Below are 115,343 nucleotides of genomic sequence, written 5' to 3' on the forward strand. Positions count from 1 at the left end.
AAGGGAAGTGGTTAAAGAGTCAGGTATCCGTTAATCTCTAATCGATCTGGCTGCGAGCGTATTGGCCCGAACAGGCGAGAATAGGCGATTATCGACGGCAGCTGGAAGTCGCCGCTGGTCGGTCGCGCGGCCCTGGCTTTTTTGTGCGATGATCGGCACGTTTTTTGAATCGACGGTAATGATACTGGCCCGGCGTAGGATGATCGTCCTGGCACTGCTGGAGACACACCGCTGCTGGACGCGGGACGTTTCGGTCTCGCGGGCGCAGCACCTCTGTAATTGGTTCTTGACCACCGAGCTCGGCACTGGCGCTCGCTGCCGCGGGCGCGAACAATTTTTTCGTGCTACGGCAGGACAACTAAGGAGAACGAAAATGCAAGGTATCTCGAGATTCCGTTTCCGGCTACTAGCAATTTCCGCTGCGCTGGCGTTGTGTATCGGGGGGGTCTTGGCTGTGCCCACGACCCCGAGCGAGACTCTCAGCGAAACTCTCAGCGAAACTCTCAGCGAAACTCTCAGCGAAACTCTCAGCGAAACTCTCAGCGAAACTCTCAGCGAAACTCTCAGCGCGACTCCCGGCGCGACTCCCAGCGCGACTCCCAGCGCGACTCCCAGCGCGACGACTCCAAGCGTCGTGACGCCGAGTGCCGCCGCCCCGAGTGCCGCCCCCAGTGCGACTCCGACCATGATTCCGGCCGAGCGCGCCGCCAGCGCCAACAAACCCAACATCCTGTTCATCATGGGCGACGACATCGGCTGGATGCAGCCGAGTATCTACCATCAGGGCCTGATGGTCGGTGAAACGCCGAACATCGATCGCATCGGCAAGGAAGGTGCGAGATTCATGACCTATTACGCCGAGCAGAGCTGTACTGCCGGGCGCAACGCCTTCTTCACCGGCATGCACCCGCTGCGCACGGGCATGATCCCGCCGCAACTGCCGGGCAGCCCGTCCTGGTTGCGTCCGGGTACGCCGGCGCTGGCCAAGTTCCTGCTCGATCTCGGCTACAACACCGGCGAGTTCGGCAAGAATCACCTCGGCGACCACTTCGAGGCGCTGCCGACCTCGCACGGCTTCCAGGAATTCTGGGGCTACCTGTACCACCTCGACGCCATGCAGGGCGTGAGCTTCGTCGACATCAACAAGACGCCGCTGGTGCAGGGCATCGCGCCGCCGTGCAAGAACACGCCGATCACCGGCTTGCCCGAGGTGCCCGGCGCCGTCGATCCAAAAACGGCAACGTGCCTGACGCCGCCGCGCCCGGTCATCTGGTGCAAGTCTAGCGACGGCACGCAGCAAAACACCAGCTGCAAGGACGAAGGTCCGCTGACGCTCGATCGCTCGCGGACCGTCGACGAGGAAATCTCGGCCAAGGTCATCGACTTCCTCGACCGCAACGATCCGAAGAAGACCGGCAAACCGTTCTTCGTCTGGTACAACCCGGCGCGCATGCACATCACGACCATGCTGTCGCCGAAATACGAGGCGATGGTCGGGGAACCCGGCGGCAAGGACTGGGGTACCAACGAAGCCGGCATGAAGCAGATGGACGACAACATCGGCGCCGTCATCAAGAAGCTCGAGGACATGGGCCAGCTCGACAACACCATCATCGTCTTCACCACCGACAACGGCGCCGAGAACATCACCTTTCCGGACGGTGGCAACACCCCCTTCAAGGGCGGCAAGCTGACCACCTGGGAAGGCGGCATGCGCGCACCGATGCTCATGCGCTGGCCGGGCGTCATCAAGCCGGGAACGGTCAAGGACGACATCTTCGCCTCGCTCGACTGGGTGCCGACGCTGGTCAGCATTGCTGGCGGGCTCAAGGGCAACGCGCTCAACGAGCAGATCATGGCCGGACAAGTACCCGGGAATCGTCAAGACCAAGCTCGACGGCGTTGACCAGACCGACTACCTCACCGGCAAGTCGGAGAAATCGGCGCGTGAGGTGTTCTTCTACTACACCGGCTCGCAACCATCGGCCGTGCGCTACAAGAACTGGAAGATGTACTACACGATCGTGCCTGACACCGCGACCGGCGGGCTTGTTTGGAGCCACCAGTTTCCACTGGACGCAGCTCCTCAACCTCAAGCGCGATCCCTTCGAGCAGACGGTTGGTGCCGACGCGAAGTCCCTGCTGGGCTACGGCGGTGCATTGGGCTCAACCGGCAACGCTTATATCTACAACTGGAACATGTTGCCGATCGGGCAGTTGCTGTGGGAGAAGGAACTGTCTACGTACAAGGAGTTCCCGCCGATGCAGGCACCGGAAACCTACAACCTGGACGGCATCCTCAAGGCCATGCAGAAGGGTGGTCACAACGGGCACGATTGAGCCCGCGGGCTGACGACTTGTGACTGCGCGGGCGCCTGTTATCGGGCGCCCGTTTTTCTGGTGTTTTTGGAGACGAAACATGACTGGAACCACACCGTCCTTTTCTGCGTTTACCCGCTTTCTGGCATTGACGGCACTGCTCGCCCTGGGCATTCATGCCCAGGCGCAAACCGACCCGTTGCCGTCCTGGAATGACGGCCCGGCCAAGCAGGCGATCATTACTTTTGTAACAGAGACCACCACGCAGGGCGGCCCGAAGTTCGTGCCGCCCGCCGAGCGCATCGCCACTTTCGACCAGGACGGTACGCTGTGGGTCGAGCACCCGATGTACTCGCAGGTGATGTACATCCTGGAGAGCGTGCCAGCGCTGGTCAAGGCGAAGCCTGAGCTGGCCAAGCTTGCTCCGTACTCGACCGTGCTGGAGATACTCAAAGGTGATCGTGCGGCCATCGCCAAACTGACGCTGCCCGATCTCGAAAAGCTCGCCATGGCCACGCTGACCGGCATGTCGGTGGACAGTTTTAGCGCTGAGGCGAAGAAGTGGCTGGCTGAAGCGAAGGACCCACGCTGGAAGAAGCCCTATACCGAGCTCACCTACCTGCCGATGCAGGAAGTGCTGACCTATCTACGGGCGAATGCCTACAAGACCTGGATCGTCACCGGTGGCGGGCAGGACTTCGTGCGTCAGTATTCCGAGGCGGTCTATGGCATTCCTCCCGAGCAGGTGGTGGGTACTGCGGTCGGCACGAAGTACGGCTACGCCAGGGACGGCAAGCCCTTCCTGACCAAGGAGCCGAAGCTGCTGCTCAACGACAACAACGCCGGCAAAGTCGAGGGCATCCATTTGATGATTGGTCGACGCCCGCACATGGCGGTTGGCAACACCGCAGGTGATCAGCAGATGCTGGAATACACCAAGGCGGGTGACGGTGCCCGTCTCTCGATGCTGGTGATGCACGACGATGGCGAACGTGAATATGCTTATGGTCCAGCGCAGGGGCTGCCGGCGACCAAGGTCGGCGCCTTCACGCAGGCCCTCTATGACGAGGCGCAAAAGCAGGGCTGGACGGTCATCAGCATGAAGAAGGACTGGAAGAAAATCTTCAGTTTCGAGTGAGGCAAGCGCACGGGGCAATCTGAGCCCCGTTCCCAGTTCCGCGTCGTCTTCGCGGAGCTGTAAACGTATCCCAAGGAAGCATCAATGAAATCCATCAAATCCCGAGTTCTGCTGGCCAGCGCCGCTTCGCTGCTGGTTCTCAGCGCCTGCAACTCCGAGCAAAATGCACAATCTGCAGCGCCGGCGGCGTCGGCTGCGGCGGCGCCAGCGGTGAAGGGAGAGGCCGTGGCGACCGTGAACGGTACCGCCATCAACAAAAGCCGTGTCGACATGATTATCGCGCACGGCGCCAGCGCCGGCGAAGCGGATACTCCGGAAGCCAGAAAGAGCATCATCGACAAGCTGACCATGCAAACCCTGATCGCTGAGGCGGCGGTGAAAAAAAGCCTGGACAAATTGCCCGAAGTCACCGAGCAACTGGACATCCTCCGGCAATCGGTTCTGGCCGACGCCTATGTACAGGATTTCATCAAGCACAATCCAGTCAGTGACGACATGCTGAAAGCCGAGTACGAGCGCATCAAGGCCACTGTCACTGGCAGCGAATACAAGGCGCGCCACATCCTCGTCGAGAGCGAAGCCGAGGCGAATGCGATTATTGCCGAGCTGAAGAACGATGCGGCATCGTTCGCGAAACTGGCCACGGAAAAATCCGCTGATGCCGGCTCCAAGCTGCGCGGCGGTGATCTGGGCTGGTTCGACGTGAGCAGTATGGTGCCGGAGTTCAGCGGCGCCCTCAGCAAGCTGGAAAAGGGCACATTCACGCAAGAACCGGTCAAGACCCAGTATGGCTATCACGTCATTTTGCTGGAAGACACCCGGCCGATAGAAGCGCCACCCTTTGACGAAGTCAAACCCGACCTGGCCCAACATCTGCAGCAGCAGAACCTGAAAAAAAATCTCGAGGATCTCAAAGCCAAGGCCAAGATCGAGATTATCGAAGTGTCGGTAGCGGCACCTGCCCCTGCCGCTGCAGGCAAGTAGATCACGGTACCATTTGATTTTCACCCCGGGACTGCAGGGGTCGCTATCGCCGTCGCGGCCAGCTAGACTGGCTCGCGCGGCCGGGGACGGTGAGAGGCAGCGCGAACTCGCCGGGACGAAGCTTCGAGACGCCTGCGTTTTTCGCGCCAAGGCACGTTAGCCGCTCGCAACGCCTAATATTGGACGTTTCACATTGTGTTTGTGTCCTTTATTAATCTGGAGGAAGGTATGGCCAATGTCCCCACTCAAGCAGGCGCTCCCGCGACCAGCGGACCGGATCTCGAAAAGATTCCGGTAGAGCAGGTTTTGTCGACTCTCGGCGTCAAGCCCGAGCAGGGACTCAGCGCGGCGGAAGTTCAGCAGCGCACGGCCAAGTACGGTCCCAACGCGATCATCGTCAAGGAAAAGACCCTCGCTGAGAAGATTCGTGGCTACTTCACCGGCTCGATGGCCTACGTCATCGAGGCGGCGGCGCTGGTCTCGGCGCTGCTCGGCCACTGGGACGACTTTTTTATCATCGGTTCGCTGCTACTGTTCAATGCGGCGCTCGAATTCTGGCAGGACCGCAAGGCGTCGAATGCACTGGCCGCGCTGAAGGCCGGCCTGGCGCCCGAGGCCACCGTCATGCGTGACGGCCAGTGGAGCACGGTGCAGGCGTCGACGCTGGTCCCCGGCGATATCGTCAAGATCCGCCTCGGCGTGATCGTTCCGGCCGACCTGCGCCTGACCAGTGGTGACTTCGCCTCGATCGACCAGGCAGCGCTCACCGGCGAATCGCTGCCGGCCCGCAAGAAGGTCGGTGACGAAGCCTACGCAGGCAGTGTCGTCAAGCAGGGCGAGATGGAAGCGGTGGTCATCGCTACCGGTACCAACACCTTTTTCGGCCGGACGGCGAAACTCGTCTCCGGCGCCGGAGCGGTCAGCCACGCGCAGAAAGCGATGTTCCAGATCAGCAACTTCCTGATCGTCGTTGCCGTCGTGCTGGCGCTGATCATGGTCGCCGTCAAGGTCTACCATGACATCGTGATTGCCAAGGACTGGAACGTCGCCGACGCTCTCGGCATCCTGCAGTTCGTGCTGGTGCTGATGGTGGCGTCGATCCCGGTGGCGATGCCGGCGGTGTTCTCGATCACCATGGCGCTCGGTGCACTGGCGCTGTCGAAAGAGCAGGCGATCGTTTCCAAGCTATCGGCGATCGAGGAAATGGCCGGCGTCGATATCCTCTGCTCGGACAAGACCGGCACGCTGACCAAGAACCAGTTGAGCCTCAGCGAGCCGATGCTCTTCGCCGCCACCGATCCGCAGGACTGCATCCTGGCGGCGGCGCTGGCGTCCAAGCTCGAAGACAAGGACGCCATCGATACCGCGGTGATCACCGCGCTCAAGGACCAGACGCTGCTCAAGAACTGGACGATGACCAAATTCGTGGCCTTCGACCCGGTCACCAAGCGCACGCAAGCGTCGGTTACCGACGCCAGCGGCAAGTCCTTCGTCGTCGCCAAGGGCGCGCCGCAAGCGATTGTCGATCTTGCCCAGGCGCCGGCGGAGGTGGCGCAGAAGGTCAAGGAAGCGGTCGACAAGCTGGCAGGGCAGGGCGCCCGGGCATTGGGCGTGGCGCGCTCGGCCGATGACGGCGCCAGCTGGTCCTTCCTCGGCATCCTGCCGATGTTCGATCCGCCACGCGACGACTCCAAGGAAACGATTGACAAGGCGGCGGAGAAAGGCGTGCGGGTGATGATGATCACCGGCGACGACACCGCCATCGCCATCGAAACGGCGCGCCAGCTCGGCATGGGAACGAACATCATCCCGGCGGCGGATGCTTTCCCCAAGGACATGGACCCCGACAACGTGCCGCCGGCGATCATCGACGCGATCGAACGCGCCGACGGCTTCGCGCGCGTCTTCCCCGAGCACAAGTACGCCATCGTCAAGGCGCTGCAATCGCGCGGCCACCTGGTGGCGATGACCGGCGACGGGGTCAATGACGCGCCGGCATTGAAGCAGGCAGACTGCGGTACGGGCGTTTCCGGCGCCACCGATGCCGCTCGCGGCGCTGCGGCTCTGATCCTGACCGCCCCCGGCCTGTCGGTGATCAACGCGGCCATCGACGAGGCACGGCGGATCTTCGGTCGCATCAACAGCTATCTTATCTATCGCATCGCCCTGACCATCGACATCATGTTCGTCGTCGTCATGTCTCTACTCGACGACCTGCCGATGATGACCATCGCCTACGACAACACGCCGGTCAGTCAGCGGCCGGTGCGCTGGGAACTGCCACAAATCTTCGGCCTGGCGACAATCCTCGGTATCTTCTCGGTCGCCGAGTCCTTTGGCCTGCTGCTGTTCGGCGTCAAGGTGCTCTCGGAGCCGCATCTGCAGGACTACTTCGGGCTGGCGACGCAAGCACATCTGCAGACAATGATGTTCGTGCAACTGGTCGGTGGTGGCCAACTGCTGCTCTTCGTCACCCGCACCGAGCGCTGGTTCTTCCAGCGGCCGTTGCCTGCCGCCCCCCTGTTCTGGGCGATCGTCGGCACGCAGGGCGCCGCGGCGCTGATGTGTGGCTTTGGCGTGCTGGTACCGGCGATCCCGTGGAAGCTGATCGGCTGGGTGTGGGTCTACCTGATCTCCTGGCTGTTCGTCCTCGGCGCTGTCCGCATGATCTATGACCGCTTCGCGAGCTACCGCACGGCGCGCCACGAGAAGCACTCGGCGCTGGTCAGTCAGTCGCTGCAGCCACACGTTCCGGCCGCCTAGGCCGGCACTGATACGCACACCAGGAGAAAATCCCATGGACTACCGTAAACAATTCTTCGTCAGCCCCGGCGAGAAACTGAAACTGGCAGCCATCGACCCGGCGCACACCGGTGGCCATACCTCGTCGGAAGACGCGCTGTCGGAGATTCAGAAACACGTCGCCCGCATGGCCGAACTGCAGGCCCTGCTCTACGCCGACGGCAACCAGTCGCTGCTGGTCGTCCTGCAGGCGCTCGATGCGGCCGGCAAGGATGGCGTCGTCCGCCACCTGTTCACCGGCATGAATCCGCAGGGCACGTCGGTGTTCGGCTTCAAGCAACCGAGCGCCGAGGAAGCGGCGCACGACTTCCTCTGGCGCGCGCATCAACGGACCCCGGCCAAGGGCGAGTCGTCGTCTTCAACCGCTCGCATTACGAAGACGTTCTGGTCGTGCGGGTGCACAAGCTGGTGCCGAAAAGCGTCTGGTCGGGGCGCTACGAGCTGATCAACGACTTCGAGAAATGCTCGTCGAGAACGGCACGCGGATCCTCAAGTTCTTCCTGCACATCAGCCCCGAGGAGCAAGTTGCTGCGCTTCAAGCAGCGGCTCGACGACCCGGCGCGCAACTGGAAAATCAGCGAAGGCGACTACTCCGAGCGCGAGTTCTGGTCCACCTATGTCGAGGCCTACGAAGAGGCGCTGAGCAAGACCAGCAGCAAGGACGCTCCCTGGTACGTCATTCCCGGCCAACCACAAGTGGTTCCGCAACCTCGCCATCTCGCAGATCATTGCCGACACCATGGAAGAGATGGGGCTGAAGCTGCCGCCGACGCGGGTGGACCTGAAGGAAATCGCCGCCAAGTATCACGCGGCGGAGGCGGCGCAGGAAAAGCGGGCGGGCAAGGCGCCGAAGGCGCCTGGCAAGAAGTCAGTGCTGGCTTGAACAGGCGCGACCATGACGCAAGATAGCGAAGGCAAGGGCTTCAGGCTGCCGATTTTCCAGGGAATCCTGCCGATCGACCGGGCGGGCGTCGGACGGGACATCATCGCCGGCTTCACCCTGGCGGCGCTGTCGATTCCGGGAACGATGGGTTACACCAAGATCATCGGCACGCCGGTGATCACCGGCCTGTACACCATCCTCATCCCGATGTGCCTGTTCGCCATTTTCGGGTCGTCGCGGCATCTGTCGGTCAATGCCGATTCGGCGACGGCGGCGGTGGTCGCCGCCGGTCTTGCCGGCATGGCCGTGCGGGGCTCCAACGAGTGGCTGGCGCTGTGCAGCCTGCTGGCCCTGATGGCGGCGGTCTTGATGTTTGCTCGCGCGGGTGATGCGGCTGGGTTTCCTCGCCGATTTTCTCTCGCGCACGGTGCTCACCGGTTTTCTCACCGGCGTCGGCGTGCAGGTGTCGCTGCTCGAGGTCTCCGGCTTGCTGGGTCTGCACAGCACCGGCAACCACCCACTCACCGAGATCCTGCACGACCTCCGCTCGATCGGGGAAACCAATCCCTATGCCGTCGCCGTGTCGCTGGCGGTGCTGGTGATCATTCTCGGTGGCCGGAAGATTTCGGAAAAGGTTCCCGGCGGACTGATCGCCGTGCTGGCCGCCATCGCTGCCAGTTGGGCGCTGAATCTCGGCGCCCACCTGGAGACCCTGGGAGCGGTACCCAGCGGCCTGCCGACGCTGGGGCTGCCGCAGCTCGACTGGAGCTGGCCGCTGATCCAGAAGCTCACTGCCCCTCGCCCTGGCCTGCTTCGTGGTCATTCTCGCGCAGAGCGCGGCGACTTCGCGCGCCTACGCCGCCAAGTTCGCGATCGCTTCGACGAGAACGTCGACATGGTCGGCCTGGGAATGGCCAATCTCGGCGCCGGCCTGTCCGGCACTTTCATCGTCAATGGCAGCCCGACCAACACCGAGATGGTCGCCAGTGGCGGTGGCCGCAGCCAGGTTTCGCAGCTCACCACCAGTGTCATCGTGCTGCTGGTGCTGCTGTTTCTGACCGGACCACTGGCCTACCTGCCGACCGCCGTTCTCTCGGCGATCGTTTTCCTGGTGGCGGTGAAAATGATCGATATCCAGGGCATGCGGCGGATTTTCATCGAGGCGCGTGCCGAGTTCTGGGTGGCCTTGCTGACCGCGGCCACCGTCGTCGTCGTCGGCGTCGAGCAGGGCATCGTCCTGGCCATGGTGCTGTCGCTGCTCGATCATGTGCGGCGGGGCTATCGCGGCAGCAATACCGTGATCGCCGCCGACAAGCGGAAAAAAGGATGGCAGATGGTGCCACTGAACCCGCCGCAGCAGATTGCACCCGGTCTCCTGGTCTATTGCTTCAGCCACAGCCTCTACTACGCCAACTGCGCGCAGTTTTCCGAAGAGGTCCTTCGACTGGCAAAGACGAGGACACCAGCCCCCCTGGATTGCCTGTGCGTCGAGGCGGCAGCCATTGGCGACGTGGACTTCTCGGCAGCGGCGATGCTGCGCAGCATTTTCACTCAGCTGCGTGAGCAGGGCATTCGGCTGGTATTTACCAACGTCTCTCCCGCGCTGCACGCCCAGTTCGAGCGCCACGGCCTGACCGAACTGCTCGGCGCGAACGCGATCTACGGTTCGGTACATGCGGTGATCGCTGACCACGAGGAGAAGGTGGCGGCGGCGGCGACGACAGCAATCGAGGGCGGCGAGAGCGACGAGAGCGACGACGGGGCCCGGACCTGACCAAGCCACGGGCTCGGTCACCAGAGCCTCCGGAAGATGCAGGTCTTTGGCAGCGCTTGCCATCCGCTCGTACCCCGAACGGAAACCCTTGTTGGCTAACTTGGCCAGGAAGAACTAAGATACACACGACTGAGGGAACTAGCCAAGGAGTTCGCCATGCAAGTGAACATGCTGGAGGCCAGGAATCAACTTTCCAAACTGGTGCAAGCCGTACTGGCCGGCGAGGATGTCGTCATCGCCAACAAGGGAGTGCCGGTCGTCAGGCTGGTGAAGATCGGAGAGCCTGTGCTTGCGCGCAAGCCTGGCGCGTGGTCCGCGCTGCCCCAGCCCGATGCAGATTGGGATGCGCCGGAGACCAATCGCGCCATCGCCGATGCACTCACCGGCGGCGAGCCATTGTGAAGCGCTACCTGCTCGACACCCACTTGCTCTATTGGTGGATGACCGCCAGTACGCGTTTGGGCGCAGCCACGCAAGCCCTGATCGAACAATCCGAGATTGTCGTCAGTACCGCCAGCATATGGGAAATGGTCTTGAAGAACGGCAAAGGAAAACTGCCTTTGCCGGCGGGCGCCATCACCGAAGGCCTTGAAGCGCAGGGATTCGTCTTGCTGCCAATCTTCCCCCGCCACATTGCGGCCGTGCACAATTTGAGCTGCGCTCACCCCGACCCCTTCGATCGCCTGTTGATCGCCCAGGCGCACGACGAGCGGTTGACCTTGCTGACGCGCGATGCGGCGATACTCGACTTGGGGTTGGCTGTGGTGGCGAGGGGATGAGTGACGCTTCAAGGCCGGCCAAGACGCTGCCAGACCGAACAGGTACGACCAAAAGAGCTCCCACAAAACTAAAATTTCCCATTTTGGGAAGTTTGGTGACGTCCGGTGCTCGGGAATATAGATAGTGAAAGCACGATATCAAAACGGGATCGTCATGGTTGAATGGATAGGTACTCACGCCGAGTACGACAAAATGAAGTTTTGAGAGCGACGCGGGTGACCATGGAGGAGCGAAGGAGTTGGCGATGAAGCAGCAGGTACGAGTTATCAAAACACAGCACGACTATGACGCTGCGATCGCTCGCCTATCGGCCTTGATGGACGACGAGATTGCTTCTGACTCGATCGAGGAGGCAGAACTCGAGCTGTTGGCGCTGGCAATCGAATCTTGGGAGCGCAGCAAAGTTGCTCCAGTCTTTCCGGACCCGATCGACGCAATTCTGTTTTGCATGGACCAACAAAACCTCAGCAAGAAGGATCTCGTTCCCTACCTCGGCTCTCTCCAAGGTGTCCGAGGTCTTGGCTCGCAAGCGCCCGCTCGGCCTGGCAATGATCCGGAGCATTCACCGGCATCTGGACATCCCGGCCGATATTCTCCTCGGCGGAACAAACGACAACGACATCGACCTTTCAGCAGACCCGAACTACGACTATGACCGGTTTCCCTGGCAGGAGATGCTGGACCGGGGATACCTGGGCGACTTGGCAAAGCTTTCTCGCTTTGAACAAGGGCCGGCATTGGCGGTGGAGTTTCTCGCCAACATCGGCATCGTCCTGGTCATCGAAGAACACTTCAAGAAGACCTACCTCGACGGCGCGGCGATGCTGGACGGCGAGACGCCCGTGATCGCATTGACGCTCCGGCACGACCGCGTCGACAACTTCTGGTTCGCCCTGCTCCATGAACTGATCCATGTTCAAAAGCACCTGACGCCGGCACATCTATTCATCGCCGACAACCTGGACGACAAGAGCCGGTCAAGCGCTGAAGAGGAGGAGGCAGACGAAGGCGCTACCGAGGCACTGATCCCCCTTGCAGAATGGGAGGGATCGGAAGTGAAGGGGGCTCCGTCGGCGAAGAACGCAAACGCCTTGGCTGACCGCCTGCGCATCCATCCCGCGATTGTCGCCGGACGCGTTCGACACGAGGAAGGCAACTGGCGGCTACTTTCCCACATCAAGGCTGGGGTCAGGCAACATTTCAACGATCACCCGGGAGGAAGTGCCAGCCCGTCCTGATCAAGGGCAATCAATCCCAGTGTTCCTGCGCCAGGATCCGCCTGCCGTGATAGCGCTGCAGCAAGCCTTCCGCGGCGAAGGCGATGACCAGGAAGGAGAGGAAGATCGAGAACGAACCAGGCGAAGTCTGGAAAGTGTCGAAACACCAGACGATGATCGCCAGAACGCAGGCGACGATGCTCAGCAGGATGGCGACCCGGTGCCAGCCGCCGCCTTTCAGGAGCCGCCAGGCGCCGAAATTGACCAGAGAATACACCAGCAGAGAGGTGGCGCTGCCCAGCGAGGCGACGGTCGTCAGCGTCAGGAAGTTGACCATCAGCAGGGCGAGCAACGCGGAGATGGTCAGGCCGCGATAGCTCATGCCGATCTTTTGCCCGAAGCGCGAAGGTAGCTGGCCGTTCTCGGCCAGGGTGTAGGTGATGCTGGTGACGCCGAAGAAGCCGCCGTTGAGGCAGGTGACGGTTGCCAGGATGGCGCTGAGCAGCAGAATGTGGAAGCCAATTTCGCCGAAGTTGTGGCGGGCCACGATGACCAGGAGTGTTGCCCCGCTCGAGGTGAGCTCCTGTCCATCGACTGTCGTCGTGACCGCCAGTGCCAGGGCGACATAGAGTGCCAGTACGATGGCGATGGTGCTGTACATCGCCCGCGGCAGGTCGCGAGTCGGGTTGTCCATGTCCCCGGCGGCATTACTGACCACGGCAAAGCCCGTAAAGGCAAAGAAAGTGAGGCCGAGGCTGCCGAGTATCGGCCTTGCCGCGGGCCAGGTTTCGACCGCGAGTCTAGCCACGTCCGCGTGCATCGACAGCGCTACCGTAAAGAGGGCGAGGACGGCCAGGTTGGCGAGGACGACCAGCCGCTGGGCGGAGCTGACGAACTTCGCACCGACCAGGTTGAGCGCTGCCAGAGTGACGATCAGAGCGGATCCCAGAAGCCGTTCCCAGAGCAGCAGATCCGCTGCGCCGAGGCTCAGCAGCTTGGCGCTGAACTTGCCGAAGGCCAGCGCGATCATCGCCATTCCGATCAGCTGCGCGATATAGAACAGGATCGAGCAGCCGCCCGAGAAGAGTCCCGGGCCGTAGGCTTTCACCAGGTACTCGACGACGCCGCCGCGCGACGGATAGCGAACGCCGAGTTGTGCGAACGAGTGTCCCGTGAGCAGCGCAATGATCCCGGCGACCAGAAACGACAGCCAGACCGCCGATCCCGCCATCGCCGCCGCTTCGCCCATCAGTGCGAAGATGCCGGCTCCGACCATGGAGCCGACGCCGAGGGCGATTGCCCCGTTCACGCTGATTCGTCTGCTGCGGCTCGGCTCGTTCATGCTCTTTTTCCTTGATGGTGCGGCGTACGCCAGCGGGCATCCACTAGCGGGCGACGCCGAGCAGCAAGAAATCGTCGCGCATTGCCAGGAGCTGATCGATCGCCCAGTTGAAGTTCATGCCGGAGAATAAAGCAGATGTCCTTCGACGACTGCGTGGGCTCCGCTATCTGCCCACGCCGACACGTGCAGGCACTGCGGGTTGGCGTTGAAACGCGCCGACTGACCAAATTTGGGTTGCTGGGCAGCAAGATCCTTCCCGGAGAGGCGCTTGATTGCGCCCTGGCCATCAATAAGCGTCGCTTGCACCTTGCCGCCTGTTTCCCCGTCGGAATGTAGCAACCTGCCCCACATCGGACACAAAGTCAGCTCGCCTCTCGCCCGGCAAAACGGCTGGCCCCTGTGGTCATGGGGGCTACGGCAAAGCACACCCGCTCCGCGGCCGAGCTAGTATACTCGTAGCCCGCTTGCCATACGGCGGGCGAGAAGCAGATGCTAGTCAGCTGGCGCGAAGTTTTCGCTGCCCGCATTTTGCGAGCAACGGCCACCTACCGGGGGGTGCGACCGAGAGGCTCGTCAATACATTTGCTTGCGCTGGTTTCAGCTGGGGAGTTGTCCATAGTGGCCGATACGACAGGGAGTGGGAAAACCGCACAGGAACTGCCGCCAAAGGCTTCGCTTGCCGTCGAGTTGACGGATGACGTGGTCAAGCTGGCACCCGTGGCAGAAGGGGTCGAAACGGAGTTGTCGCGGCTTCCGAAGGCCGTCGAGAAAGTGCCCCACGAACTGGTCAAACTCCCCGCAACAGTGGTCAAGGAGCTACCAGTCGAGCTGGGGTCGACGGAAGCCTACGTCGAGGCGAAGTTGCCGATGATCGAGGCGCTGCCTTTGCCGGACATCCTGTTTGGTGGCGGGGTTCTCGTCGCCGTTGTCATCCTGCAGGCCATCGGCATGCGTCTGCTTGTCGGCCGCTTCGACAAGCGCGCCCAGCGCATCGAGCAGCGTTCGGGTTGGTGGAGCGTTGACCTCTTGCTTGGCTTCACCGTCTTCAGGATGCTCGGTTTGCACCTGATGTCGATCATTCTCTGGTCAGCGGCCCTCGTGTACGGCGGGATCATGCCGGTATGGGCTGCCGCTGCACGTTTCGCGGCGCTGTCCTACACCACGCTTGGCACCCACCGGGTGCTGTCCGATGAGTGGTACATGCTCTCCCCGATCATCGCCATTTCGGGCATGTTCACCTTCGCCTGGACCGCCAGCGTGCTGGTGAACATCGTCGGCAAGTGCAACGAACTTCGCGCGCTGGCCCGCGAAGCGCGACATCAACGGCGTGACGCCAGGAGCCACGCCACGGTTACCGTGCCACCAGGCGACCCGGCGGCAGGAGTATCCGGGGCCGGCGCATCGAGAACCTGGTAGTAGCGAGCGCCGCGCGCATTGAGTGCAACGCTGGACTAGCCGGCGCTTGCCAGTAGCGCTCCCTGACGGCGCACGCGACCGAGCGCTTCGAGCGTGTCGACGATCTGCGACAGGCGTTTTTTCCATGCCCCTTTGCCGGTGAAGCGTGCGGCCAGCTCGGCTTCCGAAAGCGGTACAGCTGCGGCTGCCAGGGCGTTGGCGACGGCGGCGACCTGTTCGGGCAGTGCCGCCGGCCAGGCCTGGCGTGCGCTGGGACTTGCCGGCACGGCGGTGGCCAGCGCAGCCTGTTTAACTGCCGGATCGTCGATAGCCAGCGGCGACTGGCTCGCCACGGCGGCCGGGTGCTGGTATTCCGGCCGCAGCCAGCGCACCTGGCCGCGCCCTTCTTCCGCCTCACGTTCGGCGTTCAACGCGACCAGGCGCACGAGCAGGGTTTCGCTGGCGGCGTCTTTCTGCTCCGGGTCGGGCAGTGCGGTGGTGAGGTCGTTCCAGCCGTAGGCGTCGAGGACTGCGGCGTCGAGTTCTTCATGCAGGGTCTTCAGCACGCTTACCAGGCCCTGCTCGTGGATGGTTTTTTCCCTGGCGCTGAGCGCTTCGCCGCTGCGCAGCTTTTCGAGGACGTTGTACATGCCGGTCAGGGTCAGGGTAGCGTGGGCTTCCTGCTGGTGCTTGCGATGGGCGTCGAGTTGTTCGGCGAGGTCGCGGATGCGGGCGGCTTGCTCGGGGGTAGCGGCGGGGAAGGGGAAGGGCTCGAAACAGCGAGAGTTGTTGTACCGTGGATCATTACCCATCCCCAATCGCCCACCAGCTGCAAATGACCAAAGCACATGTGGTGCAGAGGAAAGAACTCCGAGAATGTATGCGTTCGCGGCTGCGACGACGACCAATCCCTGGTCTGGAAGGATTCCAGCGTCGATCCACTGGAATGTTCGGTGCTTAGCCGTCATGGGCGTCGCAATGTAACGTGAAAGGCTAGAGGCTGCGGCTCGTAGATCAGGTCGCGCTTCGGCGAAAAGCCACCATTTTTCTCGGTATGTCGCTCGCTGAGACTGATCACGCTCTGGCTTTACTCCATCCAAAACGCGTTGATATGAGGCGGGAAACAACGTACGTGCCTCCGCTTCTGGTAGTCCGAAGAAGTCTATTGCGTAGACTCCGCGCGGCCTGTCGGTTAGATCCTTGCCGTTACGTAGTGGTTTGACGGCGGATGGCTCGACCTCGATCAACGGGTCATCTGGCTCAATCCAGAATCCGGAGCCCATTAGCGTTACACCACGGAAACACAGCGATTGATTGGAGATCAGCCTTGCTGCCGCTGCGACATTCGCGCCTATCCGCAAGTCGGCGTGCAACAGCCCCACTTGGTCCTGCAGTTCAACTTCCAGGCCTTCGCCCTTGCCTTCGTGCTCGGCGGTCACGCTGAGCAGCCGGCCTTCGCCGCTGCCCGGCACTCCGACGGTCATCGCGATGCGCACGGCGGCACCGTCGGCACTGTCCACCCACGGGTGGTCGGGGACTGCGAAGGCGAGCGATACGCCTTTATCGAGCGCAGCCTGCACCACGCGACGGTTGAAGGTCTGCTTGAGGCTGTTGGTGGTGATCAGGCCGAAGCGGCCAACCTTGCCCGTCGCGACGAGTTGCGCGGCGTGGTGCCACCAGAACATCACCAGATCGGCGGATTCGGGAACCTCTTTCCAGGTCTTGCGCAGCGCTTCGACGTAGCCGTCGCCGAGCGCGGCACGCATGCCGCCAGCGCCGATGAACGGCGGGTTTCCGACGATGTAGTCCGCCTGCGGCCATGTCGCCTGGCGCGGGTTGATATAGCGCTGCAGCGGCGTGCGGGCGTTTTCGTCGGGCACCTGCTCGCCGGTGACCGGGTGCGTTTTCGTGGTCACGCCGTTCCAGCGGCTGACCGGGACGCCGCGCTCGTCGACGACGGTTTCGATGCCATCGCAGGCCAGCACGGCGTCGCGGCATTCGATGTTGCGGAAGTCCTTGAGGATCGGTTGCGGCGGCAGGCCGCTGCCGCTGGTGCGGAAGTGCCATTGCAGGTAGCCGATCCAGAGCACCAGTTCGGCGATGGCGGCGGCGCGCGGGTTGAGTTCGAGGCCGAGGAACTGCTGCGGGTCGACGGTCAGCCCCTCGGCTTCGAGACGCTGCTGGCCGCGCCCGAAAGCGTGCAACTGGTCGAGCACTTCGCCTTCGAGGCGCTTCATGTGTTCGAGCGTCACGTAGAGGAAATTCGCCGAGCCGCAGGCCGGATCAAGAACGCGAATCTGGCACAGGCGGTGGTGGAAAGCGTCGACCTCGGCACGCGCGGCGTCGAGCCTGCCTTCGTTGGCGAGTAGCAGGGCCGCCGCCTGGACGTTGCGCCATTCGCCGCGCAGCGGCTCGACGACGGTCGGCAGGACCAGGCGTTCGACGTAGGCACGCGGCGTGTAGTGGGCGCCGAGCGCGTGCCGCTCGCTGGGCGTCAGTGCGCGTTCGAGCAGGGTGCCGAAGATCGCCGGTTCGACCTGCGTCCAGTCGGCGTGCGCGGCCTGCAGCAGCAGGCCGATCTGCTCGCGATCCAGGGCGATGACTTCCGGCTGCTTGAAGAGCTTGCCGTTGAAGCGCGGCAGCGTGGCACGCAGGACGACGGAGAAGCCGCCGATGTCCATCTCGCGCCACAGCGCGGCGAGCAGCGGCACGAATTGCTGCGGATTGTTCTGCAGGGTTTGGAGCAAGGTGGTGAAAGCGCCCTGGCCATTCTCCCGGGGCAGCAGGCCGACATCTTCGGCGAACATCGAGAACAGGCAGCGGGTGAGGAAGCCGGCGACCAGTTCGGGGTGATGGCCGGCGCCTTCGAGCGTGCGGGCGATGCGTGCCAAGTGGCCGGCGATCGCGCGCGTGACGCGCGCCGAGACGCGCGTCGGGTCCAGCGCCAGCGGGTCGCGCCACAGCATCTGCAGGCGCTCGCGGATGCCGGGCTCGGCGAGGTCGGCGAGTTTGATGCGATGCGAGCGCGGGTCGGGGAAGGGGGTGTAGGTGGCGCCGGAGCGTGTGAAGTCGGCGTACAGTTCGATGACGTGGCCGACATCGACGACGACCAGGAACGGCGGCCGGCCCTCGTCGGCGGGCAGCGCGCGAGCGTAGCTTTCGGCCTGGCCGCGCGCCCGCTGCAAAGCATCGTCGAAACCCTTGCTGGCAGCGACGAGGCGGATCTTCTTGGCTTCGAGAACGAAATGGCCGCGCTTGTAGCAGTCGATGCGCCCGCTCGACGAGCTGCCGTCGCCGTGGCGAAAGCTGACGCGGCGCTCGAAGACGTAGGCATTGTCGCGGCTATCGTCGTGTGCCGGGTCGGGGGAGGGGACGTCGAGCAGCCGACAGAGGTCGGTGACGAAGAGCTGATAGTTGGCCAGCTCGGAACCGTCGGCCGCGCGCCAGCGGGCGACAAAGGCGGCGGCAGAGTCTGCGGCAGCGGCGTCGGCGCTGCCGCTTGGGCTGGGGTCGGTCATGGGCCGGGATTATGACATGGAGGATGACGTTGCGGCGCGACAGCAGGCACGCGCCTCCTCGCAATGACGGTGGCTGGGGGATGCTGGCCTTGCTGCAGCCACCCGCCAGCGCCGCGCCGCTGTGGCTGTTCGGCCTGGCGCAACTGTTGTTGCTGGCGGTGTTGCGGACGCCATCTGGTTCACGCAAACCCTGCCACGAAGCCCGTCCAGCAGCAGCCTTGCCCCGCGGCAGCGTCTGAAGCACAATCTGGCCGCTGCTTGCAGGCGGCCATTCCCCCAAGAAACCACGAGGTCTTCATGCTCGACACCCCCGACGAATACCAGGAAATCCGCGCTGCCGTGCGCGACCTCTGCAGCCAGTTTCCGGACGCGTATTTTCGCCAGATCGACGCGCAGCGCGGCTATCCCGAAGCTTTTGTCGATGCGCTGATCGGCGCCGGCTGGCTGTCGGCGATGATTCCCGAGGAATACGGCGGCTCGGGCCTGGGTCTGACGGCGGCGAGCGTGATCATGGAAGAGATCAATCGTAGCGGCGGCAACGCGGCAGCCGTGCATGGCCAGATGTACAACATGGGCACGCTGCTGCGCAGCGGCAGCCGGGCGCAGAAAGAAAAATACCTGCCGGACATCGCTGCCGGCAAGCTGCGCATCCAGGCGATGGCGGTCACCGAGCCCGGCGCCGGCACCGACACCACGCGCATCAAGACCAGCGCCGTGAAAAAGGACGGCCGCTACGTGGTCAACGGCCAGAAAGTCTGGATTTCGCGCGTCCAGCACTCGGACCTGATGGTCCTGCTGGCGCGCACGACGCCACGCGCCGAGGTGACGAAGACGTCCGCAGGGATGTCGATCTTCATCGTCGATCTGCAACAAGCCATTGGCAATGGTTTGCGCGTGCAGCCGATCGCCAACATGGTCAATCACGAAACCAACGAATTGTTCTTCGACAATCTGGAGATTCCCGAAGAGAATCTGATCGGCGAGGAAGGCCGGGGTTTCAGGTACATTCTCGACGGCCTCAACGCCGAGCGCGCGCTGATCGCCGCCGAGTGCATCGGCGACGGCTACTGGTTCGTCGAACGTGCCAGCCGCTACGCCCGCGAGCGCGTCGTCTTCGACCGCCCGATCGGCCAGAACCAGGGCGTGCAGTTTCCGATTGCCGACGCATTTATCGAAGTCGAGGCGGCCAACCTGATGCGCTTCAAGGCCTGCGCGCTGTTTGACGCGCAGCAGCCCTGCGGCGCCGCGGCAAACATGGCCAAGTACCTCGCCGCCAAAGCCTCGTGGGAGGCGGCCAACGTCTGCCTGCAGACGCACGGCGGCTTCGGCTTTGCCACCGAGTACGATATCGAGCGCAAGTTTCGCGAGACGCGTCTCTACCAGGTGGCGCCGATCTCGACCAATCTGATTTTTTCCTACGTCGCCGAGCACCTGCTCGGCCTGCCGCGCTCGTTCTAGGAAGCCTGCCATGCGCCCGCTCGACGGCATCACCGTAGTCACTCTCGAACACGCCATCGCCGCGCCCTTCTGCACCCGCCAGTTGGCTGATCTTGGCGCCCGCGTGATCAAAATTGAACGACCACATACCGGCGATTTTGCGCGTGCCTACGACGAGCGCGTGCGTGGCCTGGCGTCGCATTTCGTGTGGACCAATCGCTCAAAAGAGAGCCTGACGCTGGACGTCAAGCACGCCGAGGCAGAGGCGATCCTGCACAAGCTGCTGGAACAGGCCGACGTGCTGGTGCAGAACCTGGCCCCCGGCGCTGCCGCGCGTCTCGGCCTGTCGTACGAAGCGCTGCGCGAACGACATCCGCTGTTGATCGTCTGCGACATCTCCGGTTATGGCAGCGACGGGCCGTATCGCGACAAGAAAGCCTACGACCTGCTGATCCAGAGCGAGTCCGGCTTCCTTTCGGTGACCGGCCTGCCCGATGCGCCGGCCAAGGCCGGCTGCTCGGTCGCCGACATCTCAGCCGGGATGTACGCGCAGAGCAACATCCTGGCCGCGCTACTGCAGCGGGGAAAGAGCGGGCGCGGCTGTCACATCGAAGTGTCGATGCTCGAAAGCATGGTCGAGTGGATGAGTTATCCGCTGTACTACGCTTTTGACGGCGCGGCGCCACCGCCGCGCGCTGGCGCTGCGCACGCGACGATTTTTCCCTACGGTCCGTTTACCGCCGGTGACGGCAAAACGGTGATGCTCGGCCTGCAGAACGAGCGCGAGTGGCAGGTCTTTTGCGCGCAGGTGCTCGAATCGCCAGAGCTGGCCAGCGATGCGCGCTTTTCGTCGAACTCGCGGCGCACGCAGGCGCGTGACGAGCTGCGCGCACTGATCGACGAGGGCTTCGCGCGGCTCAGCTCGGAGCAGCTGATCGCCAGGCTCGACGCCGCGCAGATTGCCAACGCGCGCATGAACGACATGCACGACGTCTGGGAGCACCCGCAGCTCAAGGCGCGCGGCCGCTGGACCGAGGTCGATACCCCGTCGGGCCCGATCCCGGCCCTGCTGCCACCCGGTCAGGTCGATTCCTTCACGCCGCGCATGGATGCCGTGCCGGCGCTCGGGCAGCACAGCGACGCGATTTTGCTGGAACTCGGCTGGAATGAGGCCGCGATCGAGCGGCTGCGGGCGGTGGGGGCGGTCTGAGCGCCGTGGCGCAGCCGCTGCGCCGAGTGCCCGGGACTGGCCAAAGTGCTGCAAAGAGTAAGCGTGGTCTCACTGCGCTTTCACCGCTTTCGCTTTCGCCGCTTTCCCGAAGAGTCGTTCGGCATTACGGAAGGCGATTTCCTTTGCCACCTCGTCGGGCAGCTGCTGCAACCATTCCCGGTACGCAAGCATGATGCTGCCGTAGTTGTCCCAGCGTTCGTTCACCCACGTATCGGAGCCGATCAGGAAGCGCTCTGGATACTTTTCAAACAGGCGCCGCCATTCGGGCGTAAGTTTCCCGCCTTCGGTGATCCCGTAGCGGTAGGACAGTTCGCACCATAGATTGGGATAACGCTGAAGATAGGCTTCGACCTTGGCCGGTTCGGTGGAAAAGCCGGTGTGCGCCCAGATGATTTGCGCCTTTGGACTGTGCCGGTAGAGAATCTCCAGGGCTTTGTCGTCGGCGTGGGTGTGCAGATAGAGATTGTGCTTAACAGCGAACTCGACGGTCTTTTTGACCTGGGGTGCTTCAGCGGCGCGGCCTGAGAGATGAAATTCGCCGATGCCGCGGTAATAGCCGCGCTTGAAGTCGGTGGCAATCAGTTCTTCCGTCTGCGGATCGTTCATCCATGTCTGGACGTCAGGGCGTATCCGGTAGGGACGAATGATTGGCACTACCCACAGGTCTTTCGGCTGTGCCTCATAGAGCGCACGCGTACCGTGATTTGGGCGACTCGTAGCGAGGATGCCGGTGACCTCGTTTTCCCGGAACAAGGCCAACACTCTTGCGAGCGGCAGATGCGGCACCGGCTCCCAGTTGTAGTGCAGATGCGCATCAAAAGTAGGGAGGGCAGCGTGCCTAGTGACGGTGCCGGCGCCGTATGTTGGGGCCGAGCTTCCCAGTGCGAACCAGAGCAGCAGAAAACACAGGCAACGAATCCGCTTCATGGCGACCTCTCGCGATTCTCCCGCGAGGGGCGAAGGGCGCTTCGTGAGCGGCTTGCGCGACTTTCACATTAAGCGACCGACACGCGAAAATGCGAAAGGGAGCCGAAGCTCCTCTTTCTCAAAATAGAACCAGCGCCCGCTCAGAGTTTTTGGCGACGTCCGATGGCGAGACCGGCCAGTCCGAGGCCCAGCAAAGCCAGGGAGCCCGGCTCCGGAACGTCGCTGGAGGTGCATCCGGGCGCAGTCGGATTCGCGCTGCAGAAGTCCACTGCCGTATCCTGCACGCCAACCGTGAAACCGTTCCAGTACTCATTCGAACTGCTGCGCCACGTGACCGTATCGAACGTTCCCAGGAACCGAAGCGCACCATGAGGTTCGCTTCCACCGGCATTGTTGCTGTTGAGCTGGTACTCAAAATTACCCCCGCCAAGATCGACGACGACCTTGCTGGCACCGCCGCAACCCCAATAGCCGCAATCGTTGCCATCGACACCACCGAGGCTGAGCAACTCAAAATCCCGGTTGAAGGCATAACCGTTGACGTTGAGGCTGACGAACGCAAATACCGGGTTGGCGATCGCCTGCGAGAAGTTCAGGGTCTGCGACCCCCTTGTACTCAGGGCGACGATGTCGTTATCAGTCGGGATGTTGTCCACGGCATCACTGGTGTATGGCGACGTCGCCGGATTCCTTCCGGCTCGATTGTTCTGCCAATAGTCGATGCCACCGCTCGGCTGATAGAAGCCGATGCCCTGCGCATTCGTGTAGGTCACAGTGACGGATGAACTACCCGTCGTGATCGTCCCTTGTGCCTGAAAGCCGGTTCCGGGATCCAGGTCGTCGCCAGTCCAATCGGTCCAGAAAATCGGGGCTGCCGAGGCAGCACCGGAACATAGAGCGATGGCCAATGTGCCTAAAGCACGTGTAGTCTTTTTCATGTGAGTTTCTCCAAGTCAAGGCAATATATTGACACATTTGGAGATAAGCAAAACTCGTGCCAATAACGTAACAGGCGTAATGTTTTCTATATGCGACAAGCACTTAGAGCATGCTACTGTGGTCCGTTCGATAGCGCTGGCGAGACTCATGTAAAGGAACCCGACACATCCGTCAGGCAGGCAGAAATGAGAAAGTATGGGGACGCCACGGCTTCAAGTGCGTGCAGATCGCCAACCCCTTGCATCCGAACTCAGGCGAAAACAGCCTCAAAGTCAACTTTTGGCAATATGCGAATGGAATTGTGGCAGTCGTTAGCCCCCGGCGGACTTGCCGGTGGCGTAAACGGCTCTACTCGCTGGGTCGGGAGCCGAAATGCGCGGCTATTAGATGCAGCCGTTGGTGAACGACAGCTTTCTGGACTCGGTGAATGATGACAGCGGCCTAGCTGTGGGGATTTGTCATACGGCAGGTCTCGAAGAACAGCGGTCGCTCAGATGGCGGCTTTGTGGAAACGGTGTGCGGCAGCAATTGGCCGTTATGAACATCTATCCATAACGGCCATTATGCATAGCTCGTAGTTGGACGAAGCCGCTACGCGGAGGAAACCGCGGCCCTGCAGTCGTGTTGAAGTCAAGATGTCACCTCGCCCCTCATCCGAGGGATGTTCATGATGAATGCGAGGTTACCGCAAGATGGAAGACATATCCGCTGTCGCAACGACGAATTTTGACACGAACTACGAGCTGCACCAGAAGCACCTGACGCTCAAGGGCTTGCAGCCGAAGACGATCGAGGCGTATTCACGCGCCATCCGGCGGGTGGGAGGCTACTTCGCTCATCAGATCGACGATCTGAGCGAGGCCGACCTGTTGGATTACTTCGCCGACCTGCGTGAGACGCACGCCTGGAGTTCGGTCAAGCTCGATCTGTACGGGCTCAAGTTTTACTACGAGCACGTGCTGAAGAAGCCCTGGGTGGCACCCGGCCTGATCAAGCCGCCGCGCTCACAGCGCCTGCCGGACATCGTCACGGTCGAGGAGACCGAGCGGATTCTTTTGGCTACGCAGGTGCTCAGTTACCGCGTCTTCTTCTTTACTCTCTACAGTCTCGGCCTGCGCCTGGGTGAAGGCTTGCGGCTGACGGTCGCCGACATCGATGCGGCGCGGGGGCGCGTGCATATCCACGATGCCAAGGGCAACAAGGATCGCCTGGTGCCACTGCCGACGGCCACCTACCAACTCCTGCGCCGTTTCTGGCAGCGCCACCGTCATCCCGTCCTGCTGTTTCCCAATCGCCGCGGTGGCTCGGCGGGCGCACGCACGGCCAGAACACCGCTCGACCGCGGCGGCGTTCAGAAAGCACTGAAAGCGGTGGTCGAATCCTGCGGGCTAAAAAAAACATGGCTCATTATGTGTTTCGGGTTGTTAGCTGAGGAGCAACCCCAAGAGGGATTCGAGAAGTCGCTTTCCGCGATTTTTGGCGTTGTGAACGAACTCGAAGAAGCCGAGGTAGAGAGGAAGACTTTCCTGGGAGATGCCGCGGTGAGGCCGCAGCCAGGAGCGCAGCAAGGACCAAAAGCCCTCGATGGTGTTGACGTGAACCTCGTGGAAGCCGTCGCCGTCTTCATCGCGGGCGTACTCGCGGGCGCTGTGGCAGACGGTCTTGTGATTGTAGCCCCACTCAGGCAGGCGGCCGTAAATGTCATACTCGTCGGTCAGCACTAGGGTGCCCGGCGCGATGGTGGCCTGGATCAGCGGTTGTATCATGACTTGGCGGACGTTTTCGAGCATGCGGATGACGACTTGACCGCCGCGCTGGATCATGCCGAAAACCGGAGGCTTCTCCTTGGCAAGCGTGCCGCGACCGCGAGCCCCCTTCAGGCGGTTTCTGCGGCCCTTACGGTGTTTTTTTACTGCCAAAGGATGTCCCTTGTGCCCCGCCACCACATTCCGCCGATCAGGCTTGGCCGAGCAGGTTGTGATGCTGCCAGCCCCCTGCAAACAGGACGCGCTCGACTACGAAATCGCCGCCACGCCGAGCGAAGTTCGCCTCATTCGCCAGGTGTTCGGCCACAAGGTGCGCGTCCTCGTCACCTCGCTCCTCGGCATGAACGCCTTCCCCGCCGCCGCGTTCGGCGGCCTCTATCACTCTCGGTGGCGAATCGAGGAGGCGTTCAAACGGATCAAGCACCGTCTGGCACTGGAGCAACTCTCGGGCATGTCCTGGCTGGCCGCACAACAAGACTTCAGCGCTAAAATCCTCGGCGACAATATTAATGCTCTGGCCGTCCACGCCGCCAGTGAATCTCTCCAAGGGGTTCATGTGTGGACGGCCTCCCTTCGCTGCTTACAGCAGCTTTTTCATCCTCGCCGAGATGTCGGGGTTTTCATAGAGGGCTTCGATCATTTCCGAATACACCGCCGTGAATGTTTCGTCGCCGATGAGATCGCCGAAGATGGGTTCCAGCTTGAGGAATGACAGCGTGTCATCCGAAGTCCCCTTTGCGGCTTGATGCAACTCGTCCTTCATGGCGTCCACGATATCGAGCCGCGCGCCGTGTCGGTCGACGCCCTTGTCGCTATAGAAGCACCACGCGGCGACGACCAGGGCGGCGAATTTGATGCTGCCGCCCCGCTCCAGATTTTCGGTGATTGTCGGGACCAGGAATACCGGCAGCTTGGCTGAACTTTCCAGACAAATTCGTGCCACGCTGTCCTTGATGTTCGGGTTTCCAAAGCGCTCGATCAGACTGTCCTTATAGGCTTCCAACTCGACGCCCGCAACCGGATCCAGCACCGGCGTGGCCTCGACATCCATGAACCGGCGCACATAGGTTGCAAAAAGCGGATCCGCCATGCAGCCGTCGATGGTCTTGTGTCCGTGGATCGAACCGAGCATCCCGAGGACCGAATGCCCGGCGTTGAGCAAGCGTATTTTCATTTTCTCGTACGGCGTGACGTCGGGAACAAACTGCGCCCCGACTTTTTCCCACGCCGGCCGGCCAATGGAAAAATCGTCTTCGATAACCCATTGGGTGAACGGCTCGCAGGTGACCGGCCATTGGTCCGCCAATCCCATTGCGCTACGCAGGTAGGCGATATCCTCCGGCGTTGTTACGGGCGTGATCCGGTCCACCATGGCATTCGGGAAGCACACCTCGCTCTCGATCCAGCGCGCGAGATCGGCGTCCTGCTTGTGGGCGAACGCCAAAAGCATCTTGCGCGTCATGTCGCCGTTGTGCTGAATGTTGTCGCAGGACTGAATGGTGACGGCCGGGAGCCCCAAGGCGCGGCGTTTCTTGAGCGCGGCGGTGAGATAGCCGAACACCGTTTTCGGGCTGGACGGATGTTCAAGATCGTGTCGCACATCGGGATTCTCGAAGTCGAACTCGCCCGTGGCGGGGTTGAAGTTGTAGCCTCCTTCCGTAATCGTCAGCGAAACGATCTTGGTGTCCGCGCTGGCCATCCTGTCGATGACGGCGCCGGGATCGTCGCAGGCGAGCATGAAATCGATGAGTGAACCGATAACGCAGGTTTCGATCGTTCCCTGGGGATGCTTCACGATCAAGGTGTAGAGATAGTCCTGCGCTTTCAGGATATCGCCGATCTTGCGGTCTGCATCGCGCAGGCCGACGCCGCAGATGCCCCAGTCGGACGCATCGGAGTCGCTCAGCAGCGCGTCGGTGTAATAGGCTTGGTGCGATCGGTGGAATCCACCGACCCCGATATGGACGATGCCGGCTTTGACTTTGCTCCGGTCATAGGATGGACGAGCGATTTCGTCGGCGAGGCGGTGAAGGTTTTCCTGCTTGAGTTGAACGGGTTCCGTCATGACAAACTCCCTATGAGCCTTATCGTTATTTTCTCAGGCTATTTGTTGAGCGCTTTGGTCTGATGTCGCTCACAATGTCTTCAGATCTTCGGGCAGCAACGGGGTTGCACCCTTCTGCGAGCAGACAAACGAGGCGACCCGGTTGGCAAACGCATTCACTCTGCTCAGCGGCCAGTCCTTCAGCACGCCCATGCAGAGCGACGCCGTGAATGAGTCCCCGGCTCCAACCGAGTCCACCGCAAGTCCCGCCACTCCCGGGGCGACGTCTACTTCGTCGCCTCGTACCAGCACGCTTCCATCCGGACCGCGCGTGTAGGCCACCAGCGCCAGGTCAAACCGTTCACGCAGTTCATTGAGTTGATCCATTACATCGCCGCGCAGGCCGAAATAGCCGGCCAGCACCGGAAGCTCTTCGTCGCTGAGCTTCAAAATCGACGCGAGCCGTAGTGAGTCCTCAACTTGCTCCTGCGAAAAATAGGACTGGCGCAGATTCACGTCGAAAATCTTCAGCGCCGCCTCCGGCATCTGCCGCAAAAAGGCGTGGATGCTTGCGCGCGAAACCGGCGAGCGTTGCGAAAGCGATCCAAAACACACGGCATTCAGGGTCGCCGCCAGCGCCTTGAGGTCGCTGGTGAACGCAATATGATCCCATGCTACATTCTCGACGATCCGATAGGAAGGTTTGCCCTCATCATTCAGGGTCACCTGCACCGTTCCGGTAGGGAAGCTGTCGCTTTCCAGGACATAGCTGGCGTCCACCCCCATTTCCCGAAGCTTGTTGCGAAGGCCCAGTCCCAGTTCATCTGTCCCCACGCAGCTCACCGGATAGGCTTTCGCGCCGAGCTGGTAACAATGGAACGCAAAATTGGCCGGGGCGCCGCCGAGACGCTTGTGCTGTGGAAACACATCCCAAAGCAACTCGCCGATTCCCGCCACTGTAAATCCCTTATTCATCCCCTCTCCTTGAACCATCCGTCCTCAACGCATCGAGGCGCCAGCGCCGACATTGCGGGCGTCACCCCACCCCGGTCGCTGTGGCTTCGCGTCCTTAAACTGCGGGCTTTGCCACCCCCGGCATCGCGGATCTATGAAGCGCCTTCGAACGCTGCAAACCCCAGTAGGCAAAAACAAAGTAGATGAGCGTGCACCAGATGGTCAGGTCATAAAACAACTCACGATTGACGTAGTAGTCGTAAAGATCCAGGCTGTTGAACAGGACACGCCATGCGAGAATAGCCGGCAGTACCAATCCGATCAAAATCCACACCGCCCGAATTACTTTGGTCAAAACGGACGTGTCTTTGACATGTATATGGTGTATATGGCTTTCCTGCACCGCCAATTGGGCATGATACTCTTCGACTTTTCTAGCGAATTCCTGCTCTCGTTTCTCGGCTTCAGGATAGCTCTGATCAGCGCCGGCCTTCTTCGCCAAGATGGTGTAGAGGATGATCGAGAGAGCCCAGGTTGGCAGGAACAGATAGACGTACGGGATGATATTCAGGAAGTCCAACCCAAAGCCGAACACCAGGCAGATCGCCCAGGTGATCAGCGCCGGCTTGTTGTCCTTGACGCCTTTCAGGCGGTGCCAATTGGTCTTGTAGCCGAGCCGGGGGAAGATGAATTGTTCGGCGAATACCATGCCGCCGATCGACACAAGGACAAGTCCCGCGTAGGCAATAAGTGGCAGGATGCTGCGGAAGATGAACGGGAAACAGCTGCCGATCACCACCACGGTCCCGACGGCAAGCGTGACTTTTTGGCGTGCGACGTTAGGGAATACCGCTTGAGCCGCGAGACCTGCTCGATAGAGGTTGGGGTTGGCCGTTGTCCATCCCGCGATGATGACGATCACAAAACCGGTGAGACCCAGCGCGTAATAGGCAACATCACCGGGGTCAACAACAGCGATACTCAATTTCATGATCGCCGCCGTCGCCGCCCCCATGAGCGCCGCAGAAATCCAGGCGATGTAGTGGCCGAACATCATGCCGGTTGCGGTACACAGGCCATAGATCGGTTTCTTAGCGTAGCGCAGGAGCGCCATGTCAATCAGGCCAAAATGCGCAAAAGTGTTCGCCGCCCAGGCGAAGCCGATCACTTCCCACAATCCGATGCCGGGTTCCCCTTGAGCATTGATGCCGGTAAACACGGTCGTTCCCGCCAAACTCACGAAATCCGAGAAACTCGCCAAAGTGGTGTAGCCGGTCAGCGCTTCGTTCAACGCCGGGATCAGCACCATGCCGCCCGCCGTGAACATCACCATCAGCCAGGGTGTGCAAATGGTGCCAAACTCGGCCACCACATTGAAACCATAATAGGCCACGACCACGGCGATCACGCTTGCTGAGGCGGCAATGATTATGAAAGACATGCTGGTGGGATACGGGTAGATCTGTGGAGGAATGTCAAAGAGCACCCGAATCGCCGTCGCCGACACGGTGATCATAGCGGCCGAGATGGCCACGAAGATCAGCACATTGGCACCGTTATAGAGCCGCGAGAACAGCTCACCCATGTTGTAATCGAGATAGGTGTAGAGACTGAGCCGCGTTTTCACCGCGACCTGCGCGGTGATGAGCCAGAAGCTCAGCACGGCCAGCGTATTGCCGATGAGCAGCCCGATCAGAATGTCCTGGATCGTCGCGCCCATGGCCACGAATGCGGCGCCAATGACGAATTCGGTCGCAGCAACGTGTTCGGAACCATAGAGGCCCAGGAAGTGAGCGGCGCCATGCAGCCTGTGCTTGGGCACGGGTAGTTGTTCGTCGTCAATTTCCGCTATTAGGCGTTCAGGATCAAAGGTGGTGTGAGTCATTTTTCCCTCCAGCACTACTGGTGTTCTAGGTCGTTTCAATTCAGTAGAAGTGATAGGCGGTCAACCATCGCCCACCGTCCGCATCCGGGCATGCCATGTGAGGTAAGTGGTGGATCGCGGAGGCGCTATTGAGCGGCATGGCCTCCTTCGAGGAAGCGGGCGCGCTCCATGACCTTCCCAGTCACCCACTGGGCGTTGCCAAGTGCTTCATCGATCGGGATCGCTCCCGACAGTGCCGCTGCGAAGCGGTTACCCACCGCGGTGCCGATGCTCTGGAACTCCGGGATGGCGACAAACTGAATTCCGGTATAGGGGACGGGTTCGACGGTCGGATGGTTCGGATCGGCTGCCTGGATCGACGCGAGCGTTAGCCTGGCAAAGGGCGCCGCGTCGAGATACGCCGGGTTTTCATAAAGCGACCGACGGGTGCCCGGAGGTACGTTCGACCAGCCTTCCTTCGACGCGACCAGTTCCAGGTAGTGCTTCGAAGTGGCCCAGGCCACGAATTTTTTCGCCGCATCCTTGTTGACGGAACTCTCGGGAATTGCCAGCGCCCAGGCCCAGAGCCAGTTTGCGCTCTTGCCCAGGCCTTTGTCCGGCGCGAGCGCGAAGCCCACACTGTTGACCACAGCAGAGTCCGCGTTGGTCACGAACTGGCCAGCCGAGGTCGCGTCGATCCAGATCGCGCACTTGCCTGCCCGGAACAGGGCCAGGTTTTCTTTGTAGCCATTGGCTGAAGCGTTTGGCGGGCCGACTTCATTCATCAGTTCGACGTAATCGGTGATCGTCGCCTTCCATGCTTCTCCGTCGAACTGCGGTTTCCAGCTCATATCGAACCAGCGAGCGCCATAGGAGTTGGCCATGGCCATGAGGAACGCCATGTTCTCCCCCCAGCCCGGCTTGCCACGCAGGCAAATGCCATAAACCTCATTGCTCTTGTCGGCCAGCTTGCGGGCAGCTTCCTTGATGAAATCCCAATTCGGCTTTTCGGGCATATCGAGCCCAGCTTTCTTGAACAGATCGGTGCGGTACATGGTGAATGCAGACTCGCCGTAAAACGGCACGGCGTACATCTTGCCCTTGAACGACAGGCCCTCGCGGATTGGCGGCAGGATATCATCGGGGTCGTAGTCCGCCGGCAAATTGTCGAGCGCCACAAGCCACCCTCGCTCAGCCCAGATGGGGGCCTCGTAGGTGCCAATTGTCAGCACGTCGAACTGGCCGCCGTTGGTCGCAATGTCGGTAGTGACGCGCTGGCGTAACACGTTCTCTTGCAGCACCACCCAGTCGAGCTTGATCTCGGGATGGGTTTTTTCGAACGCCTCAGAGAGCCCCTGCATCCGGATCATGTCGCCGTTATTCACGGTGGCGATGGTGAGCGTGGTTTCGGCCCGTGCCAACGCTGAGCAGGCGAGTAAGGCCGCCGCTGTCAACGCGGCCGCAATTCGAATAGTCATTTCCGCCCCCTCGCTGCTTAAGATGTTGAATGTGCTTTAAGGTGCTAATGAGTCTGCGTCTGTCCATTCTACGTCTGTCAGCGCAGCACTTGCAAACCGACTCAGCCTGGCGTTTGCAAGCGGATACACCGAACTGAGAGAAGATCGGCTGCCAAGGCTGTGACGTACGCTGGAGCGCCATGAATCCGGAGTGTGGCTCAAGTGCGCGAAGCGTGGGCAGCGGTTGGAATGAGCTGTCCATGATTGGCGCACTGGTTCACTGTGGCGCTTCAATCCTGTAGAAGGCGTAGTCGTGTGCGACGCCGTTCGCTTCGACTCTGGCCTCGTGCGACAGTTGGCCGCCGATCTTTTCCATGGCCCTGCGCGAACGGCGGTTGTCGCGGCCGATATGGAACCAGACGGCTTTCGCGAACAGGAAGGCGTGGCCGAGCATGAGTTGCTTCATTTCGCGGTTGCTGGTTCCCCCCCAATGACTGCGGGCAAGGAAGGTATAGCCAATGGTCACCTCCCTGGCGTCGGGATTCCAGTCGTAGTAGCGGGACGAACCGATCACCGCGCCTGACTGATTGTCGATAGCCACCAGCGCACCGCCGGAGGCGAGGGCGCTGGCAAAGAAGCCTGCAAAGACTGCGCGTTGATAGCGCAAGGGCTCCGGATGCTGCTCCCAGATCGCGGGATCAGACGCGGCCGCGTAGAGCGGCGCGAAATCACCGGCTTGCAGGGGACGAAGGGAAATTCTTTCGCCGATAAGTGTGGGCTGCAGATCGAAGTCTGGCGTTACGTTCATGTGTGCTCGTGGCGTGAAAGTCGCGTTGGCTGATCGAAAGTCGAGAAAACGGCTATGGCGAGAAAGTGGCGCTGGACTGCCGCATCGCTGCGCTCCTCGCAGTGACGGAGGGGCGGGGGTCGTCAACATGGCACTTGGGGCGTGCCTGTTGCTGGCACCGTTGGTCGCGACTCGCCGAGCAGCAACGCCACCGCGCTATCGGCGAGTTCATCGAGCGACAGCTTTCCGTCCGGGCGATACCAGTGTTTGGACCCGTTGAGCATGCCGAAGAGCAGCAGCCGCACCGGCGCCGCCGCCGAAGCGAGCTTGCCGCTGTGCTGCAGTTCGTCGAGGGTGGTCTGCCACGGCACTTGATAGCGGTCGAAAGCGGCGGCGATTTCGGCGTGCGCGGCGGCGTCGAGGGCGCGTGTTTCGCCGAGCAGCATTGGCGCATGGCATTCACCTTCGAGCAGGGTGCCGAGGTGAGTGCGAACCAGGATGCGCAGTCGCTGTTCGGGGTCGGTGATGCCGTCGATGGCGGCGAGCAGGCGCGCGTAGCCGGCGTCGAGTCCCTCCACCATGGCCGTCTTGAGGAGTTCCTGTTTGCTGCGGAAGTGGTAGAAAGGGCTGCCCGAGCGCATGCCGACCGCGTCGGCAATGTCGCGCGTGGTGGTGGCGTCGAAACCTTTTTCGACGAACAGTCGGGCGGCTGCGCGCAGCAACTCGGCGCGGCGATTGGGCTCGAGCCCGGCTTCTGCTTTTCGCCTGGGCATCGGCTCAGGCCCGGGCGTCGCGGCGCAGCCGGCGTGCACCGGCTTGCCGGAGATGCTTGTGCGGGCGAGCCATTATCACAGCGCCGCGGCGACCCGCGTGCCTTGATCGATGGCGCGCTTGGCGTCGAGTTCGGCGGCGACGTCGGCACCGCCGATCAGCGTCACCGGAATGCCGGCGGCCTGCAAGGGGGCGAGCAGTTCGCGGCGCGATTCCTGTCCGGCGCAGACGACGATGGTGTCGACCGGCAGCGTCGTCGCTTTGCCATCGACGGTGATGTGCAGGCCGGCGTCGTCGATGCGCTCGTAGTTCACGCCACCGATCATCTGCACGCCGCGCTTCTTGAGCAGGGTGCGGCGAATCCAGCCGGTGGTCTTGGCCAGGCCGTCACCGACTTTCGACGACTTGCGCTGCAGCAGGAAGACCTGCCGCGGCGCCGGCTCATCGAGCGCCGGCTTGAGGCCGCCGCGATGCGCGTAGCTCGGGTCGATACCCCATTCGTCATTGAAGCGTTCGCTTTCGCTCCGCTCGTCGTGTGCGTGGGTCAGAAACTCACCGACGTCGAAGCCGATGCCGCCGGCGCCAATGATGGCCACGCGCTTGCCGGCCACTTTGCGGCCTTCGACGAGGTCGACGTAGTTGCTCACCTTGTCGCTGTCGATGCCGGCGATGGCGGGCTGACGCGGGCTGATGCCGGTGGCCAGCACGACATGGTCGAAGCCGCCGGCCTTGAGCAGTTCGGCATCGACGCGCTGATTCAACTGCAGGGTCACGCCGCTGGTTTCGATGCGCCGCCCGAAGTAACGCAGCGTCTCGGCGAAATCCTCCTTGCCGGGAATCCGCTTGGCGATGTTGAACTGGCCGCCGATCTGGTCGGCCGCTTCGAACAAGGTGACCGCGTGGCCGCGTTCGGCGGCCGTGGTGGCGCAGGCCAAGCCGGCCGGCCCGGCGCCGACGACGGCAACTTTCTTGCGTGTCAGCGCCTTCTCGATGATCAGCTCGGTTTCGTGGCAGGCACGTGGATTGACCAGGCAGCTGCTCAACTTGCCCTTGAAAATGTGGTCCAGGCAGGCCTGGTTGCAGGCGATGCAGGTGTTGATCTCGTCGCTCCTGTTGGCCGCCGCCTTGTTGACGAAATCGGCATCGGCCAGGAAGGGGCGAGCCATCGACACCATGTCCGCGCTTGCCGAGGCCAGCACCTCCTCGGCGACTTCCGGCGTGTTGATGCGGTTGGTGGTGATCAGCGGGATGCTCACCAAACCCTTCAGGCGTTTGGTCACCCAGGCGAAAGCGGCGCGCGGAACCATGGTGGCAATGGTCGGGATACGCGCCTCGTGCCAGCCGATCCCGGTATTGATCAAGGTCGCGCCGGCCGCTTCGATGGCTTTGGCGAGTTGCACCACTTCGTCCCAGCTGCTGCCGCCTTCGACCAGATCGAGCATCGACAGGCGGAAAATGATGATGAAGTTCGGGCCGACTTTCTCGCGTGTTGCGCGCACCGTGTCGACCGCGAAGCGGATGCGGTTTTCGAAAGCGCCGCCCCACTGGTCGTTGCGCTTGTTGGTTTGCTGGGCGATGAACTGGTTGATCAGGTAACCCTCGGAGCCCATGATCTCGACGCCGTCGTAGCCCGCCGTCTGAGCCAGCTGAGCGCAGCGCACGTAGTCACCGATGGTCTTGCGAATGCCCCACTCACTCAGCGCGCGCGGCGTGAAGCGGTTGATCGGCGCGCGCAGCTTCGACGGCGCGACGTTCAGCGGGTGGTAGGCGTAGCGGCCGGTATGCAGGATCTGCAACGCGATCTTGCCGTCGGCGGCATGCACGGCCGCGGTGATCAGGCGGTGCTTGCGCACCTGCCAGGGAAAACTGAGCTGCGAACCGAAGTGGTAGACCCGCCCCGCCAGATTGGGCGAAAAACCGCCGGTGACGATCAGCCCGACGCCACCGCGGGCGCGTTCGGCATAGAACGCGGCCATGCGCGCGAAGCCGTTCTGTTCCTCTTCGAGCCCAGTGTGCATCGAGCCCATCAGCACGCGGTTCTTGAGCGTCGTGAAGCCCAGATCGAGCGGGGCCAGCAAGTGAGGGTAGGGGGAAGGCGGTGGGGAAGGCGCGACGGTGCCGGTGCTCAGGTTCATGGAGTGGGTTCCGGAAGATGGCAAGAACGTGCTAAGAAAGCAAGCGCTTGGTTATTGTTCCGGAAACAAGGGGAGATTGCAAGCGCGGCGCCGCTCGACCAAACAAGGCCACCAAGGCCCGGTAGATTGATGGAAGCCCGCCAGCAACGAAGAGGCTCCTGGTCTCGTCGTCGACGTTCTGCAGGTGCTGGCGGCCGAGGGATGCCGGCTACTTCTGCAGCACGTAGGTTCCCGGGCTGTCGCACAGCGGCGGGTAGCCCTTGTCGGCAGCACCCATGCTCGGTGGCGCTTCGCTGCCTGATGAGTGTCGCGTCAGCCACTGCTGCCACACCGGCCACCACGAGCCGGCGGTGCTCGGGGTACGTTCTTTCCAGGTTTCCGGGTCGATGCAGCGGTCGCCTTCGTGGCAGACGCTGAGCTGGAAGGAGCGGCGTGGGTGGCCGGGTTCGTTGATGATGCCGACGTTGTGGCCGCCGCTGGTGAGGACGAAAGTCAGTTCCGTGGCATCGCTTTGCAGGTGCAGTTTGTAGACCGAGTGCCAGGGGGCGACATGGTCGGCGACGGCGGCAACGGCGAAGATCGGGCAGTGAATGTCGCTGATCGAAATGGCGCGGCCTTCGACCATGTACTTGCCTTCGAAAAGTTCGTTGTCAACGTACAGTCGGCGCAGCAGCTCGGAGTGCTGGCGATAGGGCATGCGCGTGCCGTCGGCGTTCCAGGCCATGAGGTCGAACATCGGCTCGCGATGTCCGAGGTAATATTCGCGGACCATTTTCGACCAGATCAGGTCGGCGGACTTCAAAACCTGGAAGCCTCCGGAAACCTGCTTGTGATCGAGGTAGCCTTTCTGCCACATCATGTCTTCGAGCAGGGTTACTTCGCTGGCGTCCATGAAAACGTTGATTTCGCCGACTTCGGTGAAATCGGTCATGGTGGTGAATAGGGAGACGCTGGCCAGGCGGTCGTCGCCGTCGCGGGCCATGGCTGCGGCGGTGATGATCAGCAGAATACCCCCCAGGCAGTAGCCGACGCCGTGGATCTTGCGCCCGGGTTGCATCTCGGCGATGGCGTCCACCGCAGCCAGCGTGCCGTGCCGGCGGTAGTCTTCCATGCCCAGATTGCGGTGTTCGGGACCCGGGTTGAGCCAGGAGATCATGTACACCGTATGGCCGTGCTCGACGAGGTACCTGACCAGCGAGTTGTGCGGCGAGAGGTCGAGGATGTAGTACTTCATCATCCACGCCGATTGCATCAGTACCGGTTCGCGCTGAACGGTGTCGGTGCTCGGTGAATATTGAATCAGCTCGATCAGGTGATTGCGGTAGATCACCTTGCCGGGGGTGATGGCCAGGTTCTCTCCAACGCGGAAGGCTTCCACCCCGGCGGGCGGCTCGTCGCGCAGCGAACGCCTGAAGTCCTCACGGTAGTTGCTTGCGCCGCGCGCCAGATTGGCGCCGCGCTCCGTGAGGGTTGTTTCGGCGATCTCGGGGTTCAGGAAGGGGAGGTTGCACGGCGCAGCCATGTCGAGGATCTGGCGGGCGGTGAACGAAACCGAGGCCTGATTGTGCTTCGCAATGCCGCGCACGTCGGTGGTGGCGTTGTGCCACCACTGCTGATTGAGCAGGAAGCCCTGGTAGATGACGTTGTAGGGAAAGCGTTGCCAGCCGGGATGGTCGAAACGGTGGTCGCCGCGAAGTGGTTCGATGCACGGCTCGGCGTTGCCGGCGATTGCCGAAGTCAGGGCATAGCTGCCCAGACGCATCGCCTTGCGTATCGCCTTGGCGCCCAGTTGAAACTGTTTCCCGGGTGAAGAGGCAAGGTGCACCGTCCAGTCGAGGTAGGCCATGGCCAGTGACGCTGGTGAAACGCCACCGCACAGTTTGCCAAGCGCGATGTTGGTCATGCGGTCGATATCTTCCAGCGCGCTGGACTCGAGCGTGTGGCGATCGCTGAGGCGGCGGGAGAAGCCGGCGGGCGGTGGGGCAGCGTCGTTGGCGCCGGGCTCAAAGAGGGGCTGTATGGATTGCTTCGGATTCTCGCTCATGGGGTTTCGTCCAATGGATGCCAGAGTGCCCCTCAGTCTGTGCCACGAAGCGCTTCGGCCAAAGCGAAAATGCTAAGGCATCGGGCCTTTGGCGGACTGATCCAGGTCAACTTTTGCAGGCTGCTTTCCTGGATCAGCGCGCGCAACGCCTGCGGTCGGCTGGCAGCACTGGTTTGCACTGGCCGCTGTTGGCACGGGACGGCGGTGATTGGGTCAGGGTGCTGGCAGAAACCAGGTCGGCGGCCATCACAGCAAGCGCTTTGCTCTCGGAGTAGCTGACGCGTAAGCGCAGAGCAGACAGCGCTGAAGCATGACGACGCCGGCCCAGTAGTGGCAAGGCGTTGCGGTGGGCAGGCAAAAAAAACCTTCGCACAAGAGGGCTAGACGGCCGGGCGGACTTCTGGCAGGATAGGTGGAGCGTAATCAATCTGCGCTTCAGTCGGAGGTTTTGCGATGCTTGCAACGAGTGCGGGGGAATGGGTGCACTGTGGTCGCGTGTTCAGCGCGACGGAGATTGCCGAGCTCTGCGCGACGGTCGCGTGGCTGCCGGGATTGGCACGCAAGGAGTTGGCGGCGACGGTGTGCGAGCACCTGGGCTGGACGACCCTGACGGGGACGGCGAAGATCAGCGCCTGCCTGGATTTCCTGGAGCGTTTGCAGGCGGCCGGATTGCTGGTACTGCCTGCGTTGAGGCCCTCGCCGCCGCGCCGTTGCGCGCCGCCATCGGCATCCGCCGCCCCAGTCGCCCCCGTTGCCGAGCCGGCGGTGCACTGCGCCCTGTCGGCGCTCGCGCCGGTGTCCCTGGCAGTGGTTCGCGACGCGACCCGGGTGGCGCAGTGGGATGCGCTGGTGGCGCGCTGGCACCCGCTGGGTTTCCAGGGGGCCTTCGGTTACCGGCTGCGCTACTTCATCAAGGCGGGCGAGCGGCGGCTGGGCTGCGTCCTGCTGTCCGGTGCTGCCCGCGCGGTGGCCGTGCGCGATCAGTGGATCGGCTGGACGGCCCAGGCCCGCCGCGAGAACGTGGCGCGGGTGGTGAACAACAGCCGCTTCCTGATCTTTCCGCACGTCCGCGTACCCCATCTGGCCAGCCATGTGCTCGGGCAACTCGCGCGCCGCGCACGCGCGGACTGGCTCGAGCACTGGGGCTTCGAGCCCCTGCTGCTGGAGACCTTCGTCGATCCGCGTCACTATGCCGGCACCTGCTACCGTGCCGCCGGTTGGCAGTTGCTTGGGGCAAGCAGCGGGCGCGGGCTGGCCCGCCCTGGCCAGTCCTATCACAGCACGCCCCGCCAGGTGTGGGTCAAAGCGCTGACCTCGGATGCTTGCGCCGCGCTGTGCGCCGCGCCGGGGAGCCCGCGGTCATGAGCAAACCTTGCCGTCGCCCGACACGCGTGGCCATCAAGAAACTGCGCTCGGAGAAGAAACGGCAGGAGAAGGTACTGAACGCGAAGCTGCGCGCAACGGGACAAGTCCCCCACTCAGCCGCTCCATTGCCCAACAGAAGCTCGGCCTTCGCGACCGTCGACGAGGAACAAAAGGCCCGCGAGGACGCCGTGAGCAAACAGATGCGCCTCCTGCGCAAAGAGCTGCCCGCCTTGCTCGCTCAACTGGAACAAATTCCCGACCCGAGAGATCCCAAAAAGCGCCGGCACAAGCTGACCGTGCTTCTGCTCTACGGCTTGCTGATGTTCGTCTTTCAGTTCTCTTCCCGGCGCGAGACCAACCGCGAAATATCCCGTCCCCAGTTCATGACCAACCTGCAGCTGCTGTTCCCGGAGATCGACACCCTGCCACACGCCGACACCCTGTTTCGGCTGTTGCGCGACATTGACCTTGAACAGCTCGAGCAGGCCCACGTCGATCTGGTGAAGCGGCTGATTCGCGGCAAGAACTTTCGTCGCTATCTGATCGACCACTGCTATCCGATCGCCATCGACGGCTCACAGAAGCTCGCTGGCGACACCCTCTGGACGGAGGAACTCCTGCAACGTACCGTCGGCAAGGACGAAACCCGTCACACTCAGTACTTCGTCTACGTCCTCGAGGCCAGCTTTGCCTTCCACAACGGCCTGGTCATCCCACTGCTCAGCGAGTTCCTCGAACACGCGCTGGGCGATACCGAAGCGCAAAAGCAGGACTGCGAGCTGCGCGGCTTTGTGCGCTTGAGCGACCGGCTCAAGACGCTGTTCCCCCGCCTGCCGATCCTGCTCCTGCTCGACGGCCTCTACGCCAACGGGCCGGTGATGCGGCGCTGCTTGCGCGCCCACTGGCAGTTCATGATCGTGCTCAAGGACAAGGATTTGTCCACGGTCTGGCAGGAGTTCCGCGCGCTCCACGCCCTGAAGCCACAAGCCGTGCAGCGCGGTTGGGGAAGACGCCGACAACACTTCAGCTGGGTCAACGACATCGACTACGCCTTCGCTGCCAACGGGCGTCAGCGTCTCAAGCTGAATCTGGTGGTCTGTGAGGAAAGCTGGGAGAAGATCGATGAACAGGCCAGGACCGTCACCGAAACATCGCGCCACGCCTGGCTCTCCAGCCAACCGCTCAGCCAAGACAATGTCCATGAGCGCTGCAACCTCGGCGCCCGCCACCGCTGGGGCATCGAAGCGGGCTTCCTCGTCGAAAAACATCAGGGCTACCACTACGAGCATGCCTTTGCCCTCGACTGGAATGCCATGAAAGGCTATCACCTCCTCATGCGCCTGGCGCATGTGTTCAATACCCTGGCACGCTTCACCCGACAGCTACGCGATCTCTATCAGCAACTCGGCGTGCGCGGTGCCATCGCCTTTATCCGAAGCTCCTGCGCCGCCCCCTGGCTCGACCCAGCACGAATCCGCGCGCTCCTCGCCGCTCCATTCCTGCTTCAACTTGAGTGACCTCACACAGGCGTACCCGAAACATCCTCTCGAGCGCGGCGTACGCCGCGTTCGGAAAGGCTCGCCTGGCGATCGTACCGCCGTCCAAAAAATTCTTTCGGCATCCTCCTGGCTGACTCCACCACCCGTTCTTTGCCGCTAGCCAACCGCAATCTGACCGCCTCGACCGCAAAAGCGGGCGTTACCGGCAAATGAGCCTGATTCGGCTGGGTCATGCGTCAGGGCTGCAGAGCAGTCAGCGCTGAAGCATGACGACGCCGGCCCAGTAGTGGCAAGGCGTTGCGGTGGGCAGGCAAAAAAAACCTTCGCACAAGAGGGCTAGACAGCCGGGCGGACTTCTGGCAGGATAGGTGGAGCGTAATCAATCTGCGCTTCAGTCGGAGGTCTTGCGATGCTTGCAACGAGTGCGGGGGAATGGGTGCACTGCGGTCGCGTGTTCAGTGCTACGGAGATTGCCGAGCTCTGCGCGACGGTCGCGTGGCTGCCGGGATTGGCACGCAAGGAGTTGGCGGCGACGGTCTGCGAGCACCTGGGGTGGACCACCCTGACGGGGACGGCGAAGATCAGCGCCTGCCTGGAGTTCCTGGAACGTTTGCAGGCGGCCGGATTGCTGGTCCTACCTGCGTTGAGGCCCTCGCCGCCGCGCCGTTGCGCGCCGCCCTCGGCATCCGCCACCCCCGTTGCCGAGCCGGCGGTGCACTGCGCCCTGTCGGCGCTCGCGCCGGTGTCCCTGGCAGTGGTTCGCGACGCGACCCGGGTGGCGCAGTGGGATGCGCTGGTGGCGCGTTGGCACCCGCTGGGTTTCCAGGGGGCCTTCGGTTACCGGCTGCGCTACTTCATCAAGGCGGGCGACCGGCGGCTGGGCTGCGTCCTTCTGGCCGGTGCTGCCCGCGCGGTAGCCGTGCGCGACCGCTGGATCGGCTGGACGCCCCAGGCCCGCCGCGAGAACCTGGCGCGGGTGGTGAACAACAGCCGCTTCCTGATCTTTCCGCACGTCCGCGTACCCCATCTGGCCAGCCATGTGCTCGGGCAACTCGCGCGCCGCGCACGCGCGGACTGGCTCGAGCACTGGGGCTTCGAGCCCCTGCTGCTGGAGACCTTCGTCGATCCGCGTCACTATGCCGGCACCTGCTACCGTGCCGCCGGTTGGCAGTTGCTTGGGGCAAGCAGCGGGCGCGGGCTGGCCCGCCCCGGCCAGTCGTACCACAGCACGCCCCGTCAGGTGTGGGTCAAAGCGCTGACCTCGGATGCTTGCGCCTCGTTGTGTGCCGCGCCGGGGAGCCCGCGGTCATGAGCAAACCTTGCCGTCGCCCGACACGCGTGGCCATCAAGAAGCTGCGCTCAGAGAAGAAACGGCAGGAGAAGGTACTGAACGCGAAGCTGCGCGCAACGGGACAAGTCCCCCACTCAGCCGCTCCATTGCCCAACAGAAGCTCGGCCTTCGCGACCGTCGACGAGGAACACCGCGAGGACGCCGTGAGCAAACAGATGCGCCTCCTGCGCAAAGAGCTGCCCGCCTTGCTCGCTCAACTGGAACAAATTCCCGACCCGAGAGATCCCAAAAAGCGCCGGCACAAGCTGACCGTGCTTCTGCTCTACGGCTTGCTGATGTTCGTCTTTCAGTTCTCCTCCCGGCGCGAGACCAACCGCGAAATATCCCGTCCCCAGTTCATGGCCAACCTCCACCTGCTGTTCCCGGAGATCGATACCCTGCCACACGCCGACACCCTGTTTCGGCTGTTGCGCGACATCGACCTTGAACAGCTCGAACAGGCCCACGTCGATCTGGTGAGGCGGCTGATTCGCGGCAAGAACTTTCGCCGCTATCTGATCGACCACTGCTATCCGATCGCCATCGACGGCTCACAGAAGCTCGCTGGCGACACCCTCTGGACGGAGGAACTCCTGCAACGTACCGTCGGCAAGGACGAAACCCGTCACACCCAGTACTTCGTCTACGTCCTCGAGGCCAGCTTTGCCTTCCACAACGGCCTGGTCATCCCACTGCTCAGCGAGTTCCTCGAACACGCGCTGGGCGAACCCGAAGCGCAAAAGCAGGACTGCGAGCTGCGCGGCTTTGTGCGCTTGAGCGACCGGCTCAAGACGCTGTTCCCCCGCCTGCCGATCCTGCTCCTGCTCGACGGCCTCTACGCCAACGGGCCGGTGATGCGGCGCTGCTTGCGCGCCCACTGGCAGTTCATGATCGTGCTCAAGGACAAGGATTTGTCCACGGTCTGGCAGGAGTTCCGCGCGCTCCACGCCCTGAAGCCACAAGTTGTGCAGCGCGGTTGGGGAAGACGCCGACAACACTTCAGCTGGGTCAACGACATCGACTACGCCTTCGCTGCCAACGGGCGTCAGCGTCTCAAGCTGAATCTGGTGGTCTGTGAGGAAAGCTGGGAGAAGATCGATGAACAGGCCAGGACCGTCACCGAAACATCGCGCCACACCTGGCTCTCCAGCCAACCGCTCAGCCAAGACAATGTCCATGAGCGCTGCAACCTCGGGGCCCGCCACCGCTGGGGCATCGAAGCGGGCTTCCTCGTCGAAAAACATCAGGGCTACCACTACGAGCATGCCTTTGCCCTCGACTGGAATGCCATGAAAGGCTATCACCTCCTCATGCGCCTGGCGCATGTGTTCAATACCCTGGCACGCTTCACCCGACAGCTACGCGATCTCTATCAGCAACTCGGCGTGCGCGGTGCCATCGCCTTCATTCGAAGCTCCTGCGCCGCCCCCTGGCTCGACCCAGCACGAATCCGCGCGCTCCTCGCCGCTCCATTCCTGCTTCAACTTGAGTGACCTCACACAGGCGTACCCGAAACATCCTCTCGAGCGCGGCGTACGCCGCGTTCGGAAAGGCTCGCCTGGCGATCGTACCGCCGTCCAAAAAATTCTTTCGGCATCCTCCTGGCTGACTCCACCACCCGTCCTTTGCCGCTAGCCAACCGCAATTTGACCGCCTCGACCGCAAAAGCGGGCGTTACCGGCAAATGAGCCTGATTCGGCTGGGTCATGCGTCAGGGCTGCAGAGCAGAGCAAGAGCTTGACTCAGTAGCACTCGGCATTCGACAATGCCACGATTGCTCGTCGCTGCGACCGGTCCCGCCGGGAAGTAGGCACGGCGACGCAGTGAGCAGGGAGGCGGACCGCCAGTGCGATTTTTTCACTGGGCAGTATTTTCGCAGGCACGGCTGCGGCGTCACCAGGATGGCGTCGGGTCAGCGGGGGACCGTATTCTTCCGTGCCGATGTCGGGTCGCAACGATCGACGTCGGCATGGACCAGTAGCGCGACATCGCGTGATGTCGCGATATTTTTTTGGGGGTTAAAATGCAAATCAACGGTAGTGTGTTTGTGGTAACAGGCGCGGGTTCAGGACTCGGCGCAGAGACGGCGAGCAACTTGGTTCGTGCGGGTGGCAAAGTGGTGATCGTCGACATCGATGCCACTGCCGGTGAGGCGCAGGCGGCGGAGTTGGGGGCAAACGCTCGCTTCGCGAAGACCGACGTGACCGATGAAGCGAGCGCCACTGCGGCCATCGAAATGGCAGTGAATGAATTCGGTGGGCTGCACGGGCTGGTCAACTGTGCCGGCGTCGCCCCCCCCAAGAAAGTGCTCGGCCGCAATGGCCCGCACGATCTGGCCACCTTTGCGCGAGTGGTGAGCATCAACCTGGTCGGCACTTTCAACATGATTCGTCTGGCCGCTGACGCCATGAGCAAGAACGAGCCGAACGACAAGGGCGAGCGTGGCGTGATCGTCAATACCGCCTCGGTTGCCGCTTTCGATGGTCAGATCGGTCAGGCAGCCTATGCTTCCTCGAAGGCCGCGGTGGCTGGCTTGACGCTGCCGGTGGCGCGTGAACTGGCCGCGCACGGCATCCGGGTGATGTGCATCGCGCCAGGCATCTTCGAAACGCCGATGCTCAAAGGCCTGCCGCAAGCCGCTCAGGATTCCCTGGGCCAGATGGTTCCCTTCCCCTCGCGCCTGGGCAAGCCGGCCGAATACGCCGCTCTCGTTCAGCACATCTGCGAGAACTCGTACCTGAATGGCGAAGTGATCCGCATCGACGGTTCGATCCGCATGGCTCCGAAGTAATCGCCGGCCCCACGCGAACTTTGAGTTGGCCATACCGCCAATACCCATTGCATGAAAGGAGTGTTACATGAGTGAATCAGTTGTCATCGTAGGTGCCAAGCGCACCCCCGTCGGTTCTTTCCAGGGCCAGTTTTCAGCAGTTACCGCGCCCGAGCTCGGCGCCGTCGCCATCAAGGCCGCCGTCGAGCAGGCGGGCGTCAAGGTCGAGGACATCGACGAAGCCCTGATGGGCTGCTGCCTGATGGCCGGTGTGCGCCAGGCGCCGGCGCGTCAGGCCGTGCTCGGCGCAGGTTTGCCGACCTCGGTGCCGTGTACCACCTTGACCAAGATGTGCAGCTCGGCGCAGAAGACAGTGATGATCGCGCATGACGAGCTGCTTGCCGGTTCGGTCAACATCGCCATTGCCGGCGGTATGGAGTCGATGACCAACGCACCGCACGTCCTGACCACCGCCCGTTCGGGCTACCGGCTGGGTAATGGTGTGTTGCACGACCACATGTTCCTTGATGGCCTCGAGGATGCGTACGAAAAAGGCAAGCCGATGGGTGTGTTTGCCGAGCTGTGCGTCGACAAGTACGCTTTCACGCGCGAAGAGATGGATGCCTTTGCTGTCGAGTCGGTGACCCTGGCACAGAATGCCGTCACCAGTGGCCTCTTCAAGAACGAAATCGCGCCGGTCACGGTCAGCACCCGCAAGGGCGATACGGTGGTCGAGCTCGACGAAACGCCGATGAAATGCGATGCGTCAAAGATCTCGAAGCTGAAGCCTGTCTTCAAGAAGGACGGTGCGGTTACGCCAGCCAACTCGTCGTCGATTTCCGATGGCGCAGCAGCGCTCGTGATGATGCGCGAATCGGATGCCAAGGCTGCCGGCATCACGCCGTTGGCCCGTATCGTCGGCCATTCGACCTTTGCGCAGGAGCCGTCGTGGTTCACCACGGCGCCGGTGTTCGCTTTCCAGAAGCTGCTCAAGAAAGTGGGCTGGCAGACCGAGGACGTCGACCTCTGGGAGATCAACGAAGCTTTCGCGGCGGTGACCATGGCCTCGATGCGCGACCTCAAACTGCCGCGTGACAAGGTCAACGTCAATGGCGGTGCCTGCGCGCTTGGTCATCCGATCGGTGCAACCGGTTCGCGGATTCTGGTGACGCTGCTCTATGCGCTCAAGGCGCGTGGTCTCAAGCGCGGTATCGCCGGCCTTTGCGCCGGTGGTGGTGAAGCAACAGCGATTGCCATCGAAGTTCTCTGATCGAGTCGCCAACGAGGATTCCCACTCCGTAAGCTTGGGTTGCGGGGTGGGCGAGGAGTGAAGCAGATGTTGATTGACAAGAAACACATAGGCATGAGAGTGCCGCCACACTCGGTCACCCCGACGGCGTGGCAACTGAAGTGGTTCGCCAAGGCGACGGGAGAAACGAACCCGCTCTACTTTGACGAAGCCGCCGCCAGGAAGGCGGGACTGCCAGGCGTTCTGGTGCCGCCGACTTTCTTTTTCTGCATGGACATGGACAAGGATGAGCCTTTCGACTACATCGCGACCATGGGCTGTGACTTCGGCAAGATGCTGCACGGCGAGCAGATTTTCACGTATCACAAGCCGGTCTATTCCGGTGATACGCTGGATTTTGACGGTCAGGTGACGGATATCTACGACAAGAAGAACGGTGCTTTGCAGTTCATCGTCAAGGATGTCAAGGTCAGCCGGCAGGGCGAAGCGGTGTGCGATCTGCGCACTGTGATCGTCATCAGGGCATAGGGGAAAGTCGATGACAATACCGAATTTTGACGCAATCAACGTGGGCGACGAGATCCCTTCGTTCACCACGGAGCCGGTGTCTCGTCTAACCCTGGCGCTGTACGCGACCGGCTCGGGCGATCACCATCCCCTGCACCTCGACCAGGACTACGTCCGCTCGAAAGGGCTGAAGGACGTTTTTGCGCATGGCATGCTGGGCATGGCCTACCTCGGTCGCCTGCTGACGCAATGGGTGCCGCAGGAGGCGATCCGCACTTTCGGGGTTCGCTTCACGGCGATCACCTGGATCGGCGAAAGCATGGTCTGTACCGGCAAGGTCGTCGAGAAACTGGAACAGAACGGCGAGAAATGTGTACGCCTCGAGTTAACCTGCGCCAACGAGCAGGGTGAGGCCAAGCACAAGGCAGATGCGGTGGTGGCACTGGCGTGACAAGGCTTTAGCCAGTACGACTGCATGATCGCGGCCGTCTTCGGACGGCCGCTGTTTAGTTGTAGAGCACCTTGTCTACCGATGGGCATTTGCCCGGCATCACGGTAGGCGTGTCCGACACACTGGAAGGAGATCGAACGCGTGGAAAGTAATAATCCGAATGAGCAACTAGGCGGCGTCGTCAACGCTTGGGCTGATATGCAGAAGCGCATGATGAGTGACTGGGCCGGGATGCTGCAGAATCTCCCAGGCAGCGGTACGGAAAGCACCGTGGAAGTAGTGAAAAAAGGCGTCGAAGCGGCTACCAAAAGTAGCAATGATGCGGCGAAGATGCTTATGGAGCGCATGGCCGGCAGCCAGACCGCAATGACCCGGGTAATGGATTTCTTTTTCCGGTCGATGAAGGTCGTGGCACCGAACCTTGAGGCCAACAAGGACTGGCGTCCCGACCTCAAGGGTTTTGCCGATAACTGGGCCAAGGAATCGACCGCCATGCTCCAGCGCAGCATGGGTATGAGTTCGCATCTCGGCGATCTTGCCGGGACGATGAGCAAGGATATGCCCGATGCGTTTGGTCCCTGGCTGTCCTTTCTGATGCAGGCGGCCTCTTCGGGGCACGTTGGCGAAGCGATGCTCGGTGGCACGGCGGGTCTCAATCGCCTGCTGTCGATGGAAGGCGATGTCGGCGCCGTCGCCGGCGTCGGTCAGATCCCCCTCTTTGGTGCCTCGCGCGAGAAGCACGCCAAGACCTTGCGACTGGTCGACGCGGTCGTTGATCTGCGCAAAACCAGTCTGGCGTTTCACAAGCGCTTCGCCGAGGCGCTTGCCACGGCTGTCGAAGCGACCGTGGATGAGCTTGGCAAAGTTGCTGCCAAAGGCGACAAGATCACGGCCGTACGCCAGCTGATGGGTCTCTGGTATCGCACCGCTGACAAGTCGCTGCTGGTGACCTTCAACAAGCAGGAATTCCTCGACACGCAAAATGATTTCACCAAGGCTCAGCATGCGTTCAAGCTGGCGCAACGCGCTGTCGTCGAGGACATTTTCCGCGGTCTGGATATGCCCACTCGCAGCGAGCTGGACGAAACCTACCAGGTGATCCACGACCTGAAGCGAGAGGTCCGCCTGCTCAAGAAGTCCTTGCCTCCCGCGACAGCAGCAGCCAAGCCTGCCGCTCGTACCACCGCGGCGCGTCGTGCCAAGAGCGAGTAGGCAGAGCCTGCCCGACTCTTGTTGATCCGGCTGACAAGCTAAACCTTTAGGAGGACGCTACCCCCATGTTTTCTTTCCCAATACAGATTCTTCCCGCCGACGTCGCCGCGGAAACCGCCGCCCTGAACGCGAAGCTCACCAAGGGCATCAGCAATCTCACCAAGATGACCGACGACGATATCGACATCGGCAGCACGCCGAAGGACGTCATCTTCGAGCAGGACGGGATCGAGGTTTACCATTACCACGCGCTCGTCGAGCAGGCGAAGATCATGAAGACGCCGCTGCTCATCGTGCCGCCGCTGATCAACGGCTACGAAGTGGCCGACCTGCAACCGGATCGCTCACTGGTCCGCAATCTGCTGAACCAGGGTATTGACGTCTACCTCAACAACTGGGGCTACCCGCGTCAGGTCGACAAGTACAGGACCATCGACGACTACATCAACGGTTACCTCGATGACACCGTCGACTTCATTCGTCAGCATCACGGCGTCGACAAGATTGCCCTGTTGGGTATCTGCCAGGGTGGCGCCATGTCAACCACCTATGCGGCGCTCAACCCGGACAAGATCAGCCATCTGGTCCTGACCGTTACGCCGATTGACTTCGACGCCTACAAGGCGAATCACAAGCCACACGAGGGCCTGATGTTCACCATGGGCGCCGAGGCCGACGTCGAGCAGATGGTGGCTGTGCATGGCAACGTGCCGGCCACGGTGCTCAACGAGTCGTTCATGATGGCCTCTCCGTTCATCCTGAACTACGGCAAGTACGCCGACGTGATCGATATCCTCGACGATCGCCAGGCCGTGCAGAATTTCCTGCGCATGGAAAAGTGGCTGTTCGGTGGGCCCGATGCCGGTGGTCAGATGTTCAAGGAGTTCGTCCGCGACTTCCTGAAAGCCAATAAACTGGTCAAGGGCACGCTTGAGGTTGGCGGTCGCAAGGTTGACCTCAAGAATCTCACCATCCCGATCCTCAACATTTTCGCCGAGAAGGACCACATCGTGCCGCCACCGTGCACGGTTGCCCTCGGCAAGCATGTCGGCAGCAAGGATTACACCGAGTTCGCCATTGCCACCGGTCACATCGGTATCTACACCGGCGGCCTGTCGCAGAAGGTGTTGGCGCCGACGGTTGGCAAGTGGATGCGCGAGCGCAACGCTTGAGCACCACGCCAGCAATGGCGTGACCTAGTCTGAGACTGGCCCGCGCCCGGCTGGTCGGAGTAGTTTGCAGCAAGGTGGGAGCGCGCTTGGCCGTGCTCCCACCACTCCCACGGTTTTCTGCCCCTGTCCGTTGGGTGATGTCGTGGACGCTGGCTGGTCGTCCTCGACACAGGCGCGGACGCTGCTTGCGAAAACGCTATCGCCGGTAGCCACGATTTACATGGGGATTCTTCGTCGGCTTAGTGAATGAAGGGCGGCCCGCAACCAGGCCAGACCATCCTCGGTCTTGCCTCGCGGCCGATATTCGCAGCCCACCCAGGCGTCGTAACCGAGCTCGTCGAGTAGCCTGAACAGGTAGGGATAATTGACCTCGCCATCGTCCGGCTCGTTGCGGGCCGGGACGCTGGCGATCTGCACGTGGCCGATGCCGGCGCAGTGCTTTCTGAAGGTGGTCGCCAGATCGCCTTCGACGATCTGCGCGTGGTAAAAGTCCATCTGCACCTTGACGTTGGCGTCGCCGACCGCGTCGCGGATGACGTGACCATCGGCCTGGCTGTTGAGGAAATAGCCGGGCATGTCGCGACCGTTGATCGGCTCGATCAGCAGCGTCCGCCCATGCTTTGCCAGTTCCCGCGCGGCATCGGCCAGGTTTTCGAGATAGGTCTCGCGGCAGGCTGTCCGGTAGGCCTGGTCGGCGTCAGCTGGCAGCAGACCGGCCATCGCGTGCACACACGGGGTACCCATGGCCAGTGCGTATTTTAGCGCACGGGCGACACTGGCGCGGAAATCCGCTTCGCGACCCGGCAAGGCCGCCAGCCCGCGCTCACCACTGGCCCAGTCACCCGGCGGCAGGTTGAAGAGCGCGCTTTCGAGCTCATTCTCCCGCAACCACCCGGCCACTTCGGCGGGGCTATGGTCGTAAGGGAAGAGAAATTCGACGGCTTTGAAGCCTGCCTTGGCCGCGGCGGCGAAGCGCTGCGGGAAGGGGACTTCGTTGAACATCATGGTCAGGTTGGTAGCAAATTTGGGCATCATTTTTCCTTTGCTTCAGAACTTGAGGCCGCAGGCCGATTTGAGTTCGGCGATCTGCCCTTCGTTCAAGGGGTGGAGTGCAGAGTGCTTACCGGCCAGCTCGCGAGTGGCGTCGGCCAGGGCCGGATCGCCTGGGCGCTGACAGTGATGATCAGGCTCAGCCGTATCGAGCCGGCGTGGTGCGCATTCAAGTGGTCTGGAAACAGCGCCAAACAGCGCTAAACTGGGCGGCATTACCCATCCATAGAAAGGTGCCCCATGCCTACCCACCCGTCCGATCTGTTGCCTTTGGAAGCGCCTGCTGGTGGCCTGATTCTGACCCCCTGCCCGGGGACCAGGGACGTCGACACCGACACTGCACTCAAGCAACTCAAGGCGGCCGGCGCCAGTGCCGTGATCACCTTGATGCAGAAGGCCGAAATGGCGAGCAATGCGGTGACCGAGCTGCCGACGCTTTGCGCGCAAAACGGGCTGCAATGGTTTCATGTGCCCATCGAGGATGATCGCGCGCCAGCAGAAGATTTTGCCGTCGCCTGGCAGGCGCAGCGCCAGGCCGTCCATCGCCTGCTTGACGCCGGCGAGCGGGTTGCCGTGCATTGCAAGGGTGGCTCCGGTCGGACGGGTCTGATGGTCGCGCAAATCCTCGTCGAGCGTGGCTACGCCAAAGAGGATGCGCTGGTGGCGGTCAAGGCGCTGCGCCCCAATGCGCTCACCCTGGCCGTGCATCAGGACTATCTGGCGCGTCTTGCGGTCGCTCCCTGAGCGGGCTGGCCGGGCTTACCGCTGTTCTCAGTGCCCGTACATCTGTTCGGGCAGCCAGGTGATGATCTGCGGGAAAGCCAGGCACAGCGCGACCATCGCCACCTGTAGCAGGACGAAGGGGAGGACGCCGAGGTAGATGTGCTTGATGGTCACCTCGTCGGGCACCACTCCCTTCAGGTAGAAGAGCGAGAAACCCACCGGCGGCGTCAGGAACGAAGTTTGCAACATCAGGGCGATGAGGATCAGGAACCAGGTCATGTCGATGTCGGCGAGGCGGACCACGGGTGCCAGCAAGGGCAGGATGATCAGCACGATCTCGAACCAGTCCAGGAAAAAGCCGGCGATAAACACCACCGCCAGGACCGTCAACACCAGCCCTAGCGGCGCCAGTCCCAGGCCCTTGAAGAATTCGGCGATCAGCTCGTCGCCGCCGATCAGCCGCAGCGTGTAGGCGAAGAAGGTCGCGCCGATAAAAATGGCAAAAATGAAGCAGGTGGTCAGCGTCGTCTCGATGCCGACTTCGCGGATTACTCGCCAATTGAGCTTGCGGTTGGCAGCAGCCAGCAGGACGGCCCCGAAAGCTCCCAGCCCGGACGCTTCGGTGGGCGTGGCGACGCCGAAGAAAATCGAACCGAGAACCACCAGGATCAGGCCGAAGGTCGGAATGGTCGACGCGAAGGCCATGAGTATCTGCTGAAAGGACAGCTTTTCCGCGTCGGCGGGTCGCGGTGGCACCAGGTCGGGCCTGAGGATGCCGACTGCCAGTATGAAGACCATGTAGAGCAGGCCGAGGCCGACACCGGGAATAAGCGCCCCCATGAACAGGTCACCGACCGAGACCGACACCTGGTCGGCCATCAGTACCAGCATGATCGACGGCGGGATGAGAATGCCCAGCGTACCCGAGGCTGCCACAACCCCCGAGGCTACCGCCTTGGAATAGTGGTTCTGCAGCATGACCGGCATCGCCAGCATCGCCAGCAGTACCACCGAGGCTCCGACGATGCCGGTGGATGCCGCCAGCAGAATGCCGATGACGATCACCGTCAAGCCGAGACCGCCCCTGATACCACCGAAGACCTTGACGAAATTGCGCATCATGATCTCGGCGACACCCGAGCGGTCGAGCATCTGGCCCATGTAGATGAACATCGGCAGCGATACCAGAACCCAGTTGGACATGATGGCGTCGAGGCGGTCGACGATACCGGACACCTTCGCCCAATTCGTCAGCAGAAAGGTGTCCATGCCAAACTGGTCGCCGAGGAAGATGGCAATGGCGGCGAAGAGCATCGACAGACCGCCCAGCAGCCAGGCCACCGGATAGCCGCTAAACAGTGACAGGACGAAGGTCACCATGAAGCCGATGGCCAGCAACTCGTAGAATGGAAGCATGTCGGGTCCTTGTTGCGGGTCAGCGGCGGCCGAACAGCGCGGCCCAGACGCGAGTCAGACGACCCAGGCCACCCAGCGCCAACAAGACGAAGGCGGTGACCAGGAAGGACTTGAGGAACCAGCGGTAAGGCAGGCCGCCCGGTGCGGCGGAGATTTCGCCCAGTTCCCATGAACTCATGAAGAAGGGCACCGAGAACCACACCACGAAGCCAGTGAAGGTCAGCAGTAGCGTGCTGATGCCGAACAACTCGATCCACAGCCGCGTGCGCAGGCTAAAGGTCTCGGCGAGCACGTCGATACGCACATTGCGCTCGTGCACCTCGGTGAATGCCAGGCCGAGCATGAAGCCGATGGCGTAGAGGTGCCACTGCAACTCCTCCATCATGATCGACCCCTCGTTGAAGACATAGCGGGCCACCACCTGCGCCACGATGACCAGGACCAATACGGTCCACAGCGCCGAGGCAATTTCGCCAAACCAGCCGATCAGGCGGTCGGTGGCGCGGGAAATTAGGGTCGTGGGGAGGGCAATTCCGGACCGTCCCGCTTCGTGCGGGACGTCGGCGCTGTGCGCTGACGAGCTCATCGGCTTCTCCAATTGGCGTACAGCGCCGGGGTCAGACGTCGATTACTTGAAGTCGCGCGGCAGGTAGCCGTAATCGTGCCACTTGCTGTTCTGCTCCTTGAAGGCGGTCATGCTGTCGTAGACCTTCTTGAAGGTCGCGTCATTGGCGGACTCCTCGGCCATCACCTCCCTGGTCGCTTTGGCGAATGCGGCCAGCATGACCTTGTCGAACTGGCGTGCCTTGACCCCTTCCTTCTCGAACTTGGCCAGCACAGCGCCCTGCAGTGCTTCGGCCTTGGCTAGCGCGATGGTTACCGCCGCAGTACAGGTGGTTTCGATCTGGGCCTGCGTTTGTGGCTTGAGCTTGTTCCAGGCCGCGAGGTTCACGTAGAGGTACTGGTTGGTCGAGGGCTGATGCCAACCGGGCATGTAGTAGTACTGCGCAACCTTGTAGAAGCCCAGCTGGTCATCGACGGTTGGCAAGGAAAACTCGGTGCCGTCGAGCACGCCTTTCTCGAGGGCCTGGAACAATTCGCCACCCGGCAGCACGGTGACCGATGCCCCCAGCTTCTGGTAGACCTTGCCGCCGAAACCGGCAGCGCGGAACTTCAGTCCAGTGAGGTCCGCGGGGGTCTTGATCTCCTTGCGGAACCAGCCGGCAGCTTCCGGGCTGATCGAGCCGCAGAAGATCGGGTAGACGTTGTGCGGTTTGTAGACTTCCTTGAGCAGCGCGTCGCCGCCGCCGAAATACATCCAGGCAGCGAACTGCGGTGTTTCCATGCCGAAGGGCACGGCGCCAAACAGTGCGGAAGCCGGAACCTTGCCCAACTCATAGCCCATCCAGCTGTAGCCCGCTTCCGCCTTGCCGGCAGAGACGGTGTCGAAGATCGCCAGGGCGGGTACCAGTTTGCCCGGCTCGAAGACCTGCAGATTGATGGTCCCGCCGGAAATCTTCTTCAAGGTCTCCGACACCCAGGGCATGGTGTCGCCGAGCGCGGTGAGGTTGGAGCCGAAAGCCATCGGGACGCCCCAGCGCACATTTTCCTGCGCGCTGGCAGGGGCGGCGATCAAGGTCAGGGACGCGCTGAGGGCAAGAGCTTTGAAGGTGCTTTTCATTACGTGTTTCTCCTTTGGTGAAACGCTGAAGTGGACTCGACCATGCCGAGATGCTCGCATGAGCGGGCAAGACAGCGCGGCGAGTCGGGGGACTACATCGATGCAGGCCATTGCTGCGCCCACTCCGCTAGCGTTTGCGGTGCGGTCCCGTGAAGAGATCGTGGCGTCCCTGTCGGGCGGCTGTGAGAAGGTTCGGCACCGCTTGTCTCCTTTGGCTTGTCACTCGTGGCGCAAGCCTTTGCTTTGTATGGTGGTGATGCTATGCGTTCGTGGCCGGGGAACTTGTTGCGGATGGCAAGGCAGATCCTTGCTCTCCAAGACCTCGGTGCTGCCGCACAGTTTGCTAACTAATATCCATTCCCAATGTGACTGCAATCAACTCAATACAGTGGCTTGTCTTTGTTTGTCAATCATGCGTTGCAACATAGAGGCGGTCATGGCGTCTGTTTTGTCCCTCCCTGCGCCGCGCTGCCGCCGCTCTGATCGGCTGTCGGCGCAAGGGTACGGGTATACTTGAGGCTTTCGTCGGTTCGCAGCCGCTTGCTGGCCAGCCAGCGGGGCCGACGTGTGACTCTGTGAGACCTCCACCTTGGCACTGATCCTACTCGGACTTTCCGGCGCGCTGACGCACGATCCTTCGGCGGCGCTGTACATCGACGGCAAGCTCGTTGCGGCGGCAGAAGAGGAACGCTTCGTCCGCGACAAGCACGCCAAAAACCGCATGCCCTACGAAGCGGCGAAGTTCTGCCTGGAATTCGCCGGCATCAAGCCGGCCGAGGTCGACGCGGTGGCCATTCCCTTCGCGCCGATCAGCCTCGCCGAAGGCGCCCGCTGGCACTATGCCAAACGCTATTGGTACGCGCCGGATCGGGCGCTGGACGCCCTTCTGACCGGCAACCGGCGCTACTTTCGCTACCGCAAACGCATCGAATGGTGTCTGCTGCAGCTCGGTTTCAATCTCAAAACGACCGAAATCGTGCCGGTCGAGCACCACCTGGCGCATGCGTCCAGCGCCTACCATTGCTCGGGTTTCAAGGAGAAGACGGCGATCCTCGGCATCGACGGCAAGGGCGAGTACGCGACCACTTTCTTCGGCTACGGCGAAAACGGCAGAATTCACAAGATCAAGGAGTTCTACGACCCCGATTCGCTGGGCGGACTGTACGGCGCCTTGACCGAGTATCTCGGTTTCGAGATGCTGGACGGCGAGTACAAGGTGATGGGCATGGCCCCGTATGGCGACCCCGATCGCTACGATTTCTCGCGCCTGGCGAAGTTCGAGAATGGCGAACTGACGGTCAACACCGACTACGCCAATGTGATCGGTTTTCGGCGCTACAAGGAGCAGGGCAAAGGCTACTACTTCTCGCCGAAGCTGATCGAGTGGCTGGGCCCAAAGCGGGCCGGCGACAGCGCCGACGATCCCTATATCCATTACGCGGCGAGCATGCAGAAGCTGTTCGAGGATTTGTCGCTGCAGATGATCGAGCATTACCTGGGCGACATTCTGCGCGCAACCGGTCGCCTCGCTTTCTCCGGTGGTGGCGCACTGAACGTCAAGCTCAACCAGAAGATCATCGCTCGCCCGGACGTCAAGGAGCTATTCGTGCAGCCAGCGTCGGGCGACGCCGGGACGGCCGTCGGCGCGGCGGGCTACGTCTCGGTGCAGCGCGGCGTGCCGATCGAAAAAATGGCGCATGTCTTTCTCGGCCCGGCGTACAGCAACGAAGACGTTCTTGCCGCCTGTGCTCGCCATCCGGAAAAACCGCAAGGGCAGCGGCTGCGCGACGTGGCGCAGGAAATTGCCGCCCTGCTCGTGGCCGGCAACCCGGTGGCCTGGTTCCAGGGGCGTATGGAGTTCGGTCCGCGTGCGCTTGGTGGTCGCTCGATCCTTGGTTGCCCGAGCGTTGCCGGCGTTGCCGACCGGATCAATGCGCAGATCAAGTTCCGCGAGCGCTGGCGTCCGTTCTGCCCGAGCATGCTCGATACGGTCGGCCCGCAGATGCTCGGCAGCGATCACCCGGCCCCTTTCATGACTTTCACTTTCAAGGTTGCCGAAGGCTGGCAGGAACGCGTTCCGGAAGTGGTGCACGAAGACGGCAGCTCGCGGGCGCAGGTACTGCAACGCGAATTCAATCCGCGCTATTACGACCTGATGCTCGAACTGGAAAAACTGACCGGCAACGGCGTCGTGCTCAACACTTCGCTCAACCGCCGCGGCGAAGCAATGATCTGTTCGCCAACCGACGCCTTGAACATGTTCTTCGGCTCGGATCTCGAGTATCTGGTGATGGAAGACATGCTGGTGGTCAAGGCGGGCAGCAGCGCTAGCACAAGCGAGGAGTCGCCCGCTGGCTGAGCGCTTGCCGGCTGGTTTCAGACATTGTGTAAGTACATAAAGGTGGCGACGGCCGGCGCCCTTTGCGGACTATCACTGCGCGTCTGAAGGCGAGTTTTTCGGCGCGAGAAGAAAACCATGCCGGCCTATCCGCGTGACTGCTTGCGCCGATCGCCGAAAGGCATTTGACTCCAACAGCGGCGCCAAGGATACTTCGTCTGCGTGGTTAAAACGCTTTCCCCGATCTTCCGAATTCTCAACGCAGTGGCGCATGGGTGCTCTGTTGAGGGGGCGTTTTGTAGCCGCAACCGAGACAAGCTGCCATTTTCGATTCTTAATGTGAAAGTCGCGTATGCGACTCACGAACCTCCCTTCTCCCCCTGCGGGAGAAGGGCCGGGGGAAGAGGGGGACGGTCATGACTTTCATCATTCGGGGTATCTCGACTGTCATGACCGTTAGTCCGCCTCTAATCCAGCAACACTCTTTATCGAGGAAAACATGTCCAAATTGTTCATCGAAGATCTCGCCCTTGCCGGCAAACGCGTCCTTATACGCGTCGATTTCAACGTCCCACAGGACAAGGTGACGGGAGCGATCACCAACACCAAGCGCATCGAAGCCGCGCTACCGACGATCCAGTCGGCTTTGGACAAGGGCGCCGCGGTCATTCTCATGTCGCACCTTGGCCGTCCGGACGGCAACGCCATGCCGCAATTCAGCCTGCAGCCTGTGGCCACCGCACTGGAGGGCCTGCTCGGCCGCCCGGTGAGCTTTCTTTCGGACTGTGTCGGTCCTGACGTCGAAGCCGCCTGTGCCAGCATCAAGCCCGGCGAAGTCATTCTGCTCGAGAACCTGCGCTTCCATATCGAGGAAGAAGGCAAGGGCACCGTCAAAGGGGCCGACGGCAGCGTCAGCAAGATCAAGGCCGATCCCGAAAAGGTCAAGGCCTTCCGCGCATCGCTGACCCGTCTTGCCGACGTTTACATCAACGATGCCTTCGGCACCGCCCACCGCGATCACTCGTCGATGACCGGCGTACAGCTGCCGCAGCGGGCGGCGGGTTATCTGATGAACAAGGAACTGGCGGCTTTCTCGGCGGTGCTCGAATCGCCGCAGCGGCCGCTGCTGGCGATCCTCGGTGGCGCCAAGGTGGCCGACAAGATCCAGCTGATCAATAACCTGCTCGACAAGGCCGACCAGATCATCATCGGCGGCGGCATGGCGTTTACGTTCAAGAAAGTTATTTCCGGAATGCCGATCGGCAACTCGCTGTTTGACGAGGAGGGCGCCAAGCTGGTCCCCGAGCTGATGGCCAAGGCAAAAGCCAACGGCAAGCAGATTCTGCTGCCAAGCGATTTCGTCATCGCTGACAAGTTCGCTGCCGATGCCAATACCGGTGTCGCCAACGATGTCGATGGGATTCCCGATGGCTGGCTGGGACTTGATTGCGGAGCTGAATCGACGAAGGTGTTTACCGACGCCATCCTGAACGCCAAAACCATCATCTGGAACGGCCCGGCGGGAGTTTTCGAATTTGCCAACTTCGAAGCCGGCACCAAGGCCATGGCCGACGCCATCGTCGAGGCGACTGCCAAAGGTGCGACGACCGTGATCGGTGGTGGTGACACGGCGACCGCGGCCAAGAAATATGGCGCCGAGAAGAAAGTCACGCACACCTCGACCGGTGGCGGGGCATCTCTCGAATACCTCGAAGGCAAGGTCCTGCCGGGCGTCGCCGCACTCTCCGAGAAGTAAGCCGAGCGGAACCCCGGGCCCCGGTAGTGTGCCGGGGCCGTCCTGCTCCCGAATCATGCTTAACCAACAAAAGGAATACCATGCGTAAAATCGTTATTGCCGGCAACTGGAAAATGAACAAGTCGGTCGCCGAGTCCGTCAAGCTGGCCACCGAAGTGGTTGCCGCCGCCAAAGACATCAAGAATGTCGTCGTCGCCATTGCTCCCACCTATCTCGCACTGGCCAAAGTCGCCGACGTGGTCAAGGGCAGCAATGTCAAGCTCGCGGCGCAGGACGTGCACTGGGAAAACCAGGGTGCATTCACCGGCAAGGTCAGTGCCGACATGCTCAAGGAAATCGGCGTCGATATGGTCATCATCGGCCACTCCGAGCAACGCAGCTACTTCGGCGAGACCGACGAAACGGTCAACAGGAAGATCAAGAAAGTTCTTTCGCTGGATATGGGCCCCATCGTCTGCATCGGCGAGACTCTCGACGAGCGCAAGGGCGGCAAGCTGGAAAGCGTGCTCACGACGCAGGTCAATGGCGCCTACGCCGGCCTTTCCGCGGACGAAGCGCTACGCACCGTCGTCGCCTACGAGCCGGTGTGGGCCATTGGTACCGGCGTTACCGCCAGCGATGGCGAAGCTCAGGAGGCGCACGCACTGGTGCGCGGCCTGCTGGCCAAGCTCTTCGGCGACGATGTCGCACAGTCGATCAGCATCCAGTACGGTGGCTCGATGAAGCCGGACAACGCCGCCGGCCTGCTCGCTCAGAAAGACATCGATGGCGGCCTGATTGGCGGTGCCGCGCTCAAGGCCGACAGCTTCCTGGGTATCGTGACGCCGGGTGAGGCGATCAGCAAGTAAGTGGTTTCTCCCCCAGAAGCGCGGGCGCCGCAGTTGCGGGGCCCGCGTTTTTTTCTCTGGCGCGTGCCGCGAGCGGCAACGGCCCGAGTTGCCATCGCGCTGCGCAAAGTGCTCGCTCGGCAGCGCTTACGGGAGCAGGAAATTAACGCGGAGGCAGTTCGTCTATGGAATCATTTCATTGGGACAAGCACTTTGTTACCGGGCTGTCAGAGGTCGATCAGCAGCATCAACATCTGGTCGGGATCATCAACCAGTTTGGCGGCCTGCTGGCTGAAAACAAAGTCGCCTTCAATGATCTTGAAGAGGTCTTCGCGAAGCTGGCCGATTACGCCAAGTACCATTTTCAGGAAGAAGAAGCCTTAATGGCTGAAATGGGCATCGATCGGCGTCATCTGGGCCCTCACATTGAAGCGCATCGCGGCTTTCTGCGCGAGATCAGCGCCATGCATGCCGGCCTTTCTCCGGATAATCTTGATGCGGCAAAGCATATTCTTGATCTTCTGACGCACTGGCTCGCCTATCACATCCTCGGTTCGGACCAGAACATGGCCAGGCAGATGGCCGCCATCGGGAGTGGTGTGGAAGCAAGCAGAGCCTATGACGAAGAAGAAAAAGCCAGCAACAATGCCACCGAGCCCTTACTTATCGCGCTGAATGGCCTGTTCAAGCAGGTTTCGGCGAGGAACCGGGATTTGCTGGCCTTGAATCGCTCGCTCGAAGAGAAAGTGCGCCAACGGACGCTGGAACTGTCGGAAGCGAATCTTCAACTGGTGGAGCTGTCTTTGACCGACGCCCTTACCGGGCTTCCCAATCGCCGCCACGCGCTACGGGCACTGGCATCGCTATGGGAGGAGTCGGTCGAGAACGCTTCGCCGCTGGTTTGCATGATGATCGACGCCGATCACTTCAAGCAGGTCAATGATGCCTATGGTCATGACGCCGGCGATGCGGTGCTGACCGAGTTGGCCAAGAGGCTGCAGCATTCCTTTCGCAGTGACGACGTCGTTTGCCGTCTCGGTGGCGACGAGTTTCTGGTCATCTGCCCGGATACCGACGAGGAGGGCGGAATGCATATCGCCGAGTTGACCCGGAAAGCCGTCGCGGCACTGCGCGTGCCAACGGGCGGTGAGCCCTGGCACGGTAGTATCAGTGTCGGTGTTGCGGCAAGAACGCCTGCGGTCGCAAGCTTTGAAGAGCTGATCAAATCGGCAGACCGGGCCGTCTATGTGGCCAAGCAAGCGGGCAAGAACTGCGTCAGGACGGGACAGTGAACTCTTCCTATCACCGCTGTCGGCGGCATCCGATTCTGATTGTGATCAGGAAGTCGCGAGCCGCTGGCGCAGGGCTTCGATGCGCTGACGATTGACGCCGAGGTCGCTGCGCCCGATGCGCGATGCCGAGCGCACCTGGATCACCTTGTTGGCCGGGTCGAACCAGAATTCGACATCGTCGACGAAGTTCAGAAGTCGGCTGGTGTATTGCACATAGAGATAGTCGGCTCGGCTGTCGATCAGGTTCGCTCCCGGCTCGGTCGCCAGCAGCGTTTTGAGCTTGGCGATGGTGGCTGGCCCGTCACTGCAAAGCAGCGCAAGCGGTGCGATGTCGGCGTACCCACCCTGCCGCTGATCTGGCCATAGCCTGGCCTGGCTGCTGACGCTGTTCGGTGTTGCCGATGGTCGAGCGAGCTTTCCGTCGCGCACGCCCAGGTCGCTCGGCGGCGTGCCGGTGAACAGGCCGAGTTGGCCGGCAGCCCACAGAACAGCCGCCAGCAGGGCGACGGCAATGCCTGGCCAGTGCAGGAACTTAAGCATCCAAACGCGTCTCATGACATTCCGGCGCGCTCCAGGCGCACGGCGCAATACTTGAACTCGGGAATTTTTCCGAAGGGGTCGAGCATCGGGTTGGTCAGGCGATTGGCGGCAGCTTCATGGAAGCAGAAGGGCAGCCACAGCAATCCCGGCGCGACCGCCGGATCGGCGTGTGCCGTGGCCTCGATGGCGCCGCGCCGGGTGATCAGGCGGACGCGCTCGCCGTCTGCCAGTCCGAGGCGGCGCAGGTCCTGGTCACTGACGGTGACTACCGCTTCGGGTTCGAGGGCGTTGAGTGCCGCGCTGCGCCGGCTCATCGCGCCGGTATGCCAGTGCTCGAGCAGTCGCCCGGTGGACAGCACCAGCGGGTAGTCCTCGCTGGGCAACTCGTCGGGTGGCAGCAGCGCCGCGGCGACGAAGCCGGCGCGGCCGCTCGGCGTCGGGAAGCCGTTCGCGAAGACGACGTCGGCGCCGGGGAGATCCTCGCCGGCACACGGGTAGCTGACCGAGCCTTCGCGTTGGAGCCGTTCACGACTGATGTTGGCCAGCGAAGGCATCGCCTGGCGCATTTCGGCATAGATTGCCGCGGGCCCCTCGTAGTGCCAGTCGAGGTCGAGCCGGCGCGCCAGTTCCTGAATGATCCACCAGTCAGGCTGCGTATCGCCTGGCAGCGGCAGCGCCTGGCGGCCGAGCTGAACCTGTCGATTGGTGTTCGTCACCGTGCCTTCCTTTTCCGGCCAGGCCGAGGCCGGCAGAATGACGTCGGCGTAGATGGCGGTTTCGGTGAGAAACAGATCCTGCACCACCAGGTGTTCGAGCGACGCCAGCGCCTGGCGCGCGTGCTTGAGATCGGGGTCGGACATCGCCGGGTTTTCGCCGACGATGTACATGCCGCGAATGTCCCCAGCCGCCGCGGCATTCATGATCTCGACAACGGTCAGCCCCGGTTGCGGATCGAGCGTGGTGTTCCACAGTTGCTCGAAGCGATGACGATTGGCGGCCAGCGAGATGGGCAGGTAGTCGGGAAGGACCATCGGGATCAGGCCGGCATCCGACGCACCCTGGACATTGTTCTGCCCGCGCAGTGGATGCAGGCCGGTGCCGGGGCGACCGATGTGTCCGCTCATCAGCGCCATGGCAATCAGGCAACGCGCATTGTCGGTGCCATGGGCGTGTTGCGAAATGCCCATTCCCCAGAAGATCATCGATGCTTTCGAGCGCGCATAAAGTCGCGCCACCTCGCGGATCGTGCCGGCGGTGATAGCGCAGACCTCGGCCATCGCTTCCGGGCTGTAGGCCGCCAGGTGCGCGCGCATGGCGTCGAAGCCGCTGGTGTAACGGGCGATATAAGCCGGGTCGAAAAGGGCCTCGTCGACGATGGTGTGCAGCATTGCGTTGAGCAGTGCGACATCGCTGCCGGGGCGAAACTGCAGGGTCTGATCGGCAAAGCGCGCCAGGCCGTGGCGGCGCGGATCGATGACGATCAGGCGCGTGCCCCTGCGCGCGGCGCGCTTGAAGAAAGTCGAGGCGACCGGGTGGTTGGCTTCGGGATTGCAGCCGATGAGGATCGCCACTTCGGCCTTGTCGATCTGCATGAACGATGCTGAAACCGCGCCGGAGCCGACCCCTTCGATCAGCGCTGCCACCGACGAGGCGTGACACAGCCGCGTGCAATGGTCGACGTTGTTGGTGCCGAAACCGGTGCGTACCAGTTTCTGGAAGAGGTAGGCTTCCTCGTTGCTGCATTTGGCCGAGCCGAAGCCGGCGAGCGCCTTGCCGCCGTGCTGCTGGCGTAGCGAGCGCAGCCCGGCGGCGGCGCGCTCCAGTGCTTCGTCCCAGCTCGCCTCGCGAAAATGGGTAAGCGGATTGGCCGGGTCGAAAGCGGCGTCGGCGATTTTTGGCGCATCGTCACGGCGGATCAGCGGCGTCAGCAAGCGCTGCGGCGAGTGCACGTAATCGAAGCCGAAGCGGCCCTTGACGCACAGGCGCTCGCGGTTGGCCGGACCATTGCGACCGGTAACGGCGACGATCTGCTCCTTGCGCACCTGGTAGTCGATCTGGCAACCGACGCCGCAGTATGGGCAGATGCTGGGCACGACGCGGTCGACCGACTCCCCCGTCGTGAGCAGGCCGCTGCCGTCTGCGGTCAGCATCGTCGTCGCCATCAGCGCGCCGGTTGGGCAGGCCTGCACGCACTCGCCGCAGCCGACGCAGCTCGAATCGCCCATAACATCGTCGAGATCGAAAACGATTTTCGCCGCCGCGCCACGACCGGCCATGCCGATGACGTCGTTGGCCTGGATGTCGCGGCAAGCCTGCACGCACAGCTGGCAGTGGATGCAGGCGTCGAGCTGCACGGTCATCGCCGCGTGGCTGCGGTCGGGGAGGGGGGCGGGCGCTGCGCCGGCCATGGCGGCGCGCGGCGGGAAACGGCTGTCCTGCAACCCCAATTGCTCGGTCCAGTGCCAAAACGGCGCGTTGCGATCGTGCGCCTGCGCGCGTGACGGCTGCTCGGTGAGCAGCAGTTCGATCACCAGCCGCCGGCTGTTCAGCGCGCGTTCGGAAGTGTCGCTGCGCACCTGCATTCCAGCGCTGACCTGGCGCGTGCAACTCGGCACCAGGTTGCGCTCGCCGTCGATCTCGACCATGCACGCCCGGCAGTTGCCGCCCGGCCGATAGTCCGGCGCCTCGCGCGTGCATAGATGCGGAATCGTCGTGCCCGCGCGCCTGGCAGCCTGCCAGATCGTTTCGCCGGGCAGAGCAGTCAGTTGGCGACCGTCGAGCACAAAGCCGACGGGCGTCGCTTGCGTTGTTCCCTTACTCATCGCGCTTACTCGCCAACTGCTGTGGGAAATACATCAGTGCCGTGGTCAGTGGGTTCGGCGCCGCCTGCCCCAAGCCACAAATCGACGCGTCGCGCATCACCGCCGCCAGTTCCTTGAGCAGTTCGACATCGAGTTCAGGCGCCTCGAACAGCGCCAGCATTTTCTCGGTGCCGATGCGGCACGGCGTGCACTGGCCGCAGCTCTCGTCGGCAAAGAACTCGAGCAGCGCCTGCACCGCGGCGCGCAGGTCGTCGCGGTCAGAGAGAACGATCAGTGCCGCCGATCCAATCAATGCGCCGTGCTTTTCCAATTCGCCGAAGTGTAGCGGCAGGTCGGCCATGCTCGCCGGCAGAATCCCCCCCGAAGCACCACCCGGCAGATAGGCCAGCAGTTGCTGTCCCTCGGCCATGCCGCCGCAGTAATCGTCGATGAGCTTGCGCGCGCTGATTCCTGCCGGTGCCTGCTTGACGCCCGGTTCGCGCACCCGGCCCGAGACTGAGTAACTGCGCAGACCGGTAAAGCCCTCGCTGCCCAGCGCCGCGAAGCGCGCACCGCCGCCGGCGAGAATTGTCGGAACCATGGCCAGCGTTTCGACGTTGTTGACCAACGTCGGGCGTCCGAACAGCCCTAGCTCGGCGACGTAGGGCGGGCGTTGCCGCGGGTAGCCGCGCTTGCCTTCGATCGACTCGATCAGCGCCGATTCCTCGCCGCAGATGTAGGCGCCGGCTCCGCGCCGCAGGTCGATGAAACCTGGCTCGATCAGCTTCGCTGTTTCGAGCGCGGCGATCTCGCGGCGCAGCAGTGCGTGTGCCGCGGGGTACTCGTCGCGCAGGTAGATCCAGCAGCGCTGCGCGCCGATACAGGCCGCCGCGAGCAGCAAGCCATCGAGGAAGGGGTGCGTCTGCTCTTCGAGAATTATCCGGTCCTTGAAAGTGCCCGGCTCGCCCTCGTCGGCGTTGCAAACCAGGTAGCGAGGCGCCGGCGCATCGCGCAGCAGTCGCCACTTGCGCGCGGCGGGGAAACCGGCGCCACCCATTCCGCGCAAGCCGGCTGCTTCGAGTTCGGCGATCACGGCTTCAGCCTGCAAGCTACCGTCGCGCAGCGCCAGCAGCTGCCGGTAGCCACCGCCTGCGCGGTAGGCGGCCAGCGTCTCGCTGACGACCGGCAAGGCTGTAAATTCGCCAACTTTGATCAGGGCCAGCACGTCGCTGGCGCTGGCGCGGTCGGCGTGGCGCTTGCCTATTTGCACCACCGGCGCGAGATCGCAACGGCCCATGCACGGCGCGCGCAACACTCTCGCCTGCGCGGGATCGAGCTGCGCGCGCAAGGCGGCGTCGAGTTCCACGCCTCCCTGCAGCCGGCAGCTGAGCCCGTCACAGACGCGGACAGCAAGCGCCGGCACGGCTTCGTCGTCATCGCGCAGGTCGAAATGAGCGTAGAAAGTCGCCGTTTCGTAGACCTCTGCGACACCGATGCGCAGCAGGTCGGCAAGCGCCACCAGTTCGCCTGCGCGCAAGCAACCGCGGCTGTCCTGAAGTCGGTGCAGGTGTTCGATCAACAGATCGCGGCGCAGCGGCAAACCGCTCAGCAGCGCGGCGACCGCGTCCCGTGTGGCGGCGTCGACGCGCCGCCCCCGCCGCTGCCCGCGTCCCTTGCGTCGTCCTGTTGGCGGCTGCTCGCTGCTGTCCATGCGCTGGCTTCCCGATTCGAAGTGGCCATGCTAACAAACACCAGGGCGGCGGACAGGGAAATCAGTTGCAGCGATGCCTGGCGCGTGCTCCGCCCGGCGGCACCTACACGCCGCGAAAAGTGCTAGCGGTAGTACCCTCCTTATTACCCTTATTTCGGGGTAATTACCTCTTCTGCCCCCAGCTTTCGTCCCGGCAACGCTGCCAGTCAGCCCACAGCTTGACCATGCGCGCCGGCGTTTCCGTCGCCGCTGCGGTACGAAAGCGCACGCGCTCACGGCCATCCGGGTAGCGCTCGATGATGTCGGCGTCCTTCTCCTTGTAGCGCCCGGCATCCCAGATCTCGCCGCGCGCCAGTGCATGCAGACGTAGCACTGTCGCCTCGTCGAGGGGAGGCGATGCGCTATCCATCCCATGTATCCAGGCCAGGGCATCGCGATAGCCGCGCACTTCTTCCTCATCCCGATCGCGGAACAGGGGGCGGGCCGCCACCAGCACGTCACGTACCCGCGCAGCTTCGATCGACACCCCCTCGATGCGGTTGCTCGACACCGCGCTCTCGATAGCGCCAGTTCGATCTCAGGAGCGTTACAAGATTTCTTCGCTGGCCGCGCGGCCTCGGTTGGCAGGGGCACCGAGATGTCGGGCTCGAACAGCAAGGTTTCTTGTATCGCGGACTCGGCAAGTGGCGCACGCTTGCGGCGGCTGTATCCAGGGTGCTCCTGTCGCCAGGCCGTCACCCGCGCCACGGCTTCCGCTCCGCGGTGATAGTCGGCGTTCTTGGCGAGCCATTTGGCTTGGCTGGCCCGCTTGCTCGCCGCCTTACACGCCACCGCCCCGCAATAACACTGATGCCGCGCGTTACGCCTGTCCGGCACAAAAGCCTGACCGCAATTCACGCAGGGGTCCTGCTGCTCTTTGCCCATCTCGCCTCCCCTCCTGCCTCATCACAGGACGGGCTACTACACGATCTGGAAAGAACACCAAAGAAGACCCAAACAGCGAAGAAAAACCAGCTCTAGATCAAGCCCTCGAAGAACATCAAGAAACCCAAGAAAATCCAGTTTCACGTCCGCCGGTGGCGACCAGTTTCAGGTTGGCCGCGACACTACCATGAGCCACGGGTAGCGCACGACCGGCAGAGGACCAATCTCATATATGGATGGCGTCGCATTTAAAGACAAAAAATCACTGAAGAAGAAGTATGTCTGAGCCCATAGAAATTCTGCGCGGAGTTGTACATCCGTGGTATTGCGACAACTTCGGCCATATGAGTGTTCGTTGGTACAGCCATTTTTTCGATGACGCCGCATTTCACCTTTGGCCGCTCTACTGGAGGAGTAGGTCGTAAAATGGGTCGTGCCAGAAAACTGTCTCCGACGCTTGCGAACGGCCGCAGTCGCCGCAGACCGGTCGGATGGCCCGGCCAGACCACGCTCTGGAAGGCGGCCTGAGCGGTCATTGGCGCCACACTGTGCGGACGGCCACTCTTAGGCAGGGGTCATTCACCTCGCCACGCCGAGCTGTGCGAACGACGGGCAGCCTCGGGGGGGCGCCGAACCGGTCACCAAAAGGCACGAATCCACCGTCAACGGCCGGAACGGTTCGCATAGTCCTCCGCTCAGACCTTTCAACCCACCGACAGCCCGCGAGAGATCGGCGACGTCCAAGCGGTATTAGGGGAGGAGTGATCGTCGAACTAGAGTCAACTCGGGAAGCTGAAGAGAGGATGGAACGTCTCCAGAAAAAACTGGCTTCCCCAGCTTGCTTCATCACCGTCGAAGGCCGTTGGCCCCAAGAATTTCTTGGTTGACTTCGGCTATGGCAGTTAAGGATACTTCCCGATGTCACTTTGCAGCACGCATTGTCCGGTCATTATTCAACCAACGGTCAAGGGGCCATGAACATGTCAGAGGAAAACGGGTCGGCGCTTCACGACGATCATCTTTCGGAGAAACACGACGACCCATTGGTACGGGGATTGAATATGGTCATCCGTCAAGCTATCCGCTTGCTGGCCGTCCTGATGACGCTGGTAATCCTGTGGTGCGTTGCCGATGTGGTGCTAGTCCTCTACAAGGCGTTGTCAAGTCCGCCGGTGCTGCTTCTTGACCTCAATGATATTTTTGTCGTCTTCGCGGCCTTTCTGGCAGTGCTGATCGCCATCGAAATCCTGGTCAATATCACTCTCTATCTACGCGACGACGTCATTCACGTCCAGCTTGTCGTAGCGACTGCACTGATGGCCATCGCCCGTAAGGTGATCGTGCTTGACTTGAGTACCTTGCAAGCCGAGTATCTCTACGGCATAGCAGTTATTTTGCTGGCGCTCGGTCTTACCTACTGGCTGGTATCCACGCAGCCCAAGAAGTGAGAGCACTGGGTCAAGTGTTTCCCGACGGGGAACGGGCTGCCACTGGTAGTGCCGATTCGGTGGATGCGGGCTGACATCGCGCAGGCGGTTCACCGGTCACACAGGCACAGGCGCCACTCGCTAGACCACCGCAACTTCCACGCGGTGGCCAACGGCCGACGAGTATGCCGAGTGCCAGCCCTAGTCCGGCCAGCACAGTTACGGCCAGCGTCGCGGCGACACGCGACCAGAAGGTATTGAGAAGCGTCATGTTGCTCCTTTGCGGCGCCTGTGGCGCTGTTCAAGCGCCGAAATCGTCGAGCAGGATGCTTTCTCGCTCTGGTCTCAAGGCCGGACCGTTGCTGGCGCTGGCATTGGTCTCCCGCACCAAGGCCTGAAAGACACGTTGTGCGCCGCGCCGGATCTCCGCTACGGTGGCCGCGCATGGCGCAGCGAAAACCACTCCCGGCCGATCCTTGTCCGTAAACAGCGCCTGCCCAGCTTCTACCCGCTCACCCTCGTGAACTGCCAGGGCAGGTCGAAGGCCGTGACAATCGGCACCAAGCAAAGCCACTGCAGGCGGAAAGCAAACAGTGCCAGCGATTTTCTGCGCTGGCTTGCACGCGGCGGGGATTTCCAGTCCCCGCCGAATGGTCGTGATCGCTTGATCGAAGCCGTGACTGGCGTCTTTCTTGCCCATTTTGCTGTTCAGTCAATCAGGCTTCAGCCACCTGAACCTGCCCGGGAATGATCGGCGACAAGTGCTTGGCCTCGCGCACCTCGATGTGTGTCACCCGCTGCAGTTCAAGACCCCAGCGACTCATGGCCTGCGATATCAGAATGGCTTCTCCGGAGTTGAGGCTACCGTCCGCATTGACGATGTCGACGATCGCGGTCAAGGCCCTTTTTTGCAGCTCAGGCGACTGAATGTCATCCAGCAGGTGATCAACCAACTGTAAATCGAGCTCGATCTGTCCGATATTTGGCGCGCGGGCAGTTTGCATCAGGTCATTACAGAATTCATGTATTACTCGCTCAAGGGTTTCGGCGGGGAGGCCGAGATTCTCGCGAAGTTCGTGTTTTTCGAGTGCCTCGACTTCGCTGTGGTCGAGCGCGCCGTCAGCGAGCAGGGCGAGGGCGACGATCCGTGCCATGGCTTCCGTGCTATCGATGGGATAATTCCGCATTCGTTTCTCCTTGTTGGAACGATAAAAAAGCTTTTTCCGAGCACGCCACTGACCACCCTGGCCAGGACAAAGTTCAGTCGTGCATGACGGCGGCACATGCCAAAACGCTGCCGGTCGCTGCTGGCTGGCTGGCATCGCGTCACATGGTCATTAAGGCGTCACGGCCATTGAGACAAACCTCACTTGAGCTTCAACCAGATCTCGTTGCGGCGCAGGAACCACGGCATGAAAGGAGGGTTGTAACGCGCCAGGACGGGTTCTCCGAGCCAGCTCACGTCTGCCGTATGCAAGGCGGTTTCGAGTTCGGCGAGGTGCTCATCGTAATTGGCCTGGGTCCAGAAGCCTGAGTAGCGAATCACCGCGACGGTGCTTGCTGGCACTTCGCGCAGATGCACCCGCGCATCGTCCGGTTCTGGCGCCATGTCGAGCGTCACCTCGCTGGGCAATACGAACTGCACGCGATAACCACCCGGGGCAGCGGCCTGGGTCACCGGCGCGGTCATTTCGAGTCGCGTGGGCTCTGGAGCCTGGGTCACCGGTGCGGTCATGGCGAACTTCGTCGAGCCCTTGTTCTTGCCGAAGATGTAGCCGGCAAGGATCGGGAACGCTTCACTGCCTGCGTCTTCGGCCGGCGTGTTGATGATCACCTCCGCTACAACATACGGCGCGTAGCGCCGGATCTCGACTTCGCCGATCTTTCGCTCGACTTCATAGGAGGGTTCCTCGATGGCGTTCGACAGGCTTGGTGCGGCAGCAATGGCCAGGGAAAGCAAGAACTTGCCCATAAATTTCAGTCCAGTAGGGGGGCAGCCACCGGGCGCCGAGCGCTTGACCCGGAACACGCCCGCGTTGATTGTTGATCGGTCCGCCTCGCAGCTCATCGCACCACCGGTCGCGCCGACCGCGACTGAACATGGCTCCGGCGCCGGTAGGCCTTCTCCAGTTCCATCGCCAGATAGATCGTCAGTCCGACAGCAATGATCGGCAACCAGTCGAAGGCGGCAATCGGCGCGGTGTGGAACAGGCGGTTGAACAGTGGCAGGTAGGTGAAGATGAGCTGGGCGAGCATCATGGTGCTGATGCCGGCCCAGATCCACGGGTTGCTCAGCAATCCGAGGTGGAACATCGACCAGCGCAGTGAGCGACAGTTGAGCAGGTAGAAGGACTGCCCGACGGCAAACACGTTGACCGCGATGGTGCGCGCCTGATCTTCACTGGCGCCGCGTAGCAGGGCCCACTCGAACAGCCCGAAGGCGCCGACCAAAAGCATCACGCCGACCATCGCGATACGCAGCGCCAGTTCGCCATTCAGGATCGGCGAGCCGGGAGCGCGTGGCGGACGGCTCATGAGATGCGGTTCCTTCGGCTCGAAGGCCAGTGCCAGCCCGAGGAAGACCGCCGTGGTCATGTTGATCCACAGCGCCTGCACGGGCAGGACCGGCAGCGGCTGGGCGAGGAGCACCGCGACGACGATCACCAGTCCCTGGCCGGCGTTGGTCGCCAGGATCCAGGTGATGAACTTGGTCAGATTGTCGAAGACCCCTCGTCCCTCTTCGACGGCGGCGGCGATGGTGGCGAAGTTGTCATCGGTGAGCACCATGTCGGCGGCTTCCTTGGCCACCTCGGTGCCGGTTATCCCCATCGCCACGCCGATGTCTGCCCGACGCAGGGCGGGTGCGTCATTGACCCCGTCGCCGGTCATCGCCACCACCTCGCCGCGCGTTTGCAGCGCCTGCACGAGGCGCAGCTTCTGCTCGGGAGTGACGCGCGCGAACACCGCCGTATCGTTCGCCGCGGCGGTCAATTCGCTGTCGGAAAGCGTGGCCAGTTGGGTGCCGGTCAGTGCCGCCGGAGCAGTGCCCGGAGTGGCGCGCTGATCGAGGCCAATCTGGCCGGCGATGGCGGCTGCGGTGACTGCATGGTCGCCGGTGATCATCTTGACGCGAATGCCGGCGTCGCGACACTCCGCGACCGCCCTGATCGCTTCCTCGCGTGGCGGGTCGATCATTCCCTGCAGGCCGACGAAGGTCATCTCCTCGGCCAGGTCCTGATGGTCGAGCGTCTCCTGATCCTTGCTCGCCGGCCGCTGGGCGAAAGCGAGCACGCGCAGCCCGGCCGCGGCCATTGCCTCCACCTGCGCGAGCACCACCTCGGGCTCGAGCGTCACCGTTTGCGCTCCGCCGTCCAGTGCGCCGCTGCAGCGCGCCAGCACGCTCTCCACCGAGCCCTTCATGTAAATCATTCGCGACCCGGCGGCGTGCAGGCTGGCCATGTACTGATGCTGCGATTCGAACGGCACCGCATCGAGGCGCGGCGCGCTGGCCAGGGCCTCCTGTGTATCCAGACCGGCCTTGCGCGCCGCTACCAGCAGCGCACCCTCGGTGGGGTCGCCCTCGACCTGCCAGTGGCCATCCTTTTCACGTAGCAGCGAGTCGTTGCAGAGCAGGCCGGCGCGTAGCAGCGCCAGCAGGGCGGGATGATTGCCGGGTTCGACGGCCAGCCCTTGCTGCTGCAGGCTACCTTCAGGGCCGTAACCGACGCCGGTCAGGTCGAATTGAGCGCCCCCCGCAAACAGCTTCTGCACGGTCATCTCGTTGCGTGTCAGGGTGCCGGTCTTGTCCGAACAGATCACGGTCGTGCTGCCCAGAGTCTCAACCGCGGGCAGGCGGCGGATGATCGCGTGGCGTTGCGCCATGCGCCCGACGCCGATGGCCAGGGTGATGGTGAGCACCGCCGGCAGACCCTCCGGGATCATTGCCACCGCCAGTGCGACGGTCGCCATGAACATCGCTACCCAGGATTCCCCATGCATGAGTCCGACCACGAAGGTCAAGGCTGCCAGGGCGAGGATGACGTAGAGCAGGTAGTGGCTGAAGCGCCCGACCTGCCGCGTCAGCGGCGTATCGAGCTGCTGCGTGCCGGCGATCAGGCCCGAGATGTTGCCGATCTCGGTGCCGTCGCCAATGGCGGTGACCACGCCGGTTGCCGTGCCATAGGTCACCAACGTCGAGGTGTAGGCCATGTTGCGGCGATCGGCGAGCGCCGCGTCGGGCGCCAGTTCGCCGGCCTGTTTGGCGACCGGCACCGATTCGCCGGTCAGAGCGGACTCGTCGACCTGCAGGTCGCGGACCTGCAACAGGCGCAGGTCTGCCGGAACCTTGTCGCCAGACACCAGCATGACCAGATCGCCCGGGACAAGGTCGCGAGCGTTGATCCGCTGTTTGTTCCCGGCTCGCAGGACCGTTGCCTCGGTGGTCAGCGCGCGCGAAAGCGCGGCAAGGGCGTTCAAGGCCTTGTTTTCCTGAGCGAAGCCAAGAACTGCGTTGAGCAGGACCACGGCGAAGATCACAGCCGCATCGACATAGCCGCCCAGAGCCAGCTTGACCACGATCGCAGCCACCAGAATGTACACCAGCGCCTGGTTGAACTGTTGGAGAAAGCGCTGCAGAGGGCTCTTGCCCTTGGCTGGGGTCAGTGCGTTGGCACCGAATCGTTCCTGGCGCCCGGCGACTTCGAATTGATCGAGCCCGCCTTCGCCACTGGTATCGAGCAGGTCGATCACCTCGCTTGCCGGCAGATGGTGCCAGTGTTTTTCCAAGCGGTCTTGCACGGTCGTTACTCCTCTACGATTGGTTTTGCACTCGCGTGCACGAGCTGAGCTCCTGGAACCACAGCCACGCACATCAATGCGCCATGATTGGAAGTCTAAAGTGCACTCTTAGTGTCTAAGACAAATGATAGACAAAAAGTTCGGAAGTCGCAAGCGAGGGCGGCTTTTTGTGCTGGTCGAGCGCTTTAAGGCTCGACAGACATCGGAATGGAACGTCAGGACGGATGCTCGCTTTGCTTCACCAGGTCAAGCAGGCACGAACAATGCTTTGTGCGCCGCTTCGCGCTCGGCGCTATCAAATGCCAGGCTGCTGGCGTGCAGACGACAAGCGAAAACTGGGGGCCGGGAGCCGGGACTAGGGGGGGTGTCGCGGCCAACCTGAAACTGGTCGCCACCGGCGGACATGAAACTGGATTTTCTTGGGTTTCTTGATGTTCTTCGAGGGCTTGATCTAGAGCTGGTTTTTCTTCGCTGCTTGGGTCTTCTTTGGTTTTCTTTCCAGATCGTGTAGTAGCCCGTCCTGTGATGAGGCAGGAGGGGACGCGAGATGGACAGAGAGAAGCAGGACCCCTGCGTGAATTGCGGTCAGGCGTTTGTGCCGGACAGGCGTAACGCGCGGCATCAGCGTTATTGCGGGTCCGCGGCGTGCAAGGCAGCGAGCAAGCGGGCCAGCCAGGCGAAATGGCTCGCCAAGAACCTCGACTATCATCGCGGACCAGAAGCCGTGGCGCGGGTCAAGGCCTGGCGACAGGAGCATCCTGGATACAGCCACCGTAAGCCGGCACCGCTGATCGAGTCCGCGATACAAGACACCTTGCTGTTCGAGCCCGACGCCTCGGCGCCCCTGCCAGCCGAGGCCTCGCTGCCCCTGAAGAAATCTTGTAACGCTTCCACGACGGAACTGGCGCCACCGTTACAAGATTTCTTGAACGCCCAACCCACTGTTCTTATTGGCTTAATCGCCCATATCTGGGGCAGCACGTTACAAGATGACATCGCCTCGGCCGTGACCCGGCTGCTACAACTGGGACAGGACATTCGAGGAGGCTCGTATGAACAGTCCGACGAAGCGACTATTGAATCCGCAACGTCAGCGGCAGGTGCCCGCGCACTTCAGCTGGCTCGATCATCGGCTGGTGCGGGAACACTACATCGAGAAGGCTGACGTTGGCGCCTGGGCGCTGTACCTGTTTCTCGTCACCGTCGCTGATGCCTGCGGTCTTTCCTACTACAGCGAGGCCAGCCTCTGTCGGCGTCTGCAGATGGATGCCGGTCGCCTGGCCCGCGCCCGCCGGGATTTGATCGCCCTCGACCTGATCGCCTACGATCCACCTTTGTACCAGGTCCTGAGCGTGCCCGAGTACGTGCCGGTCGACACCCGTCTGGCGCGGCTGCGCGCTGTTCTGGAGGGCCGGCCATGATCGACTATGCCACGTGGTGCGCCATTCGCGAGGGGGTGGCCAGTCATCTGACGGCCCCCCAACTTGCCGATAGCCTGGACCTGGACGTCAAGACCGTCCGCCACTGGATGGACCGCCCGTATGCGCCGCGGGCGCCCGTGCCGCGAACCAGCAAGCTCGATCCCTACAAGGGGCGCATCGTCGGCTGGCTCGATGCGCATCCGCTCACCGCCCAGCAGGTGTTTCAACGCCTGCGGGATGCTGGCTACGAGGGCGGCATCAGCATCGTCAAGGACTACGTCCACAAGATCCGCCCGCCCCGGCGCGAAGCCTTCCTGACCCTGGCCTTCGCCCCGGGAGAAGCGGCCCAGGTCGACTGGGGAGAATACGGCACGATCTGTGTGGGCAACACCCGCCGCCGCCTTTCCTTCTTCGTCATGGTGCTGGCCTGGAGCCGGAAGATGTACGTCGAGTTCACGCTCTCGCAAACGATGGAGCAGTTTCTGGCGGCACACATCAACGCCTTTGCTGCCCTGGGGGTGTCGCGCAAGGTCATGGTCGATAATCTGCGCAGTGCGGTCTTGCGTCATGTGCGTGGCGAACCGGTGCAGTTCAATCCCCGCTATCTCGATTTCGCCCGCCATTACGGCTTCGAAATCGTCGCCTGTGCGCCGAGAAAAGGAAATGAGAAGGGACGCGCGGAAAGGGGCGTCGCTTATGTCAAAACCAATTTCCTGGCCGGCCTGGAGCTGCCAAGCTTCAGCGCGCTCAATGCGGCCGTCAGGCTGTGGCTGGAGACGGTGGCCAACGTCCGCCTGCATCGCGAAACGCAACGCCGGCCGGAAGATCTCTGGGTCGAGGAGCGCGCTCATCTGCAGCCGGTCAATCCCCGGCTGTTCGATGTCGGTCGGGTCCTGGCCGTTCGTGCCAACCGACAGTTCCGGGTCACGCTCGAGAGCAATCGCTATTCCGTCCCCGCCCGCCTGGCGGGACGACCGGTGACGATGAAGGTCTATCCGGATCGCGTCTGTGTCTATCACGACGGCGAGTTGGTCGCCCGCCATGGTCGTTCGTTCGAGCGCCATCAGGACATCGAGGACCCCGATCATCCGAAGGCCTTGATCGCTCAACGCCGGCATGCCCGCGATGCGCTGGTACTGAAGCGCTTTCTGGGTCTGACGCCACTGGCAGAGAAGTATCACGCGGGCTTGCTCGATCGCCGGGGGAATGCGATGGCGCATGTGCGCAAGATCGTGGCGCTGGTCGAGATCCATGGCGACGACGCCGTCGTGCGGGCGATGACCGACGCCCTGGCCTTCGAGGCCTTCAGCAGCGAATACATCGCCCATCTGATTGATGCACGTCGCCGCCAGTTGCCCGAGCCGAGCCCGCTTCATCTTATCCGCCGGCAGGATCTGCTGGAGATTGAACTGCCACCGGCGGACTTGTCTGCTTATCCGGACATCCCCACAGGAACTCATCCGCAAGACAATTCAGGAGGCGATCATGACCATGACTGAGGCGGTTCTGGCGAAGCATCTGGGTCGTTTGCAGCTGCCGTATTTCGTCCAGCACGCGCCGGACTTGATGACTCAGGCGGCCCGCGAGTCGTGGTCTCATGGTCGCTTTCTGGAAGGCCTGGTGGCCGGCGAGGTCGCTCGCCGCGATGAGGCGCTGATTGCCCGCCGCATCCAGGCCGCGCGCTTGCCCGGGATCAAGACGCTCGACGGCTTCGACTGGTCATGGCCGAAGAAGATCAATCGCGCGCAAATCCAGCATCTGTTTCGGCTCGACTTCGTACCGCCGCATGGCAACGTGATCCTGCTCGGCGCGGTCGGCGTCGGCAAGACTCATCTGGCCATTGCCCTTGCTCATGCGGCCTGCCTGCAGGGCCTGACGACGCTGTTCACCACCGCCGTCGATATCGTCAATGCGCTGGCCGCAGCCCAGGCCACCGGCGGGGTCAAACGCGAGATGGCCAGACTGCTCAAACCGGCCGTCCTCTGCGTCGACGAATTGGGCTATCTGCCGATCGACAAGTTTGGCGCCGATGGCCTGTTTCAGGTGATCAGCCAGCGCTATGAGCGCGGTTCGACAATCATTACGTCGAACAAAGCGTACAAACAATGGCCGGAGATCTTCAACAACGACAGCACCCTCACCGCCGCTTTGCTCGACCGCCTGCTGCATCATGCCGAGACGCTGGTCATCGAAGGTTCCTCTTACCGCATGCGCGAGCAGCACGACGCCTGATTTAGAACCCGTTCTCTACCAGCCGGCTCCGATCGCCCTCACTCCGGGGGCTCGGCCCTCCTTCTGCGTGCTCAAACCAAAGCTTCCACGCCCCGGAGCCCGCGTTCCTCACACCAGATTTATGTCGGCTCGTGGACGCCGCTTTCGCCCCGGCGCGGACAGGGGGGCGGCTATGGCGATAATTCATGTAGCAGTTGGCGGGCTCGCCCATGCGCCGACCCCGTCAGCAAGGCAGAACAAGCTTTCTCCCGCAGCTGGCGCGATGCTGCTTTGGTTCCTCGTACGTCTCGCTCCCCCTCGACATTCGCGCCCTGGTTTTGGTTCTTGCGATGGCGGGACGGAGCCGTACCAGTGATCCATCAGCATCAGGGCCTTCGCCCGCAGTGCGGTCGCAGGGTCGTACTCTTAGCCTCCGCCGGCACCCTCGCTCTCAGACTCGTCATCCGCCACGGTAACCAAGATCGCGCCCGTGGTAACCGGGGACAGGTAACCGGGGACATGCAGGTAACCGGGGTAACCGGGGGGTAACCGGGGACAGACCACCAGGTAACCGGGGACAGACCACGGTTGTTCCTGCATATAGATCAAAACAGATCCTCGACGATTGGGTCGGCGCGCTTGCGCGGGCGGCCAGACGCTCCCGGCGTTGCCCGTCGGCCAAGTGCGCGAGAAATCTGCTCTGTAAATTGCGAGTCACCTAGCGCAAAATTTCCGTTGGTTGCACGGCGAAGCCCGTCTATGAGTTGTGGATCCAGTTGATCTCGGAAGAGGTCGCGATAGGCTGCTTGCCGCGTTGCCGGGTCCGTTCCCAATGCAAGATACAGCGGATGCGGATCGAGCAAAGAATTGCCTTCGCCTTCGGCGTTCCCTCGATAACTCGACCATGAATATTCGGACGGATGTTCGACGAGCCTAGCGCGAACAGGATTGAGTTCGATGTAGCGCTGGCACGCGAGGAGGTATCCTTCTTCCTGGGTCAGACACGAGCGGAAGCGGCCTTCCCAGAGCGTACCGGAACGCCGATAAGTTCGATTGACGTATTGGACGTAGCGCTGCCCCAGCGCTTTCATCAAGGCGCCAACACCGTTTCCCGTTGTCGCCGAAACAAGCAGATGCACGTGGTTCGTCATCAGCACGAAAGCATGAATCCGACAGCCGGTCTTGACGGAATACTCCTTGAGCCAGTCGAGGTACAAGCGGTAGTCCTCGTCCGCAAAAAAGCAGGCCTGCCGGTTGTTGCCCCGCTGAATGAGGTGCATGGGAACGGCGCGAAGCGTCAGGCGGGCGCGCCGCGGCATGGTTTTTTCCTCCACTGTTGCCAACAGGTGTATTCTACATCGGAACCGTGGTCTGTCCCCTATTGCCTCCTATTTCTGCTGCGATTAGAGAATGGAACCAGTCGCACGTTCGAAGGGCGACGACACAGCGATGGATTACAAACGGCAATCCGCGGCATCCCGGTCGTCCGCAGCCTTTCAGCGAACGCTGCAGTAAGCGGTGAAAGGGGCAACCGAATGACGTGGAGCCGCTGTAGTTAAGGCTCGTCGCCGATGCAAATTAAGGAAAGCGTCCGCTTGATGCAGGAAAGACTGACAGCCGGTTTCGACATTCCCAGGGTCGAGAATCTGAACAATCCCACCTTGGCTGACGTCTACTTTGGACGTCGCCAAGCCACCTTAGATCGCAGGGCCAAGACGAAACGAGAGGTAATTGCATTGCAGCGCCAACTGCATCAGAAAGCAGCCGCCTAAAACTTAACCAAGATCGGCCATATGCTCTCTTAAATCTCGGCATCGACTATCCGAAAGGTTCTGACGACTTACACCCTCGATCAGCAAATCTGCTTCCAGCCGAGGGCGTAACATTTCTAGCTCGCCGGAGAATACTTGGACTTAAACCTTGGGTACGCCTATTTACTCCTCAGCTCCTTAAGTAATTGCGGCGTGAAAGGCTGTTTCCCATTCCGAAGAGCATGCACCCATTCCCGCCGCTGAGCTTTATACTCAGTTCCAAAGCCATCCGACACATCCGAGTCAAGCACCGCGTCGAGGTCTTCAATCGCTCCTGGCGTATCGCCCGTAAGCGCCCTGGCAAGGCCCCTTGTGTCCAGAGAGTGAATGACGACGACTTTGTCATTGCCGGCTTGACTTAGGCGTACCGCCTTTTCACTGGCATCCAGGCCATATTTCAGACGACCTCCCAGGCTACTAAGCCACCCGAGCTCGTTCCAATATACCGCATCAGAATCAAGAGACGGATTCAGCTCTAGCGCCTGTTGGTAGGCGGCGATCGCGTCATCCGTTTTGCCTTCTTGTGCCAGTCGGTTTCCCTCGCTGACCTGTTCGCCAGCAGCCAAGCGCTGGGCAACTGATCTAGCATCTTCGTTGCGGACATCTGACTTTGGATCGAGGTCGATGTTTGGATCGAGCCTAAGCGCTTCTTGGAGGGCTTCTTTAGCTTCGTCGACTTTCCCTTGCCGCGCCAGCTCTTGTCCCTCCTTGACTTTTGCAGGAGCCATAACAGCAGGCGCTCCTTGGTTCACCAACAGCACGGCTTTTCCTTCAGCAGAAAGTGATTGCACCCCGATCAAGTAGTTTGTCGCCTCAAGGTGCAAGATCAACTGGGAGTCAAGACTGAACTCCGTATCGTCGTTCTCTCGGAGTAATTCGCAAACTCCGCCATCAAGGCTATAAATCGCAATACGTGGATCTACGGGGCTTTTCTGGTAGCCAGCACGCTCAGCCTTTAGATCGAACCGATATTGACCAGGTGACGAAGGGGAAAACCTCAGGAAAGTAGTCTTGTTCCCAACCGACACAATGCGCCCACTTGGACCCAGTACATCCTTCGTTACATTCGGATGTCCGGGGTCATCACTACAGTTGACCATGGAAAGTGAATCAGCGCTGTCCAACGTCATCGTTGCCAGCATGAAAATCGTGAAGATTCCCACTATGCCGAAAACGATCAGCACCAAAAAAGTCTTCCACATCGGTTGACGGGCACCACCAAAGGCAATGTGACGCCGTATGTCGCGGCCGCTCAACCGCCGCCATAGCCAGAAGGTCGCAAAAGAGTAACCATACGTAGTGAGTACATACGTAGTGAGTATTAAGTACGCATAAATATCTAGTTCATCCATACTGTAAGCTGCGGAATCGGAAACATAAGAAACCAATGCAAGCAATCCGAGCATCCCGACAATCCCGAGGCTTGGCGCGACTAAGCCAATCCATGCGGCCCACCGCCGTCCCATTTGCCAAAAGTTGCCGAACATCATCACGCCGGAAGGCATTCCCAACCCAAACAGGGGAAAAGCAGCTAGCCCGATGGCATGGTCACCGAACAGCTTCGTCTTTGACGGCAACATTTTTCGACTTTTGAAGAAGGGCTCCAGAGTCCGGGTGAAAGAGCGGCGCATGTGAGCTATATCAAGCCTGCGTCCGAGCAGGGGCAAAATGTTCCGCCACGAGATTTTAGGTGTGGATACGGTTCCGCAAACGATCGGCCGCCAGTCTTCATTAAAAAAAATAACATGATTCGCATCAATCTCTTGAGATAGAGGATAAGGAAAGATATCCCGCGTATCCTTTACAAAGTTGTGATAAGCGGTGTTCAACCGTTCCGTCCCCAACTCTTGTGAAAAGTACAACATCATCTGGTCTGGCCTGAGTATTTGAAGAGCCTGCTTGAGTTTGGAGTAGAAGTATTCTGTTACACGATCATCGATTTGCATTATCACGAGGGCTGATCTACCCATGAGTCCGGTCGCGTCTGTCTGCCCATCGCGCTGGCTCACGCTATCGTCATCGACAGACCCCAAATGTAATAGCAGCTCTTCCGCACGGCTGAGGTCGACGAACTGTCCTAGCTCCCCGAATATGGGCCAGAGAATCTCCTCGTCATTGGACTTGAAGAAAAGACTTAGCCATGTGCTCGACACCGTTGTCCGGCTTTGACCGCCAGCCTCAACCGATCGGAGATAAAGAACCGGGGCCCGGTCGGACTCTCGAACGAGCGTCTCTTCTGCCGCCAGAAGGCGTTTTCGCTTTCCCAGGATGATGAGCGCGATTCCCATGATGCCTAACATCCAAGGATTCCATCCCGGCAGAAAAACAGACCGCCCTGTATTGTCATCCGCTGACAAAAAAACCAGGAGGACAGCACTTGCGGCCAATGCGTAATAGCCGCCCGCCTGCAGCAAGAAGCCCTGCACGGCCTTGAATCGACACACCAACGATCGCTTCCACAGTGCATCGGCCGGAGCCAGCAAAATCAGGATTAGGCCTAGCGACAACTTGAAGTTGATTGAAGCTAATGTGGCAAGAAGAAAGACGAATGAGAGAATGGCTTTCCAACGACGTTGCTGAAAGTGTGCCGAGAACTCGTCAATGCAGCCCGAAAAAGAGTGCCCAAAGATCTCCCACTTGTTATGTTTGGATATCGAATCCGCAGTCATCCCGAGATAGCGAAACGCGTACTGGCGATAGATGATTCCAAAAATGAACACAAGGGCAAAATATCCAAGAAGATGGACGAGGATTTGGAGCCCCCGGACGGTTGGCTTTATTCTTTCTGGTTTCTCCAATAATATTTTTCGTACCGCTTCATTTCTATCTAAAGCAAACGCTATTGGCACCGTCTGTTTGTCGAGCGGCAAGGCCACATCGATCAGCTGTGGTGAGGCGTAAAGCGTTTCAAAATCAGCTTTTTCCGGGAACTCTTGCTTCGGAAAGACCGCAACACCAGCTCTTTCCCAACTTTGCCACCGACGCTCATGCGTCGCTCGAGTTACTGCCGAAGAAGGGCTCTGTTTTTCGGGGTTCTTTATGATGTCTTGCTCTACTACGACGAAGATCTGTTCCGGCATTTTGATTGGAAATAAACTTTTGTTGTGTTTTGCTTCTTCATTCGCTTCTCGCACAGCGAGTTCCACGCGCGAGTATGCCTTTTTCAAGAACTCGTCTACCTCGTTTTGCGGTTCCGCTCGGGATTGGGAATCGTTCATCGGTAGAGGATTATCAACTTTCAGAATTAGACAGCGATCAATCTTCTTTAGATAACCCTCTAATGCGTACTTTATGTGCTTCGCATTGTGCCCTTTTGCATTACTTAATGCTTTCTCGCCATCGCTGCCAATTTTCAGTGTGTCGGCGGCTGCGAGATGGTCAATTTCTTCTCTTGGTAATACTACGATATGTTGCGACCGTAACGCGCGGATGACGTGAGGCATTATGTAATAGTCATCTACAGCCCTGCTTTCGAAGTTGAGAGGATCAATAAACAACAAGGCCAAAACAATAAAGAGAATGGAGTTCCTCGCGATGCGCAGCTTCCGCGCAAAATTGTCTTCGGCACGTTCGTAGTCACGTTGCTCCTCACTCCTTTGCAGAAATGACATGGCTTTCTTGAATCCGTTCTGGTAGCGCTTCGCCCAAGTCTCAGTCGGCTGACGCTGATCGCGCCACTCAAGCGCCAGTTGCAGGTCCTGACCGCGCCATAGGCTTCCATTGCGGCCCGCAGCGGCAGCGAGACTGCGGTACATATCCGCTGAGTCCGCCTCCTTCTTGATCCAGGTGTCCAGCTGATCCCACCGGCGCAGGAGCGCTTCGTGGCTGATATCGAGCGTTGTCTTGTCAGTTAGGGGTCCCGAAGAAGTAGCGACCAGGAAGTTGCAGCCGGGTTGCCGGAAGTGCTCCACCACTTCAGCCACGCTCTGCTCCGAGACACCGGCAATCGACGCCACTTCGCCCAGGCTGCTCAAACGACGAATGAGCGTCCCCTGGGATGAGCGGTCAGCCAATGAGCAGAACATCTCCTTGGCGATGCGCTGCTTTTCTGATTGACAACCTATCTTTGCGTCAGGTCCTAGCTCACGGTAAAGCTCCTCTGCATGCTGATTCAGTGCGAACTCAAAGCAACCGGCCTTACGATAGTCGTCCAACGTTAGCGAGACGGGTTGGTCCGTTTCCATCTGGATTTGCCGGGTGTCGTATGCTCGATTCCACATCCGCAGCAGTATGTGCTCGACCCGCGGCAACTGGTCCTGTGACGTACCCAGCGCGTTCAATAGATTTGTCACGACCATTGGTTCGATTAGACCACCGACCGCAGCGATTGGTCGTTCGATAATGTCCTGGATTTGCTCACGGGTCATACGGGGCGTGAGAAACTGGGACTTGGCGATGGCGGCCGACAGCCCCAGAAATGCCTCGCATTCACCGAGGTATTCCGAGCGCATAGTCAAAACCAAATACAGGTGCGGGTCACGCTCCGCTGCGGTGGCAAGGAGCATGTCGACGAATGCGAGTGCATCATTGCGCCGATCAGCCAGAGAACTTTCGTCATCGGGCTGACTGTGGTCACCGCGCTCCAGAAAGCGGAAAATCTCCTCGAACTGATCGACCAGCACGACCAGTCGCGTAGACTCCGGCAACAGCGAATCGTTGACCGCTTCCATCAAACCGCGTGGCCCGCCACGGAGCGTCTGGTGACGGAATTTAATTAATTTAGGCTCGAGTGACTGATCCGGCACCAATTTTGGCAACAATTGGTGCAGCAGGTTCTCATATGGGTCGAGACCTGGGCGCATGATAACGAATCGCCAATCTGCAGCTTCCTCGCTGCCGTTCATGAACCCGCCGGCAATTGCTGGAAGCAATCCGGCTCGAACAAGCGATGACTTTCCGGAACCACTGGAACCGACAACTGCCAAGAAATGCGATTTGCGTAGCGTACGGACCATCTCGGCAATATGCTCGCCCCGGCCATAGAAGAGCGCGGCCTCATGGAACTCGAACGGACGAAGGCCTACGTACGGGGCAGGTAGATCGTCTGGCGAAAGATCCGTCATAGCCTGCCTCCCCGCTCCCGAATCGCTGCCATCAACTGTTGCCAGCCAGCGTTGTCGCGACGCTTGATCTCGAGCACGCCCTTGCCGTGATATGGCAACCGGGCTTTTTCCACGCAGACGTAATAGGCACGCACGGGTGCTTGGTCCTTGAGATTCAAATCTACGGCCATCAACTCGTCGCCGCGCTCCTCCAGCCAGTCGTCCGAACAGCAGCCGTAAACGATTAACACCGCGTCGTAGGGAATTTCTCGCAAAGTTTCTACCAGGGACTTACCGGTGCGCGTTACACGGCAATTCACATTAGCCGTCTTGAGTGCATGACATACCTCGTTGGCGACATCTTCGTCGGGCTTATCCGCCTTCATCAACGCCAACCACTGCTGACCGTCTGCAATCACAGGTCGCTCGATTTCGTGAACGCGCGCCGCTCGTTCGGCGACCAGCTTAGCAAACTCGGTAAGGTCGTTGCATATGACGTCTGCCCCATCGACTAGTTCAAGGTGCGGTGGATCGCTGATCCTATCGAGGTCCACGGACTTGTCGCGCCATTGCAGGATTACTTTGCCGCTTTCCTTAGCTCGCCGGAACTGGGCGAGTTCCTCACCTTCGGGAAGTTCCTCCGTGCGGTCAGCGTAATTCTCTCCCAGAACTTGCACGAAGACGTCCGCCTGATCAAGATCGGCCTTGAGCTCTGGAAGAAACGTACTGGGAGCGCCAGTATACGCTTTGTCCGGTATGACGTTGATCTTGCTACTCGCCAGATAGTTGGCCACCGTCTCTCGCGAGCGTCGCAGATCGGGTGTGACCTTTGCGAGGCAAACCGTCGGCGCGTTTTCAAGTGGCTTTTTGCCGGTGATTCCCCACTTTAGTCGTTCCAGACCCTCGGCAGTCAACCCGTGCCTCAGGTCAACCCAGGTAAAAGCTTCCAGGAACACCGGCAGCTTCACATCCGGCGGAGCACCCGGGAGCAGCACTGGGATAATCGGTACAACATTGCCTATTTTCTTCTCGCTTAAAAACCGTTTGAGCAGGGCCCGCATTTCCGGCTCCTCCCATGGCCCTATTCCTGAGCCGCCAAAGCAGACCGTCGCCGACTTGCAGCCGGTGACGATATCCTCCAGAGCATCCTGCCAAGTGGTTCCAGGACGCAGTTCCCATTCATCAAGCCAGACCTTTAGGCCTCGCCGCTTCAGTGCAGCACCCAGCGTTTTAACGGCTGTTTTGTCGTCGCTATTATGGCTGAGGAATACGTCGAAGGTCATAATAAGCCTCTTGTAATTGCGGATGCTGGGCGTGTGCGCTTATAGAAGGGATAAGCCGTCTTTTCGTCCGCCAGCCACCTCCGGGCTTCGGGCTCAACCGCTTTCGCATCCTGATGCGTGAGTATCTTCTCTACAACCTCGGCATCCTGGGCGAAGGATAAGAAATCCAACGGTGCCATAAGAGTATAGACTATATGAGTATATGAGCCTCCATCAATTCTGGGGCGTCAATATCCATTTCGCCCCGGTGGCCCTTGAAAAGTCATCTGAATCCTGCCCCGCTCAGTGCCTGTGGTGATCCGCCCGGCCAGGCGCATCACCACAGGCACGAGTCCTCCCACGACGGGCGATGACAACTCGTCTCCTCACAAGAAACAGAAACGTAGCTCCCTGTTTTTTATAAGAGCGCCTGGCCCGCGCGCGGCGCGGAGTTGGGAGGCTGATTAGCAATGAACCTCAGCCATCCGAATCGTACCCTCGGGCTGCGCGCCACAGCGAGCTGCGGCGACAAGCAAGCGCTCGTGTAGCGTCCTGAGGTCGAATCGGCGGTTGACGCGGTAGGTAAATGCGGCCAAGTAGCGGGCTGCATACTTTCGGAAGGCGAATGCATGGTAGCTGCCGGTCAAACTGGTCTTGAGATTGCCGAGGACGGTGTTGACCCACTGGAACTCGGGCAATTCTTTTGGCTTTCGCGCCGCGACGACCGTGGGCTGATGCACACACCCGGCCTCGGTGACCGCGCTGAAACAGGCCAGGCCATCGGAACATACGGTGCTGCCCACGGCCAAGTTGGTGCTGGCCCACACGGCAACCGCCTCGAGGGTGAAGCCGGGCACTGGCGAGAGGTTGACGCGCAAAGGATGGCCCTCATCGCTGAGCGAGACGGCGGCCACGAAAGGGACTTTGTTCTCGGAGCCACGACCGGCCTTCCCGCCGCTACGCTGGCCGCCGAGGTAGGCATCATCGACCTGGACCTGGCCGCTGAGAACATAGCGCTCTTCGCGTGCAGCCATGGCGTGCATCAGTTTGTGATGAATGAGCCACGCCGTTGGATAACTCACGCCCAGGTGTCGTTTGAGCGCGAGCGCCGACAATCCGGTCTTGGCCTGGCTAATCAGCCTCCCAACTCCGCGCCACGCGCGGGCCAAGCGCTCTTATAAAAAACAGGGAGTTACGAAACAGAAATCAACAAGCAACAAGCGCGTAATAGCGTGTCAGGAAGTCAGTTTTTTGGTTCCTCCGGGTTCGGGGTTGACGCCCAAGGCGCGATAGATCGCCATCAGCTCGGGCTCGGCGTTGGTGGCCTTGCGCACATGTAGCGTGCGGCCATCGCGCTGGCGGAAAGTCGTCGTCACGCGGCGCTGAACTGAGAGCGTCTCGCGCAGGGTGGTCCAACTGTCGTGAATGCCCGCCGCCTTCAGCTTTAGGCGAAGAAACTGCACGCACGGGTAAGCCAGCACGGTAATGAAGAGATGGCCGTCGGCGCGATCTTCCTTGTGATGATAGACCGGCCGCAAACCCAGCTCGCTCTTGAGACTGCGGAACACGCTCTCCAGATCGGTTAGCAGAGTGTAGGTGCGCCAGAGTCGCTCTTCGTCCCAGTCGAGTTGATTGGTACGCAAGCAATAAACGCCCGGGTGCGTCGCCTGGCTTCCCTCGCGCGGCACCTTCGTCCAGGTGATCCCGGTAACCCGCTTGCCCGATTCGTCAGTCACCAGGTCCACCGTGTAATGCTGGCTGGTGCCACGACTCTTTTGCTTGAGCCGGTCAATTCGTTCGCGTAATTTCTCGGGCCGTTTCTCGGCGCGCGGCTTGGCCAGGCCGTCCCGGATTTGCTGCAATCCGGCTTCGAAGCGCTGGCTGCAGGACGCGCTCATCGCCTCCTCCTTGAACTGGCGACTCGGTGAATGGCAGAATAAGTGCAGCTCTTGGCCGTCTTCACTGAGCACCTTCTGCAGCCGCAACGGTTGCTCGTCGGCGGTCTCGATGGTGACCGCCTGTGTTTCATCGAACTGGCGGCTCCCCCCGCGACGAACCACCAGGTAGCGATAGCCGTGTTCGACCAGCCAGGCGACGTTGGCTTCGGTGGCGATGCCCGCATCCATGATCACCAGCGCCCCTGCCGCGGCATTCAGTCCGGTGAGCATGCCGGCCAGCGTGCCGGCTTCGCTGACATTGCCTTCGAAGGTTTGCGAGCGGCGAACAAAACCGCTGCCATCGAGCACCAGGCCGAGCGTCACCAAGGGGCAATCGCTACGCTTCTCCTTGGAGCGAGCACGCTTGGCCTTGCGATTGCTCGCGACTTCGCCTTCAAAATAGGTGTTGGTCAGGTCGTAGAGTGTGACCGTCTCTTCCAGACCAAAGAGCGTGCGAACGGTGCTGAACAAACGCGCTTCAATCGCTTCCCGATGCTTCATCAGCGCGTCCGAAGCACGGTAAAGGCTCATGTGCGACATCGACAGGAAGTCGACGTCAATGAGTTCGCCCAAAGCGCTGTGCTTCTGCAGCCAGTTCCAGGTCACCCGTTCGGAGCCCGGATGGCCCATCCTCCCGATCAGATTGCCGATAATCGATGCCCGCAGCACGCCATTGACGCCCAACTCCTGCAACTGGTCAATAATGCCCAGTTCGGTCAGCGCATGCAGAGCGACGTGCTCAACGCCAACCGAACGCGGCTGCATCGTTTGCAGCGAATCAATATCGACTTCCGTGAACGTTACCGGCGGACGCGGCTGCGCCGCAGGGTCGCTGCTCTGTGCCGCCGCCGAGTCGCTGGTCGGCGCCCGCACAATCAGTTGCCCTGCGTAGCGCTGGGCTGCACTTTCGATATCACCTGTGCATGGCAACGGCAGCAGCGCTTCCTGGGGGTGCAGCAGCTGTTCGATGCGCCGACAGAGCACCGGCCAGTCGTCCTGCTTGATGGCGAAGTTGCGTCCGAGATTCAGTAGCGTGATCTGACGGACCTTGCCTGCGATGCGTTCCCCACGCACCAGCCGATAGGTGAAGTAACCCTCGCCGGTGGCCTTGTTGTTCGTTCGTGTCTGTCGGATAAACATGGCCACGATCGTACAAGAAAAGCAAGGGGAAAAACTGGATTGCGAAAACTATTATGGCACAACAATACGCCGCCAAAATTGCAGCTCTGTGAAATCAACAACTTAAGATTGGCGCCGGCCAGAAAAGCCCGGAATATGACAACGAGGTGTTAAAGGCCGGCTAGCGCAAAATTTCCGTTGGTTGCACGGCGAAGCCCGTCTATCAGTTGTGGATCCAGTTGATCTCGGAAGAGGTCGCGATAGGCTGCTTGCCGCGTTGCCGGGTCCGTTCCCAATGCAAGATACAGCGGATGCGGATCGACCAAAGAATTGCCTTCGCCTTCGGCGTTCCCCCGATAACTCGACCATGGATATTCGGACGGATGTTCGACGAGCCTAGCGCGAACAGGATTGAGTTCGATGTAGCGCTGGCACGCGAGGAGGTATCCTTCTTCCTGGGTCAGACACGAGCGGAAGCGGCCTTCCCAGAGCGTACCGGAACGCCGATAAGTTCGATTGACGTATTGGACGTTGCGCTGCCCCAGCGCTTTCATCAAGGCGCCAACACCGTTTCCCGTTGTCGCCGAAACAAGCAGATGCACGTGGTTCGTCATCAGCACGAAAGCATGAATCCGACAGCCGGTCTTGACGGAGTACTCCTTGAGCCAGTCGAGGTACAAGCGGTAGTCATCGGCCACAAAAAAAACAGGCCTGCCGGCTGTTGCCCCGCTGAATGAGGTGCATGGGAACGGCGCGAAGCGTCAGGCGGGCGCGCCGCGGCATGGTTTTTTCCTCCACTGTTGCCCACAGGTGTATTCTGCATCGGAACCGTGGTCTGTCCCCTATTTCCCTACTGCATCGGAACCGTGGTCTGTCCCCTATTTCCCTATTTCCCATGTTGCCGCCCGTTCGGCGTGACCACCCGCACCAAGCGAACCGTTGTCGGCGTCGCCGGGCACTCGTAATCCTGCGCATCACGCGCATTTGGCGCCCGCAGTGTCACCAGCTGCTCGCTCTGCCCCGAGTGCATGAACTGGCGTACTACCCTGAATCCACGAGAAATGTCACAGCGAATGCAGAAAGGGATCCCGCGCGCAGTCAGTGCTGCCGCCAGCCAGCGACACGGAAAGCCACGGTCGAGCACCAGCAGGTCATCGACCCGCAGCCGCTCGATCGCTTCGAAGAGCATCTGGCGCTCGTCACACGCGCCATGCTGCAGCACGAAGTGAAGGAACAACTCCATTCCCGGCAAGTACAGCCCAAACGCCACGCCCGTGACGATCGAACGAACACCGTCTTTCATCGTCGTCAGACGGACCGCCGCGCCATCGCCAGCCACCACCCGCAGACCTTGCCATCGCGGCACCGGCAGATGCTCTTCGACCAGGTCCATCAACTTCTGATTGACGTCACCGAACACCAAAGCACCGATCTTGTAGCGCGCCTTGCAGAAAGCCTGGGCGCTCACCAAACGCACCGAGTCCGCACGATTTTTCAGGTTGGCAAAGAACTGATCCAGTTCAGCCTGGACCGCACCCTGTACGCCGGACAGCAAAAAAGTCAGGACGGTTGGGAAGCTGAGCGTGCGGTCGCGGATGAAATACGTCGGCTTGAGACGGGCGTTTTCCAATAGTTCCTGTGAAAACAGATAGTTGGCAAGCCAGTTAATTACTTTCGCATATGAAGGGTGTCATGCAATTACCCTTTATAAACAATATGTTACACCGCCATTATGCAATGGAAACTGGCGCCGTTCAAGCTCCGCCCAACTCTATGCATTCATGCTAAGTTGAGAGGATTGGGCTGCATGGGGTAAGCGCTCTAACGAATAAGGATAGATCGTGCGAAGCCACGATCTATCCTTATTCGTTATGTGGCAGCTCGACCTCTTATTAGCTAACGGATGCCAACTTGGTCCGCATTCGGTTCCAATGAAACCAAGGGTCGCCCCCTTGTTCATCGTGGTGATGCAATCGGTTGTTAACCTCCATAGTATAGACATGGCCATCCCGGTAATCCTCGTCGGTCGTTGAGAACTCGTTGAAACACCGAAGTATCAAGTATGATTTTTCGCGAGACGCCTCAACCATCCGATCGAATGCCGCAATGTTGCGCGATCGGTTTCCAACTCTTAGTGCTGCATATCCAGCTTCATTGAAAATGCTTCCTTCCGTATCGCATTGAAATGGCCAGATTTCCGGGGCATCAGAAAAATTGCTGTCGACTGGACAATGTAGTGAAAACCGGACAGAAAAAAGATTGCGAACAAGTTCACCCGTAGACACTCTTTCGTTAAAGGCGGGCCAGCGTGGATAATGTTCACGTAGGTCATTATTGAACGGCCAGTACTGCTTATCAGGAGCATTGGGATCGTAAACATCGCGACCTGTGTTGCAATAGAAAATAAGCAGCGGCTTATTGCCGTCGGTTGGAACCGTCTCGAATACGTCGGGGTTAGAGAGATATGCCGCGTAGATCGACTCCACGTGATTTCGAACGTGATCGTTCCACGTATACAGTTCGCGATTGTGTGGAGCATCGACGTTAGCGTGGCACTGTTGCTGCCAACATGTGAGCGATAGCTGATATGCGACCTTGATGCGATCTGCTTGGTTCGATCGAAAGCCCTCAATTGCTCGCCTGGACGCCTGAAAGATTCCGTTAGCGTCTGGATCGGACATCTTCGTTACGTTGCTGCAGTCAAAAACCACGAAGTCGACACCGAGGTTGCGAAGCCAGTGCGCATGCCGATGCGCGGTTTCTGGAAGCATGGAACTATAGCACGTCCCCTGCGAAGAATTGTCAATCATGTGGGAACGGACAATCTGGTCCAGTGGGAACTTGAACGGCCGCAGTTCCGGACCATTTGGATTCGGCCGATGCTTCCATCCATTACCGTTTTCGCCAGCACCAGGATTCGAATAGTCAAACCATGTCAAGTATTGGATTCCGATTCTCATCGTATGCCCTCGTTAGTAATGCCACATAACTTTGTTCTACGGCGACAGTTTTGCTGTGTAACACCAGGGGCTGCTCATGAAATCGATGTCGCTCGGAACGCTGGAAGCCCTACCGTAGAAAGCTCTGCGTCCGATGTATGCTGATTCTATAGATGATAAACGAATCGTGAAAGGCGGCGCTTCGCAAACTAGGTCGATAGCATGCACCCAGGCCGCTGCAATGGTTGCTTTCGGCAGACTTCTCCACTGTCTCTTCCTGGCCGAAAGATGCCGCCCGGTGATCGTACTACAAAGCGGTCATCGACAAGCAGTCGAGGGTGACGGGCGGCCGTCCGGCCGGGTCAATTTTGAGTCGTTGCAGCCAAAAGATGGCGTTTAGCTACTCCATTCGCCGCTGCGGCCGACCAAATGAGGATCGCCCGATTCGTCGCACAGCCGCACGCCGATGAAAGCGGCCGCGCGCACCTTACATGAGCTGATGTCGGAGAGAAGGAGAGTGCGTTGAAGCCCCTTCAGGGGAGACTGGCGGACCTTGAGGAGTGGACCTGTAGAGCGCACCTGCGGTGCGTACGACCCTACAAACCCAGCCCGTTAACGTAACTGATCATCACCCCGGCAGCGACTGCGGAACCGATCACGCCGGCCACGTTGGGACCCATCGCGTGCATCAGCAGGAAGTTCTGCGGGTTGGCTTCCAGTCCGACCTTGTTGGCGACCCTGGCGGCCATCGGTACCGCCGATACTCCGGCGGCACCGATCAAGGGATTGATCTTGGTGCTGCTGAAGCGGTTCATCAGTTTCGCCATCAGCACCCCGGATGCCGTGCCGATGGCAAAGGCAATAATTCCGAGGACCAGAATGCCCAGCGTTTTCTGATTCAGAAACGCTTCTGAACTCAACTTCGAGCCGACACCCAGACCCAGAAAGATGGTGGTGATGTTAATCAGCGCATTGCGGGCGGTATCGCTTAAACGATCGACCACGCCGCTTTCGCGCATCAGGTTGCCGAAGCAGAACATTCCCAGCAGTGGCGCCGCGGTCGGCAGAAACAAGGCCACGAGAAGCAGTAGCGCCAAGGGAAAAATGATCTTTTCTGTTTTGGATACTGATCGCAGCTGCTGCATCTCGATTCTGCGCTCTTCGACGGTTGTGAGAAAACGCATGATTGGCGGCTGAATCAAGGGCACCAGCGCCATATAGGAATAGGCGGCAACGGCTATTGCTCCGAGCAGATCGGGGGCCAGTCGACTGGCGACGAAAATCGCCGTGGGACCATCCGCACCGCCGATGATGCCAATTGCTGCGGCATCGGCCAGGCTGAAGTCCATGAGGTTCATGGCCGATAGCGCGAGCGCACCGAGCACTGTCGCGAAGATACCAAACTGGGCGGCAGCACCCAGGAGCAGGGTTCGCGGATTGGCCAGCACGGGTCCGAAATCGGTCAACGCTCCGACGCCCATGAAAATCACCAGCGGGAAGAGCCCGGTGGCGATGCCCGTTTCATAGACGTAATGGAGAATGCCGCCGGGGCTGGCCAGGTGGCCGCTGGCATCGAGTACCGGCGCTGCGAGAAATCCGGCGCCAGGCACGTTGACGAGAATGGCGCCGAAACCAATCGGGAGCAGCAATAAGGGTTCGAAGTTTTTCTTGATGGCCAGATAGAGGAGCAGCAGGCCAACCAGCATCATTACGAACTGCCCGGCCTCCAACTGATAAATACCGGAGTCCTTGAGCAGGATAAGCATGCCATCCATAGTCTCTTATCCCAGGGTCAGGAGTGGGTCGCCAACGGCAACTGCATCGCCGGATTTGACCGCCACGCTGCCGATGACTCCGGTTTTTGCGGCTCTGACTTCGGTCTCCATTTTCATGGCTTCAAGGATGATCAGGACATCGCCTTCGTTGACCCGCTCGCCAGGCACGACTTCCACCTTGACGATATTGCCTGCCAGCGGAGATTTCACCGTTTCACCATTGCCTCCGCCTGCGGGTGCAGCAGCAGGTGCAGCAGCAGGCGCCGCCGGGGCGGTGCTCGCGGCGATCGGTGCGAGTTGCGTGATATCGCCCCCATCAGCGACCTGCACGACATAGGATTGGCCGTTGAGGCTGACGGTATAGACGCTGGCGGCAGCTTTGGGAGCGGCGACGGCCGCTTTGGCTTTCGGCTGCGCATCTTCGGCGCTGGGCGCGGCCTCAAAGGCGCTGGCGTTGCCACGATTCTTCAGGAACTTCAGGCCGATCTGGGGAAAGAGCGCGTAGGTGAGAACGTCGTCGATCTCTCGGTCGCCACTTTCCAGTTTGAAATTGTCGACTTTCGCCAGATTGCGCAGCTCCTTGGTCAGTGTCTCGATTTCCGGCTTGAGCAGATCCGCCGGACGGCAGGTGATCGGCGCCGCGCCATTCAGGACGCGTGCCTGTAATTCCTTGTTTACCGGCGAGGAGGTGGCACCATATTCGCCTTTAAGAATGCCGGCGGTTTCCTTGGTGATGTTTTTATAGCGTTCGCCACTGAGAACGTTCAAAACGGCCTGTGTACCGACAATCTGGGAGGTCGGGGTCACCAGGGCGATATTGCCGAGATCCTGGCGGACGCGCGGGATCTCCTGCAGTACCTCGGCAAGCTTGTCGCCCGCCTGTTGATCTTTGAGCTGGCTTTCCATATTGGTGAGCATGCCACCTGGGACCTGGGCAATAAGGATACGAGCATCGACGCCTTTTAGTTCGCCTTCGAATTTTGCGTACTTCTTTCTGACTTCGCGGAAGTAGTCGGCAATTTCAGCGAGTAGTTCAAGATTCAGTCCTGGATCACCGGGGCGTGCTTGAAAAATCGCGTTGATAGTTTCCGTTGGTGAATGTCCATAGGTCATGCTCATTGACGAAATCGAGGTATCGACGTTGTCGATATTGGCTTCGATTGCCTTGACCAGGGTTGGCACCGACAGGCCGGTCGTGGCGTGACAATGCATATGAATAGGCAGGGAAGTCGCCACTTTGAGTTTGCTGACCAATTCGTACGCGTCATACGGATGCAACAGGCCTGCCATGTCCTTGATGCAGATGGAGTGTGCGCCCATGTCTTCCAGCTGCCTGGCCAGATTCATCCAGGTCTCGGTGTTGTGAACCGGGCTGGTAGTGTAGGACAAGGTGCCTTGGGCGTGCCTGCCAACCTTGCGAACGGCCTTGACCGAGCACTCCATGTTGCGGGGGTCATTCATCGCATCGAAGATCCGGAATACATCCATGCCATTGTCCGCTGCACGCTCGACGAAGCGCTCGGTCAAGTCGTCGGCATAGTGGCGATAGCCGAGCAGATTCTGACTGCGCAGCAACATCTGGTGAGGCGTATTGGGAATGGCTTTCTTGAGTTCGCGCAGGCGACGCCAGGGATCCTCGCCGAGATAGCGGATGCAGGCATCGAAGGTTGCGCCGCCCCAGGTTTCTACCGACCAGTAGCCAACCTGGTCGATCTTTGCCGCGATGGGCAGCATGTCTTCAAGACGGAGGCGGGTTGCAAACAGCGACTGGTGGGCGTCTCTCAATACAACTTCGGTAATTCCCACTGGTTTTCTAGCGTTGATCATGTCTGGTCAGCCTTTTCATGTGATAGCCGCGAGCGCGACTCACGAATGTCCCTTCTCCCCTTGTGGGGAGAAGGGTGGGGTATTAGATGGGGAATTCGGGGAGCATGCTCCCTGCCCGTCGAACGATTCCGGCGTGCAAGGCGGGATGCACACTGCGCACTGCAAGCGAGGAGGACGGTCATGAATATCACGATTATGGTGTCTCGACAGGTGATGACCGTTAGTTTGTAGCTACGATTCGCGACTTATCTGGCGCGATGCTTATGGATTGCCGCGCTTATCACTGCCAGCAGTATTTGATCGTCCAGCGGGCCGGGCGATTCGGGAGTTTTCGGCATGATGAGTGGCTTGGGCTCATATTTCTGGATCAGCGATGACATCAGAGAGGTCACCACTACGAGGAGCGTGAGAAAGAAAAAAACCGTGCCCATGCCCATGAACATGAGGGTCACGCCTTCTGCCATTGGTTCTCCGGAAGTCATTATTGCCGTCCCTTTCAGAAACATGACCAGATTCGAAGTCTGCGAACTCAGTTTGCAAGACTACCTCAATAGTAGGGAACTTTCTACTGCACATATCGTCCGCGCGCGAGGAACGCTCCCTCTGTCCACTCGGACGACCGGTGTGGCATGGTGATTGGCGCAGCGGTCGCGACGATTGCGATTACCGCCGGCGTACCGTCCGGGACGCCGACGAGCGCGCTGACCTCTGCCCGTAGCGGCGCCTTGGGTGCCAGCACCGTTTGTACGAAATGGCCTTAGTCGCCGTTCGCGCGGCTCTTTCGCCAGCTTTCCAGCGCGTCGAGAGCAGCCTGCAGTGTCGGCAAAGGCACGATGCCGCTTTGCGCTGGCATGGGTTGGGCGCCTGCGCCACCCACCCAGAGTTCGACGGTCGCCGGCAGCATCGCGCGCAGCTGGCTGAGCAGTGGACGCACCTGGCGTCCGGAAAAAGCCGCAGAAAGCGATACCGCTACGATGTCTGCAGCATGTGCCGCGGTGGCCCGCTGGATGTCTACCAGCGGCGTTTGCGTACCCAGTGAAATACAGGTGGCGCCGTCGAGGCCGAGCAAGGCCTCGACCATCAACAGGCCGAGGACGTGCTGCTCGTCGGGCGGCGTCGTGAGCAGCACGCGCGGGCCGCCGCCTGTCGGCAGGTTGCCGATCGCCTGGCGCAACAGCGACTTGATCTGCTCGGTGTAGAGATGTTCTTCGAAGACCTGAAACTCGCCCGTCATCCATGCTTCGCCAACGGCGTCATTGAGTGGCGCGACGACGTCGATGACGAAGCGCTGCAGACCCATGCGCATCATTGCCTGGTTCAGCGCCTGGCGCAGTGCTGGAACATCGTTGGCCTTGACCAGGGCGATCATCCTGGCGATCAGTGACGCCTCGCCCGCGGCTGTCTCGTTCCTGCCGCCCGAGGTGGCGGCACTGCAAAGCTGTGCGAACTCTTCGTCGCTAGCCGCCACCAGCCGGCCGGGTCGGTGGCCCTGGTCGATCAGGCGCTTCATCTGGCGCAGTCGATCGACCTGCTCGGCCGGGTAAACGCGTTCGCCATTGTCGTTTCGCGCCGGTTGCGGGAAGCCATAACGACGCTCCCAGACGCGTAGGGTGTCCTTGCCCAGACCGGTGTCGCGCTCGACGGCGCTGATGTTCATGGAGGGGAGAGTTGTCATGACGTCCTGGGCAAGTTGGCAAGAAAACCTGTGAATTGCTTCCTGATGTCGAAGTGTCGCGCATATCTCCAGGGTTGTCCAGGACAAACATGGAAATTGGCTTGACAAACCCTTTCTGCGCCCATATATTTGAGCCATGAAGACGAATGTCCAAGACAAAGAAAGCACGGAAATCTGGCTTTTTGCATTGCGATCGGTGCTCTGAATTGTGGAAGTGGCTACCGACGTCCCTCTGATAGCAGCGTAAAAGCGTGCTTATAGGCGTAATCACCGCCGACGATACGAATGCTTTTCATGCCTGAAGTCTTCGTATATCTGTCTTGTATGTCGTGGACAATGTGTGCCAGATGACTTTCGCGGCAGGCGAGCGGTGAGCACAGCCGCACTGGAACTTCCATGGATACCTCATCGAGCGCAGCGGCAAGCGGCTATCGACCGTCCGTCAGCAGTGATTCTCACTCTCTTCCCTCTACCGGAGACAACGTCATGAATGCACCAGATGGTTTCTTTCTTCCCGACATCCAGGCCAGCGCCGACCTGCGTCAACTGGCGATCCACAGGCCGCGTTCGGTCGAGCTTCTCGAACCCAAGCGCGCGCCGCTGAACGTCAATCCCGCCGACGCCGAACTCAGCGGCGAAAACTTTTGAACGTGCCTGGGCACGAGGAGATGAAGATGCGTGGTGCACAGCGTATTGCCGTGGTCGGGTCGGGAATTTCCGGCCTGGCGAGCGCCTGGCTACTGGCCCGGAAACATCAGGTGACACTTTACGAGGCGGGGGCAAGGCTCGGTGGTCACACGCACACCGTAGACGTGATGCTGGAAGGCGTGCGCCACCCGGTAGATACCGGTTTTCTGGTTTTCAATACGCAGACCTATGCGAACCTTACGGCCATGTTCGCTCACCTCGGTGTCGCCAGCGTGGAGACCGAGATGTCATTTTCGGTCAGCCTCGAGGAGCCGCGTCTGGAGTGGGCGGGCAGCAGCCTGGCCACCGTTTTCGGGCAGAAGCGCAACCTCCTGCGGCCGGACTTCTGGCGCATGCTCGCCGACATCCTGCGCTTCAACCGTGAAAGCGTCGCCTGGACCAGCGCCCATCCGGACGACGATCGCAGCTTGCGCGACTTCCTGGCTGCCGGGGGCTATTCACGGCCTTTCGCCGAATGGTATCTGCTGCCGATGGCGGCGGCGATCTGGTCTTGCCCGGCCGGGCAGATGCTCGACTATCCGCTCGCCACTTTCGTTCGCTTCTGCCGCAATCATGGCTTGCTACAGGTTTTCGACCGGCCGCTCTGGCGAACGGTCAAGGGCGGTGGCCGCGAATACGTCGGCAAGCTCGCCGCCTCGCTCGACGACATCCGCCTGGCAACGCCGGTGCGTCAGCTGCGGCGTACGGCGGCCGGCGTGCAGCTGCATACCGACATGGCGGTCGAGCACTATGACCAGGTGATTCTCGCCTGCCACAGCGATCAGGCACTGGCGATTCTTGGCGCCTCCGCCAGCGCCGCAGAGCGTCGTTTGCTCGGCGCGATCCGCTACGCCGCCAACCGCGCAGTGCTGCACACCGACGAAGCGCTGTTGCCGCGTTCGCCAGCGCTGTGGTCAGCATGGAATTATCTGGCCAGCAGCCAGGAACTCGATCAACGCCCGGTCAGTGTCTCGTACCTGATCAACCGCCTGCAGCCACTGCCGTTCAAGACACCGCTACTGGTATCGCTGAACCCGCAGCGTGTGCCGCGGGGCGAGCGGGTGATTGCCGAATTCGACTACGAACACCCGATTTTCGACGCTGCGGCGATTGCCGCCCAGCGTGAGTTGCCGACCATCTCGGGTAGCAGCGGGGTGTGGTACTGCGGCGCGTGGAATGGCTATGGTTTCCACGAAGATGGTCTCAAGTCCGCCTTGCAGGTGGCCAACGCCCTTGGCTGCCATGCGCCATGGCAGGGGCGTGATGCGCCTGTCACGACTGCTGCAGCGCTTGGGCGATTGACGGAACTGGCCGCGTGACCGCCGCCTCGGCACGCCTCTTCTTCGGGCAAGTGATGCATCGCCGGCTGCGACCGGTGGAGAACCGCTTCACCTATCCGGTGGTTTACTGCCTGTTGCCGCTGTCGCACATCGAGCAGACGCGCAGCGTCTTGTTCGCGGTCAATCGCTGGAACCTGTTCAGCTTCCACTTTGCCGACCACGGCGCCCGCGACGGCTCGCATCCGCTGGCGTGGGTGCGTCCGCTCTTGCAGCAGGAGGGGATCACTGCCGACGGCGAGATCTGGCTGCAGTGTTTCCCGCGCCTCCTCGGCTTCGTCTTCAACCCGATCAGCCTCTGGTTTTGTCACGACAGCAGCGGCGATCTGAAGGCGGTTCTGGCCGAGGTCAATAACACTTTTGGCGAGCGTCATAACTACCTCCTGGCTCATCCCGACGGCCGACCGATTGGCGATGGCGAGATCATCGAGCGGCGCAAGGTCTTCCATGTCTCGCCATTCATGGACGTCGCTGGCAGTTACCGTTTCCGTTTTCACGCACGTATCGGCAGGCACGGCAAGCCGGATTGGCGGCTGGCGCGCATTGACCACGGCGATGCCGGCGGCGACCTGCTGCATACCTCGATTTCCGGCACCGCCGAGCCGCTCGCCAGCGGCCCCCTGCTGAAAGCCTTCTTCCAATTCCCGCTACTCACCCTTGGCGTTGTCCTGCGTATCCACTGGCAGGCGCTCAAGCTCTGGGTCAAGCGCGTTCCCTTCTTCAGAAAACCTGCACCTCCACTTGAGGAGACGACACGATGAATGCTCTCGAAAATGTACTCACCCTGCCGGTCGCGACCGCCGGCAAGCCAATGCCGCGCAGCGCGCGGGCGATTCTGGCGTTGCTCGAAGGTCTCGAACACGGCAGCCTGGAAGTGCGTTTGCCGGACGGTGCAAGCCTGCGTTTCGGCCAGGCGCGCAGCGATCACAGCGCCGCAGTCCTGGAGGTCGCCAGCTGGTCGGTTTTCGACTGGGTTCTCGAGCGTGGCGATGTCGGCTTCGCCGAGGCCTGGATCGATGGCCATTGGCACAGCCCCGACCTCACGGCATTGCTGACCCTGCTGGCAAACAACCGCCAGGCGCTGGCGCAGGCCGTATACGGCCGTTGGTGGGCGCTCATCAGCGCGCGCCTGCGCCATCTGCTGAATGCCAACACCCGTGCCGGCTCACGCCGCAATATCATGGCCCACTACGACCTCGGCAACGATTTCTACCGGCAGTGGCTGGATCCGACGATGAGCTACTCGAGCGCACTCTACTCGAGCGCTGCGCCGCGCTCGCTGGCCGCCGCACAACTGGCCAAGTACCGGCGGATCCTGCACAGGATCGACGCCCAGCCCGGCCAGCGGGTGCTTGAAATAGGCTGCGGCTGGGGCGCTTTTGCCGAAACCGCGGCGCGCGAGGCTGGCCTGGAAGTGGTCGGGCTGACGCTGTCGCCGGCCCAGTTGCAGTACGCCAGAGAGCGGATGCGGGTGGCTGGCGTGGACCGGCAGGTGCATATCGAATTGCGCGACTATCGTGATCTGGTCGGCGAGCAGTTCGACCACATCGTCTCGATCGAGATGTTCGAAGCGGTTGGCGAGCGCTGGTGGCCGAGCTATTTCGCCACTCTGCAAAAGCTCCTGGCGCCGACCGGGCGAGCCTTGGTGCAGAGCATTACCATTCGCGACGAGCTTTTTGCCCGCTACCGTCGCGGCACCGATTTCATCCAGCAGCACGTCTTTCCCGGCGGCATGCTGCCGAGTCCGTCAGTCTTCGGCCAGCAGGCAGCCCGCGCCGGCCTGGCGGTGAACGACAGCTTCGCGTTTGGGGGTGACTATGCGCGCACCCTTGCGCAGTGGTCGGCCAGTTTCGAACAGCAGTGGCCGGCGATCGCCGCGCAGGGATTCGACGAACGTTTCCGTCGCCTCTGGCGTTTCTATCTCGCCTACTGTCAGGCCGGGTTCAACAGCGGCGCTACCGATGTCATGCAGTTCGAACTGGCGCACGCGCGATGAAAGCGCTGTTCGCCCTGCTGCTCCTCATCAGCAGCACCCTGACTCAGGCGGTGCCTGACGCCCTGCGCCAGAGCGGCAGCGACTGGCGGCAATGGGGCAGTGGCGAAATGAGCTGGTTCGGTATTGCGCTCTATCGCGCCACCTTGTGGGTTGACGCCGGCCCGACCGCGGGAGTCAAGGCGGATGCGCCAAGCGCCCTGCAACTCGACTATCGGCGCGACATCCCGCGCGCTCGTCTGGTAGAGAGCAGCGTCGGCGAGATGCGCCGGCTTGGCGCCAGCGAAGCGCAACTGCAGCGCTGGCAGAGCGAATTGCAGCGCATCTTCCCGGACGTGAAGGAAGGCGAGACCATCGTCGGCGTCCATTACCCAGGGCAAGGCGCCGCTTTTTTCCATCGCGGGCGGCTCAGTGGTGAAGTCGCCGATGCCGATTTCGCGCGGCTGTTCTTCGCCATCTGGCTCGATGAGCGCAGCCGCAGCCCGGACCTTCGCGCCGCGCTGCTTACCCGTCCGGAGAATTGAAAATGGCCATTGCGCAGGCCGCCGCAATTCCGCGCCGGCAACTTCTCGCCTACGGCGCACTCGGCCTGCCGCTGGCAATGGCCGCGCTGCCGGTGTATGTGCATGTTCCGCGCCTGTATGCCGACGCTGCCGGCATGAGCCTGAGCTTGCTTGGTGGCTTGTTGCTGGCGGCGCGGCTGCTTGACGCCGGCATCGATCCCTTGCTTGGTGGCTGGAGTGACCGGGCCGCGAATCGGCAGCGCCTGATCATGCTGGCGCTGCCCTGCCTGGCGCTGGGCATGTATGCCCTGTTGCACCCGCCCGCCGTCTCGGCACCCCTGTGGCTGCTGGCGTCGATGCTGGTCACCTACTTCGGCTTCTCGCTGGCCAGCGTCGCCTACCAGGCCTGGGGCGCCGAACTCGGTCGTGACGCCGGTGAGCGGACGCAGCTGACTGCCAGCCGCGAGGGTTTCGGCCTGCTTGGCGTGGTGCTGGCGGCGGCCGTGCCCGGCCTGATCTCTAGCGATCTGGCGGCCGGGCTATCCGGCTTGGCACAGGTCTTCCCCTTGCTCCTGCTACTCCTTGCCGGCTGGACATTTTCCGGTTCGCCGCCGGCCAAGGCTCGTGTTCCGGCCAGCGGCAAGCTCTTCGGTGACCTGCGCAGCGTGCTCGACGATGGGCGCTTTCGCTGCTTGCTGGCGGTATTCGTGCTCAACGGCATCGCCGCCGCGCTGCCGGCGACGCTGGTCCTGTTCTTCGTCGCCGATGTCCTGCAGGCGCAAGCCTGGAGCGGCGCTTTCCTGGCGCTCTATTTCGTCAGCGGCGTTGCCTTCCTGCCCCTTTGGGTCAGTCTCGCACGGCGCTTTGGCCGTGTGCGCAGCTGGATCGCGTCGATGCTCGTCGCCGTCGCCTCCTTTGCCTGGGCGTGGGGTCTGGGTGCGGGCGATGTCTGGCCCTTTGCCGTTGTCTGCCTGCTCTCGGGCGCGGCGCTGGGTGCCGACCTGACCTTGCCCGCCGCCTTGCTGGCCGATATCTCGGAAGCCCCCACTGACGATCGCGGCGAGTCCGGCCGTTCGACGCAGGCAGGCGCCTATTTCGGCTGGTGGAATCTGGTCGCCAAACTCAACCTGGCGCTGGCTGCCGGTTTGTCCTTACCGCTTCTTGATCTGGTCGGCTACCGGCCCGGGGCCGCCGCAGCCACCGCCGGTCTGGCGGCGGTCTACTGTCTGCTGCCGCTGCTCTTCAAAGCCGTCGCCGCCTTGCTCGCCTGGCGCTGGCGCAACACTCTGGAGTTGTCTTCATGAAAACACTATGGCTGGCCTGCTTTGCTTGCGGTCTTCTTGGTCTGGGCGGCTGTTCCGGTGTGCCCGTCGAGCGTTACCGGGCCGAACAGCCGCCGCTCGATCTGGCCACCTACTTCAATGGCCAGATCGACGGCTGGGGAATGTTCCAGGATCGATCGGGTGCCGTGATCAAGCGCTTCCATGTGCTGATCGATGCAAAATGGGAAAAGCGTGACGGGGTCGATGTCGGCACGCTCGACGAGCATTTCTCGTGGTCAGACGGCAGCACTTCGCGCCGGGTATGGACGATCACGCGGGTCGACGCCGCGCGCTACATTGGCTTCGCCGACGACGTTGTCGGCGAAGCACACGGCGAGGCCGCCGGCAACGCGCTGCGCTGGCGCTATGTGCTGGCACTGCCGGTTGATGGTCGGGTGTGGAACGTCGACTTTGACGACTGGATGTTCCTGATCGACGAGCAGGTGATGCTCAACCGCTCGGAAATGCGCAAGTTCGGTTTTCGTCTCGGCGAAGTCAGCCTGAGCTTCAGGAAGCGCTGAGACCATGAATCCACAAATCGACGACTGGTCCGGAAAGCGCGTCTGGCTGCTCGGCGCGTCCACCGGTATCGGCGCAGCATTGGCCATCGAACTGCTGGCGCGCGGTGCCCGTGTCGCTCTCTCGGCACGTAACGCCAGCCGCCTGGCCGAAGTCGTCGCCGGGGTGGCGGCGATGGATGCGCCTGCGGCCGCCGAGCGAAGCTTGGTTTTGCCCTGCGACGCGGTCAAGGAAACAAGTCTGCGCGCCGCCTGGGACGAACTGCTGGCGGCGTGGGGCGGCGTCGATGTGGCGCTCTATGTCGCTGGCGATTACCAGCCGATGCGCGCCTGGCAGATCGATCTCGCCGCCGCGCAGCGCATGGTCGACGTGAACTTCGTCGCTGCGCTGACCTTCGCCGCTTGCGTCGTGCCGCAGTTGCTGCAACAGGGCCAGGGCCAGATCGGCTTCGTCGCCAGCGTCGCCGGCTATCGCGGGCTGCCGAAGTCGCTGATCTACGGCCCGACCAAGGCGGCACTGATCAATTTCGCCGAAGCGCTCTATCTCGACCTGCAGCCAAAAGGCGTTGGCGTACGGCTGATCAACCCCGGTTTCGTCGCCACGCCACTGACCGCGAAAAACGATTTCGCCATGCCTGCCTTATTGACTCCGGAACAGGCGGCGAAGGCGACGATCGCCGGCTTTGCCGGCAGCGCGTTCGAGATTCACTACCCGAAACGTTTCACGCGCGTGCTCAAGCTGCTCGCGCATCTACCCTACCGCCTCTACTTCCCCCTGATTCGCCGCCTGGCCGGGCGGTGATGGAAACCGCCATGAACAACACCGCCAGCGTCAAGGCCCTGATTGCTTTCTACGAAGACCTCAGCCCGGCGAGCGTCGCACTTTTTCCGGAGTTCTACGCCGACGACGCCTTCTTCAAAGATCCTTTCAACGAGGTACGAGGCGTCGTCTCGATCCAGCACATCTTCACCCATATGTTCAGGCAGCTCAGCGAACCGCGCTTCGTGGTGCGCGAACGAGTGCTCGCCGAAAACGGCGCGCTGCTGGTTTGGGAGATGCACTTCCGGCGCTTGCTCGCGCGCGGCGAGAGCGAGGCGCAATTGATCCGCGGCGCATCGCATCTCAAGTTCGATGCCGCAGGCAAAGTCGTCTGGCATCGCGACTACTGGGACGCCGCCGAAGAACTCTACGAAAAGCTGTCGGGAATCGGCTGGCTGATGCGCTTCCTGAAGAAGAGGCTGGCCGCCTGAGCTGGCAAGCGACCGGCGTCACCATGCACGGCTGCTGGCAGGCTTGCTGAAGGCCGCGTCGGGAACGGTGAATGGTGAATGGTGAACGCGGCGCCACACCAGCCTCCACGCAATGACGGAGGGTGGGAGATGCTTGCCGAACGTCTCATCAAGAACTCAACACTACACTAGCGACGGGGGCAGAGCGTGGCGTGGACTTCGCCGAGCAACTTCCGGTAGGGGCGCGGCCTTTTTGAAATGCCGCAGTTCCCGAGGCGTCAGCCGCGAACATGCCCTCGACCCAGCCGGTAACGCTTGCAGTCAGCTCGTGCCCACCCCACTCCAGCACGTCATTGAGGATGATCAGCGTCGGCCAGGCTAATGACAACCATCTGCTTGCGGGCGCCGAAGCTCAGCGTGTTGAGATTGGCGAGAGCCTCCGTCGAGCGCAGAGCGCCTATCTGGAGTAGCGCGTTTTGTATCCACAAGAACAGATATCTGAATTGTCGAATAACTGTTAAAGCGCCAAGAACTTCGCCGCCATCTTCGCCAGTCGCGTGCGCCCCGTGTTTCATGACGATTTCTATCAGCAATTCAACAAGCGATTCCGGCTCTACCCGGATCGATCTGGCGGACGTGCTCGACATGCTTGTCGAGGATGGTTTCATCCGCTTAATGTGACAGTCGCGTATGCGACTCACGAACCTCCCTTCTCCCCTCGCGGGAGAAGGGCCGGGGGAAGGGGGGGCGGTCATGACTTTCATGATCAGGGGTGTCTCGACATGTCATGACCGTTAGCCGCGACAATCCACCAGGGGTGCGCGGGTTTGCCAATAATGGCGCCGGCGTGGCGAGGCGCGAGCGGTCGAGTGACGGTGGAGGGATCTATGGTTTCGTGGCGGTTGGTGATCGCAATCCTGCTTGTCTGGTCAGGCGCGCTGCAGCCAGTCGCCGCCGCTGATGCGCGCAATCTGATCGTCGAGGGCCGCAGCCAGCGGCTGGCGCTGGTGATCGGCAATGACAGCTATCGCCATGTCCCGAAACTGGACAACGCGCGCGCCGATGCCCGGGCGCTGGCCAAGGCACTGGAGGCTGCGGGTTTCGTCGTGACGCTCAAGCTGGATGTCGACCAGAAAGCCATGGAGCGGGCGCTGCGTGCATTCAAGGCGCAGCTCGTTGGCGGCGATGAAGCGGTGTTTTATTTTTCCGGGCACGGGGTGCAGCTCGCCGGTGAGAATTTCCTGCTGCCGGTCGACATCGGGGGGCAGACTGCAGACCAGGTTCGCGACGACGCGGTCGGGTTGCAGCGAGTGCTCGACGACCTGCACGATCAGAAAGCCCGCTTCTCTCTGGCGATCATCGACGCCTGCCGCGACAACCCGTTCAAGGGGCTGGGAAAGGCCATTGGCGGGCGCGGACTGGCGGCGACCGCGCCGGCTACCGGGCAGATGGTGATTTACGCGGCCGGCACCGGGCAGCAGGCGCTGGACCGGCTCAATGAGCAGGATCGCAACCCGAATGGCCTGTTTGCGCGCGAGTTCCTCAAGGAGATGAGCAGGCCGGGGGTGCCGGTGAGCCAGGTTCTGCGCAATGTGCGCAGTGAGGTGGTGCGGCTGGCCAGAACGGTCGGCCACGAGCAGGTACCGGCACTCTACGACCAGGCGATCGGCGATTTCTATTTCCGCCCACCGGTTGACGAAGCGCCAGCGCATGCGCCCGTGGTGACTGCGCCGCCGCTTGCCGCAAGGGCAGCCTATGCGTCCGGCACAGTGTTCCGCGACTGCCCTGACTGTCCCGAGATGGTGGCGATTCCGGCGGGCGAATTCAGCATGGGCTCGCCGGCGAGCGAAGAAGGGCGCGGCAAGGACGAAGGGCCGCAACATCAGGTGCGCATCGGCAAGGCGTTTGCGCTCGGTCGCAAGGAGCTGACCGTCGGCGAGTTTGGCCGCTTCGTGCAGGCGAGCGGCTACCGCACCAGCGCCGAGAAGGACGCCGGCAAGGGCTGCTATGCCTGGGACAAGAGTGACGGGAAGTGGGACTGGCGGGCCGGGCGGAAGTGGAGCGAACCGGGCTATGCGCAGGGCGAGCAGCAGCCGGTCGCCTGCGTGAGCTGGGACGATGCCCGCGCCTACGTGCAGTGGCTGGCGAAAGAGACCGGCCAGGGCTACCGGCTGCCGAGCGAGGCCGAATGGGAATATGCGGCGCGGGCGGGCGGCAAGACCGCGCGTCCCTGGGGCGACAATCCGAAGGACGCCTGCAGCCATGCCAACGTGGCCGACAACACGACCTACGAAGGCACATCCTGGGAACTAAAGCACGACTGCAGCGACGGCTACTGGTTCCCGGCGCCGGTGGCCAGCTACCAGGCGAACCGCTTCGGCCTTTACGACATGATCGGCAACGTCTGGGAATGGGTCCAGGACTGCTACCAGGACAGCTACACCGGGGCGCCGGCCGACGGCAGCGCGCGGGAAGGGGGCAAGTGTGAGGCGCGCGTCCTGCGCGGCGGCTCGTGGGACGGCAAACCTCAGTACGCCCGTTCTGCCTTCCGCTTCGGGGACGCGCCGGCGAACCGGTTCAACGTCAGCGGTTTCCGTCTCGCCAGGACGCTTCCGTAGCGCAGCGGAGGAAGCTTTGCCCTTGAACCCTTTACGCCTTTACCCCTTGGTGTGCTCATGAGTCAGGAGTCTGCCCGTGCCCGTGCCGGTGGTCCGGCACTTGAAAAATGCTACCAGTTCCTCGTCTGGCTGCTGCCGACGCTGGAGAAATTCCCGCGCAGCCAGCGCTTCCTGCTCGGCGACCGCATCGAGTGTACTGCGCTCGACCTGCTCGAGGGTCTCGTCGAGGCGACCTACTCGGCGCAGTGCGAGCCGCTGCTGCGTCGGGCCAACCTGGCGCTCGCGAAGCTGCGTTTCCTCTTCCGCCTGGCCAGGGATCTGCATTACCTCGACAAGCGTCGCTACGAGTTCGTTACGGTCAGCCTCAACTCGGTGGCTTGACGATTCGCCAACGCCGCGTAGTATGACCATGTGCTTGTCTTGGGGGGCGACGAATGAAGAATTTGCTGCACCGCCTGGCGGTGACGATTCTGCTGCTGCTAGCCGTGCTGTTGGCGCTGCCGGCGCACGCAAAGCGGGTCGCGCTGGTCGTCGGAAACGTCTCCTACAGCGGTGACGAGGGGCGGCTCGACAACGCCGGCAACGATGCGCGTGCGGTGGCCGCACTACTCATCGATCAGCTCGGTTTCGAGCTGGTCGATGGCAAGGCGCTGATCGATCTCGATCGCGAGCGCTTTGATGCAGCCATAGAGCGCCTGCGCGAGCAGGCGCGCGGGGCTGAACTGGCGCTCTTCTACTACGCCGGTCACGGTGTCGGTGGCGTCGGCAACAACTCCGGCACTACTGACACCTGGCTGCAGCCGATCGGCGCACGTCTGGCAAGCGACGCCGACGTTCGCCATCGCACGCTGAGCCTGAGTTGGCTGGCCGACAAGCTGAGTGACTCGGGCGCGGCGGCGCGGGTGCTGATCATCGACGCCTGTCGCAATCACCCCCTTTATCGTTCCCGTGGCAGTGGCGAACGCGGGCTGACGCGGATTACGCCGCCGAGCGGCACGCTGATCGCCTACGCCGCGGCGCCGGGACAGACGTCGAAGGACCAGCATCCGGCCAAGCGGGCGCACGGACTGTATACCGGCGAACTTCTCGACCATCTGGCGACGCCGGGGCTGGATCTCAAGCGGATGTTCGATCGCGTCGGTGAGGGGGTTAACCGGCTGAATCCGAAGCAGTTGCCGGTCAAGGACGATCTCGGCTTGTACAGGGAAATCATCCTGGTGCCGGTGGCAGTAGCCGACCGGGGCGAGAAGCTTAGCCAGAAGCTCGGTGACGCCGACGCTCAGGCGCCAAAACCACCAGGGACAGTGTTCCGCGACTGCCCCGCCTGTCCCGAGATGGTGGTGATTCGGGCGGGCGAATTCAGCATGGGCTCGCCGGCGAGCGAAGAAGGGCGCGGCAAGGACGAAGGGCCGCAACATCAGGTGCGCATCGGCAAGGCGTTTGCGCTCGGTCGCAAGGAGCTGACCGTCGGCGAGTTTGGCCGCTTCGTGCAGGCGAGCGGCTACCGCACCAGCGCCGAGAAGGACACCGGCAAGGGCTGCTATGCCTGGGACAAGGGTGACGGGAAGTGGGACTGGCGGGCCGGGCGGAAGTGGAGCGAACCGGGCTATGCGCAGGGCGAGCAGCAGCCGGTCGCCTGCGTGAGCTGGGACGATGCCCGCGCCTACGTGCAGTGGCTGGCGAAAGAGACCGGCCAGGGCTACCGGCTGCCGAGCGAGGCCGAATGGGAATATGCGGCGCGGGCGGGCGGCAAGACCGCGCGTCCCTGGGGCGACAATCCGAAGGACGCCTGCAGCCATGCCAACGTGGCCGACAATACGACCTACGAAGGCACATCCTGGGAACCAAAGCACGACTGCAGCGACGGCTACTGGTTCCCGGCGCCGGTGGCCAGCTACCAGGCGAACCGCTTCGGCCTTTACGACATGATCGGCAACGTCTGGGAATGGGTCCAGGACTGCTACCAGGACAGCTACACCGGAGCGCCGGCCGACGGCAGCGCGCGGGAAGGCGGCAAGTGTGAGGCGCGCGTCCTGCGCGGCGGCTCGTGGACCCACTCTCCACAGTTCGCCCGTTCTGCCTACCGCATCTGGGTCGCGCCGGCGAGCCGGGGCGACGACAGCGGTTTCCGTCTCGCCAGGACGCTTCCGTAGCGCAGCGCAGGAAGCTTTGCCCTTGAACCCTTTACGCCTTTACCCCTTGCGCCAGGCCTGGCCTCGAATCCAGCCTGTCGCTCATCCTTCCAGGAGACCTGCGATGATCCACCGGAAAGCAAAGGCCTTGCCGCCCAACGGGTGCGACGCCGTTCGCCGGATGGCCGGATCGACGATGGTTGTGCTGGCGCTGCTCAGTACCCTCGCGACGCCCGCCGCCGAAGCTGCCAACCACGCGCTGATCATGACCATCGGCGAGTACGCCGATCCGACCGCCAACCTGCCCGGCATCGACGTCGATGCGCGCAATGCGTTCGCCATCGCCGAGGCGATGGCGGTGCCGCGGGGCAACATGCAAGTGCTCAGCGACCGGCAGTTGTCGGTGGCCGGCATGCGCACGGCAATTGCCGAACTGGGGCGCAAGGTCGGCCGTGGCGATAACGTCTTCGTCTATTACTCGGGACACGGCACGCAGATCGCGGGCGCTCCCGGCAAGTGCAGCGAGGGGCTGTTGACCCACGACCTGCAGGTCTACTCGGACCGCGAGCTCGAAGAGGCGCTCGCCGAGCTGAGTACAAAGGCGGGCCAGCTGGTGATGATGAACGATTCGTGCTTCTCGGGTGGCGCGGCGACCAAGGCGCTGCCGCTCGCCGGGCGGCGGGCGAAATTCTTCAAGCTGGCGGCGGCGAGCGGCGATTACCAGTGCGGGCAGGCGCTGAACATGAAGTTTGCCAAGAACATCGTACCGACCGCCGCCGAACGCGGTGCGAACCTGCTTTACGTGGCCGCCGCGTCCGACAGCGAGGTGGCCTTCGCGACCAGTGCCGGCAGCGCGGCGACGGTCGCCTGGCTTGGCTGCCTGCAGGCGATGAGTGACGCTGATCGCGATGGCGCCTACCGCGGCGCCGAGTTGCGCAGCTGTGCGCAGCAGGGCCTCGATCGCCAGCGCTTCGACCAGCACATTGCACTCGAAGGCAACCAGCAGTTGCCGCTCGCCTACCTCGCGACGGGGGCCGCTGCCAAGCCGGCGTTGATCGATGCCGGCGCAGTACTGCAGGGTATCCGCAGCGCGGCGTCGCCGACCGTGCGCGTCGCGCTGCGGGTTACGAAACAGCGGATGAAGATCGGGCAGGACCGGCTCGAATTCGAGGTCAGCACGCAGCAGGCAGGCTACCTCAGCGTGCTGCACGTCGGCAGCGACGGCAAGACCTTCGACCTGCTCTTTCCGAACGACATCGACGCCAACAACCATTTCGCCGCCGGTAGCACGGTCCACCTGCCGCGGCCGAGCTGGCGGGTCAGGGCGGGTGGTCCGGCCGGCACTTCCCGGCTGCTGGCCGTGCTCTCGGAGAAGCCGCGCGATTTTCGCAAGGGGCTGGCGAAGATCGGTAATACAGGTTTTTATGGCACGCCGGCGAACTCGGCTTCGGCGAAGAACCTGTTCGCCGAGGCCACCGGGGAAGCAAGCGGCGACCCCGGCCGCTACGGCGCCAGCGAGCTGGTGGCGATCGAGGAGTATTGATGTCTGCAACGCTTTCCTGCTGCCAGGGGCGCCGCTCCGGAGACGTTGACATGGCGAGCTCGACGACTCCTCGTGGCGCAGGTCCGGGCCGCTGGCGAACCGGGCTGGCGGGCTGCCTGCTGGTTGGCGCAGCGTTGCTCCTCGCCACTCTTTTTCTCGTCGCGCCGGCCGTCGCCGACGATGGCCTGTTGAGCGCCGAGCAGATCCTGGCGGCGCTCGAACAGAGGCCGCCGCTGCCGGCAAAGGGGTTCCTGCCGAAGGCCAATCCGGATGCGGCGACGCGCGTCTGCGACGCCGATCTGAATCGGCGGCTGCTGGCGAAATCCGGCCAGCGCGGCGAGCTGCTGACCCGCAACCTCTACGTTGAGGCAGCGCCGGCAGTCGATCTCGATATTGCCTTCGCCTATGGCGAGGCGGCGCTGCTGGCCGCGGGCAGGGTCCAGCTTGACGAACTGGCGCGGGCGCTGCTGGATCCGGGCTTGCGAACGCAACAGTTCGTTCTCGCCGGCCACACCGACGTCGACGGCGGCGCCGATTACAACGACCGCCTGTCGTGCGAGCGTGCGCTCTCCGCGCGCCGCTACCTGGTCGTACAGCACGGCATCGATGCCGATCGCCTGGTGCCGATGGGTTTCGGTTTCGAGAAGCTCAAGGATCCGCTGCAGCCACGCGCGGCGGCCAACCGGCGCGTCGAGATCCGCAGGTTCGCCGGCCTGCAGAAAACCGGGCAGCCCTGACCCTGCCCTATACTGGCGCGCAGAGCCATGAACGCACTACGGTCTGAACGGAAAAGGGGGAGAAGAATGAGCAAGGGAGTTGGTCGCGGGCTGCTGGCCCTGGGTCATCATCGGGTCGCTGGTGCTGGCGCCGCCCGTCCTCGCTGCCGAGCAGGGCGCCGCAGTCGATAACGCGCGGCCCGCCAGCGAGTCCTTCCGCCGCACTACCGAGGAGGCCGCTGCCCTGGCCGGCGGCCTGGCCGTACGACTGAACAAGAGCTCGCTGCGCGATGGCGACCTCCTGGTAGTGACTGTCGATGTGCCGTCCGCGGGCTACCTCAATGTGGTCAGCGTCGGTCCCGACGACGTGCCGACGGTGCTGTTTCCCAACCGCCATCACAGCGACAACCGCGTTGCCGCCGGCGCTTTCGGCATTCCGACGGAAAAAATGAAGTTCGACCTGAAGGCAACGAAACCCTACGGCCCGACGCTGGTCGCCGCTTTCCTCAGCACGGAGCCACTGGACTTCTACCAGGACGGCGCCGGTGAGCGCGACGTGCAAGGCCGGATGCACGAGCAGTTTGCACTGCTCTCGGCCAGCAGTCGCCGCCAGCTCGAAAATCTGGCGACGAAGAGCTTCGCGGTGACGCCGCGTGCCGCGCCGCTGCTCGGTGGCATGGCCTATGCACTGGTCTGCGCGGCCAGCGGCCCTTGCGACGCGGCGGCCATGGCGCCGGAGTCGGGCGGCTTGCCGCTCGCCGAGCGCCTGGTCCCGGGCATCCTGCTCGACCCGGAGCGCGAACTGCCGCTGCCCAGGGGAGGCCAATTGCGCCCGGTTTACGACAAGGGAATCCGGCTGACCAAGCTTTCGGAAGGCTTCGTGTCGCGTCTGTACAATGATCCGGCAGGCTATTGCACCATTGCCTATGGCCACCTGATCCACAAGGCGCCGTGCGACGGCAGCGAACCGGCCGACTTCCGCAACGGCGTCAGCGAACCACAGGGCGAAACGCTGCTCGTCGCGGACATGAGTGGCGCGCAATCGGCGGTGACGAGACTGGTCAACATCGAGCTGAGCGACGGGCAGTACGCCGCCCTGTGTGACTTCACCTATAACGTCGGGGCGGGCAACCTGCAGAGCTCGACGCTGCTCAAGGTGATCAACGCCGGCGAGCATCATCGCGTACCCCTGCAACTGGCGCGCTGGAACAAGGCCAATGGCAAGGAGTACCGCGGTTTGACGGTCCGTCGCCAACGCGAGATCGCCCTCTATTTCGAGGGTCGGCCGATACCGAAAGCGCTGCCTGGCGGGGAGAACCTGACGCCGATCGACATCCGCGTCGGGGAATAACGGCTCCGGAACACGGGAAGGGAAGGAGACATGGGAGAGGGCCGTAAGCGGCTTGCAACGGTTGATGGTCGGGAGCGGCGTTTACGCGTGCTGCTTGGCGCGCTGTTGTTCGTGGTGCTGGCGGGAGTCCTCGTCGACGGGGTTCAGGCGGTCGAGCGGCGCGTCGCGCTGGTCATCGGCAACGGCGCGTACGACGGCGCCGAGCGTCTCGACACGCCGCGCCAGGATGCGGACGACGTCAGCGCGGCGCTCGGCAAGCTCGGCTTCTCGGTCATCTCGCCGAAGCCGCGCGACCTCGACCAGCGCGGCATGGAGCAGGTCGTGCAGAAGTTCGCCGACGCCAGCCGTGGCGCCGACGTGGCACTGTTCTACTACGCCGGCCACGGCGTCGGGCGCGGCGGCGACAACTGGCTGATCCCGGTCGGCAGCAAGATTACCGACCCGGCGGACCTGCGTTATCGCGCCGTCAGCCTGCGCTGGATCGCCGACAGGCTCAAGGCCAGCGGCGCCGGGGCGCGCCTCCTGATCGTCGATGCCTGCCGCAACAACCGCTGGTACGAAGCCGAACGGGGCCCGGGCCAGCGTGGTCTGGAGCGCATCACCCCACCGAGCGGCACGCTGATCGCCTACGCCGCGGCACCGGGCGAGACGGCCAGGGACAAGCACCCGACGCGGCCGAACGGGCTGTTCACCGGCGAACTGGTGCAGGCCCTGGCGCAGGAACCCGAGGTCGATATCCGCGAGCTGATCCGCCGCGTCGGCGAGCGCGTCAATCGGCTCAACGCCGGCCAGCACCCATCGACCGAGGAGATCGGCTTCTACGCCGCGCTGCATCTGGCCGAACCGAAACCGGTCGCCGACCCGCGCGCCGACGAGGACGCCGCCTGGCAGCAGGCGCGGCAGGGGAACAGCCGCTCGGCGTACGAAGCCTATTTGGCGCGCTACCCGCAGGGACGCTACGCGGATTGGGCGCAGCAGGAAATCGCGCGGCCGGTGCAGCCGCCGGTGGCTTCGCAGGCGACAGTTGCGGCCAGCGCGCCGACGGCGCCCGCTGGCCAGCCGTCCGATTATCCGCCGGGCAAGGTGTTTCGCGACTGTAGTGACTGTCCCGAGATGGTGGTGATTCCGGCCGGCGCGTTCGTCATGGGCTCGCCAGAGAGCGAAGCGGGTCGTGACCGGGATGAGGGGCCGCAGCACTCGGTGACGATCGCCCGTCCCTTCGCCGCCGGCAAGTACGAAGTGACTTTCGACGAGTGGGACGCCTGTGTGGCCGCGGGTGGCTGTCGACCACAAGCCATACGACGGGGTTGGGGTCGCGGCACGCAGCCGGTTGTCGAGGTAGGCTGGGACGACGCGCAGACCTATCTGGCCTGGTTGTCGAAGGAGACCGGCAAGCGCTATCGGCTGCTGTCGGAGGCCGAGTGGGAGTATGCGGCGCGAGCGGGCAGCCGCTCCGCCTACCCCTGGGGCGAGCAGCCGGGAAGTGGCCACGCCAACTTTCGGGAATCGGGTAGCCAAGGGCGCGGTGATCGGCCCGCCCCGGTCGGCGGGTTCAAGGCCAATGCCTTTAAGCTACACGACGTGATCGGCAACGTTTGGGAGTGGGTGCAGGACTGCTATCGGGACGAGCTATGCGGGCGTGCGCCGCCGACGGCAGTGCGCTGGAACGGCGAAAGGTGTGAGGCACGCGTTATGCGCGGCGGCTCGTGGAACAATAATCCACAGGATCGCCCGTACTGCCATCCGTCACTGGTTCGCGCCGGCGGATCCAGAACATGATCGGCGGTTTCCGTCTCGCCAGGGCGCTTCCGTAGCGCAGCGCAGGAAGCTTGCCCCTTGAGACGCTTACGCTTTTACCCCTTCAGCCGATTCCCGCGTAGCTGCAACGAGGCGCCCAACGCGAAACTGAGCGCCACCCGGAGGCCCATCATGCCGACATCGGTTCGCGCCATCCTGCTTGCCACGGCGTTTGCTCTCCTGACCGGCGCCACGGCCGCCTCGGCGGTCGACAAGCGCATCGCGCTGTTGATCGGCATCGCCGATTATCCGCACCTCGTTTCGCCGCAGGGGCCGCTGCAGGGCCCGGTCAATGACGTGGCGGCGCTGCGCGCGGTGTTGATCGAACGCTGGGGTTTTCTGCCCGGCAACATCCGCACGCTGGTCGACCGGCAAGCGACGCGCGCGGCGATGCTCGACGAGCTGCGCGCGCTCGAAAAACGCAGCTCGCCCGGGGATGACGTGTTCGTCTTCTACTCGGGGCACGGCACCAGCGCGCTCGATTCGCGTCTCGCGCCGCCGCTGCCGCAAGGCAGCGGGGCGATGGTGCCTGCCGACTACGATCCCGCTGCGGCACGGCCCGTCGACGGACTGATCGTCGGGCGCAGTGACCTGAAACCGATCATCGAGCGTCTCGAAGCCGGCGGTCGGCGCCTGTGGGTGGTTTCCGATTCCTGCTACTCGGGGAACCAGGTGCGCAGCGTCTTCGGTGAACGCGGCTCGTTGCCCGGCAAGTTCATCCCGCTGCCGGGGCCGGAACTCTTGCGCGACCTGGCGCGCGCCGCCGCGGGGCCGGCGACGCCGCCATCGCCTTATCCCTATGGCGAAACGGCCTGGCTGTCGGCGGCGGCCGAGGGAGAGGTCGCGCGTGACATCCCGACGGAGTGGCTGCCAAGTTACCCGACGGTCGACGGCAAGCCGCACGGAGCGCTGGCCGACGCGCTGCTGCGCGTGCTCGACGGCAGCGTCGACGCCGATTACGACCGTGACGGCTTCCTGAGCTGGGCCGAGATCCACGCCGCGGTCAGCACCTTCATGGCCGGTCGCGCCTACGGCCACAGTCCGCAGCGCTTGCCCAACGTCGCTGAGGATTCACGTGGACTGGCACAGCGCGCTTTCCTTGGCCAGCGCGTCAGCAGCGCCGCGCGCCGGCCGGCCGCGACGACGACACTCCAGCTGGCGGCGGTCGGCCTCGATGGCGCTGCGCTCGCGGCCTTGCAGCGTATCCGCGGCGTCGAGCTGCTGGCGGCTTCGGCCAGCGGCGCCGAACTCGTCGTGCGCCACGAGGGCACGAGGTTCGCTCTCTACTCCGCTGGCGGCGACGCGCTCGGCGAGGTTCCCGCCGCCGAGCCGCAGCGACTGGTGAGCCGCGTTCAGCAACTGGCCTGGGCCAGGCGCCTGCGCGAGCTGGGGCAGCAGGGCAGCCGCGGGTTGCTCGACTTTGAGGTGCAACCGGCGACCTTCGGCCGCAATTTCCGGATCGGCGAGTGTATCCACTTCGTGGTCAAGCCGGAGCGGGCGAGCACGCTGCTGCTGGTCAATGTCGACGCCGCGGGCCTGGTCTCGGTGCTCTACCCCTACACTGCCAGCGAGATCCAGCCGCTGTCCGCCGGCAAGCCGTGCGCGATTCCCGGATCGGGTCCGTACGACCGGGTCAGGGTGAGCGACCCACCCGGCATGGACCTGCTTTTTGCCTTTGCTTTCGACCGCCCACCGGCGGGAATCGAGCGGCTGTTCGGGCTGCAGAAGCTCGATCCGAGCGACCCGCGGCTGGCGATCATCGAAGGCATGCTCGCCGACCGGAAAGGCGAGTTCAGTTTTGCGCACGCGGAATTGCGCGCGCTGTCGCGATCGAGCGAGCAGGCCGACGGCCCGCCGGGGGAGGGCGCTTGCCGCTGAAGTTCTTCAGGCGCTGCTATCGGCCATCACGGCCGGCGACATTCCTGGCGGCCGTTTTTCCGGCCCCTGGCCTTGCTCGCGAGTGCACGCGAAGCGCGCAATGATCTGTCGGGTTGCCGGCGACATCCTGGCGCTGAGCGGCAGGTCTCCGTGCGCGAAGAAATGCAGCGCCATGGCGTCATCGCCCGCCAGCGCTGCGCCGCTGGCGCTGGCCCGGAAGACATGGTGGCAGTTGGTCTGCGATTCGTGGCTGAAGAGAAACTGCAGCGAATCGGAGAGCAGGCCGGTTTCTTCGGCGAGTTCGCGGGCGGCTGCCTGCGCGTGCGATTCGTCCGCATTGATGCCGCCGCCGGGTAGCAGCAGCAGTCCGCCGCGGTTTTCGACGAGCAGGATTTTGCCGTCGATCTCGACGATGACGGTGGCTCTTTGGCGCTTCATGTGGGTACTCCGTGTCTCCGTGTTGCCTGGGGGCTTTGTCGGGTGTTGTGGTGGCGCGCTAGACAATCGCCAGCCCGGCGCATTCGATGGCCACCAGCGCTTTCGCGTGATTGAAGTTGCTGGCGCGGCCGCAGGCGTAGAGGCAACAGGCGAGTTGATTGGCGATCGGTAGCGGTAGCGAGGCTTCGCCGGCGAGGACGCGGTGCATCCAGGCGACGGTGGCGCCGGCGTCGCAGGTCTCGGGCAGTTGCGGCAGGACTCTGAGGCTGTCGCGCTCGGCTTCGAAGAGGATGTCGCTGACGCCGTCGTGCAGATGTTCGATCAGCGGGCGGCGCTTGGGGTTGGCGAAAGGTTCGCCTTCGCTGCCGCGCAGGAGGAGGGCGTGCGCGCCGGCGGCGGTCAGGACGGCGCGCATGCTGGTGATGTAGTCGGGGTGCGTCGCCGCAGCCAACAGCAAGGCTTCGCCGCGGAAGGGGTCGAGCATCTTGACCAGGCTGTGGGCGCTATTGCGCAGCCCGAGGCGGTTGCGCAAGGCGAGTTGTCGGTCGAGGCCGGGCGAGAGGAGCGGCAGCGGCACGTAGGCCAGGCCGTATTCGTCGATCGCCAGTTGTGCCTGCGCCAGGCTGCTGCAGGCTTGCAGGCCAAACTCGGCGAAGATCTGCGCGCTGGTGACGCGTCCGTAGTCGGCGCTGAGACCGTGTACCAGCACCGGCACCCCGAAGCGCTGCAGGAGCAGCGCCAGCAGGGGAGTCAGGTTGGCGCTGCGGCGGGCGCCGTTATAGGTCGGAATGAGCACCGGGCGAAGGTGTCCGGCTGGCCGAGCGAGGCTCGGCAGGCGTTCGTTGGCGGCGGCAAGAAAACCGGCCATCTCGTCGATGGTCTCGGTTTTCATGCGCAGGGCGATGGCGATGGCGC

90 protein-coding genes and 6 pseudogenes (1 of these 96 running past the window's edge) are annotated in these 115,343 nt (G+C 62.0%); 55 read left to right on the plus strand and 41 right to left on the minus strand.

Annotated elements, in window-relative coordinates:
* Positions 1-685 precede the first annotated feature (685 nt).
* The 11 genes and pseudogenes from V5B40_RS19010 (at position 686) to V5B40_RS19060 (ending at position 11,918) form a co-directional block, all read left to right on the plus strand.
* Positions 686-2,340, plus strand: a pseudogene (locus V5B40_RS19010) (arylsulfatase).
* Between the two features lie 79 nt (positions 2,341-2,419).
* On the plus strand, positions 2,420-3,457 hold the full coding sequence (locus V5B40_RS19015) for an HAD family hydrolase (RefSeq protein ID WP_332355967.1): 1,038 nt from the start codon (positions 2,420-2,422) through the stop codon (positions 3,455-3,457).
* Between the two features lie 225 nt (positions 3,458-3,682).
* Positions 3,683-4,441, plus strand: coding sequence for a peptidylprolyl isomerase (locus tag V5B40_RS19020; RefSeq protein ID WP_332355968.1), 759 nt, complete (start codon positions 3,683-3,685; stop codon positions 4,439-4,441).
* A gap of 228 nt (positions 4,442-4,669) precedes the next feature.
* Positions 4,670-7,204: a plasma-membrane proton-efflux P-type ATPase gene (locus V5B40_RS19025; RefSeq protein WP_332355969.1), complete on the plus strand. Its 2,535-nt coding sequence runs from the start codon at positions 4,670-4,672 to the stop codon at positions 7,202-7,204.
* Between the two features lie 34 nt (positions 7,205-7,238).
* A pseudogene (locus V5B40_RS19030) lies at positions 7,239-8,126 on the plus strand (polyphosphate kinase 2 family protein).
* A 144-nt stretch (positions 8,127-8,270) separates the two neighbouring features.
* A pseudogene (locus tag V5B40_RS19035) lies at positions 8,271-8,444 on the plus strand (SulP family inorganic anion transporter); the annotation flags it as partial.
* Between the two features lie 70 nt (positions 8,445-8,514).
* Positions 8,515-9,900 carry a SulP family inorganic anion transporter gene (locus V5B40_RS19040; RefSeq protein ID WP_332355970.1) on the plus strand — a complete coding sequence of 462 codons (1,386 nt, stop codon included), beginning with the start codon at positions 8,515-8,517 and terminating at the stop codon, positions 9,898-9,900.
* A gap of 156 nt (positions 9,901-10,056) precedes the next feature.
* Complete coding sequence (locus V5B40_RS19045) at positions 10,057-10,302, plus strand: type II toxin-antitoxin system Phd/YefM family antitoxin (RefSeq protein ID WP_332355971.1); 246 nt, start codon at positions 10,057-10,059, stop codon at positions 10,300-10,302.
* A complete protein-coding gene (locus V5B40_RS19050; protein ID WP_332355972.1) occupies positions 10,299-10,679 on the plus strand; it encodes a type II toxin-antitoxin system VapC family toxin in 381 nt (126 codons plus the stop codon). The genes V5B40_RS19045 and V5B40_RS19050 overlap by 4 nt, the downstream gene beginning before the upstream one ends.
* Positions 10,680-10,803: 124 nt before the next feature.
* Complete coding sequence (locus V5B40_RS19055; protein WP_332356094.1) at positions 10,804-10,884, plus strand: type II toxin-antitoxin system HigB family toxin; 81 nt, start codon at positions 10,804-10,806, stop codon at positions 10,882-10,884.
* Positions 10,885-11,198: 314 nt separating this feature from the next.
* Positions 11,199-11,918: an ImmA/IrrE family metallo-endopeptidase gene (locus V5B40_RS19060; RefSeq protein WP_332355973.1), complete on the plus strand. Its 720-nt coding sequence runs from the start codon at positions 11,199-11,201 to the stop codon at positions 11,916-11,918.
* Positions 11,919-11,928: 10 nt separating this feature from the next.
* On the opposite strand, the gene V5B40_RS19065 is transcribed toward V5B40_RS19060, so the two are convergent.
* A complete protein-coding gene (locus V5B40_RS19065; RefSeq protein ID WP_332355974.1) occupies positions 11,929-13,173 on the minus strand; it encodes an APC family permease in 1,245 nt (414 codons plus the stop codon).
* On the opposite strand from V5B40_RS19065, the gene V5B40_RS19070 reads away from it, so the two are divergent.
* Positions 13,172-13,369, plus strand: a complete 198-nt coding sequence (locus V5B40_RS19070) for a hypothetical protein (protein WP_332355975.1) — start codon at positions 13,172-13,174, stop codon at positions 13,367-13,369. The genes V5B40_RS19065 and V5B40_RS19070 overlap by 2 nt on opposite strands.
* A 488-nt stretch (positions 13,370-13,857) precedes the next feature.
* Positions 13,858-14,655 carry a hypothetical protein gene (locus tag V5B40_RS19075; RefSeq protein WP_332355976.1) on the plus strand — a complete coding sequence of 266 codons (798 nt, stop codon included), beginning with the start codon at positions 13,858-13,860 and terminating at the stop codon, positions 14,653-14,655.
* A gap of 35 nt (positions 14,656-14,690) precedes the next feature.
* Here V5B40_RS19075 and V5B40_RS19080 read toward each other — a convergent pair whose 3' ends face one another.
* Complete coding sequence (locus V5B40_RS19080) at positions 14,691-18,152, minus strand: class I SAM-dependent DNA methyltransferase (RefSeq protein ID WP_332355977.1); 3,462 nt, start codon at positions 18,150-18,152, stop codon at positions 14,691-14,693.
* An 80-nt stretch (positions 18,153-18,232) separates the two neighbouring features.
* Between V5B40_RS19080 and V5B40_RS19085 the strand changes: the two genes are divergently transcribed.
* Genes V5B40_RS19085 through V5B40_RS19095 form a run of 3 tightly spaced genes read left to right on the plus strand, consistent with a single transcriptional unit; the run spans position 18,233 to position 20,799 of the window.
* Positions 18,233-18,391 carry a hypothetical protein gene (locus V5B40_RS19085; RefSeq protein ID WP_332355978.1) on the plus strand — a complete coding sequence of 53 codons (159 nt, stop codon included), beginning with the start codon at positions 18,233-18,235 and terminating at the stop codon, positions 18,389-18,391.
* A 58-nt stretch (positions 18,392-18,449) separates the two neighbouring features.
* Positions 18,450-19,610, plus strand: coding sequence for an acyl-CoA dehydrogenase family protein (locus V5B40_RS19090; RefSeq protein ID WP_332355979.1), 1,161 nt, complete (start codon positions 18,450-18,452; stop codon positions 19,608-19,610).
* A 10-nt stretch (positions 19,611-19,620) separates the two neighbouring features.
* The gene (locus V5B40_RS19095) at positions 19,621-20,799 is read left to right on the plus strand and encodes a CaiB/BaiF CoA transferase family protein (protein ID WP_332355980.1); all 1,179 of its coding nucleotides are present in this window, start codon (positions 19,621-19,623) and stop codon (positions 20,797-20,799) included.
* A gap of 69 nt (positions 20,800-20,868) precedes the next feature.
* Here the strand turns inward: V5B40_RS19095 and V5B40_RS19100 are convergent, their stop codons facing one another.
* Positions 20,869-21,747, minus strand: a complete 879-nt coding sequence (locus tag V5B40_RS19100; protein ID WP_332355981.1) for an amidohydrolase family protein — start codon at positions 21,745-21,747, stop codon at positions 20,869-20,871.
* Between the two features lie 140 nt (positions 21,748-21,887).
* Positions 21,888-22,685: a PEP-CTERM sorting domain-containing protein gene (locus V5B40_RS19105; protein ID WP_332355982.1), complete on the minus strand. Its 798-nt coding sequence runs from the start codon at positions 22,683-22,685 to the stop codon at positions 21,888-21,890.
* A 693-nt stretch (positions 22,686-23,378) separates the two neighbouring features.
* Between V5B40_RS19105 and V5B40_RS19110 the strand changes: the two are divergent.
* Positions 23,379-24,071 (plus strand): annotated as a pseudogene (locus V5B40_RS19110) (tyrosine-type recombinase/integrase); the annotation flags it as partial.
* A gap of 39 nt (positions 24,072-24,110) precedes the next feature.
* On the opposite strand, the pseudogene V5B40_RS19115 reads toward V5B40_RS19110, so the two are convergent.
* Positions 24,111-24,644 (minus strand): annotated as a pseudogene (locus tag V5B40_RS19115) (IS1595 family transposase); the annotation flags it as partial.
* Between the two features lie 22 nt (positions 24,645-24,666).
* Between V5B40_RS19115 and V5B40_RS19120 the strand changes: the two are divergent.
* A pseudogene (locus tag V5B40_RS19120) lies at positions 24,667-24,921 on the plus strand (transposase); the annotation flags it as partial.
* Between the two features lie 111 nt (positions 24,922-25,032).
* On the opposite strand, the gene V5B40_RS19125 reads toward V5B40_RS19120, so the two are convergent.
* The 8 genes from V5B40_RS19125 to V5B40_RS19160 all read right to left on the minus strand — a co-directional run bounded on the left by V5B40_RS19125 (position 25,033) and on the right by V5B40_RS19160 (position 36,508).
* Positions 25,033-26,517 (minus strand): mannitol dehydrogenase family protein, encoded by a 1,485-nt coding sequence (locus tag V5B40_RS19125; protein ID WP_332355983.1) that lies wholly within the window; start codon positions 26,515-26,517, stop codon positions 25,033-25,035.
* 69 nt (positions 26,518-26,586) lie between these two features.
* A complete protein-coding gene (locus V5B40_RS19130) occupies positions 26,587-27,471 on the minus strand; it encodes a carbohydrate kinase family protein (RefSeq protein ID WP_332355984.1) in 885 nt (294 codons plus the stop codon).
* A gap of 94 nt (positions 27,472-27,565) precedes the next feature.
* Positions 27,566-29,335, minus strand: a complete 1,770-nt coding sequence (locus V5B40_RS19135; protein WP_332355985.1) for a purine-cytosine permease family protein — start codon at positions 29,333-29,335, stop codon at positions 27,566-27,568.
* Between the two features lie 125 nt (positions 29,336-29,460).
* Positions 29,461-30,792: an ABC transporter substrate-binding protein gene (locus V5B40_RS19140; protein ID WP_332355986.1), complete on the minus strand. Its 1,332-nt coding sequence runs from the start codon at positions 30,790-30,792 to the stop codon at positions 29,461-29,463.
* A 256-nt stretch (positions 30,793-31,048) separates the two neighbouring features.
* A complete protein-coding gene (locus tag V5B40_RS19145) occupies positions 31,049-31,579 on the minus strand; it encodes a GNAT family N-acetyltransferase (RefSeq protein WP_332355987.1) in 531 nt (176 codons plus the stop codon).
* 122 nt (positions 31,580-31,701) lie between these two features.
* Positions 31,702-32,331, minus strand: coding sequence for a TetR/AcrR family transcriptional regulator (locus V5B40_RS19150; RefSeq protein ID WP_332355988.1), 630 nt, complete (start codon positions 32,329-32,331; stop codon positions 31,702-31,704).
* Positions 32,332-32,406: 75 nt separating this feature from the next.
* Positions 32,407-34,464 (minus strand): NADPH-dependent 2,4-dienoyl-CoA reductase, encoded by a 2,058-nt coding sequence (locus V5B40_RS19155; protein ID WP_332355989.1) that lies wholly within the window; start codon positions 34,462-34,464, stop codon positions 32,407-32,409.
* A gap of 208 nt (positions 34,465-34,672) precedes the next feature.
* A complete protein-coding gene (locus V5B40_RS19160; RefSeq protein WP_332355990.1) occupies positions 34,673-36,508 on the minus strand; it encodes a PHA/PHB synthase family protein in 1,836 nt (611 codons plus the stop codon).
* Between the two features lie 453 nt (positions 36,509-36,961).
* Between V5B40_RS19160 and V5B40_RS19165 the strand changes: the two genes are divergently transcribed.
* The 10 genes from V5B40_RS19165 to phaC all read left to right on the plus strand — a co-directional run bounded on the left by V5B40_RS19165 (position 36,962) and on the right by phaC (position 48,063).
* Positions 36,962-37,873: a DUF4338 domain-containing protein gene (locus tag V5B40_RS19165; RefSeq protein WP_332353155.1), complete on the plus strand. Its 912-nt coding sequence runs from the start codon at positions 36,962-36,964 to the stop codon at positions 37,871-37,873.
* A complete protein-coding gene (locus tag V5B40_RS19170) occupies positions 37,870-39,390 on the plus strand; it encodes a transposase family protein (protein WP_332353156.1) in 1,521 nt (506 codons plus the stop codon). The genes V5B40_RS19165 and V5B40_RS19170 overlap by 4 nt, the downstream gene beginning before the upstream one ends.
* A 391-nt stretch (positions 39,391-39,781) precedes the next feature.
* A complete protein-coding gene (locus tag V5B40_RS19175) occupies positions 39,782-40,684 on the plus strand; it encodes a Druantia anti-phage system protein DruA (RefSeq protein WP_332355991.1) in 903 nt (300 codons plus the stop codon).
* Entirely contained in the window at positions 40,681-42,195 is a 1,515-nt protein-coding gene (locus tag V5B40_RS19180; RefSeq protein WP_332355992.1) for a transposase family protein, read from the plus strand. Before V5B40_RS19175 ends, V5B40_RS19180 begins: the two co-directional genes overlap by 4 nt.
* Before the next feature lie 530 nt (positions 42,196-42,725).
* The gene (locus V5B40_RS19185) at positions 42,726-43,493 is read left to right on the plus strand and encodes a 3-hydroxyacyl-CoA dehydrogenase (RefSeq protein ID WP_169065437.1); all 768 of its coding nucleotides are present in this window, start codon (positions 42,726-42,728) and stop codon (positions 43,491-43,493) included.
* A gap of 67 nt (positions 43,494-43,560) precedes the next feature.
* Positions 43,561-44,742 (plus strand): acetyl-CoA C-acyltransferase, encoded by a 1,182-nt coding sequence (locus V5B40_RS19190; RefSeq protein ID WP_332355993.1) that lies wholly within the window; start codon positions 43,561-43,563, stop codon positions 44,740-44,742.
* A 66-nt stretch (positions 44,743-44,808) separates the two neighbouring features.
* Positions 44,809-45,249 (plus strand): MaoC family dehydratase N-terminal domain-containing protein, encoded by a 441-nt coding sequence (locus V5B40_RS19195; protein WP_332355994.1) that lies wholly within the window; start codon positions 44,809-44,811, stop codon positions 45,247-45,249.
* 10 nt (positions 45,250-45,259) lie between these two features.
* The gene (locus tag V5B40_RS19200; protein WP_332355995.1) at positions 45,260-45,679 is read left to right on the plus strand and encodes a MaoC/PaaZ C-terminal domain-containing protein; all 420 of its coding nucleotides are present in this window, start codon (positions 45,260-45,262) and stop codon (positions 45,677-45,679) included.
* Between the two features lie 141 nt (positions 45,680-45,820).
* On the plus strand, positions 45,821-46,891 hold the full coding sequence (locus V5B40_RS19205) for a poly(R)-hydroxyalkanoic acid synthase subunit PhaE (protein ID WP_332355996.1): 1,071 nt from the start codon (positions 45,821-45,823) through the stop codon (positions 46,889-46,891).
* A 65-nt stretch (positions 46,892-46,956) separates the two neighbouring features.
* Positions 46,957-48,063 carry a class III poly(R)-hydroxyalkanoic acid synthase subunit PhaC gene (phaC, locus tag V5B40_RS19210; protein WP_332355997.1) on the plus strand — a complete coding sequence of 369 codons (1,107 nt, stop codon included), beginning with the start codon at positions 46,957-46,959 and terminating at the stop codon, positions 48,061-48,063.
* Positions 48,064-48,279: 216 nt separating this feature from the next.
* Here the strand turns inward: phaC and otnI are convergent, their stop codons facing one another.
* Positions 48,280-49,095, minus strand: coding sequence for a 2-oxo-tetronate isomerase (gene otnI, locus V5B40_RS19215; RefSeq protein WP_332355998.1), 816 nt, complete (start codon positions 49,093-49,095; stop codon positions 48,280-48,282).
* A gap of 15 nt (positions 49,096-49,110) precedes the next feature.
* The gene (locus V5B40_RS19220) at positions 49,111-49,329 is read right to left on the minus strand and encodes a hypothetical protein (RefSeq protein WP_332355999.1); all 219 of its coding nucleotides are present in this window, start codon (positions 49,327-49,329) and stop codon (positions 49,111-49,113) included.
* 24 nt (positions 49,330-49,353) lie between these two features.
* Here V5B40_RS19220 and V5B40_RS19225 point away from each other — a divergent pair, with 24 nt between their 5' ends.
* Positions 49,354-49,857 carry a phosphatase domain-containing putative toxin gene (locus V5B40_RS19225; RefSeq protein ID WP_332356000.1) on the plus strand — a complete coding sequence of 168 codons (504 nt, stop codon included), beginning with the start codon at positions 49,354-49,356 and terminating at the stop codon, positions 49,855-49,857.
* 27 nt (positions 49,858-49,884) lie between these two features.
* Here V5B40_RS19225 and V5B40_RS19230 read toward each other — a convergent pair whose 3' ends face one another.
* From V5B40_RS19230 to V5B40_RS19240, 3 genes are read right to left on the minus strand one after another with little or no spacing between them, the layout of a single operon-like run.
* Complete coding sequence (locus tag V5B40_RS19230) at positions 49,885-51,252, minus strand: TRAP transporter large permease (RefSeq protein ID WP_332356001.1); 1,368 nt, start codon at positions 51,250-51,252, stop codon at positions 49,885-49,887.
* Positions 51,253-51,271: 19 nt separating this feature from the next.
* Positions 51,272-51,838, minus strand: a complete 567-nt coding sequence (locus tag V5B40_RS19235) for a TRAP transporter small permease subunit (protein WP_332356002.1) — start codon at positions 51,836-51,838, stop codon at positions 51,272-51,274.
* Positions 51,839-51,880: 42 nt separating this feature from the next.
* Positions 51,881-52,933 carry a TRAP transporter substrate-binding protein gene (locus V5B40_RS19240; protein ID WP_332356003.1) on the minus strand — a complete coding sequence of 351 codons (1,053 nt, stop codon included), beginning with the start codon at positions 52,931-52,933 and terminating at the stop codon, positions 51,881-51,883.
* A 589-nt stretch (positions 52,934-53,522) separates the two neighbouring features.
* Between V5B40_RS19240 and V5B40_RS19245 the strand changes: the two genes are divergently transcribed.
* The 4 genes from V5B40_RS19245 (at position 53,523) to V5B40_RS19260 (ending at position 59,146) form a co-directional block, all read left to right on the plus strand.
* Positions 53,523-55,292, plus strand: a complete 1,770-nt coding sequence (locus V5B40_RS19245) for a carbamoyltransferase family protein (RefSeq protein ID WP_332356005.1) — start codon at positions 53,523-53,525, stop codon at positions 55,290-55,292.
* Positions 55,293-55,770: 478 nt separating this feature from the next.
* Positions 55,771-57,027, plus strand: a complete 1,257-nt coding sequence (pgk, locus tag V5B40_RS19250; RefSeq protein ID WP_332356006.1) for a phosphoglycerate kinase — start codon at positions 55,771-55,773, stop codon at positions 57,025-57,027.
* Between the two features lie 80 nt (positions 57,028-57,107).
* On the plus strand, positions 57,108-57,875 hold the full coding sequence (gene tpiA / locus V5B40_RS19255) for a triose-phosphate isomerase (protein ID WP_332356007.1): 768 nt from the start codon (positions 57,108-57,110) through the stop codon (positions 57,873-57,875).
* Positions 57,876-58,039: 164 nt separating this feature from the next.
* Entirely contained in the window at positions 58,040-59,146 is a 1,107-nt protein-coding gene (locus V5B40_RS19260) for a GGDEF domain-containing protein (protein ID WP_332356008.1), read from the plus strand.
* 45 nt (positions 59,147-59,191) lie between these two features.
* Here the strand turns inward: V5B40_RS19260 and V5B40_RS19265 are convergent, their stop codons facing one another.
* The 4 genes from V5B40_RS19265 to V5B40_RS19280 all read right to left on the minus strand — a co-directional run bounded on the left by V5B40_RS19265 (position 59,192) and on the right by V5B40_RS19280 (position 64,748).
* A complete protein-coding gene (locus V5B40_RS19265) occupies positions 59,192-59,686 on the minus strand; it encodes a DUF1499 domain-containing protein (RefSeq protein ID WP_332356010.1) in 495 nt (164 codons plus the stop codon).
* Positions 59,687-59,697: 11 nt separating this feature from the next.
* A complete protein-coding gene (gene fdhF, locus V5B40_RS19270) occupies positions 59,698-62,508 on the minus strand; it encodes a formate dehydrogenase subunit alpha (RefSeq protein WP_332356011.1) in 2,811 nt (936 codons plus the stop codon).
* A complete protein-coding gene (locus V5B40_RS19275; RefSeq protein ID WP_332356012.1) occupies positions 62,501-64,198 on the minus strand; it encodes an NADH-ubiquinone oxidoreductase-F iron-sulfur binding region domain-containing protein in 1,698 nt (565 codons plus the stop codon). The genes fdhF and V5B40_RS19275 overlap by 8 nt, the downstream gene beginning before the upstream one ends.
* Before the next feature lie 163 nt (positions 64,199-64,361).
* Complete coding sequence (locus V5B40_RS19280) at positions 64,362-64,748, minus strand: hypothetical protein (RefSeq protein WP_332356013.1); 387 nt, start codon at positions 64,746-64,748, stop codon at positions 64,362-64,364.
* Between the two features lie 1,348 nt (positions 64,749-66,096).
* On the opposite strand from V5B40_RS19280, the gene V5B40_RS19285 reads away from it, so the two are divergent.
* On the plus strand, positions 66,097-66,570 hold the full coding sequence (locus V5B40_RS19285) for a phosphate-starvation-inducible PsiE family protein (RefSeq protein ID WP_332356014.1): 474 nt from the start codon (positions 66,097-66,099) through the stop codon (positions 66,568-66,570).
* 280 nt (positions 66,571-66,850) lie between these two features.
* Here V5B40_RS19285 and V5B40_RS19290 read toward each other — a convergent pair whose 3' ends face one another.
* From V5B40_RS19290 to V5B40_RS19305, 4 genes are all read right to left on the minus strand, one after another.
* Entirely contained in the window at positions 66,851-67,249 is a 399-nt protein-coding gene (locus tag V5B40_RS19290; RefSeq protein ID WP_332356015.1) for a hypothetical protein, read from the minus strand.
* Positions 67,250-67,265: 16 nt separating this feature from the next.
* On the minus strand, positions 67,266-67,871 hold the full coding sequence (locus V5B40_RS19295) for a TerB family tellurite resistance protein (protein WP_332356017.1): 606 nt from the start codon (positions 67,869-67,871) through the stop codon (positions 67,266-67,268).
* A gap of 44 nt (positions 67,872-67,915) precedes the next feature.
* Positions 67,916-68,521: an SOUL family heme-binding protein gene (locus V5B40_RS19300; RefSeq protein ID WP_332356019.1), complete on the minus strand. Its 606-nt coding sequence runs from the start codon at positions 68,519-68,521 to the stop codon at positions 67,916-67,918.
* 92 nt (positions 68,522-68,613) lie between these two features.
* Positions 68,614-71,346: a cation-transporting P-type ATPase gene (locus V5B40_RS19305; protein WP_332356021.1), complete on the minus strand. Its 2,733-nt coding sequence runs from the start codon at positions 71,344-71,346 to the stop codon at positions 68,614-68,616.
* A gap of 1,052 nt (positions 71,347-72,398) precedes the next feature.
* Between V5B40_RS19305 and V5B40_RS19310 the strand changes: the two genes are divergently transcribed.
* Genes V5B40_RS19310 through istB form a run of 3 tightly spaced genes read left to right on the plus strand, consistent with a single transcriptional unit; the run spans position 72,399 to position 74,999 of the window.
* Positions 72,399-72,767, plus strand: coding sequence for a hypothetical protein (locus V5B40_RS19310; protein ID WP_332353784.1), 369 nt, complete (start codon positions 72,399-72,401; stop codon positions 72,765-72,767).
* Entirely contained in the window at positions 72,764-74,266 is a 1,503-nt protein-coding gene (gene istA / locus V5B40_RS19315; RefSeq protein WP_332353785.1) for an IS21 family transposase, read from the plus strand. Before V5B40_RS19310 ends, istA begins: the two co-directional genes overlap by 4 nt.
* The gene (gene istB, locus V5B40_RS19320; RefSeq protein ID WP_332353481.1) at positions 74,253-74,999 is read left to right on the plus strand and encodes an IS21-like element helper ATPase IstB; all 747 of its coding nucleotides are present in this window, start codon (positions 74,253-74,255) and stop codon (positions 74,997-74,999) included. Before istA ends, istB begins: the two co-directional genes overlap by 14 nt.
* 584 nt (positions 75,000-75,583) lie before the next feature.
* On the opposite strand, the gene V5B40_RS19325 is transcribed toward istB, so the two are convergent.
* A complete protein-coding gene (locus V5B40_RS19325) occupies positions 75,584-76,297 on the minus strand; it encodes a transposase (protein WP_332356096.1) in 714 nt (237 codons plus the stop codon).
* Positions 76,298-76,549: 252 nt separating this feature from the next.
* On the opposite strand from V5B40_RS19325, the gene V5B40_RS19330 reads away from it, so the two are divergent.
* Positions 76,550-76,750 (plus strand): hypothetical protein, encoded by a 201-nt coding sequence (locus tag V5B40_RS19330; RefSeq protein WP_332356023.1) that lies wholly within the window; start codon positions 76,550-76,552, stop codon positions 76,748-76,750.
* A 158-nt stretch (positions 76,751-76,908) separates the two neighbouring features.
* Here V5B40_RS19330 and V5B40_RS19335 read toward each other — a convergent pair whose 3' ends face one another.
* From V5B40_RS19335 to V5B40_RS19385, 11 genes are all read right to left on the minus strand, one after another.
* Positions 76,909-81,852: a tetratricopeptide repeat protein gene (locus V5B40_RS19335; protein ID WP_332356025.1), complete on the minus strand. Its 4,944-nt coding sequence runs from the start codon at positions 81,850-81,852 to the stop codon at positions 76,909-76,911.
* Positions 81,849-83,114 (minus strand): toll/interleukin-1 receptor domain-containing protein, encoded by a 1,266-nt coding sequence (locus tag V5B40_RS19340; RefSeq protein WP_332356026.1) that lies wholly within the window; start codon positions 83,112-83,114, stop codon positions 81,849-81,851. The genes V5B40_RS19335 and V5B40_RS19340 overlap by 4 nt, the downstream gene beginning before the upstream one ends.
* Positions 83,115-83,557: 443 nt before the next feature.
* The gene (locus V5B40_RS19345) at positions 83,558-84,262 is read right to left on the minus strand and encodes an IS1595 family transposase (protein WP_434735890.1); all 705 of its coding nucleotides are present in this window, start codon (positions 84,260-84,262) and stop codon (positions 83,558-83,560) included.
* 66 nt (positions 84,263-84,328) lie between these two features.
* Positions 84,329-86,170 carry an IS1634 family transposase gene (locus V5B40_RS19350; protein WP_332356027.1) on the minus strand — a complete coding sequence of 614 codons (1,842 nt, stop codon included), beginning with the start codon at positions 86,168-86,170 and terminating at the stop codon, positions 84,329-84,331.
* Positions 86,171-86,319: 149 nt separating this feature from the next.
* Entirely contained in the window at positions 86,320-86,847 is a 528-nt protein-coding gene (locus V5B40_RS19355) for a transposase (protein ID WP_332356028.1), read from the minus strand.
* Between the two features lie 188 nt (positions 86,848-87,035).
* Positions 87,036-87,779, minus strand: coding sequence for a hypothetical protein (locus tag V5B40_RS19360; RefSeq protein ID WP_332356029.1), 744 nt, complete (start codon positions 87,777-87,779; stop codon positions 87,036-87,038).
* 262 nt (positions 87,780-88,041) lie between these two features.
* Positions 88,042-89,109, minus strand: coding sequence for a hypothetical protein (locus tag V5B40_RS19365; RefSeq protein WP_332356030.1), 1,068 nt, complete (start codon positions 89,107-89,109; stop codon positions 88,042-88,044).
* 575 nt (positions 89,110-89,684) lie between these two features.
* Positions 89,685-90,863, minus strand: coding sequence for a sodium ion-translocating decarboxylase subunit beta (locus V5B40_RS19370; protein WP_332356031.1), 1,179 nt, complete (start codon positions 90,861-90,863; stop codon positions 89,685-89,687).
* A gap of 6 nt (positions 90,864-90,869) precedes the next feature.
* Positions 90,870-92,690: a sodium-extruding oxaloacetate decarboxylase subunit alpha gene (oadA, locus tag V5B40_RS19375; RefSeq protein WP_332356032.1), complete on the minus strand. Its 1,821-nt coding sequence runs from the start codon at positions 92,688-92,690 to the stop codon at positions 90,870-90,872.
* Between the two features lie 245 nt (positions 92,691-92,935).
* Positions 92,936-93,154, minus strand: coding sequence for an OadG family protein (locus tag V5B40_RS19380; RefSeq protein WP_332356034.1), 219 nt, complete (start codon positions 93,152-93,154; stop codon positions 92,936-92,938).
* A gap of 293 nt (positions 93,155-93,447) precedes the next feature.
* On the minus strand, positions 93,448-94,365 hold the full coding sequence (locus V5B40_RS19385) for a MerR family transcriptional regulator (protein WP_332356035.1): 918 nt from the start codon (positions 94,363-94,365) through the stop codon (positions 93,448-93,450).
* A gap of 486 nt (positions 94,366-94,851) precedes the next feature.
* Here V5B40_RS19385 and V5B40_RS19390 point away from each other — a divergent pair, with 486 nt between their 5' ends.
* From V5B40_RS19390 to V5B40_RS19430, 9 genes are read left to right on the plus strand one after another with little or no spacing between them, the layout of a single operon-like run.
* Positions 94,852-95,013, plus strand: a complete 162-nt coding sequence (locus V5B40_RS19390; protein ID WP_332356036.1) for a hypothetical protein — start codon at positions 94,852-94,854, stop codon at positions 95,011-95,013.
* A 26-nt stretch (positions 95,014-95,039) separates the two neighbouring features.
* Positions 95,040-96,371, plus strand: coding sequence for an NAD(P)/FAD-dependent oxidoreductase (locus V5B40_RS19395; RefSeq protein ID WP_332356037.1), 1,332 nt, complete (start codon positions 95,040-95,042; stop codon positions 96,369-96,371).
* The gene (locus V5B40_RS19400; RefSeq protein ID WP_332356038.1) at positions 96,368-97,150 is read left to right on the plus strand and encodes a DUF1365 domain-containing protein; all 783 of its coding nucleotides are present in this window, start codon (positions 96,368-96,370) and stop codon (positions 97,148-97,150) included. Before V5B40_RS19395 ends, V5B40_RS19400 begins: the two co-directional genes overlap by 4 nt.
* Entirely contained in the window at positions 97,147-98,385 is a 1,239-nt protein-coding gene (locus V5B40_RS19405) for a cyclopropane-fatty-acyl-phospholipid synthase family protein (protein ID WP_332356039.1), read from the plus strand. The genes V5B40_RS19400 and V5B40_RS19405 overlap by 4 nt, the downstream gene beginning before the upstream one ends.
* Complete coding sequence (locus V5B40_RS19410; RefSeq protein ID WP_332356040.1) at positions 98,382-98,906, plus strand: chalcone isomerase family protein; 525 nt, start codon at positions 98,382-98,384, stop codon at positions 98,904-98,906. The genes V5B40_RS19405 and V5B40_RS19410 overlap by 4 nt, the downstream gene beginning before the upstream one ends.
* A 2-nt stretch (positions 98,907-98,908) precedes the next feature.
* The gene (locus V5B40_RS19415) at positions 98,909-100,189 is read left to right on the plus strand and encodes an MFS transporter (RefSeq protein ID WP_332356041.1); all 1,281 of its coding nucleotides are present in this window, start codon (positions 98,909-98,911) and stop codon (positions 100,187-100,189) included.
* Positions 100,186-100,728 carry a DUF3833 domain-containing protein gene (locus V5B40_RS19420; RefSeq protein WP_332356042.1) on the plus strand — a complete coding sequence of 181 codons (543 nt, stop codon included), beginning with the start codon at positions 100,186-100,188 and terminating at the stop codon, positions 100,726-100,728. The genes V5B40_RS19415 and V5B40_RS19420 overlap by 4 nt, the downstream gene beginning before the upstream one ends.
* Before the next feature lie 4 nt (positions 100,729-100,732).
* On the plus strand, positions 100,733-101,527 hold the full coding sequence (locus V5B40_RS19425; RefSeq protein ID WP_332356044.1) for an SDR family NAD(P)-dependent oxidoreductase: 795 nt from the start codon (positions 100,733-100,735) through the stop codon (positions 101,525-101,527).
* A gap of 11 nt (positions 101,528-101,538) precedes the next feature.
* Positions 101,539-101,976 (plus strand): nuclear transport factor 2 family protein, encoded by a 438-nt coding sequence (locus tag V5B40_RS19430; protein WP_332356046.1) that lies wholly within the window; start codon positions 101,539-101,541, stop codon positions 101,974-101,976.
* A 329-nt stretch (positions 101,977-102,305) separates the two neighbouring features.
* Here the strand turns inward: V5B40_RS19430 and V5B40_RS19435 are convergent, their stop codons facing one another.
* Positions 102,306-102,602 (minus strand): hypothetical protein, encoded by a 297-nt coding sequence (locus tag V5B40_RS19435; protein ID WP_332356047.1) that lies wholly within the window; start codon positions 102,600-102,602, stop codon positions 102,306-102,308.
* A 258-nt stretch (positions 102,603-102,860) separates the two neighbouring features.
* Here V5B40_RS19435 and V5B40_RS19440 point away from each other — a divergent pair, with 258 nt between their 5' ends.
* The 8 genes from V5B40_RS19440 to V5B40_RS19475 all read left to right on the plus strand — a co-directional run bounded on the left by V5B40_RS19440 (position 102,861) and on the right by V5B40_RS19475 (position 113,990).
* Positions 102,861-104,573 carry an SUMF1/EgtB/PvdO family nonheme iron enzyme gene (locus tag V5B40_RS19440; RefSeq protein WP_332356048.1) on the plus strand — a complete coding sequence of 571 codons (1,713 nt, stop codon included), beginning with the start codon at positions 102,861-102,863 and terminating at the stop codon, positions 104,571-104,573.
* A 57-nt stretch (positions 104,574-104,630) separates the two neighbouring features.
* Positions 104,631-104,954, plus strand: a complete 324-nt coding sequence (gene avd / locus V5B40_RS19445; protein ID WP_332356049.1) for a diversity-generating retroelement protein Avd — start codon at positions 104,631-104,633, stop codon at positions 104,952-104,954.
* A gap of 53 nt (positions 104,955-105,007) precedes the next feature.
* Positions 105,008-106,726 (plus strand): SUMF1/EgtB/PvdO family nonheme iron enzyme, encoded by a 1,719-nt coding sequence (locus V5B40_RS19450; protein ID WP_332356050.1) that lies wholly within the window; start codon positions 105,008-105,010, stop codon positions 106,724-106,726.
* A 103-nt stretch (positions 106,727-106,829) separates the two neighbouring features.
* A complete protein-coding gene (locus V5B40_RS19455; protein ID WP_332356051.1) occupies positions 106,830-108,248 on the plus strand; it encodes a DUF4384 domain-containing protein in 1,419 nt (472 codons plus the stop codon).
* A 50-nt stretch (positions 108,249-108,298) separates the two neighbouring features.
* On the plus strand, positions 108,299-108,985 hold the full coding sequence (locus V5B40_RS19460) for an OmpA family protein (RefSeq protein ID WP_332356052.1): 687 nt from the start codon (positions 108,299-108,301) through the stop codon (positions 108,983-108,985).
* Positions 108,986-109,064: 79 nt separating this feature from the next.
* Positions 109,065-110,315, plus strand: coding sequence for a glycoside hydrolase family protein (locus V5B40_RS19465; RefSeq protein ID WP_332356053.1), 1,251 nt, complete (start codon positions 109,065-109,067; stop codon positions 110,313-110,315).
* A gap of 30 nt (positions 110,316-110,345) precedes the next feature.
* A complete protein-coding gene (locus tag V5B40_RS19470) occupies positions 110,346-112,094 on the plus strand; it encodes an SUMF1/EgtB/PvdO family nonheme iron enzyme (protein ID WP_332356054.1) in 1,749 nt (582 codons plus the stop codon).
* Positions 112,095-112,244: 150 nt separating this feature from the next.
* Positions 112,245-113,990 (plus strand): caspase family protein, encoded by a 1,746-nt coding sequence (locus V5B40_RS19475; RefSeq protein ID WP_332356055.1) that lies wholly within the window; start codon positions 112,245-112,247, stop codon positions 113,988-113,990.
* Between the two features lie 6 nt (positions 113,991-113,996).
* On the opposite strand, the gene V5B40_RS19480 is transcribed toward V5B40_RS19475, so the two are convergent.
* On the minus strand, positions 113,997-114,428 hold the full coding sequence (locus V5B40_RS19480) for an NUDIX domain-containing protein (RefSeq protein WP_332356056.1): 432 nt from the start codon (positions 114,426-114,428) through the stop codon (positions 113,997-113,999).
* Between the two features lie 58 nt (positions 114,429-114,486).
* Positions 114,487-115,343, minus strand: partial view of a DNA-binding protein YbiB gene (gene ybiB, locus V5B40_RS19485; RefSeq protein ID WP_332356057.1) — the 3' portion only. The gene runs 154 nt beyond the window's last position; 857 of the gene's 1,011 nt are visible here — the last part of the coding sequence; its start codon lies off the right edge, out of view; its stop codon occupies positions 114,487-114,489.

Source organism: Candidatus Accumulibacter meliphilus, assembly GCF_036625345.1.
GTDB classification, from domain to species: domain Bacteria; phylum Pseudomonadota; class Gammaproteobacteria; order Burkholderiales; family Rhodocyclaceae; genus Accumulibacter; species Accumulibacter meliphilus.

Excerpts from the sequence above, each read along its gene's own strand:
- V5B40_RS19040 (WP_332355970.1), top strand. The coding sequence starts at position 8,515 with ATGCGGCTGGGTTTCCTCGCCGATTTTCTCTCGCGCACGGTGCTCACC.
- V5B40_RS19065 (WP_332355974.1), bottom strand. The coding sequence starts at position 13,173 with ATGGTCGGAGCCGGCATCTTCGCACTGATGGGCGAAGCGGCGGCGATG.
- V5B40_RS19405 (WP_332356039.1), top strand. The coding sequence starts at position 97,147 with ATGAATGCTCTCGAAAATGTACTCACCCTGCCGGTCGCGACCGCCGGC.
- tpiA (WP_332356007.1), top strand. The coding sequence starts at position 57,108 with ATGCGTAAAATCGTTATTGCCGGCAACTGGAAAATGAACAAGTCGGTC.
- V5B40_RS19095 (WP_332355980.1), top strand. The coding sequence starts at position 19,621 with ATGCGCCCGCTCGACGGCATCACCGTAGTCACTCTCGAACACGCCATC.
- istB (WP_332353481.1), top strand. The coding sequence starts at position 74,253 with ATGACCATGACTGAGGCGGTTCTGGCGAAGCATCTGGGTCGTTTGCAG.
- V5B40_RS19340 (WP_332356026.1), bottom strand. The coding sequence starts at position 83,114 with ATGACCTTCGACGTATTCCTCAGCCATAATAGCGACGACAAAACAGCC.
- V5B40_RS19475 (WP_332356055.1), top strand. The coding sequence starts at position 112,245 with ATGCCGACATCGGTTCGCGCCATCCTGCTTGCCACGGCGTTTGCTCTC.
- V5B40_RS19145 (WP_332355987.1), bottom strand. The coding sequence starts at position 31,579 with ATGAACGTAACGCCAGACTTCGATCTGCAGCCCACACTTATCGGCGAA.
- V5B40_RS19200 (WP_332355995.1), top strand. The coding sequence starts at position 45,260 with ATGACAATACCGAATTTTGACGCAATCAACGTGGGCGACGAGATCCCT.
- V5B40_RS19435 (WP_332356047.1), bottom strand. The coding sequence starts at position 102,602 with ATGTCGAGCACGTCCGCCAGATCGATCCGGGTAGAGCCGGAATCGCTT.
- V5B40_RS19300 (WP_332356019.1), bottom strand. The coding sequence starts at position 68,521 with ATGGGCAAGTTCTTGCTTTCCCTGGCCATTGCTGCCGCACCAAGCCTG.
- V5B40_RS19260 (WP_332356008.1), top strand. The coding sequence starts at position 58,040 with ATGGAATCATTTCATTGGGACAAGCACTTTGTTACCGGGCTGTCAGAG.
- V5B40_RS19160 (WP_332355990.1), bottom strand. The coding sequence starts at position 36,508 with ATGAGCGAGAATCCGAAGCAATCCATACAGCCCCTCTTTGAGCCCGGC.
- avd (WP_332356049.1), top strand. The coding sequence starts at position 104,631 with ATGAGTCAGGAGTCTGCCCGTGCCCGTGCCGGTGGTCCGGCACTTGAA.
- V5B40_RS19395 (WP_332356037.1), top strand. The coding sequence starts at position 95,040 with ATGCGTGGTGCACAGCGTATTGCCGTGGTCGGGTCGGGAATTTCCGGC.
- V5B40_RS19450 (WP_332356050.1), top strand. The coding sequence starts at position 105,008 with ATGAAGAATTTGCTGCACCGCCTGGCGGTGACGATTCTGCTGCTGCTA.
- V5B40_RS19350 (WP_332356027.1), bottom strand. The coding sequence starts at position 86,170 with ATGTTTATCCGACAGACACGAACGAACAACAAGGCCACCGGCGAGGGT.
- otnI (WP_332355998.1), bottom strand. The coding sequence starts at position 49,095 with ATGCCCAAATTTGCTACCAACCTGACCATGATGTTCAACGAAGTCCCC.
- V5B40_RS19195 (WP_332355994.1), top strand. The coding sequence starts at position 44,809 with ATGTTGATTGACAAGAAACACATAGGCATGAGAGTGCCGCCACACTCG.
- V5B40_RS19470 (WP_332356054.1), top strand. The coding sequence starts at position 110,346 with ATGGGAGAGGGCCGTAAGCGGCTTGCAACGGTTGATGGTCGGGAGCGG.
- V5B40_RS19480 (WP_332356056.1), bottom strand. The coding sequence starts at position 114,428 with ATGAAGCGCCAAAGAGCCACCGTCATCGTCGAGATCGACGGCAAAATC.
- V5B40_RS19410 (WP_332356040.1), top strand. The coding sequence starts at position 98,382 with ATGAAAGCGCTGTTCGCCCTGCTGCTCCTCATCAGCAGCACCCTGACT.
- V5B40_RS19025 (WP_332355969.1), top strand. The coding sequence starts at position 4,670 with ATGGCCAATGTCCCCACTCAAGCAGGCGCTCCCGCGACCAGCGGACCG.
- V5B40_RS19190 (WP_332355993.1), top strand. The coding sequence starts at position 43,561 with ATGAGTGAATCAGTTGTCATCGTAGGTGCCAAGCGCACCCCCGTCGGT.
- pgk (WP_332356006.1), top strand. The coding sequence starts at position 55,771 with ATGTCCAAATTGTTCATCGAAGATCTCGCCCTTGCCGGCAAACGCGTC.
- V5B40_RS19180 (WP_332355992.1), top strand. The coding sequence starts at position 40,681 with ATGAGCAAACCTTGCCGTCGCCCGACACGCGTGGCCATCAAGAAGCTG.
- V5B40_RS19380 (WP_332356034.1), bottom strand. The coding sequence starts at position 93,154 with ATGGCAGAAGGCGTGACCCTCATGTTCATGGGCATGGGCACGGTTTTT.
- V5B40_RS19460 (WP_332356052.1), top strand. The coding sequence starts at position 108,299 with ATGGCGAGCTCGACGACTCCTCGTGGCGCAGGTCCGGGCCGCTGGCGA.
- V5B40_RS19105 (WP_332355982.1), bottom strand. The coding sequence starts at position 22,685 with ATGAAAAAGACTACACGTGCTTTAGGCACATTGGCCATCGCTCTATGT.
- V5B40_RS19220 (WP_332355999.1), bottom strand. The coding sequence starts at position 49,329 with ATGCCGCCCAGTTTAGCGCTGTTTGGCGCTGTTTCCAGACCACTTGAA.
- V5B40_RS19085 (WP_332355978.1), top strand. The coding sequence starts at position 18,233 with ATGCTGGCCTTGCTGCAGCCACCCGCCAGCGCCGCGCCGCTGTGGCTG.
- V5B40_RS19365 (WP_332356030.1), bottom strand. The coding sequence starts at position 89,109 with ATGAGAATCGGAATCCAATACTTGACATGGTTTGACTATTCGAATCCT.
- V5B40_RS19185 (WP_169065437.1), top strand. The coding sequence starts at position 42,726 with ATGCAAATCAACGGTAGTGTGTTTGTGGTAACAGGCGCGGGTTCAGGA.
- V5B40_RS19390 (WP_332356036.1), top strand. The coding sequence starts at position 94,852 with ATGAATGCACCAGATGGTTTCTTTCTTCCCGACATCCAGGCCAGCGCC.
- V5B40_RS19100 (WP_332355981.1), bottom strand. The coding sequence starts at position 21,747 with ATGAAGCGGATTCGTTGCCTGTGTTTTCTGCTGCTCTGGTTCGCACTG.
- V5B40_RS19335 (WP_332356025.1), bottom strand. The coding sequence starts at position 81,852 with ATGACGGATCTTTCGCCAGACGATCTACCTGCCCCGTACGTAGGCCTT.
- V5B40_RS19090 (WP_332355979.1), top strand. The coding sequence starts at position 18,450 with ATGCTCGACACCCCCGACGAATACCAGGAAATCCGCGCTGCCGTGCGC.
- V5B40_RS19455 (WP_332356051.1), top strand. The coding sequence starts at position 106,830 with ATGATCCACCGGAAAGCAAAGGCCTTGCCGCCCAACGGGTGCGACGCC.
- V5B40_RS19235 (WP_332356002.1), bottom strand. The coding sequence starts at position 51,838 with ATGAGCTCGTCAGCGCACAGCGCCGACGTCCCGCACGAAGCGGGACGG.
- V5B40_RS19425 (WP_332356044.1), top strand. The coding sequence starts at position 100,733 with ATGAATCCACAAATCGACGACTGGTCCGGAAAGCGCGTCTGGCTGCTC.
- V5B40_RS19385 (WP_332356035.1), bottom strand. The coding sequence starts at position 94,365 with ATGACAACTCTCCCCTCCATGAACATCAGCGCCGTCGAGCGCGACACC.
- fdhF (WP_332356011.1), bottom strand. The coding sequence starts at position 62,508 with ATGAGTAAGGGAACAACGCAAGCGACGCCCGTCGGCTTTGTGCTCGAC.
- V5B40_RS19290 (WP_332356015.1), bottom strand. The coding sequence starts at position 67,249 with ATGGGCAAGAAAGACGCCAGTCACGGCTTCGATCAAGCGATCACGACC.
- oadA (WP_332356032.1), bottom strand. The coding sequence starts at position 92,690 with ATGATCAACGCTAGAAAACCAGTGGGAATTACCGAAGTTGTATTGAGA.
- V5B40_RS19325 (WP_332356096.1), bottom strand. The coding sequence starts at position 76,297 with ATGCCGCGGCGCGCCCGCCTGACGCTTCGCGCCGTTCCCATGCACCTC.
- V5B40_RS19240 (WP_332356003.1), bottom strand. The coding sequence starts at position 52,933 with ATGAAAAGCACCTTCAAAGCTCTTGCCCTCAGCGCGTCCCTGACCTTG.
- V5B40_RS19295 (WP_332356017.1), bottom strand. The coding sequence starts at position 67,871 with ATGCCAGCCAGCCAGCAGCGACCGGCAGCGTTTTGGCATGTGCCGCCG.
- V5B40_RS19225 (WP_332356000.1), top strand. The coding sequence starts at position 49,354 with ATGCCTACCCACCCGTCCGATCTGTTGCCTTTGGAAGCGCCTGCTGGT.
- V5B40_RS19430 (WP_332356046.1), top strand. The coding sequence starts at position 101,539 with ATGAACAACACCGCCAGCGTCAAGGCCCTGATTGCTTTCTACGAAGAC.
- V5B40_RS19080 (WP_332355977.1), bottom strand. The coding sequence starts at position 18,152 with ATGACCGACCCCAGCCCAAGCGGCAGCGCCGACGCCGCTGCCGCAGAC.
- V5B40_RS19370 (WP_332356031.1), bottom strand. The coding sequence starts at position 90,863 with ATGGATGGCATGCTTATCCTGCTCAAGGACTCCGGTATTTATCAGTTG.
- V5B40_RS19170 (WP_332353156.1), top strand. The coding sequence starts at position 37,870 with ATGAGCAAACCTTGCCGTCGCCCGACACGCGTGGCCATCAAGAAACTG.
- V5B40_RS19330 (WP_332356023.1), top strand. The coding sequence starts at position 76,550 with ATGCAAATTAAGGAAAGCGTCCGCTTGATGCAGGAAAGACTGACAGCC.
- V5B40_RS19310 (WP_332353784.1), top strand. The coding sequence starts at position 72,399 with ATGAACAGTCCGACGAAGCGACTATTGAATCCGCAACGTCAGCGGCAG.
- V5B40_RS19415 (WP_332356041.1), top strand. The coding sequence starts at position 98,909 with ATGGCCATTGCGCAGGCCGCCGCAATTCCGCGCCGGCAACTTCTCGCC.
- V5B40_RS19265 (WP_332356010.1), bottom strand. The coding sequence starts at position 59,686 with ATGCTTAAGTTCCTGCACTGGCCAGGCATTGCCGTCGCCCTGCTGGCG.
- V5B40_RS19070 (WP_332355975.1), top strand. The coding sequence starts at position 13,172 with ATGGAGCCGACGCCGAGGGCGATTGCCCCGTTCACGCTGATTCGTCTG.
- V5B40_RS19155 (WP_332355989.1), bottom strand. The coding sequence starts at position 34,464 with ATGAACCTGAGCACCGGCACCGTCGCGCCTTCCCCACCGCCTTCCCCC.
- V5B40_RS19165 (WP_332353155.1), top strand. The coding sequence starts at position 36,962 with ATGCTTGCAACGAGTGCGGGGGAATGGGTGCACTGTGGTCGCGTGTTC.
- V5B40_RS19130 (WP_332355984.1), bottom strand. The coding sequence starts at position 27,471 with ATGAATAAGGGATTTACAGTGGCGGGAATCGGCGAGTTGCTTTGGGAT.
- V5B40_RS19125 (WP_332355983.1), bottom strand. The coding sequence starts at position 26,517 with ATGACGGAACCCGTTCAACTCAAGCAGGAAAACCTTCACCGCCTCGCC.
- V5B40_RS19275 (WP_332356012.1), bottom strand. The coding sequence starts at position 64,198 with ATGGACAGCAGCGAGCAGCCGCCAACAGGACGACGCAAGGGACGCGGG.
- istA (WP_332353785.1), top strand. The coding sequence starts at position 72,764 with ATGATCGACTATGCCACGTGGTGCGCCATTCGCGAGGGGGTGGCCAGT.
- phaC (WP_332355997.1), top strand. The coding sequence starts at position 46,957 with ATGTTTTCTTTCCCAATACAGATTCTTCCCGCCGACGTCGCCGCGGAA.
- V5B40_RS19150 (WP_332355988.1), bottom strand. The coding sequence starts at position 32,331 with ATGCCCAGGCGAAAAGCAGAAGCCGGGCTCGAGCCCAATCGCCGCGCC.
- V5B40_RS19015 (WP_332355967.1), top strand. The coding sequence starts at position 2,420 with ATGACTGGAACCACACCGTCCTTTTCTGCGTTTACCCGCTTTCTGGCA.
- V5B40_RS19045 (WP_332355971.1), top strand. The coding sequence starts at position 10,057 with ATGCAAGTGAACATGCTGGAGGCCAGGAATCAACTTTCCAAACTGGTG.
- V5B40_RS19285 (WP_332356014.1), top strand. The coding sequence starts at position 66,097 with ATGAACATGTCAGAGGAAAACGGGTCGGCGCTTCACGACGATCATCTT.
- V5B40_RS19140 (WP_332355986.1), bottom strand. The coding sequence starts at position 30,792 with ATGACTATTCGAATTGCGGCCGCGTTGACAGCGGCGGCCTTACTCGCC.
- V5B40_RS19420 (WP_332356042.1), top strand. The coding sequence starts at position 100,186 with ATGAAAACACTATGGCTGGCCTGCTTTGCTTGCGGTCTTCTTGGTCTG.
- V5B40_RS19175 (WP_332355991.1), top strand. The coding sequence starts at position 39,782 with ATGCTTGCAACGAGTGCGGGGGAATGGGTGCACTGCGGTCGCGTGTTC.
- V5B40_RS19230 (WP_332356001.1), bottom strand. The coding sequence starts at position 51,252 with ATGCTTCCATTCTACGAGTTGCTGGCCATCGGCTTCATGGTGACCTTC.
- V5B40_RS19135 (WP_332355985.1), bottom strand. The coding sequence starts at position 29,335 with ATGACTCACACCACCTTTGATCCTGAACGCCTAATAGCGGAAATTGAC.